Origin of the sequence: Halopseudomonas xinjiangensis (assembly GCF_900104945.1) — a bacterium.
Lineage (GTDB): Bacteria > Pseudomonadota > Gammaproteobacteria > Pseudomonadales > Pseudomonadaceae > Halopseudomonas > Halopseudomonas xinjiangensis.
On record NZ_LT629736.1, the window covers coordinates 1,548,711 to 1,664,053 of the forward strand.

At 60.0% G+C, this 115,343-nt stretch carries 95 protein-coding genes, 3 tRNA genes and 1 pseudogene (1 of these 99 only partly in view); 44 read left to right on the top strand and 55 right to left on the bottom strand.

Annotated elements, in window-relative coordinates; all coding sequences use genetic code 11:
* A protein-coding gene (locus BLT85_RS07095; protein WP_093392582.1) for a hypothetical protein crosses the window boundary here: on the bottom strand, window positions 1–227 show its 5' portion. It extends 208 nt beyond the left edge of the window; only the first 227 of its 435 coding nucleotides appear in the window; its start codon is at window positions 225–227; its stop codon lies off the left edge, out of view.
* Window positions 228–329: 102 nt separating this feature from the next.
* On the opposite strand from BLT85_RS07095, the gene BLT85_RS07100 reads away from it, so the two are divergent.
* Window positions 330–770: a universal stress protein gene (locus BLT85_RS07100; RefSeq protein ID WP_093392585.1), complete on the top strand. Its 441-nt coding sequence runs from the start codon at window positions 330–332 to the stop codon at window positions 768–770.
* 8 nt (window positions 771–778) lie between these two features.
* Here BLT85_RS07100 and BLT85_RS07105 read toward each other — a convergent pair whose 3' ends face one another.
* Entirely contained in the window at window positions 779–2,701 is a 1,923-nt protein-coding gene (locus tag BLT85_RS07105) for an ATP-binding cassette domain-containing protein (RefSeq protein WP_093392587.1), read from the bottom strand.
* Between the two features lie 160 nt (window positions 2,702–2,861).
* On the opposite strand from BLT85_RS07105, the gene BLT85_RS07110 reads away from it, so the two are divergent.
* Entirely contained in the window at window positions 2,862–4,808 is a 1,947-nt protein-coding gene (locus BLT85_RS07110) for a transglycosylase SLT domain-containing protein (RefSeq protein WP_093392589.1), read from the top strand.
* 58 nt (window positions 4,809–4,866) lie between these two features.
* Here BLT85_RS07110 and BLT85_RS07115 read toward each other — a convergent pair whose 3' ends face one another.
* The 3 genes from BLT85_RS07115 to BLT85_RS07125 all read right to left on the bottom strand — a co-directional run bounded on the left by BLT85_RS07115 (window position 4,867) and on the right by BLT85_RS07125 (window position 7,170).
* Complete coding sequence (locus tag BLT85_RS07115; RefSeq protein WP_093392591.1) at window positions 4,867–5,802, bottom strand: chemotaxis protein CheV; 936 nt, start codon at window positions 5,800–5,802, stop codon at window positions 4,867–4,869.
* A gap of 100 nt (window positions 5,803–5,902) precedes the next feature.
* Entirely contained in the window at window positions 5,903–6,487 is a 585-nt protein-coding gene (nfuA, locus tag BLT85_RS07120; RefSeq protein ID WP_093392593.1) for a Fe-S biogenesis protein NfuA, read from the bottom strand.
* A 143-nt stretch (window positions 6,488–6,630) separates the two neighbouring features.
* Window positions 6,631–7,170 (bottom strand): type 1 glutamine amidotransferase domain-containing protein, encoded by a 540-nt coding sequence (locus BLT85_RS07125; RefSeq protein WP_093392595.1) that lies wholly within the window; start codon window positions 7,168–7,170, stop codon window positions 6,631–6,633.
* Between the two features lie 171 nt (window positions 7,171–7,341).
* Here BLT85_RS07125 and metH point away from each other — a divergent pair, with 171 nt between their 5' ends.
* The 6 genes from metH (at window position 7,342) to BLT85_RS07155 (ending at window position 15,734) form a co-directional block, all read left to right on the top strand.
* Window positions 7,342–11,040: a methionine synthase gene (metH, locus tag BLT85_RS07130; protein WP_093392597.1), complete on the top strand. Its 3,699-nt coding sequence runs from the start codon at window positions 7,342–7,344 to the stop codon at window positions 11,038–11,040.
* The gene (locus tag BLT85_RS07135) at window positions 11,037–12,371 is read left to right on the top strand and encodes an MATE family efflux transporter (protein ID WP_231701555.1); all 1,335 of its coding nucleotides are present in this window, start codon (window positions 11,037–11,039) and stop codon (window positions 12,369–12,371) included. The genes metH and BLT85_RS07135 overlap by 4 nt, the downstream gene beginning before the upstream one ends.
* A 38-nt stretch (window positions 12,372–12,409) precedes the next feature.
* A complete protein-coding gene (locus BLT85_RS07140; protein WP_093392599.1) occupies window positions 12,410–12,637 on the top strand; it encodes a DUF2970 domain-containing protein in 228 nt (75 codons plus the stop codon).
* 381 nt (window positions 12,638–13,018) lie between these two features.
* Window positions 13,019–14,677 (top strand): nitrite/sulfite reductase, encoded by a 1,659-nt coding sequence (locus BLT85_RS07145; RefSeq protein WP_093392601.1) that lies wholly within the window; start codon window positions 13,019–13,021, stop codon window positions 14,675–14,677.
* Complete coding sequence (locus BLT85_RS07150; RefSeq protein WP_093392603.1) at window positions 14,661–15,158, top strand: DUF934 domain-containing protein; 498 nt, start codon at window positions 14,661–14,663, stop codon at window positions 15,156–15,158. The genes BLT85_RS07145 and BLT85_RS07150 overlap by 17 nt, the downstream gene beginning before the upstream one ends.
* 117 nt (window positions 15,159–15,275) lie before the next feature.
* On the top strand, window positions 15,276–15,734 hold the full coding sequence (locus tag BLT85_RS07155; protein ID WP_093392605.1) for a hypothetical protein: 459 nt from the start codon (window positions 15,276–15,278) through the stop codon (window positions 15,732–15,734).
* Between the two features lie 39 nt (window positions 15,735–15,773).
* On the opposite strand, the gene BLT85_RS07160 is transcribed toward BLT85_RS07155, so the two are convergent.
* Window positions 15,774–16,760 carry a YhdH/YhfP family quinone oxidoreductase gene (locus BLT85_RS07160; RefSeq protein ID WP_093392607.1) on the bottom strand — a complete coding sequence of 329 codons (987 nt, stop codon included), beginning with the start codon at window positions 16,758–16,760 and terminating at the stop codon, window positions 15,774–15,776.
* A gap of 8 nt (window positions 16,761–16,768) precedes the next feature.
* On the bottom strand, window positions 16,769–17,788 hold the full coding sequence (sohB, locus tag BLT85_RS07165; RefSeq protein ID WP_093392609.1) for a protease SohB: 1,020 nt from the start codon (window positions 17,786–17,788) through the stop codon (window positions 16,769–16,771).
* A 165-nt stretch (window positions 17,789–17,953) separates the two neighbouring features.
* Here sohB and BLT85_RS07170 point away from each other — a divergent pair, with 165 nt between their 5' ends.
* The 4 genes from BLT85_RS07170 to BLT85_RS07185 all read left to right on the top strand — a co-directional run bounded on the left by BLT85_RS07170 (window position 17,954) and on the right by BLT85_RS07185 (window position 21,074).
* On the top strand, window positions 17,954–18,658 hold the full coding sequence (locus BLT85_RS07170) for a histidine phosphatase family protein (RefSeq protein ID WP_093392611.1): 705 nt from the start codon (window positions 17,954–17,956) through the stop codon (window positions 18,656–18,658).
* Between the two features lie 54 nt (window positions 18,659–18,712).
* On the top strand, window positions 18,713–19,024 hold the full coding sequence (locus tag BLT85_RS07175) for an SCP2 sterol-binding domain-containing protein (RefSeq protein WP_093392613.1): 312 nt from the start codon (window positions 18,713–18,715) through the stop codon (window positions 19,022–19,024).
* Window positions 19,025–19,216: 192 nt separating this feature from the next.
* Window positions 19,217–20,284: a phosphotransferase family protein gene (locus BLT85_RS07180; protein ID WP_093392615.1), complete on the top strand. Its 1,068-nt coding sequence runs from the start codon at window positions 19,217–19,219 to the stop codon at window positions 20,282–20,284.
* A 22-nt stretch (window positions 20,285–20,306) separates the two neighbouring features.
* The gene (locus tag BLT85_RS07185) at window positions 20,307–21,074 is read left to right on the top strand and encodes an SDR family oxidoreductase (RefSeq protein WP_093392617.1); all 768 of its coding nucleotides are present in this window, start codon (window positions 20,307–20,309) and stop codon (window positions 21,072–21,074) included.
* Between the two features lie 44 nt (window positions 21,075–21,118).
* On the opposite strand, the gene BLT85_RS07190 is transcribed toward BLT85_RS07185, so the two are convergent.
* The 3 genes from BLT85_RS07190 to BLT85_RS07200 are packed head-to-tail and all read right to left on the bottom strand — an operon-like array spanning window position 21,119 to window position 24,103.
* Entirely contained in the window at window positions 21,119–21,766 is a 648-nt protein-coding gene (locus tag BLT85_RS07190; RefSeq protein ID WP_093392619.1) for a hypothetical protein, read from the bottom strand.
* A gap of 17 nt (window positions 21,767–21,783) precedes the next feature.
* Window positions 21,784–22,623 (bottom strand): NAD(+) diphosphatase, encoded by an 840-nt coding sequence (gene nudC, locus BLT85_RS07195; RefSeq protein WP_093392621.1) that lies wholly within the window; start codon window positions 22,621–22,623, stop codon window positions 21,784–21,786.
* A gap of 1 nt (window position 22,624) precedes the next feature.
* Window positions 22,625–24,103 carry a hypothetical protein gene (locus BLT85_RS07200; RefSeq protein WP_093392623.1) on the bottom strand — a complete coding sequence of 493 codons (1,479 nt, stop codon included), beginning with the start codon at window positions 24,101–24,103 and terminating at the stop codon, window positions 22,625–22,627.
* Window positions 24,104–24,112: 9 nt separating this feature from the next.
* On the opposite strand from BLT85_RS07200, the gene BLT85_RS16730 reads away from it, so the two are divergent.
* Window positions 24,113–24,271, top strand: a complete 159-nt coding sequence (locus BLT85_RS16730; RefSeq protein ID WP_172829819.1) for a hypothetical protein — start codon at window positions 24,113–24,115, stop codon at window positions 24,269–24,271.
* A 62-nt stretch (window positions 24,272–24,333) separates the two neighbouring features.
* Here the strand turns inward: BLT85_RS16730 and BLT85_RS07205 are convergent, their stop codons facing one another.
* Window positions 24,334–25,146 carry a crotonase/enoyl-CoA hydratase family protein gene (locus BLT85_RS07205; protein WP_093392625.1) on the bottom strand — a complete coding sequence of 271 codons (813 nt, stop codon included), beginning with the start codon at window positions 25,144–25,146 and terminating at the stop codon, window positions 24,334–24,336.
* Window positions 25,147–25,456: 310 nt separating this feature from the next.
* On the opposite strand from BLT85_RS07205, the gene BLT85_RS07210 reads away from it, so the two are divergent.
* A complete protein-coding gene (locus BLT85_RS07210; RefSeq protein WP_093392628.1) occupies window positions 25,457–25,705 on the top strand; it encodes a hypothetical protein in 249 nt (82 codons plus the stop codon).
* Window positions 25,706–25,754: 49 nt separating this feature from the next.
* A pseudogene (nhaB, locus tag BLT85_RS07215) lies at window positions 25,755–25,952 on the top strand (sodium/proton antiporter); the annotation flags it as partial.
* 4 nt (window positions 25,953–25,956) lie between these two features.
* Here the strand turns inward: nhaB and dnaQ are convergent.
* Genes dnaQ through BLT85_RS07230 form a run of 3 tightly spaced genes read right to left on the bottom strand, consistent with a single transcriptional unit; the run spans window position 25,957 to window position 27,900 of the window.
* A complete protein-coding gene (dnaQ, locus tag BLT85_RS07220) occupies window positions 25,957–26,676 on the bottom strand; it encodes a DNA polymerase III subunit epsilon (RefSeq protein ID WP_093392630.1) in 720 nt (239 codons plus the stop codon).
* Window positions 26,669–27,130 carry a ribonuclease HI gene (gene rnhA, locus BLT85_RS07225; RefSeq protein WP_093392632.1) on the bottom strand — a complete coding sequence of 154 codons (462 nt, stop codon included), beginning with the start codon at window positions 27,128–27,130 and terminating at the stop codon, window positions 26,669–26,671. The genes dnaQ and rnhA overlap by 8 nt, the downstream gene beginning before the upstream one ends.
* Window positions 27,127–27,900: a class I SAM-dependent methyltransferase gene (locus BLT85_RS07230; protein ID WP_093392634.1), complete on the bottom strand. Its 774-nt coding sequence runs from the start codon at window positions 27,898–27,900 to the stop codon at window positions 27,127–27,129. The genes rnhA and BLT85_RS07230 overlap by 4 nt, the downstream gene beginning before the upstream one ends.
* 73 nt (window positions 27,901–27,973) lie before the next feature.
* Between BLT85_RS07230 and gloB the strand changes: the two genes are divergently transcribed.
* The 8 genes from gloB to fabI all read left to right on the top strand — a co-directional run bounded on the left by gloB (window position 27,974) and on the right by fabI (window position 38,790).
* Window positions 27,974–28,753, top strand: coding sequence for a hydroxyacylglutathione hydrolase (gene gloB, locus BLT85_RS07235; protein ID WP_093397501.1), 780 nt, complete (start codon window positions 27,974–27,976; stop codon window positions 28,751–28,753).
* Between the two features lie 142 nt (window positions 28,754–28,895).
* On the top strand, window positions 28,896–30,440 hold the full coding sequence (locus tag BLT85_RS07240; protein WP_093392636.1) for a lytic transglycosylase: 1,545 nt from the start codon (window positions 28,896–28,898) through the stop codon (window positions 30,438–30,440).
* A gap of 68 nt (window positions 30,441–30,508) precedes the next feature.
* A complete protein-coding gene (locus BLT85_RS07245) occupies window positions 30,509–32,341 on the top strand; it encodes an extracellular solute-binding protein (protein ID WP_093392638.1) in 1,833 nt (610 codons plus the stop codon).
* 20 nt (window positions 32,342–32,361) lie between these two features.
* A complete protein-coding gene (locus BLT85_RS07250) occupies window positions 32,362–34,236 on the top strand; it encodes an extracellular solute-binding protein (RefSeq protein ID WP_093392640.1) in 1,875 nt (624 codons plus the stop codon).
* Window positions 34,237–35,310 (top strand): microcin C ABC transporter permease YejB, encoded by a 1,074-nt coding sequence (locus tag BLT85_RS07255; protein WP_093392642.1) that lies wholly within the window; start codon window positions 34,237–34,239, stop codon window positions 35,308–35,310. It abuts the gene before it with no gap.
* A gap of 2 nt (window positions 35,311–35,312) precedes the next feature.
* Window positions 35,313–36,341 carry an ABC transporter permease gene (locus BLT85_RS07260; RefSeq protein WP_093392644.1) on the top strand — a complete coding sequence of 343 codons (1,029 nt, stop codon included), beginning with the start codon at window positions 35,313–35,315 and terminating at the stop codon, window positions 36,339–36,341.
* Window position 36,342: 1 nt separating this feature from the next.
* The gene (locus tag BLT85_RS07265; RefSeq protein ID WP_093392646.1) at window positions 36,343–37,962 is read left to right on the top strand and encodes an ABC transporter ATP-binding protein; all 1,620 of its coding nucleotides are present in this window, start codon (window positions 36,343–36,345) and stop codon (window positions 37,960–37,962) included.
* Window positions 37,963–37,995: 33 nt separating this feature from the next.
* The gene (gene fabI / locus BLT85_RS07270; protein WP_093392648.1) at window positions 37,996–38,790 is read left to right on the top strand and encodes an enoyl-ACP reductase FabI; all 795 of its coding nucleotides are present in this window, start codon (window positions 37,996–37,998) and stop codon (window positions 38,788–38,790) included.
* Between the two features lie 78 nt (window positions 38,791–38,868).
* Here fabI and BLT85_RS07275 read toward each other — a convergent pair whose 3' ends face one another.
* The 11 genes from BLT85_RS07275 to BLT85_RS07325 form a co-directional block, all read right to left on the bottom strand.
* Window positions 38,869–40,761, bottom strand: coding sequence for a SurA N-terminal domain-containing protein (locus BLT85_RS07275; RefSeq protein WP_093392650.1), 1,893 nt, complete (start codon window positions 40,759–40,761; stop codon window positions 38,869–38,871).
* A gap of 233 nt (window positions 40,762–40,994) precedes the next feature.
* Window positions 40,995–41,267, bottom strand: coding sequence for an HU family DNA-binding protein (locus tag BLT85_RS07280; protein WP_093392652.1), 273 nt, complete (start codon window positions 41,265–41,267; stop codon window positions 40,995–40,997).
* Window positions 41,268–41,470: 203 nt separating this feature from the next.
* Window positions 41,471–43,876, bottom strand: a complete 2,406-nt coding sequence (gene lon / locus BLT85_RS07285) for an endopeptidase La (protein ID WP_093392654.1) — start codon at window positions 43,874–43,876, stop codon at window positions 41,471–41,473.
* A gap of 204 nt (window positions 43,877–44,080) precedes the next feature.
* Window positions 44,081–45,364: an ATP-dependent Clp protease ATP-binding subunit ClpX gene (gene clpX / locus BLT85_RS07290; protein WP_093392655.1), complete on the bottom strand. Its 1,284-nt coding sequence runs from the start codon at window positions 45,362–45,364 to the stop codon at window positions 44,081–44,083.
* Window positions 45,365–45,528: 164 nt separating this feature from the next.
* On the bottom strand, window positions 45,529–46,170 hold the full coding sequence (gene clpP, locus BLT85_RS07295) for an ATP-dependent Clp endopeptidase proteolytic subunit ClpP (RefSeq protein WP_093392657.1): 642 nt from the start codon (window positions 46,168–46,170) through the stop codon (window positions 45,529–45,531).
* Between the two features lie 88 nt (window positions 46,171–46,258).
* On the bottom strand, window positions 46,259–47,602 hold the full coding sequence (gene tig / locus BLT85_RS07300) for a trigger factor (RefSeq protein WP_093392659.1): 1,344 nt from the start codon (window positions 47,600–47,602) through the stop codon (window positions 46,259–46,261).
* Between the two features lie 163 nt (window positions 47,603–47,765).
* The gene (locus BLT85_RS07305; RefSeq protein ID WP_093392661.1) at window positions 47,766–50,558 is read right to left on the bottom strand and encodes a putative bifunctional diguanylate cyclase/phosphodiesterase; all 2,793 of its coding nucleotides are present in this window, start codon (window positions 50,556–50,558) and stop codon (window positions 47,766–47,768) included.
* A gap of 3 nt (window positions 50,559–50,561) precedes the next feature.
* Window positions 50,562–51,038 (bottom strand): type IV pilin protein, encoded by a 477-nt coding sequence (locus tag BLT85_RS07310; protein ID WP_093392663.1) that lies wholly within the window; start codon window positions 51,036–51,038, stop codon window positions 50,562–50,564.
* 194 nt (window positions 51,039–51,232) lie between these two features.
* Window positions 51,233–51,317, bottom strand: a tRNA-Leu gene (locus BLT85_RS07315).
* Window positions 51,318–51,382: 65 nt separating this feature from the next.
* Window positions 51,383–51,458, bottom strand: a tRNA-His gene (locus BLT85_RS07320).
* A 38-nt stretch (window positions 51,459–51,496) separates the two neighbouring features.
* Window positions 51,497–51,573, bottom strand: a tRNA-Arg gene (locus BLT85_RS07325).
* Between the two features lie 276 nt (window positions 51,574–51,849).
* Here BLT85_RS07325 and folD point away from each other — a divergent pair.
* Window positions 51,850–52,704 (top strand): bifunctional methylenetetrahydrofolate dehydrogenase/methenyltetrahydrofolate cyclohydrolase FolD, encoded by an 855-nt coding sequence (gene folD / locus BLT85_RS07330; RefSeq protein ID WP_093392665.1) that lies wholly within the window; start codon window positions 51,850–51,852, stop codon window positions 52,702–52,704.
* Window positions 52,705–52,753: 49 nt separating this feature from the next.
* Here folD and BLT85_RS07335 read toward each other — a convergent pair whose 3' ends face one another.
* The 6 genes from BLT85_RS07335 to BLT85_RS07360 form a co-directional block, all read right to left on the bottom strand.
* Window positions 52,754–53,542, bottom strand: coding sequence for an SDR family oxidoreductase (locus tag BLT85_RS07335; RefSeq protein WP_093392667.1), 789 nt, complete (start codon window positions 53,540–53,542; stop codon window positions 52,754–52,756).
* A 32-nt stretch (window positions 53,543–53,574) separates the two neighbouring features.
* The gene (prpF, locus tag BLT85_RS07340; protein WP_093392669.1) at window positions 53,575–54,762 is read right to left on the bottom strand and encodes a 2-methylaconitate cis-trans isomerase PrpF; all 1,188 of its coding nucleotides are present in this window, start codon (window positions 54,760–54,762) and stop codon (window positions 53,575–53,577) included.
* 118 nt (window positions 54,763–54,880) lie between these two features.
* Window positions 54,881–57,475, bottom strand: coding sequence for a Fe/S-dependent 2-methylisocitrate dehydratase AcnD (gene acnD / locus BLT85_RS07345; protein ID WP_093392671.1), 2,595 nt, complete (start codon window positions 57,473–57,475; stop codon window positions 54,881–54,883).
* 232 nt (window positions 57,476–57,707) lie between these two features.
* Entirely contained in the window at window positions 57,708–58,835 is a 1,128-nt protein-coding gene (gene prpC, locus BLT85_RS07350; RefSeq protein WP_093392673.1) for a bifunctional 2-methylcitrate synthase/citrate synthase, read from the bottom strand.
* A gap of 36 nt (window positions 58,836–58,871) precedes the next feature.
* Window positions 58,872–59,756 carry a methylisocitrate lyase gene (gene prpB, locus BLT85_RS07355; RefSeq protein ID WP_093392675.1) on the bottom strand — a complete coding sequence of 295 codons (885 nt, stop codon included), beginning with the start codon at window positions 59,754–59,756 and terminating at the stop codon, window positions 58,872–58,874.
* Window positions 59,756–60,463 carry a GntR family transcriptional regulator gene (locus BLT85_RS07360; RefSeq protein WP_231701557.1) on the bottom strand — a complete coding sequence of 236 codons (708 nt, stop codon included), beginning with the start codon at window positions 60,461–60,463 and terminating at the stop codon, window positions 59,756–59,758. The genes prpB and BLT85_RS07360 overlap by 1 nt, the downstream gene beginning before the upstream one ends.
* Window positions 60,464–60,701: 238 nt before the next feature.
* Here BLT85_RS07360 and rloB point away from each other — a divergent pair, with 238 nt between their 5' ends.
* Genes rloB through pabB form a run of 3 tightly spaced genes read left to right on the top strand, consistent with a single transcriptional unit; the run spans window position 60,702 to window position 64,615 of the window.
* Entirely contained in the window at window positions 60,702–62,231 is a 1,530-nt protein-coding gene (gene rloB, locus BLT85_RS07365; protein WP_093392679.1) for an osmotic stress tolerance membrane protein RloB, read from the top strand.
* A 9-nt stretch (window positions 62,232–62,240) separates the two neighbouring features.
* Complete coding sequence (locus BLT85_RS07370; RefSeq protein ID WP_093392681.1) at window positions 62,241–63,257, top strand: alpha-L-glutamate ligase-like protein; 1,017 nt, start codon at window positions 62,241–62,243, stop codon at window positions 63,255–63,257.
* Window positions 63,258–63,274: 17 nt separating this feature from the next.
* On the top strand, window positions 63,275–64,615 hold the full coding sequence (gene pabB, locus BLT85_RS07375; RefSeq protein WP_093392683.1) for an aminodeoxychorismate synthase component I: 1,341 nt from the start codon (window positions 63,275–63,277) through the stop codon (window positions 64,613–64,615).
* Window positions 64,616–64,710: 95 nt separating this feature from the next.
* On the opposite strand, the gene thrH is transcribed toward pabB, so the two are convergent.
* On the bottom strand, window positions 64,711–65,328 hold the full coding sequence (gene thrH / locus BLT85_RS07380; protein WP_093392685.1) for a bifunctional phosphoserine phosphatase/homoserine phosphotransferase ThrH: 618 nt from the start codon (window positions 65,326–65,328) through the stop codon (window positions 64,711–64,713).
* A 211-nt stretch (window positions 65,329–65,539) separates the two neighbouring features.
* Between thrH and BLT85_RS07385 the strand changes: the two genes are divergently transcribed.
* Window positions 65,540–66,274 (top strand): phosphoadenylyl-sulfate reductase, encoded by a 735-nt coding sequence (locus BLT85_RS07385; RefSeq protein ID WP_093392687.1) that lies wholly within the window; start codon window positions 65,540–65,542, stop codon window positions 66,272–66,274.
* 139 nt (window positions 66,275–66,413) lie between these two features.
* On the opposite strand, the gene cysB is transcribed toward BLT85_RS07385, so the two are convergent.
* From cysB to BLT85_RS07400, 3 genes are all read right to left on the bottom strand, one after another.
* Window positions 66,414–67,388, bottom strand: a complete 975-nt coding sequence (gene cysB, locus BLT85_RS07390) for an HTH-type transcriptional regulator CysB (protein ID WP_093392689.1) — start codon at window positions 67,386–67,388, stop codon at window positions 66,414–66,416.
* A 138-nt stretch (window positions 67,389–67,526) separates the two neighbouring features.
* On the bottom strand, window positions 67,527–68,438 hold the full coding sequence (locus BLT85_RS07395) for a 5'-nucleotidase (RefSeq protein WP_093392691.1): 912 nt from the start codon (window positions 68,436–68,438) through the stop codon (window positions 67,527–67,529).
* A 9-nt stretch (window positions 68,439–68,447) separates the two neighbouring features.
* A complete protein-coding gene (locus BLT85_RS07400; protein ID WP_172829820.1) occupies window positions 68,448–69,404 on the bottom strand; it encodes a putative 2-dehydropantoate 2-reductase in 957 nt (318 codons plus the stop codon).
* Between the two features lie 236 nt (window positions 69,405–69,640).
* Between BLT85_RS07400 and BLT85_RS07405 the strand changes: the two genes are divergently transcribed.
* Window positions 69,641–70,720, top strand: coding sequence for a 3-deoxy-7-phosphoheptulonate synthase (locus BLT85_RS07405; RefSeq protein ID WP_093392693.1), 1,080 nt, complete (start codon window positions 69,641–69,643; stop codon window positions 70,718–70,720).
* Between the two features lie 61 nt (window positions 70,721–70,781).
* On the opposite strand, the gene BLT85_RS07410 is transcribed toward BLT85_RS07405, so the two are convergent.
* Window positions 70,782–71,063 (bottom strand): GNAT family N-acetyltransferase, encoded by a 282-nt coding sequence (locus BLT85_RS07410; protein WP_093392695.1) that lies wholly within the window; start codon window positions 71,061–71,063, stop codon window positions 70,782–70,784.
* Window positions 71,064–71,163: 100 nt separating this feature from the next.
* Window positions 71,164–72,549: a GntP family permease gene (locus BLT85_RS07415; RefSeq protein WP_093392697.1), complete on the bottom strand. Its 1,386-nt coding sequence runs from the start codon at window positions 72,547–72,549 to the stop codon at window positions 71,164–71,166.
* 205 nt (window positions 72,550–72,754) lie between these two features.
* Here BLT85_RS07415 and BLT85_RS07420 point away from each other — a divergent pair, with 205 nt between their 5' ends.
* Window positions 72,755–73,012 (top strand): Lpp/OprI family alanine-zipper lipoprotein, encoded by a 258-nt coding sequence (locus BLT85_RS07420; RefSeq protein WP_093392699.1) that lies wholly within the window; start codon window positions 72,755–72,757, stop codon window positions 73,010–73,012.
* Between the two features lie 29 nt (window positions 73,013–73,041).
* Here the strand turns inward: BLT85_RS07420 and BLT85_RS07425 are convergent, their stop codons facing one another.
* Genes BLT85_RS07425 through BLT85_RS07435 form a run of 3 tightly spaced genes read right to left on the bottom strand, consistent with a single transcriptional unit; the run spans window position 73,042 to window position 74,975 of the window.
* A complete protein-coding gene (locus BLT85_RS07425) occupies window positions 73,042–73,995 on the bottom strand; it encodes a L,D-transpeptidase family protein (protein WP_093392701.1) in 954 nt (317 codons plus the stop codon).
* Window positions 73,992–74,333 carry a hypothetical protein gene (locus BLT85_RS07430; RefSeq protein WP_157718146.1) on the bottom strand — a complete coding sequence of 114 codons (342 nt, stop codon included), beginning with the start codon at window positions 74,331–74,333 and terminating at the stop codon, window positions 73,992–73,994. The genes BLT85_RS07425 and BLT85_RS07430 overlap by 4 nt, the downstream gene beginning before the upstream one ends.
* A 24-nt stretch (window positions 74,334–74,357) precedes the next feature.
* A complete protein-coding gene (locus BLT85_RS07435; RefSeq protein ID WP_093392706.1) occupies window positions 74,358–74,975 on the bottom strand; it encodes an arylesterase in 618 nt (205 codons plus the stop codon).
* A 12-nt stretch (window positions 74,976–74,987) separates the two neighbouring features.
* Here BLT85_RS07435 and BLT85_RS07440 point away from each other — a divergent pair, with 12 nt between their 5' ends.
* Genes BLT85_RS07440 through greB form a run of 3 tightly spaced genes read left to right on the top strand, consistent with a single transcriptional unit; the run spans window position 74,988 to window position 78,666 of the window.
* Entirely contained in the window at window positions 74,988–75,665 is a 678-nt protein-coding gene (locus BLT85_RS07440) for an ABC transporter ATP-binding protein (RefSeq protein ID WP_093392708.1), read from the top strand.
* Window positions 75,662–78,175: an ABC transporter permease gene (locus BLT85_RS07445; RefSeq protein WP_093392709.1), complete on the top strand. Its 2,514-nt coding sequence runs from the start codon at window positions 75,662–75,664 to the stop codon at window positions 78,173–78,175. Before BLT85_RS07440 ends, BLT85_RS07445 begins: the two co-directional genes overlap by 4 nt.
* On the top strand, window positions 78,172–78,666 hold the full coding sequence (greB, locus tag BLT85_RS07450) for a transcription elongation factor GreB (protein WP_093392711.1): 495 nt from the start codon (window positions 78,172–78,174) through the stop codon (window positions 78,664–78,666). Before BLT85_RS07445 ends, greB begins: the two co-directional genes overlap by 4 nt.
* A gap of 27 nt (window positions 78,667–78,693) precedes the next feature.
* Here the strand turns inward: greB and BLT85_RS07455 are convergent, their stop codons facing one another.
* Window positions 78,694–79,653: a glutathione S-transferase family protein gene (locus tag BLT85_RS07455; protein ID WP_093392713.1), complete on the bottom strand. Its 960-nt coding sequence runs from the start codon at window positions 79,651–79,653 to the stop codon at window positions 78,694–78,696.
* Window positions 79,654–79,789: 136 nt separating this feature from the next.
* Between BLT85_RS07455 and BLT85_RS07460 the strand changes: the two genes are divergently transcribed.
* The 3 genes from BLT85_RS07460 to dacB all read left to right on the top strand — a co-directional run bounded on the left by BLT85_RS07460 (window position 79,790) and on the right by dacB (window position 83,918).
* Entirely contained in the window at window positions 79,790–81,493 is a 1,704-nt protein-coding gene (locus tag BLT85_RS07460) for a DEAD/DEAH box helicase (RefSeq protein ID WP_093392715.1), read from the top strand.
* 3 nt (window positions 81,494–81,496) lie between these two features.
* Window positions 81,497–82,294, top strand: coding sequence for a TatD family hydrolase (locus BLT85_RS07465; protein ID WP_093392717.1), 798 nt, complete (start codon window positions 81,497–81,499; stop codon window positions 82,292–82,294).
* Window positions 82,295–82,445: 151 nt separating this feature from the next.
* Window positions 82,446–83,918: a D-alanyl-D-alanine carboxypeptidase/D-alanyl-D-alanine endopeptidase gene (gene dacB / locus BLT85_RS07470; RefSeq protein ID WP_093392719.1), complete on the top strand. Its 1,473-nt coding sequence runs from the start codon at window positions 82,446–82,448 to the stop codon at window positions 83,916–83,918.
* Between the two features lie 188 nt (window positions 83,919–84,106).
* On the opposite strand, the gene rlmKL is transcribed toward dacB, so the two are convergent.
* On the bottom strand, window positions 84,107–86,296 hold the full coding sequence (gene rlmKL / locus BLT85_RS07475; protein WP_093392721.1) for a bifunctional 23S rRNA (guanine(2069)-N(7))-methyltransferase RlmK/23S rRNA (guanine(2445)-N(2))-methyltransferase RlmL: 2,190 nt from the start codon (window positions 86,294–86,296) through the stop codon (window positions 84,107–84,109).
* Window positions 86,297–86,542: 246 nt separating this feature from the next.
* On the opposite strand from rlmKL, the gene rmf reads away from it, so the two are divergent.
* A complete protein-coding gene (gene rmf / locus BLT85_RS07480) occupies window positions 86,543–86,758 on the top strand; it encodes a ribosome modulation factor (RefSeq protein ID WP_093392723.1) in 216 nt (71 codons plus the stop codon).
* Window positions 86,759–86,849: 91 nt separating this feature from the next.
* Here the strand turns inward: rmf and BLT85_RS07485 are convergent, their stop codons facing one another.
* From BLT85_RS07485 to BLT85_RS07495, 3 genes are read right to left on the bottom strand one after another with little or no spacing between them, the layout of a single operon-like run.
* Window positions 86,850–87,872, bottom strand: a complete 1,023-nt coding sequence (locus tag BLT85_RS07485; protein ID WP_093392725.1) for a quinone-dependent dihydroorotate dehydrogenase — start codon at window positions 87,870–87,872, stop codon at window positions 86,850–86,852.
* Window positions 87,873–87,913: 41 nt separating this feature from the next.
* Entirely contained in the window at window positions 87,914–88,138 is a 225-nt protein-coding gene (locus BLT85_RS07490; RefSeq protein WP_093392727.1) for a DUF2835 domain-containing protein, read from the bottom strand.
* A complete protein-coding gene (locus tag BLT85_RS07495; RefSeq protein WP_093392730.1) occupies window positions 88,126–92,994 on the bottom strand; it encodes an NAD-glutamate dehydrogenase in 4,869 nt (1,622 codons plus the stop codon). The genes BLT85_RS07490 and BLT85_RS07495 overlap by 13 nt, the downstream gene beginning before the upstream one ends.
* A gap of 161 nt (window positions 92,995–93,155) precedes the next feature.
* On the opposite strand from BLT85_RS07495, the gene BLT85_RS07500 reads away from it, so the two are divergent.
* The 7 genes from BLT85_RS07500 to BLT85_RS07530 all read left to right on the top strand — a co-directional run bounded on the left by BLT85_RS07500 (window position 93,156) and on the right by BLT85_RS07530 (window position 101,281).
* Entirely contained in the window at window positions 93,156–94,115 is a 960-nt protein-coding gene (locus tag BLT85_RS07500) for an AAA family ATPase (RefSeq protein ID WP_093392733.1), read from the top strand.
* 1 nt (window position 94,116) lies between these two features.
* Window positions 94,117–95,067 (top strand): DUF58 domain-containing protein, encoded by a 951-nt coding sequence (locus BLT85_RS07505; protein ID WP_093392736.1) that lies wholly within the window; start codon window positions 94,117–94,119, stop codon window positions 95,065–95,067.
* Entirely contained in the window at window positions 95,064–95,525 is a 462-nt protein-coding gene (locus tag BLT85_RS07510; RefSeq protein ID WP_093392738.1) for a DUF4381 domain-containing protein, read from the top strand. Before BLT85_RS07505 ends, BLT85_RS07510 begins: the two co-directional genes overlap by 4 nt.
* Window positions 95,518–96,510, top strand: coding sequence for a VWA domain-containing protein (locus BLT85_RS07515; protein ID WP_231701558.1), 993 nt, complete (start codon window positions 95,518–95,520; stop codon window positions 96,508–96,510). Before BLT85_RS07510 ends, BLT85_RS07515 begins: the two co-directional genes overlap by 8 nt.
* Complete coding sequence (locus tag BLT85_RS07520; protein WP_231701559.1) at window positions 96,500–98,278, top strand: VWA domain-containing protein; 1,779 nt, start codon at window positions 96,500–96,502, stop codon at window positions 98,276–98,278. The genes BLT85_RS07515 and BLT85_RS07520 overlap by 11 nt, the downstream gene beginning before the upstream one ends.
* Entirely contained in the window at window positions 98,275–99,945 is a 1,671-nt protein-coding gene (locus BLT85_RS07525) for a BatD family protein (protein WP_093392743.1), read from the top strand. Before BLT85_RS07520 ends, BLT85_RS07525 begins: the two co-directional genes overlap by 4 nt.
* A 115-nt stretch (window positions 99,946–100,060) precedes the next feature.
* A complete protein-coding gene (locus BLT85_RS07530; RefSeq protein WP_093392746.1) occupies window positions 100,061–101,281 on the top strand; it encodes an SDR family oxidoreductase in 1,221 nt (406 codons plus the stop codon).
* A 100-nt stretch (window positions 101,282–101,381) separates the two neighbouring features.
* On the opposite strand, the gene BLT85_RS07535 is transcribed toward BLT85_RS07530, so the two are convergent.
* The 10 genes from BLT85_RS07535 to BLT85_RS07580 all read right to left on the bottom strand — a co-directional run bounded on the left by BLT85_RS07535 (window position 101,382) and on the right by BLT85_RS07580 (window position 115,297).
* Entirely contained in the window at window positions 101,382–103,730 is a 2,349-nt protein-coding gene (locus BLT85_RS07535) for an efflux RND transporter permease subunit (protein WP_093392749.1), read from the bottom strand.
* Between the two features lie 18 nt (window positions 103,731–103,748).
* A complete protein-coding gene (locus tag BLT85_RS07540; RefSeq protein ID WP_231701560.1) occupies window positions 103,749–104,879 on the bottom strand; it encodes a WD40/YVTN/BNR-like repeat-containing protein in 1,131 nt (376 codons plus the stop codon).
* A 200-nt stretch (window positions 104,880–105,079) separates the two neighbouring features.
* Entirely contained in the window at window positions 105,080–107,458 is a 2,379-nt protein-coding gene (locus BLT85_RS07545) for an efflux RND transporter permease subunit (protein ID WP_093392752.1), read from the bottom strand.
* 17 nt (window positions 107,459–107,475) lie between these two features.
* The gene (locus BLT85_RS07550) at window positions 107,476–108,612 is read right to left on the bottom strand and encodes a YCF48-related protein (RefSeq protein ID WP_093392755.1); all 1,137 of its coding nucleotides are present in this window, start codon (window positions 108,610–108,612) and stop codon (window positions 107,476–107,478) included.
* A gap of 176 nt (window positions 108,613–108,788) precedes the next feature.
* On the bottom strand, window positions 108,789–111,440 hold the full coding sequence (gene pepN / locus BLT85_RS07555) for an aminopeptidase N (RefSeq protein WP_093392758.1): 2,652 nt from the start codon (window positions 111,438–111,440) through the stop codon (window positions 108,789–108,791).
* A gap of 25 nt (window positions 111,441–111,465) precedes the next feature.
* The gene (locus BLT85_RS07560) at window positions 111,466–112,305 is read right to left on the bottom strand and encodes a DUF2797 domain-containing protein (RefSeq protein WP_093392761.1); all 840 of its coding nucleotides are present in this window, start codon (window positions 112,303–112,305) and stop codon (window positions 111,466–111,468) included.
* Entirely contained in the window at window positions 112,305–112,571 is a 267-nt protein-coding gene (locus BLT85_RS07565; RefSeq protein ID WP_093392764.1) for a YeaC family protein, read from the bottom strand. Before BLT85_RS07565 ends, BLT85_RS07560 begins: the two co-directional genes overlap by 1 nt.
* 40 nt (window positions 112,572–112,611) lie before the next feature.
* Window positions 112,612–113,439 (bottom strand): rhomboid family intramembrane serine protease, encoded by an 828-nt coding sequence (locus BLT85_RS07570; protein ID WP_231701562.1) that lies wholly within the window; start codon window positions 113,437–113,439, stop codon window positions 112,612–112,614.
* Window positions 113,440–113,446: 7 nt separating this feature from the next.
* Window positions 113,447–114,412, bottom strand: coding sequence for a metallophosphoesterase (locus BLT85_RS07575; RefSeq protein WP_093392767.1), 966 nt, complete (start codon window positions 114,410–114,412; stop codon window positions 113,447–113,449).
* 3 nt (window positions 114,413–114,415) lie between these two features.
* Window positions 114,416–115,297: an NAD(+) kinase gene (locus BLT85_RS07580; RefSeq protein WP_093392769.1), complete on the bottom strand. Its 882-nt coding sequence runs from the start codon at window positions 115,295–115,297 to the stop codon at window positions 114,416–114,418.
* Window positions 115,298–115,343: the final 46 nt, after the last annotated feature.

The window sequence follows — 115,343 nt, forward strand, 5'->3', positions numbered from 1 at the left end:
CTTGCGCTGAACTCCTGGTCGAGCGGACAGCGCGGAAGCGCCAGACGATAGCCGATGCATCCTTCGAGCCGGTCGTCGTGTTGCGACGCCTGCCTATCGACCGTAAATCCAAGTTCTCGGGCCCGGTCTCGCAGCCGGTGCAACTGTAGCTGGCGCCCGCGCGGCATCATTTTGTGCAGGGTGGATAAAAGGATAGCGGCGACCAGACCCACGATCAGCCAGGTCATGCCGTTGCACCCTTGCGGCTGGCCTCAGAAGAAAGGCTGTAGAGAGTATGGACTGGCAGGTAAACGCTGTTAGTATCGGCTGAAAAGCCAGGAGGAACCTGCATGCTTTATTCTCATCTGCTAGTGGCGGTAGATCTGATCGACGAATGCCGCGACGTTGCCGATCACGCTGTGTCGCTGGCCAAGGCATTGGACGCGAAGCTGACCCTGCTGCATGTGGTGGAGCCTCTGGCGATGGCCTACGGCGGTGATGTGCCAATGGATCTGTCGATGCTCCAGCAGCAGCAGTTCGATCAGGCCCGCGAGCGCATGCAAGCCTTCGCCGGCGACTATGGATTACCTGAAGATCAGCTGCAGATCGCTTTTGGCCATCCGCGCCAGGAAATCCATCGAGTCAGTACAGAGCAGGCCTGCGACCTGATTGTCGTCGGCAGCCATGGCCGGCACGGCCTCGCGTTATTGCTCGGCTCGACAGCCAATGACGTACTACACGGCGCGCCCTGCGACGTTATTGCGGTCAGGCTCGGCAAGAAAAAAGCCTGACCTGAGCCTCATCCCTGCAAGTCTTCGAGTTCGGCCCAGCGTTCCAGCGCCTGGTCGAGCTCGGCCTGCTTGCTTTCCATTGCAGCAATGACTGGCGCCGTCTGCTCATGGCTCCGCTGGTAGAAATCGGGCGCATTGACCTGCTGCTGAAGAACCTCTAATTCCTTTTCCAACCGCTCAAGCACGACCGGCATAGCTTCCAGCTCTCGCTGCAGCTTGTAGCTGAGCTTGGCCTTTGGCACAGCCGGCTGCGCACTCGGGACGGCTGCCGGGGGCGGTGTCGGCTGGGTGGCTTCTTCCGGCGCGGCGGCGTCCTGCCCCCAGTCGGCCAGGGATTCGACCCGACCGCCCTGGCGAAGCCAGTCCGCATAGCCGCCGACGTACTCGCGCACGTTTCCGTGGCCCTCGAATACCAGGCTGCTGGTGACTACATTGTCCAGAAATGCCCGGTCGTGGCTGACCAGCAGCACCGTACCGTCAAACCCTGCAAGAACTTCTTCGAGCAGCTCAAGCGTTTCGACATCGAGGTCGTTGGTCGGCTCGTCGAGGACCAGCACGTTGGCCGGTTTGCTGAATAATCGCGCCAGTAGCAGACGCGCTCGCTCACCACCAGATAGAGCCTTTACCGGCGTCCGCGATCGCTCCGGTGAGAAAAGAAAGTCTCCCAGATAGCTGATGATGTGCCGGCGTTCGCCGTTGATCTCGATGAAATCACGGCCTTCGGAAATGTTATCGATCACCGACTTCTCAGGCTCGAGCTGACCACGCAGCTGGTCGAAATAGGCAACTTCCAGCTTGGTGCCGTGCTTGATCTTGCCGGACGTCGGTTCCAGCTGACCGAGCAGCAGCTTGAGCAACGTGCTCTTGCCGGAACCGTTGTTACCGATGAGGCCGATTCGATCGCCTCGCAGGATGAAGGTCGTCAGATCGCGTACCAGCGGGGCACGACCCGGCCAGGCGAAAGATACGTCCTCGACTTCTATCACGCGCTTGCCTGAAGCATCGGCCGTCTCCAGCTGAAAGCTCGCCTTTCCCTGTCGATCGACGCGCTGGGAGCGCTCGTCACGCATTGCCTTGAGCGCACGCACGCGCCCTTCGTTACGGGTACGACGGGCCTTGATACCCTGGCGGATCCAGACTTCTTCCTGAGCCAGACGCTTGTCGAACAGCGCATTGGCAGTCGCTTCCGCGGCCAGCGCTTGCTCCTTGTGCACCAGAAAACTGGCGTAGTCGCCCGGCCAATCGATGAGCGCGCCCCGGTCGAGTTCGAGGATGCGTGTCGCCAGTGCCTGCAGAAACTGACGATCGTGGGTGATGAAGAGCACAGCACCACGAAAATCAAGCAGAACCTCTTCCAGCCAGGCGATGGTATGGATATCGAGATGGTTGGTCGGTTCGTCGAGCAGCAGCACATCGGGCTCAGACACCAGCGCCTGCGCCAGCAGAACTCGGCGGCGCCAGCCGCCGGAAAGCTCTGCCATCGTTTTCTCCGCAGGAAGGCCGAGCCGGGTGAGTGTGGTCTCGACAAGCTGATTCAATCGCCAACCGTCCTTGGCCTCCAACCGCTCCTGAACCTTCTCCAGGCGCGCCAGCTCGGCCTCGCCCATCTCGCCGTGCACCAGATGGTGGTACTCCGCGAGCAGCTCGCCGACCCCGGCCAGGCCGGCCGCAACGATGTCATATACCTGCGAGTCGTCTGCCTGGGGCAACTCCTGCGGTAACTGGCCGATCTTCAGGCCGGGCGCGAACCATATCTCGCCGTCATCCGGTGCCTGCTGTCCGTCGATGAGCTTGAGCAAACTGGACTTGCCAGCGCCGTTGCGACCGATCAGACACACGCGTTCGCCTCGATCGAGCTGGAACGAGACCTTGTCCAACAGCGGATTGAGCCCGTAGGCCAGCGAGACGTCGGTAAACGAGAGAAGCGCCATAACACACCTTTGAAAAATACAGGCCGGCATTCTAGCCTTACCTGTCGTCAGCTGCATGATTAATGCGACGCCGAACCACTATTCGGCCACCAGGCAAACGGCTAAGCTGTACTCAACGCTACACACCCACGCTGCTCCACCGCCCGTCCGGGCAGGATTCATGATGCGCCGCTACACCTCTCTGTTTTTCAAACTGATCGCCGCGCCAGTTGCCGGCCTGTTGTTGTGTCAACCAGCCTTCGCCGACCGTCTGCAGGACCAGCGTCGTGCTTACGACCAGGCGATGTCGGCGCTGAATTCCAACCAGTTGGCTCGCTATCATCAGCTCAAGCCCGGTCTGGCTGATTACCCCCTGTACCCATACCTGCTTCTGGGCGAACTCAATCGTCAGGCGCAACCCGAGCATCGCAAGGTCGAAGCCTTTCTGCTCGAGCATGGCGACGTGCCGGCCGCTCAGTTGCTAAAAAACAAATGGCTGCGCCGACTCGCACGGGACGGCGAATGGTCGCTGTTCCACAAGCACTATGACGAAAGCAGCCGAGACGCCGGGCTGGATTGTCAGGTGACACTGCAAAGCTGGCGCGAGGGTAACGATAAGGAAGCCATGCGCCGTGCCACCGAACTCTGGACAGTCGGACGCTCCCAACCGAAAGATTGCGATCCGCTATTTGAGCGCTGGCGTCAGGCTGGCGGCTTGACCGAAACGGTAGCCTGGCAGCGCATTCGCCTCGCCCTGCTATACCGTCAGGACGCCCTGGCGCGCTATCTGACTCGTTATGTACCCAGCCAAAAAGCACTGGCTGAGCGATTCGTTGAAACGGCGACCCGGCCTACGCTGTTGAAGAATCACGAGCGATACCGCCCGAGCGCTAACCAGCCTGCGGAGAAAGTCACCGATGTAGTGACCGTTGCCTTGCGCCGACTGGGCCGCGACGATCCCGCCGCCGCCTTCGCCCTGTGGCCGCTGTACCGCGACCTGCCTTTCGCTGAGAGCGATCGGTTGGCGATCACTCGCGACATCGGCGTGCGCATGGCAAAGCGGCACGACCCGGCGGCGCTCGCGTTCATGGAAAGCAACGATCCGACGATGCAGGATGATCAGATCAGCGAATGGCGTATCCGTCTGGCGCTGCGTACCGGCCAGTTCGCTATGGCGCGGGACCTGTCTCAGACGTTGCCCGACACGCTGAATCAGCAGAGTCGCTGGCGGTACTGGAAATTGCGAAGCGCTCAGTTGTCCTCTCCATTGTCCGGAGATATCAAGGAGGGCTACGCTCAGCTGGCCAATGAACGGGACTTCTACGGATTTCTTGCCGCCGAACAGAGTGGCCGGCCGTATGCGCTCAACCACCAGCCGGCGAAGGTGGCGCCCGAAGTGAAAGCCAAGGTCAGCCAGACCGGAAATATCCGGCGGGCCCGTGAGTTCTTTGCCCGGGGTCAGGTGGTCGATGCACGGCGCGAGTGGTATCACGCCAGCCGTTTCTTCGACCGTGATGAACTGGTCGCGCAGGCAACCATGGCCCGGGAGATGGAGTGGTACTTCCCGGCTATACGAAGCGTTAGCCAGGCACAGCACTGGGATGATCTGGACATCCGGTTCCCGCTTGCCTATCAGGAGCCCATCATGCAGCAGGCTGCCGCGCGGCAATTGAAGTCGCCGTGGGTCTACGCTATCACCCGCCAGGAAAGTGCTTTCATGGCCGATGCGCGGTCTCACGCCGGCGCCATGGGACTGATGCAGCTGATGCCTGGGACTGCGAGGGAGACCGCCAAGCGCTACGGTATTCCGCTATCCAATCCCAATGACGTCCTGTTACCCGAGCGCAACATCGCGCTGGGTGCTGCCTATCTGTCGCAGCTGAACAACCAGTTCCAGGGCAACCGTGTATTGGCCTCGGCGGCGTACAACGCCGGTCCCGGACGCGTAAGGCAGTGGACACGCGGTGTGGACGATTTGCCGTCGGACGTATGGGTCGAGGCGATACCCTTCGACGAAACACGACAATACGTGCAAAGCGTGTTGAGCTACGCAGTGATCTATGGGGAAAAACTGGGGATCAAGCAGCCCGTGATGGAGAATCACGAGCGCTACCTCCGCGTGCAGTGATCGCGCGCGGAGGCAGAGCAAGCATCCGGAATCCAGGCGTTGCGGCCTAGGCGTGCGGTCAGTTGTCCAGACGCTTGAGCCGCTCGCGGACAACCTCGACCAGTTGATCAGGCTGGAATTTGGACAGGAACCCGTCGCAGCCGACTTTTTCCACCATCGCCTTGTTGAAGTTGCCTGAAAGCGAGGTATGCAAAACGACATACAGATCCTGCAACCGCGGGTCCTTGCGGATCTCCGCGGTTAGCCTGTAGCCGTCCATTTCGGGCATTTCTGCATCGGTGATGACCATGAGGAGACGCTCCGAGAAATGTTCGTCCGCATCAGCCCAGGCTTTCAGCTGGTTCAACGCTCGCAGGCCGTCAGTGGCTACATGCATCGTCAGGTTCAGCTGCGACAGCGTCTCGCGCAACTGGTTGATACCGGTTGGCGAATCATCGACCAGAAGTACTTCCCTACCCCGCGCCTTGTCCAGCAAGGCATCGTCGAGCAGATCCGCGCTGACGCGGGTATTGAACGGAACGATCTCCGCCAACACTTTCTCCACGTCGATGATCTCGACCAGGCGCTGGTCTTCCAGGCGAGTAATGGCGGTCAGGTAATGCGAGCGGCCTGCGCCACGCGGCGGTGGCTGCACGGTGTCCCAGTTCAGGTTCATGATCCGTTCGACACTACCGACGAGGAATGCCTGCACCGACCGGTTGTACTCGGTCACGATGACGGTACTTTGCGGAGTGACCGGCAGCGGCCGCAACCCGATAGCGGCTGACAAATCGATGACCGGAATGGTCTGTCCACGTAAATGCGTGACGCCGACTACATGGGGATGCCGTTGCGGCATCTGCGTCAATGCCGGCATTTGCAAGACCTCACGGATCTTGAACACGTTCAGCGCAAACAGCTGTTGATGCGCCGACAGCTTGAACAGCAATATCTCCAGGCGGTTTTCACCGACCAGCCGGGTACGCTGATTGACAGAATCCAGAACTCCAGCCATGACAACGCCTCTCACTAGCTAAATCATTAATGGCCTAACGCTACCACAGAAATTAGCGTCTTGGCGTCGGCCTGACCGCCGGGCGTCCATGGCTGATCAATCAGTAGTAGGCGTTTTCCTTGACCGTGTGGTCGGTCACGTCACGTACCGCAGTCAGTTCCGGAATTCGCGCAACCAGCGTCTTCTCGATGCCTTCCTTGAGCGTCACATCGACCATGCCGCAACCCTGGCAACCGCCTCCGAACTGAAGAATGGCGACCCCGCCTTCGACAACGTCGACCAGTTTCACTTCACCGCCGTGACTGGCCAGACCGGGATTGATTTCGGTCTGCAGCAGATAATTGATGCGCTCGTTGAGAGGGCTATCGTCATTCACCATCGGAACTTTAGCGTTGGGTGCCTTAATGGTGAGCTGACCACCCATTCGGTCGGTGGCGTAATCGACTAGCGCGTCTTCGAGAAACGGCTCGCTGACCGCATCGATCCAGACGTTGAAGGAGTCCAGCGGCATCAGCCGATCTTCCGGCTTTTCCTCGCCGGGCTTGCAGTACGCGATGCACGTCTCGGCATAGGGGGTGCCGGGTTGAGTGATGAACACACGAATGCCGATGCCGGTCGAATCCTGTTTGGAAAGCAGATCGGCCAGATATTTTTCGGCACCTTCGGTGAAATGAATGCCTGCCATGTAACGCCTCTTGAGCAGTGACTATGGCGGCCAGTGTAAGGGATTCGCGGGCGCGAATAAAGCCTTACTGATTTAGTAGGGTATTGCGCAAGCACCGATTAAAGACGTCGGCCGCCACCCTGCGGCGGCGACCGACAGACCGATCAGGCCGCGAGCTTATCAATGAGCGCCCGGTTGAACGCATCGAGATCGTCCGGCTTACGACTGCTGATCAGATTACCGTCGACCACCACTTCCTGATCGACCCATTCTGCGCCTGCGTTTCGCAGATCGTCGGCGAGCGAAGGCCAGCTGGTCATCTTCTTGCCCTTGACCAGGTCGGCTGACGCCAGGATCCAGGCCCCATGACAGATGACCGCGATCGGCTTGTTGGCCTTGGCTACGTTCTTCAGCAGCGACTTGGCCAGATCGTGCAAACGGATATTGTCACCGTTTACCACGCCACCGGGGAGCACCACGGCGTCGTAGTCGTCCGCATGTGTGGCATCGAAGGTCCGGTCCACGGTAAAGGTGTCGGCGGGATCCGTGTGATTCCACCCCTGCACCTCGCCAGATTTGGCTGAAATGATATCGGCGATCGCGCCTGCCTCACGAAGCGCGTCACGCGGAGAAGTCATCTCGACCTGTTCAAAGCCGTCGGTAACCAACAACGCGACTCGCTTGCCTTTAAGGGAATTACTCATATCGACCTCCTGCTGAAATGGATGGCTGCTCAAATTACGACCAGAGGCGAATCGAAAGTTCCTGCACCCTCTCAGGGAGGCAATCACAGGACGTGATAGGGCAATCGTTCAGCATTCGCCCCGCTTCTGCTAAGCTAGCCGGCTTTTCGATGTGCATTACCGGAGCTCCACATGCCTGATTTGACCACCCGCCTGACCGCCCTGCGCGACGCCCTGCGCCAGCGTATCCTGATTCTGGACGGTGGCATGGGGACCATGATCCAGAGCTACCGGCTCGAAGAAGCGGACTACCGCGGCGAGCGTTTCGCTGACTGGCCGAGCGACCTGAAGGGCAACAACGACCTGTTGATCCTGAGCCAGCCGAACAAGATCGCGGCGATCGAGCGCGCCTATCTCGACGCGGGCGCCGACATCATCGAAACCAACACCTTCAACGCCACCCGAGTCTCTCAGGCCGATTACGGCATGCAGGACCTGGCCTACGAACTGAACGTGGAAGGCGCCCGCCTCGCCCGTCAGGTGTGCGATGAGAAGACCACAGAGACACCCGACAAACCGCGTTTCGTTGCCGGCGTACTCGGCCCGACCAGCCGCACCTGTTCGATCTCTCCGGACGTGAACAATCCGGGTTATCGCAACATCAGTTTCGATCAACTGGTCGAGGACTACGTGAGCTCGACCCGGGGACTGATCGAAGGCGGCGCTGACCTAATCCTGATCGAGACCATCTTCGACACGCTGAATGCCAAGGCGGCGATCTTCGCCGTGCAGCAGGCCTTCGAGGACCTCGGCGTGGAGTTGCCGATCATGATCTCGGGCACCATCACCGACGCCTCTGGCCGCACGCTGTCGGGCCAGACTACCGAGGCATTCTGGAACTCGGTGCGCCATGCGAAGCCGATTTCGGTTGGACTCAACTGCGCGCTCGGCGCGAAAGAGCTACGTCCGTATCTGGAAGAGCTGTCCGGCAAGGCGGATACCTACGTCTCGGCCCACCCCAACGCGGGATTGCCGAATGCCTTCGGCGAGTACGACGAAACTCCTGAGCAGATGGCCGCGGTCGTCGAGGAATTTGCCGCCGCGGGCTTCCTGAACATCGTAGGCGGTTGTTGCGGTACAGCGCCCGAGCACATCGAAGCGATTGCCCGGGCGGTGGCCAAGTATCCGCCCCGCACCATCCCGACCATTGCGCCGGCCTGCCGGTTGTCCGGCCTCGAGCCGTTCACCATCGATCGCAGCTCGCTCTTCGTCAACGTAGGCGAGCGCACCAACATCACCGGGAGCGCCAAGTTCGCCCGGCTGATACGGGAAGACAACTACAGCGAAGCGCTGGAAGTAGCGTTGCAGCAGGTCGAAGCCGGCGCGCAGATCATCGACATCAACATGGACGAGGGGATGCTCGATTCTAAGGCGGCCATGGTCACCTTCCTCAACCTGATTGCCGGCGAACCCGATATCGCTCGCGTGCCGATCATGATCGATTCCTCCAAGTGGGAAGTCATCGAGGCCGGTCTCAAATGCATTCAGGGCAAGGGTATCGTCAACTCGATTTCCATGAAGGAAGGCGAGGACCAATTCCGCCAGCAGGCCCGCTTGTGCAAGCGCTACGGCGCCGCTGTGGTTGTCATGGCCTTCGACGAAAAGGGCCAGGCTGATACCGAGGCGCGCAAGAAGGAAATCTGCAAGCGCTCCTACGACATTCTCGTCAACGAAGTCGGCTTTGCGCCGGAAGATATCATCTTCGACCCAAACATCTTCGCGATCGCTACAGGCATCGAGGAGCACAACAACTACGCAGTCGACTTCATCAACGCCTGTGCCTACATCCGCGATGAACTGCCTCACGCTCTGACCTCCGGCGGGGTTTCCAACGTTTCGTTCTCCTTCCGTGGCAACAATCCGGTTCGTGAAGCGATCCACTCGGTGTTCCTCTACCACGCGATCCGCAACGGCCTCAACATGGGTATCGTCAACGCGGGTCAGCTGGAGATTTACGACCAGATCCCGACGGAGCTGCGCGAAATCGTCGAGGACGTGGTGCTCAACCGCTCGAAAGGCGGCACGGAGGCACTACTGGCGATCGCCGACAAGTACAAGGGCGACGGCAGCGTCAAGGAAGCGGAAAGCGAGGAATGGCGCAGCTGGGACGTCAGCAAGCGCCTCGAGCATTCATTGGTGAAGGGCATCACTACCTGGATCATCGAAGACACCGAAGAGGCGCGTCAGGCCTATGCCCGCCCGATCGAGGTTATCGAAGGGCCGTTGATGTCCGGCATGAACGTAGTCGGCGATCTGTTCGGCGCCGGCAAGATGTTCCTGCCCCAGGTGGTGAAGTCAGCCCGTGTGATGAAGCAAGCCGTCGGCCACCTGATTCCCTTCATCGAAGCGGAAAAAGGTGATAACCCCGAGCCCAAGGGCAAGATCCTGATGGCCACGGTTAAGGGTGACGTCCACGATATCGGCAAGAACATCGTCGGCGTAGTGCTCGGCTGTAACGGTTACGACGTGGTCGATCTGGGCGTAATGGTGCCGGCAGAGAAAATCCTGCAAACAGCCATTGCCGAGAAGTGCGACATCATCGGTCTGTCCGGGCTGATCACACCGTCGCTGGATGAAATGGTGCACGTCGCCAAGGAAATGCAGCGCCAAGGCTTCAAGCTGCCCCTTCTTATCGGCGGTGCGACGACGTCGAAGGCCCACACCGCGGTAAAAATCGAGCCGCAGTACAGCAACGACGCGGTGATTTACGTAACCGATGCCTCACGTGCGGTGGGGGTAGCCACCAGCCTGCTGTCGAAGGAAATCAAGCCGGATTACATCACCAAGATCCGCGAGGACTACGCCGTGGTGCGCGAGCGCACCGCTAGCCGTAGTGCCCGCACCGAACGCCTGTCCTATGCCGATGCGCTGCAGCGCAAGCCGGTGATCGACTGGGCAGCATACGAGCCACCGGCACCCTCGTTCACTGGCGTTAAAATACTCGACAATATCGATCTTCATACGCTGGTTGAGTACATCGACTGGACACCTTTTTTCATCTCCTGGGAACTGGCCGGCAAATATCCGCGCATCTTCGATGACGAGATTATCGGCGAGGCCGCTCGTTCGCTATTCGACGATGCGCAGGCCATTCTCCACAAGCTGATCGACGAAAAGCTGATCAAGGCTCGTGCCGTGTTCGGCTTCTGGCCAGCGAACCAGGTGGATAACGACGATATCCAACTGTTCGACGACGCCGGTCAGCCTTCGCAGCGGCTGCACCACCTTCGTCAGCAGACGATCAAACCTGACGGCAAACCGAACTTCTCGCTCGCCGACTTCGTCGCCCCCCAAGACTCCGGCCTGACCGACTATGTCGGCGGCTTCATCACCACCGCAGGCATTGGCGCCGAGGAAGTAGCGGTCGAGTACCAGGCCAAAGGTGACGACTACAACGCGATCATGGTCAAGGCACTCGCCGATCGCCTCGCTGAAGCCTGTGCCGAGTGGCTGCACGAGCGCGTTCGGCGCGAGCATTGGGGCTACGCCACGGACGAGACACTGGACAAGGATGCGCTGATCCGCGAGAAGTATCGCGGCATCCGCCCCGCGCCGGGTTATCCCGCCTGCCCCGACCACACCGAGAAAGAGGCACTTTTTGCGCTCCTTGATCCTCGCGGCGAGTCCGGCGTAGAGCTCACGGAACATTTCGCGATGTTCCCCGCTGCTTCGGTCAGCGGCTGGTACTTTGCCCATCCACAGAGCCAGTACTTTGCAGTGGGCAAGATCGATCGGGATCAGGTGGAATCCTATAGCCAGCGCAAAGGACAAACGCTGCAGGTCACCGAACGCTGGTTGTCACCGAACCTCGGTTACGACCCCGCCCCATGACCCTTCTGCCTGCCCGTGATCGGCTCAGAAGCATCGCGCTTCTGGGATTGCCGATCATGGGCGGCATGCTTAGCCAAAGCCTGCTCAATCTGGTCGACGCGGCTATGGTCGGCAGTCTCGGCAGCGCAGCGCTGGCGGGCGTAGGTCTGGGTAGCTACGCCAATTTCATGGCCATCGCCCTGGTGATGGGCCTGGGCGCTGGGGTCCAGGCCATGGTCGCGCGGCGTCATGGCGAGGGCAATGTCGGCCAGATCGCCACGCCCTTGAATGACGGGTTGCTCATCGTCGCGCTGTTTGCCGTTCCCTTGACCTTTGTATGCTGGTTCAACGCCGAGCGGATCATCGGTCTTCTTGCCGAAGACCCGGAAGTAGCCGGCATTGGCGCGGACTATTTCCGTTGGCGCACCTTGGCAATCATCGCTGTCGGCGCGAACTTCGCCTTTCGCGGCTACTGGAATGGTATTCGCCAGTCCGGGACCTATCTGCTGATCCTGCTGGGCATGCATGTGCTCAACATTACGGTCAGCTACGGTTTGATTTTCGGTCGCTACGGCCTGCCTGAAATGGGCGCAGCGGGCTCCGGGCTAGGTACCTGCATAGCCATGCTCGTCGGCTGCGCAACCCATTTTCTGATCACGCACCGCTCGGCACGCAGGCATGGGTTCCTGCGTAGACGCCCGAGAATGAAACGGTTGCGTAACCTCCTCGCATTGACGATACCCAATTCGCTGCAGCAGTTTCTCTTCGCGACCGGCATCACCACGCTGTTCTGGATTATTGGTCAGATTGGCACGCAGGAACTGGCCATCGCTCATGTACTGATCAATCTGGCGCTGTTTCTGATTCTGCCTGGCGTGGGTATGGGCATGGCTGCGGCCACCCTGGTCAGTCATAGCCTTGGCGAGCGAGAGCCCGACGAAGCCTACCGCTGGGGCTGGGATGTGGTGCGGGTCGCTGGGTGCGCGCTTTTCCTGCTCGGGCTGCCTTTCTGGCTTGCACCGCAGGCGGTGCTCGGCCTGTTCACTCACGACGCACAGCTCCTCGCCCTGGGCGACTGGCCGCTGCGCATCACGGGACTGGGCATGACGCTGGACGCGACGGCGCTGGTGCTGACTCAGGCGCTGCTGGGGGCGGGAGCGAGCCGCACCGTCATGGGGGTAAACCTCGGCAGCCAATGGTTGCTGTTCCTGCCGTGCGCCTATCTCGCCGGTCCGGTACTCGGGGGCGGGCTACTCTCCATCTGGCTGCTGCAAAGCGGATACCGTGCCGTTACATCGCTGATCTTCGCGATCATGTGGCGCCGCCGACACTGGGCGGACATCTGCATCTGATCCAGCTATGCTGAGAGCAGACCGAAGGAGGTTTGGAGATGGCAGACCAAGAACAACAGAACCAGCAACAGGGAATGCGCTTTCGCGACACGGTAGTCAGCGTACTGTTCGCTGCCCTTGGCGTGCAAAGCAACAAGGCGCGGGAACGCGATTTCACCCACGGCAAGCCGAGTCATTTCATCGTCCTAGGGATCGCCTTTACTGCGCTGTTCGTGCTGGGCATTCTCGGAGTGGTCAAACTGATTCTGCATCTGGCCGGAGTCTGACCGGCCAGGCTATGGCAGGCTGATGAGCTATTGCTGGCTGATCCAGAAAACCGCGGCGACCACCGCGATGAGAATCAGCGCTACCGCCGCAAAGGCGTCCAGATAACTGTCGGAGTCGTGCTGCTGATGCGTTTCATGGTCGTTCATAGGTGTTCCTCTTATTGTTGTTGCACCTTGTGAGCGCGTTACCTACCCTAGCTAGTAAAGCCCAATCCCCCTGCCAGCACAAGCGCCCGGAAAGCTGCGTTTTCCATCTAAACATATAGATAAACATTCCTTTTGTGCATATCGGAAAACTGCTATCGTCTGCGCGCTTCCGAAGCCCGGTAGGGCCGAGCCATTGTTAGACAAGGGGCAGCGCCCCCAGAACAGGTTGTCAGCATGTATATCTACGACGAGTATGATCAACGGATCGTGGAGGACCGCGTCAAGCAGTTCCGCGATCAGACCCGCCGCTATCTTGCCGGCGAACTGAGCGACCCGGAATTCCTGCCGCTGCGCCTGCAGAATGGCCTGTATATTCAGCGGTATGCACCCATGTTGCGCATCGCCATTCCCTATGGCCTGATCTCCTCCCGGCAGATGCGCAAGCTCGCGTTCATCGCGCGTGAATACGACAAGGGCTACGCGCACTTCAGCACCCGACAGAACGTCCAGTTCAACTGGCCGAGCCTGGAAGAGGTTCCGGACATTCTTGCGCATCTGGCCGAGGTGCAGATGCACGCGATCCAGACCAGCGGCAACTGCATCCGCAACACCACTACTGACCAGTTCGCCGGCGTCGCAGCAGACGAAATTGTCGACCCGCGCCCGTGGTGCGAAGTCATTCGCCAGTGGTCGACCTTTCATCCGGAATTCGCTTTCCTGCCGCGCAAGTTCAAGATTGCCGTCAACGGTGCCGAAGCAGATCGCGCAGCGATCGGCGTCCACGATATCGGCCTGAATGTCGTCAAGAACGATGCTGGCGAAGTCGGCTTCCGCGTGCTCGTCGGCGGCGGGCTTGGTCGTACGCCGATGGTCGGTTCGGAAATCCGTGCGTTCCTGCCCTGGCAGCATCTGCTTACCTACCTCGACGCCATTCTGCGTGTGTACAACCGCTATGGTCGCCGTGACAACAAGTACAAGGCGCGGATCAAGATACTGGTGAAAGCGCTCACTCCCGCTGCCTTCGCTGAAAAAGTCGAAGCCGAGTGGGTCCATACCAAGGATGGCCCTGCCACCCTGACTCAGGACGAGTTCGAGCGGGTGAGCGCCCACTTCACCGCCCCTGCCTACGCGCAGCTGGACGGTGATGACGCGACGTACCTGGCCATGCGCGAGAGCGACAAGGGTTTCAACAACTGGGCCATGCGCAACGTGCATGCTCACAAGGTGCCCGGTTACGCCGCTGTGACGCTGTCACTCAAGCCAACCGCTGTAGCGCCCGGCGACGCCACCGACAAGCAGCTGGAAGCAGCTGCGGACCTCGCCGACCAGTTCAGCTTCGGCGAGCTGCGGGTAACGCACCAGCAGAACCTGGTCCTGGCCGACGTGCGTCAGTCCGAACTTTACTCGCTGTGGCAGGTATGCCGCGATCAGGGCTTCGCCACACCCAACATCGGCCTGCTCACTGACATCATCTGCTGCCCGGGCGGGGACTTCTGCTCACTGGCAAACGCCAAGTCGATTCCGATCGCCGAGGCTATCCAGCGCACCTTCGATGATCTGGATTACCTGCACGACATTGGCGACGTCGACCTGAACATCTCCGGGTGCATGAACGCCTGCGGTCATCACCACGTCGGCCATATCGGCGTGCTTGGTGTGGACAAGAAAGGTGCAGAGTTCTATCAGGTATCGCTCGGCGGTAACAGCGGGCGCAATGCGGCGATCGGCCAGATTCTCGGCCCATCCTTCGCTGCCGACCAGATGCCAGGAGTGATCCAGAAGGTTGTCGACGTCTACGTCGAACAGCGCACAGCGGAAGAGCAATTCATCGACACCTTCCAGCGTATCGGCATGGATCCGTTCAAGGAGCGCGTTTATGCAGCGAATAATTAAGAACGACCAGGTCGTCGATGAAACCTGGCATCTGCTACCCAAGGACGCCACGCTCGAAGGCCTGTCCAACAGCGATGACCTGCTGGTGCCGATGGGACTGTGGCTCGAGCACAGCCATGCGTTGAAGGTCCGCGATGGCGGCCTGGGCGTGTGGCTGGATAGCGACGAAGAGATCGAGTGCATCGCCGACGAGCTGGAGTACTTCCAGGTCGTGGCGCTGAACTTCCCCGTGTTCAGCGACGGGCGCCATTTCTCGACGGCACGTCTGCTGCGCGATCGCTATGGGTACAAAGGCGAAGTACGCGCCATCGGCGATGTTCTGCGTGACCAGCTGTTCTACATGAAGCGCTGCGGCTTCGATGCCTTTGCAGTCCGTGCCGATCGCGATCCGTACGAGGCACTTGAGAGCCTCAAGGACTTCTCGGAAACCTACCAAGCCGCTACCGACCAGCCTCTGCCGCTGTTTCGTCGCCGCGGCTGAGTCGTTACACATAGCTGGCGAGGTTCGCCGCGCCAGCTATGTTCTTCTTTTCCCTACCGAACGACCCTCTGTCTTCCGCTGTCCAACTCGCATGCGTCTTGTCATCAGGAGAAACCCATGCGTGCCCAGCCTTCATCCCCCGTAGCCCAGTCTTCAGAAGAGACCGGCCCGCTCAACCGCGAGCGGCTCGAGGCCAACCTGCTGTATTACGTGGCCAACCCGCGCCTAATCAATCAGCGCCTGCACGAATTGGACAAGGAATGGAGCATCGAACGCCTGCTCGAAGCCAACGCAGCAGCGCTGGCCGGTGCGGGAACCTTGATGAGCTTGTTCCGCAGCAAGTACTGGCTGCTACTGCCTGCAGGCGCCACAGGGTTTCTGATGCAGCACGCCGTTCAAGGCCGGTGCGCGCCGATGAAGCTGTTTCACCAGATGGGCTTCCGGTCTGCTGAAGAGATCGACGAGGAACGCTATGCGCTGAGAATCCTTCGCGGTGACCTCGAACCGGTCAAAGAGGCGGACGTGGACGACATGGTCGCCCAGGTAGAACGGGCAATGGCAGCAGCAGAAGGATAAGCGTGTGCCAGCGGCCCTGGCTGCCAAGGCCGCCTCCGGTCAACCCAGGTTGACGATTACCCGACCGACCATTTGTCCACCCAGGATCGTTTCGATCTGTTGGGGAAGCTCATCAAGCCCGACCTCATGCTCGATAGAGCTCAGATCGGTCTTCCACTGGACCGACAGTCTATCCCACATCGAAGCTTTCACCACCAGCGGCTGCTCTACTGAGTCGATGCCCATCAGGTTCACGTTGCGCAGGATGAACGGCAGGACACTGCCCTGGAAACCGGTACCGGCTGTCAGGCCGCAGCAGGCTACGGTCGCTCCGTAACGCAGTGATTTCACTACGTTGAACAGAATGTCGCCACCGACAGTGTCCACTCCACCGGCCCAGCGCTCCTTGAGTAGCGGTTTCTCCTTGCCCGCCTCAAGCTCGGAGCGCTCGACGATAGTCGTCGCACCCAGCTTCTTCAGAAAGTCGGCTTGCGACGCCTTGCCGGTTGCGGCGGCAACTTCATAACCCAGGCCGGCGAGCATCGCCACGGCAATACTACCGACACCCCCGGTTGCGCCAGTAACCAATATCGGGCCCTGGCCGGTGATCATGCCGCCCTGCTCGAGCTTGTCGATACACAGGGCGGCGGTGAGGCCAGCAGTGCCCAGCAGCATGCTTTCGCGCAACGTCAGGCCATCCGGGCGTTTGAGAACCCAGCCGGCAGGGACCCGGATGTACTGGCCGTAGCCGCCTGCAGTATTCATCCCCAGATCATATCCGGTGACGATCACTTCATCGCCGGCTTTCAGTTCAGACACAGAGCTGGATTCGACCACGCCGGCCGCATCGATCCCCGGGGTATGCGGATATTGGCGGGTGACGCCCTTGTTACCGCTTGCAGACAATGCGTCCTTGAAATTCAGCGACGAGTATTTCACCCGTATCAGAACTTCTCCTTCAGGCAGATCCTCTACGCGGCGCGTGACCACGTTCGAAACATAGCGGCCTTGTTCTTCGCTGACTACCAGGGCCTTGAATTCTGACATGTGGGCTCCTACCAAAATTTCTGGTTGTGAAAGCGTGAAGCCCAGACGACCAGCAGGCGGTCGATGATGCCGGTGAAACCACCAGCCAGCTTGTCCTGCATGCGTTTGCGCGTCACGTAGTTGACCTCGAACACATCCGCTTCACGGACACGTCGAGTGATGTATTCGTCGCTGGTCTGCACCTCGTCTGCCAGCTTGATCTCCTGTGCCTCGATGCCGAACCATACTTCGCCGGTTGCGACCTCATCGACATTCAGCTGCGGTCGGTAGCGGCTGACAAAATTTTTGAACAACCGATGAATGTTTTCCAGATCCTCGCGAAACTTCTCCCGACCTTTTTCGGTGTTTTCACCGAACACGGTCAGGGTGCGCTTGTACTCGCCGGCTGTAAGCATTTCGTAGTCAACGTCATGCTTCTTCAGGATCTTGTGAAAGTTCGGCAGCTGCGCCACCACGCCGATCGATCCGAGCATGGCAAAGGGTGCCGCCAGGAGCCGGTCACCGATGCAGGCCATCATGTAACCCCCGCTCGCCGCGACCTTGTCGACACAGACAGTAAGCGGGATTCCGGCTTCGCGGATACGGACCAACTGGGAAGCGGCAAGACCGTAAGCATGGACCATCCCGCCGCCACTCTCCAGTTTGACGACGACTTCATCCTCGGCACGTGCCATTTCGAGCACTGCAGTAATCTCATGGCGTAGATGATCGACCGCGCTTGCCTTGATGTCGCCATCGAAGCACAACACGAACACCCTGCTCCGCTCTTCAGCGCTCTTGCTTCGGCTTTTGGCGTCGAGCTTGCGACCCTTCTGTCTCAGCTTGAACCCTTTTTTGTCCAGCACCGACTGGGCAAGCCGCTCGGTCATGCGAGCGATTTGCTCGTTGACCTTATTGACCGACAGCGCACCATCCGGTCGACGGTGTCGATCCTTCAGAGAGACGATCATCACCAGCAACACGACCAACGCCAGCAGCACTGTCGCTGCCTTGGCCAGGAACATTCCGTAATCGGCTAACCATTCCACGCATGAATCTCCCGCAAAAGTGACTGAACCAAGCATACAGGATGGACGAACGGCTGGGACCGACCGGTGCCGTCTCGATTCAAACGGTTGTATGATTTTCGGTTGACAGGATATGGGCCCGCCCATACCCTCAGTGAGACATTTTCCGGACAGGCATAACAATACGTGGGCAGCATCTATCTCATCCGTCACGGTCAAGCTTCCCTCGGCGCCGAGGACTACGACGTACTCTCTCCGGTTGGCATCAAGCAGTCCAAATTGCTTGGCGAGTATCTCAACAAGCTGAACGTACGCTTCGATCGCTGCTATGCCGGTAACATGAAACGGCAGATCGATACATGCCACCACGCCCTGGCGCAGATGGCCGATGCCCCCACGCGGGAGATCTCGATCGATACCGGGTTCAACGAATATCGGTCTGACGAGGTCATGCATACCTATCTGCCGCGGATCCTCGAGACTCAGCCGGACGCGAAGCATTTCGTGGAAAACGCCGGCCAGCATCGCAAGGAGTTTCAGAAGGTATTCAGTCAGGTCATCACGTCCTGGATCACCGATGAAAATTGCCCTGCCGACTGTCAGAGTTGGCCGCAGTTCGTTGCGGGGGTTCGCGACGGACTCAAGCGCGTCATGGAAGAAGCGGAGCGCGGCCAGACTATCGCCATCTTCACATCGGGCGGCATGATCACCGCCGCCGTGCAACTGATCACGGGAATGCCGGCCACAAGCGCCTTCGAGCTGAACTGGCAAATCGTGAATACCTCTGTGAGCCGTCTACAATACCGTAGGGACAAGCTCAGTCTGGCTTCCTTCAATAGCCAGGCTCACCTTGATGTCCACCAGCGGTCCGAGTGGGTGACCTACAGATAATCATCAGGTGACGAAGCCGTCGCCGTCCACCAAGCAAATATAGGAACAGGGCCAATGACTACTGATCAGATCATCAACAACATGGAATCCAAGTTCAACCCGGCCGCCGCGCAGGGTCTGAATCTGGTGTTCCAGTTCAACATCGAAGACGACGACAATTTCTTCGTGAAGGTCAAGGACGGCACCTGTGATGCACAGAAAGGCGACGCCGAAAACCCCAACGTCACCTTGATCATGGACAGCGACACGCTGAACGGCGTTATCTCCGGCGAGACCGACGGCATGCAGGCTTTCATGGCCGGCAAGCTGCGCGCCGAGGGCGACATGATGTTGGCCCTGAAGCTGGGCGAGCTGTTCCCGGCTTAAAAAGCCTGCAAAGAAAAGCCGGAGCCCTGCTCCGGTTTTTTTTGCCCGCGGGATCGCTGGGCATTGACCCAGCCAATCTAGTTCCAACACGCAATCTGATAAGGGGAATCAAACAGCTGTTCGAGCTTGTTCGCGATCCGCACCCTGCATTAGATTAACTGATTGTTCGAAACGACCATCATAAGGAAAACCATGACTCTGACCGATCAGGCCAGCACCATCCGCGAGGGTGAAGAGCTGGACGTCGATGCCGTCGACCGTTATCTCAAGAGCCAGATCGATGGCCTGCATGGCATACCCACGATACGCCAGTTCCCGGGTGGCGCATCCAACCTGACTTACCTGGTTGCCTATCCGGAGCAGGAATTCGTTCTGCGGCGCCCACCGTTTGGAAAGAAAGCCAAGTCGGCGCATGACATGGGCCGGGAATACCGGATCCTGAACCAGCTTAAAGAAGGCTTCCCTTACTGCCCGAAGGCGTACGCCCACTGCACTGACGAGTCGGTCATCGGGGCGGAGTTCTATGTAATGGAGCGCGTCCAGGGCGTGATCTTGCGCTCGGAGCTGCCGCCCGAACTGGGGCTGGACGAAGCGCAAACGCGCGAACTGTGCAAAAGCTTCATCGACAAGTTCGTCGATCTGCACAACGTCGATTACGCTGCCTGCGGTTTGTCGGACCTGGGCAAGCCGGAAGGCTACGTGCAACGTCAGATCGAGGGCTGGATCGATCGTTATCAGAAAGCTGCGACGCCTGACGCGCCAAGCTGGGGCCCCGTCATGTCTTGGCTGCGTGACAAGATGCCTGCCGACCATCACAAGCCGGGCATTGTCCATAACGACTACCGCTTCGACAATGTCATTCTCGACCCGCAAAACCCGATGCAGATCATCGGCGTGCTGGATTGGGAGATGACCACGATCGGCGATCCGCTGATGGACCTTGGCAACACCCTCGCGTACTGGATCGAAGCCGGGGATCCGCAGCCGATGCAACTGATCCGTCGCCAGCCAAGCCACGCTCCAGGCATGCTGACCCGTCAGGAATTCGCTGACTATTATGCCGAGCGTGCCGGCATCACCATCGACAACCTCGACTATTACTACACCTACGGCCTGTTCCGACTGGCCGGGATCGTCCAGCAGATCTACTACCGGTTCTACCACGGCCAGACGCAGGACAAACGCTTCGCCTCTTTCATTCACATGAACAAGCTGCTCGAACAGGTCAGCTTGTCCGTCATCGGCAAATCGGCTCTTTGAGCCGCTGAATAAAGGACCCCCCATGGAAAAGACTCAACTGTTCGATCTCGACGGCAAAGTAGCACTGGTTACCGGCGCCAGCCGCGGCATCGGCGAGTCGATCGCCAAGCTTCTGGCCCAACAGGGTGCGCATGTCATCGTGACCAGCCGCAAGATCGAGGGCTGCCAGGAAGTGGCCAACGCAATCACCGCCGCAGGCGGGAAAGCCACCGCAATGGCGTGTCATATCGGCGAAATGAGCCAGATCACTGACACCGTCGCCAAGATCCGCAGCGAATTCGGCAAGCTGGATATTCTGGTCAACAACGCGGCCACCAATCCCTATTTCGGCAACGTCCTCGACACCGATCTCACCGCATTCCAGAAAACCGTAGATGTGAACATCCGCGGCTATTTCTTCATGTCGGTCGAGGCAGGTAAATTGATGCGCGAAAACGGTGGCGGCGCTATCCTCAACGTTGCATCGGTCAACGGCATGGTTCCGGGCGACATGCAGGGCATCTACTCCATCACCAAGGCGGCCGTGATCAACATGACCAAAGTATTCGCCAAGGAATGCGCTCAATTCGGCATTCGTTGCAATGCCTTGCTCCCAGGCTTGACCGACACCAAGTTCGCCTCGGCCCTAACCACCAACGACTCGATTCTCAAGCATGCACTGCAGCGCATTCCGCTACGCCGTGCGGCAGATCCGTCGGAAATGGCTGGGACCGTGCTGTATCTGGTCAGCGATGCGTCGAGCTACACCACTGGCGCAGCGATCAACGTAGATGGCGGCATGCTCGCCTGATACTGAACGCCGGCCTTCGGGCCGGCGGACTCAGTCCGGTTGATTCAGTTCGATTGGAAGTGTCGTTCAGCTTTTTCGTTGACTGGAACCGGTGTCAGGCCGGTCGGGCCAATCTCCAAAGCATATCGCGCACCATCGACAAGCGGCATGAAGCGCACGACGAAGGCATCAGCCTGAACCAGGCGCGGCTCGTGCAATTGATCCAGCCAGCGCCAGACATCTCTCCAGGCAGGCGTCTCATTCAGATCGGACGGTTGTGCCGCCGCAGCGGCTTCCTGCTGTTCCAATGCAACGAATCTCCCGGAAAGCCTGTTCAAGCGATAGCCATCCGCGAGCCCGAGCAGCTCCGCCACGCCTTCCCAGCGCAACACCTGAACGTCCAACTCCCACATGTCGCCATGCAAGATCAGCACGTGCGCACCATCTTGCGTCTGCACATGCGCTTCGAAGCGCTGCGGGGCGAGCTCACGCAGCCCCAGCGTCGCGGCTTGCCCAGCTTCGCTCAATGCCCGAAAACGGGCGATATCAACAGCCGCGAGGCAGACCGCCACTGCCAAACCAAGCAGCAACAGAACCAGGTTGCCGCGCAACCAGGGGATGAACCAGCCCAACCGACCGCCCAGGCGCAACGCAAGGACGAGCACCGCAAGTGCAATCAGCGTCAGCAAGCCGGCCAGACCATAATATTGCATCGGATCCTCGGGGAAGTTCAGGCAGGAATCGGTGGGAGTGGCAGACCGCGCAGACGCGACAGGTGACAATCGATCAGCCAACGCGAGATGGTACCGCGGGGCGGAATGCCCGGCAGTTCATCCACGTGGTACCAGTTCGCCTCTTCTATCTCGCCGGGCTGCGGAACGATATCGCCGCTCACATAGCGGGCATGGAAGCCCAGCATCAGAGAATTGGGGAACGGCCAGTTCTGGCTTCCCAGATATTCGAGATTGTCGACAGTGACACCGACCTCTTCTTGCACTTCACGATGCAGGCACTCTTCGGCCGACTCGCCAGGCTCTATGAAGCCCGCGAGGGTGCTGAAGAAGCCGGGTCGGAAATGCGGGGACCGGGCAAGCAACACTTCTTCTCCGCGGGTGATCAACACGATGATGCAGGGTGCCAGCTTTGGATACTGGCGCAGGCCGCAATGCATGCATTCCATGGCACGCTCGTCGCCGCGCGGCTGCATGCCCTGCCCGCACCGCCCACAGAACCGGTGCGAGTCATGCCAGGCGTCAAGTTGCTGTGCCAGACCGAGCAGGCGGAAAGTCGCGTCGTCCACCTGGCCGATCAATCCACGCAACCCGTGCCAGCTTACCCCGGGCAGCTCAGCCGGCACGCTCAACCGCACCAGCTGACACGGCTTGCCGTCAAGATATCCCAGCAGCAGTCTTGTTTCGACATCGCCCATGAAGCGCGCCATATCCGGCTCATGCAGCAGCTGGCCGTCATACATGGCAAAGCTCTGTTGGTGGTATACGACCACCCAGCCGGTGGACGCATCGAAGTCCGATCCGTTCGCCGGAACGAAACGATTACGAATGCCGGACATATCAGCCCGCCTCATTGATGCTGTAGCCGAGCTCGGCGAGGCTATCTTCCGCCAATGTCAGCACGTCGGCGGTGGCGACCGAAGAACGCTCGGCGGATTCCAGATAAAACTCGATTCCGGTCAGTGCATCGGCCAGCACTTCAAGCTGCTGCGGTTGAGGTTCTTCCTTGCGTTCAAGCATGCTTTCCTGGATGAACCGTGCTGCGAGATGAATGATACTTGCCGCCCGTGTCATCCCGAGGAAGATAAGCCCGCCACGAACGGTTTCGAGCGATGACGGTACGTTCATCAGATGCATGGTATCGCTGCCGGACTCCATGTAGGCCGTGACAGAGCGCTTGGCCAATGCCAGTCCCGCCTGAGATTCCTCGATAAGGACGATGCGCGCCTCCTTGAGCTCGACCGGCTCGCCGGCGTTTCCTGACTCGCCTGCTCTGCCCCGCGTGTCGCCCTGACCGTCAAGACGATTCACCGCCATCTCGGCCTGCAATACCGCGTCAGCTACCTCCTCCAGTACGGTCTGATCGCCTGGCTGCCAGCGTTCGAGCCGGCCGACGCAGCGACGAACGACATCGGATACGTCTTGCAGCTCGAGCATGCCCAAGGTTTTCCATAGTTTCTGCAGCGCGCCGTCCAGCGTTTCCAGGGCCGGCTCCGGGTCGCTGGCATTACGCGCCAGGAGATCGAGCAAGTCCTTGATCGCACTGACTTCCTCGCGCAGCGCTTCGGCTACCGAGCGCATCACGTCGACACCCGGTCCGCGCAGTCGATCGAAAGCCTGGAGAAGTTCCTGCTCGGAATAGCCGGGGAGGGGCAAGTCGAAGGCTGCCTTGACCTCGCTACAGCGCTGGCACTGAGGGCCTGCCAGCGCCACGAGATACAGCAGCTCGCGCAACAGCGACCGTGCCGGCTCGACATCGTCTACAGGCTGGCTGGCGTATTGTTTTACTTCGCGATCCACCTGAGCGAACAGCCGCTTGCGCTGCATCGTCAGATGCAGCGGCGTTTCCTCGATCGCCTCGATTGCGGCGGAGGCCACCCAGCACAGGGTTGCTGGCTGTGAAGGCAGATTGGCTTCCCAGCGCTGCAACGCGCGCTGCATCAAAGGCGTGGAAGCGCCTATGCCATCATCACGGAGCAGGCCGAGCAGACCGAGCTGATACATCTGCCGGAGCCGGTTGAAGACATGCTTTTCCAGACCATCGCCGCAAACGGCACGTACTGCGGCGGGCAGGCTCGATGCTTCCAGGCGATAGAAATGACTCTGTGCCAGAGGCTCGGCGTCGGAGCGATGCTTACGCAGATCATTGATCGTCGGAATGAATAGTTCTGGCTGCTCGTAACCCGCTTGCCTGCTTTGCTCGATGTATCGTTCCAGCAAAAATAGGCTGTCGCACAGGGCCGACAAGGGCGCGTTGCGCTCGGTGCCGTCGTGCTCGGGCACATCGGTGGCGAGCGCGACCATTTCGTTCAGCAGCAAGGCGGCTCCGTGCATTTCGATCAGAGCGAACGTGCCGCGCAGTTGTTGGAGTCCTTCGATAGCCCGCTGCATCAGGCTGCCGTTATGACGATCGTCGAGGAACTGCTGAAGCAGATCCTCTACTTCGCCGATACTGGCGAAGAGTTCGTCCCTGACAAGATCAAGTGATGTGGCACCCGTTAACATCGCATTCCGTCTCCCACCGTCCCTGTTATCAGGTTCCAGGCCGTTCAATCGGCGAACGACGCCGTTGTCTTCGTCATATGCGCCGCCATGGCCACCTTCAAATCCTCGGATTGCAGCATAGCCGCATTCCAGCTAGCGATATAGTTCAGGCCATCCTCGACGCTATGGTCGCGCGCGTAACGAATCATCTCCTTGGTCCCGCGGATGGCCAGAGGCGACTTGGAAGCGATGTCGCTGGCGATCACCATGACCCGCTCCATCAATTGCTGATGGTTGTCATGCACCCGATTGACCAGCCCGATACGCTCGGCTTCACAACCGTCGAAGACGCGCCCGGTATAGGCCAGTTCCCGCATGATGCCATCGCCTATGAGGTGCGGCAATCGCTGCAGCGTGCCGACGTCGGCAGCCATTCCCATGTCGATTTCCTTGATACCGAACCGCGCGTCGGCCGTGGAGTAGCGCATGTCGCAGGCGGAGATCAGATCGATCGCACCGCCCAGGCAATAGCCATGGATGGCGGCGATGACCGGCTTGCGACAACGATCCACAGCGTTGAACGAGTCCTGAAGCCGCAGGATATTGCCGCGAATCACCTCGGCGTTGCGGCCGATGTCGTTACCCATCCGACCTGCAGCCTGCGCCAGCAAAGACAGATCGATGCCCGCCGAGAAGTGGTCGCCCGCACCGGAAATGACCACGACCCGAATCGTATCGGTCGTATCGACCCATTGAAACGCGGTGATTATATCGGTCCAGAAAGCCGAATCCATTGCATTGACCTTACCGGGACGGTTTATCTGGATATGGGCGATCCGGTCCTGCTGCGTAACGCGCAGCGACTTGTAATCGGTCATTCGGACTACTCCTGAAGGGGCATTGCCGAGCCCGCCAGCCACAACGATAATCGCTGCCGGTCGCGCACTGCCGGACACTGCTCTTTTTTGTTGCCGAGGACTATAACAAGCCGCGGCCATCCTTGGCATGCCCACCGTCACATTTCGCCAGCTACACTCGCGACACCCTCCCAGAGCGCATTGACGTATCATGCGCGGCGCGCCGGAAGGCGGGAGGGAACCACTGAATGACCACCGCCGGCGGACCGGGTCCGTAGCGATCGAGGAGCCATTCAGAGCTTTCCTCAACCTAGGGACAGGACTTCAATTCATGGCCAGCGCCATCCTACCGGCCCTCGCGGGCAATTTTCTCGGCCAGGCGCCCGTCTGGTACAAACAGACCATCGCCGCCTTTCTCGTGCGGACACCGCTGTTCATGTGGCTGCTGGGGCCTTACCTCACCGGCTGGATCCTCGTCGTCGAATCCATATTCACGCTGGCGATGGCCTCGGCGGAGTCTGCATCCTTGGTAGGCGAGCCGCAGAATCTGCCGATCGCCCGGATAGCGGATAGCGGATAGCGGATAGCGGGTAGGGAGTTTGTCGAGTTCTTCCTGCTGATGGCTCCGCCTGGCGATTGCGATCAATACCGGAACCAACCTGCCGAGCGTGGCGACACCCAACGGGCAGGCCGCTTTCCTGTTTCTGCTGGCCTCGGCCGTTGCGCCGCTGGTGCGCCTGTTGTACGGGCGAATGGTCGTCATGACCCTGCCGTACATTCTGGTACTCGGCGGAGTGGGCCCGTTTGCGGTAACCAACTGGATCTGAAGGCTTACTCGGCCGGCTTGCCATTCCATAGGGCAAAGCCGGCCGACTTTTCGATTGCCGCCAGCCGTTCGACATGCAACGCCAGCTCGTCTTCGCTGGGGGCCAGGACCTTCAGTCGCGGGCGATCGGCCGGGAGCCGGCGGACAACACTGATAACACCCGATTCATTCTCATCCGACCCCTGCCCCGCCAGCGACAGCGCTGTCTGGCCGCCGGTCATGGTCAGATAGACGTCAGCGAGAATCTCGGCATCGAGCAAGGCGCCGTGCAGGTCACGCTGCGAGTTGTCTACGCCATAGCGTTTGCATAGCGCGTCCAGGCTGTTGCGCTGACCAGGATGCTTTTCTCTGGCCATCAACAACGTATCGGTCACGCTACAGTGATCGGCGACGCGTCCGTGTCCGCGGTTCAACAGGGCCAGTTCGGCGTCGATAAAGCCGACGTCGAACGCTGCGTTGTGGATGACCAGCCGAGCGCCGATGATGAATTCCATGAAATCATCGACGACGTCGCTGAACAGGGGTTTGTCTGCCAGAAACTCGTCACTGATACCATGTACGGCGAAGGCGCCCTCTTCCACTTCACGCTGCGGATTGACGTAGACGTGGAAGTGCCGGCCGGTCAGGCGTCGATCAATGACTTCGACGCAACCAATTTCGATGATGCGGTGCCCCTCGCGCACCTCGATACCGGTGGTTTCGGTATCCAGTACTACTTCACGCATTCTGCTTATCCTTCTCTGCCAGCACCTTGGCTACACCCAGATTGGCCAATTCATCGGCAAGTTCATTCTCGACATGTCCGCTGTGTCCCCGAACCCAGCGCCATTCCACTTCGTGCTGGTTTGCCAGCACATCAAGCTTCTGCCAGAGGTCAGCATTTTTTACCGGCTGCTTGGCGGCGGTCTTCCAGCCTCGCTTTTTCCAGTTGGGCATCCATTCACGAATACCCTTCATGACATATTCGGAGTCAGTGGTCAGCACGACCTTCGCCGGTCGCTTCAGCGCAGCCAGACCTTCGATGGCCGCCATCAGCTCCATGCGATTGTTGGTAGTCAGCAACTCGCCGCCGTAGAGCGTCTTCTGATGTTCGCCGAGTCTGAGCAACACACCCCAGCCGCCCGGGCCGGGATTCCCCTTGCAGGCGCCGTCGGTGAAGATCTCGATGGTATGGGTCATTTCCTGTTCCGCTTGTGCGTCCTGCGACTTCCGACCACCAGCGGCGGTAACGTCAAAGCAGGGAAAACCATGCCGCGCTCGCGACGGGGCGTAGTACCCAGCATCTGGCGGCGCGCGACGAGAAAGTAGAATCCGCCTCCAGGAAGCTGGTGCCGACCGGCAAAGTTTTCCAGGCGATGTAATCGTCCGAGCCAGGCTTCCGAGGCGAGCGGCGGACGATAGCACCCATCGACGCGTTTCTCCACCGCGAAGCCGAGCAATTCGAGCCAGTCAGTCAGGCGTGCCGGACTGACGAAACCAGCCTCACTGAACCAGCCGCGGCCGGTGAAATGACTCGCCCCCCAGAGGCTCCAGGGATTGAAGCCGAAGATCAGCATATGGCCTCCGGCCCTGACCGCCTGGCTCGCTTCGCGCAGAAGACTGCGAGGCGTCAGGCAGAAGTCCAGACCGTGATGGAGGACGACGACATCGAGCGATTGCGGGGCGAACGGCCACTGAGATTCTTCAGCAGGTATCGCGCCCGACGCGGTCGACAGGTCGAGGTGCCAGTGATTGCGCAGCACACTACGTTCCTGATCGAGCAGTGCCGGTGCCAGACCGTACTGCACCAGGTGTTGTCCAAAGCAGCGCGACAGATGGTTGCGCATCACCTCGCGCTCGGCCTCGAGTAACATCAGACCGGGCGGCGATTCCAGCCAGGCACGCGCTACGTCGAGCAACCTGAGCAGGTCGTCCTGGCTTATCGATCTCGAAACGTCGGGGATTTCCATGGCACCTCCGGTTGGCCTGATCCGCCAAGGCTCCTATAAGATTACTCACTATATTCCAGAAGAGGCGACCCGCATGCCACAGTTCATCGCATTACCGGCATTCAACGATAACTATATCTGGCTGATGCTGAACGAAACCTCTCTGCAAGCCGCTGTGGTTGACCCAGGCGATCCGGTTCCGGTCATCAAATGGTTGGGCCGACATCCCGAGTACAGTCTCACGACCATGGTCATCACGCACCATCATCCCGACCACACCGCCGGACTCAAGGCGATCAAGGCAGCGACCGGATGCAAGGTGTTCGGGCCGGCTGGCGAAGATATCGCCGGTGTTGATCGACCGCTGAGCGATGGCGACGAAATTCGCCTGCTTGGCCAGACCGCACGCGTGTTCGATGTACCGGGACACACTCGCGGGCACATTGCCTTCTTCGGTGGCGAGGATGAAGATCCGTGGCTGCTGTGCGGCGACACGCTGTTTGCCGGCGGCTGCGGCAGACTGTTCGAGGGTACCGCGGCGCAGATGCACGCTTCGCTGACTCGTCTGGCCGAACTGCCAGATCCTACTCGAGTGTTCTGCGCTCACGAATACACGCAAGCCAACCTGCGTTTTGCGCGTGCCGTCGAACCGGATAATGACGACATCCGGGTGCGTCTGGAGGTGGTCGAAGGTCTCCGCGCCGCAGGTCGGATTACCCTGCCCTCGAGCATCGGCCTGGAAAAGCTGACCAACCCGTTTCTCCGCTGCGAACAGCCGGCGGTTGTCGCTGCTGCATCCAACCAGGCAGGCGAAACGGTCAGTCCGGGGGAAGCGACATTCGCCGCTATCCGCGCCTGGAAGGATCGATTCTGACTGCTTCGTTGAGCCCGATCGCGAATGTACGAGGGCAAATCCAGCGCTCTGCAAAATTGCCCTTTATCCAAAAGCGAGAACCCTTTCCTTGACCCTCGGGGGGTGACTTCCTAGAATCGCCGAAAATCGAACGGGCTCGCTTATGTCTAATCTCGCAGTTGGCAAGGCTCGCAACGCTTGCAGAAAAGGACTTCTGACGCTGGGGCTGCTGGTTGCGGCGGGTTGTCAGACCACATCCGAATACGCCTCCGACGGACAACCGGCGTATGTGGACGGCGGCGTGTTCGACTCCGTAAACAGCCCGGCGAAGCCCTACGGCCGCAGCGCGGGCAGCCCTGATGCCAATCAGCCGCATACCTTGTGGTCACGTTTGCGCGCGGGCTTTCTGCTCGACCCTGCAGCCATCGACGACCCCCGTATCGACCAGCAGCGCCTGGCGTTTGCCAGCCAGCCGCGTTATTTCGAGCTGAGCACGCAGCGGGCTCGCCGTTATCTCCACTACGTCACCGAGCAGGTCGAGGCGCGCGAAATGCCATCCGAGCTAGCCCTGCTGCCGTTTGTGGAAAGCTCCTACAATCCGATGGCTTATTCCAGTGCCAAGGCGGCCGGACTCTGGCAGTTCATCCCCTCGACCGGACAGCTCTACTCGCTACGTCAGGATTGGTGGTATGACGGCCGCCGGGACATTACCGCCTCGACCCGCGCGGCACTGGACTACCTGACCCGGCTGAACCAGCAATTTGATGGCGACTGGCTGCTGGCCCTGGCGGCCTACAATTGCGGAGAAGGTTGCGTCGGCCGCGCAGTTAAGCGCAATCGCAAACTGGGACTGCCGACCGATTACTGGAGCCTGCAGCTACCCCGCGAGACGATGAATTACGTTCCAAAACTGCTCGCGCTGGCGCAGATAATCGAAAGCCCGGCTGTTTACGGCACCGTACTGCCGGCTCTGCATGATGAACCGTATTTTGCGGAAATCACCGTGGACCAGCAGATCGATCTGCATAAGGCGGCGGAACTGGCTTCCATTTCGACCGAAGAGCTGCTGAGTCTCAACCCGGCCTTCAATCATCGTGTGACCGCACCCAAGGGCTCGTATCAATTGCTGGTACCCGTCGCCAATGCCGAGCAGTTCGCAGCCGCCTTGGTTGATCTGCCCGAGTCCGAGCGGCTGGGATTCCAGCCTTACCAGGTCCGTCGTGGCGACACCCTTTCGCAGATCGCCCGCAGGCATCAGGTCAACGTCAGTGCCATACGCGACGTGAACAACCTCGACGGCAACGTCATTCACGCCGGCCAGACACTCATGCTTCCCCAATTCGGCGACAGCATCGCCCCTCCGACAGCACTGGCCAGCGCCAGTGCACCCAAGCCAGCCTCCTACAAGGTCAAGCCCGGCGACAATCTGTGGCTCATCGCACGGAAACATGGGATCAGCGTGAGCAACATTCAGCAACACAACAAGCTCAAAGGCTCGGCGTTAACCGTGGGCCAGACGCTGTCTCTACCGGGGGCAACCCTGGCCGTGGCGTCCGGCCCACGCAAACACACCTATGTGGTGCGGGCGGGCGATTCACTATATAGCATTGCCCGTCAGTTCAAGGTTGGAATCGACAGCATCCGCAAGTGGAACGCGCTCGGTCCTGTGTTGCGACCAGGGCAACAGCTCACGCTGCATCTGCCATAAGAACGACACACTTTCGTCAGGAGCGTCGGGATGGTAGCGTGAGCGCTGATCAGACCAGATGGCTACTAATGACGTTTAAGCGCAACTCCCTGTTTATCTTGATATTGCTTATGCTGCCCTGGGCCTGGGTTCAGGCGGCTGTTTACAAGCAACACGGCTACGCTCTGTACGGGCAACCGCGTTATACGGCCGACTTCGAACACCTGGACTACGTCAATCCGGACGCACCCGAGGGGGGCACCTTGCGGGTCATGGGCTCGGGGACCTTCGATACCGTCAATCCTTACACATTGAAGGGCACCAGCCCGGCCAATACCGGAAATTTTCTTCATTACGGCATCAGCGAGCTCAATGAACCACTGATGGTAGGGAGCGGTGCGTATGATCCCTCCGGGGACGAGCCGTACTCAGCCTATGGCCTCATCGCCGAATCGCTCGAGTTTTCCGATGATCGTAGCTGGGTTGTGTTCAATCTGCGGCCCGAGGCCCGGTTTCACGACGGCCAGCCGATCACGGCGGCGGATGTCGAATTCACCTACCGGCTACTCAAACGCGAAGCCCACCCGAACTACCGGTCGATGCTGCAGGACGTGAAGCGCGTTGACATACTGGGCAAGCACCGCATTCGTTTTGTCTTCAGCCGCAGCGACAACCCGCTATTGATCCTGCGTCTCGGCGAGCTGCCGGTGATGCCGGAACATCATTGGCGCGACCGGGAGTTCTCCAGTACGACATACGAGCCAGGGCTCAACAGCGGGCCCTATCGCATTACGCATATCGAGCCGGGACGGCGACTGGTCTTCGAACGAGTGAAGAACTACTGGGGTGAAGATCTGCCCATCAATCGTGGCAAGTACAACGTCGACCGGATGGAAGTCGAGTTCTATCGCGACAACAGCGTCGCGTTCGAAGCCTTCAAAGCCGGCGAATTCGATATCTACTTCGATCACAAGTCGAGCAACTGGGCGACCGGCTACGATTTCCCCGCAGTGCGTACCGGCGAGGTGGTCAAGCGAGCCGTGCCTCACAGCATTCCCAGCGCTACGCAGGCACTGTTCTTCAATACCCGCCGTGCGCCATTCGACCAGCGCGCGGCGCGGGAAGCGCTCGGCATGCTCTTCGACTTCGAGTGGTCCAACCGCGTGCTGTTCTACGATGCCTATGAGCGCTCGCTGAGCTACTTTCCGAATAGTCCCTTCGCGGCCACCGATCTGCCGGCGGGCCAGGAATTCCTCTATCTGCAGCCCTACCGGGAGCAGTTGCCGGACGGTTTGTTCCGCCAACCCTTCAGCCTGCCGCAGACCGACGGCCGCGGCATTCCACGCAAAACGCAGCGCGCCGCTGTGGAACGCTTCGCCGAGGCTGGCTACACGTTGAAAAACGGTGAAATGCGGGACGAGCGTGGGCGGCAGCTAAGTTTCGAGGTGTTACTGGTCAACCCTAGTCTTGAACGCATTGTGCAACCTTACCGCGCCAACCTCGCCAGGTTGGGGATAGACATGCAAATCCGCACGGTCGATCGCGCCCAGTATCGCGCTCGCCTCGACCAGTTCGACTACGACATGATCTTCGCCACCCTCCCCCAGGGATTGTCCCCCGGTATGGAGCAGCACGCCTACTTTCACTCCAGCCAACGGGACGTACGCGGCAGCCGAAACTACGCCGGTATCGATGATCCGGTAGTGGATCGCATGATCGAACACCTGCTCGCCGCGTCGACGCGCGAGCAGCAGATCGCCGCAACCCGGGCGTTAGACAGGGTGCTCCTTTGGGGGCACTATACGATCCCGAACTGGTATATCGACTACCACCGCATCGCGCATCGCCACTGGCTGGAATCTGCCGCGACGCCCCCCTATTCGCTGTCCATACGCAGCTGGTGGATAGACAGAACAAGATGATCGGACATACGAGCCCTCACATGCATGCCATCAAGCTATTCGGCGGATGTCTCGCCCTGCTCGCCTCGCTGGCCCAGGCCGCCCCAGGCAACCACGCTCTGACCCTTTACGGTGAGCCGCCGAAATATTCAGCTGATTTCGAGCATTTCGAATATGCCAACCCGGAGGCACCCAAAGGCGGAACGCTGCGCCTCTCAGGTTTTGGCGGCTTCGACTCGTTCAACGGTTTCATCAGCAAAGGCACCGCTGCAGAGCAGCTCGATCTAATCTACGACACCCTGACGTTTCATTCTCTCGACGAACCATTCACCGAATATGGGCTGATCGCCGAGCGGATCGAACGTGCCGAGGACGGCACCTGGGTACGCTTTCATCTGCGCCCCGAAGCGCGCTTTCATGATGGTGAGCCGGTCACCGCCGCCGACGTCGTGTTTACCTTCAATACGCTGGTGGAGAAAGGCACGCCCTTCTATCGGGCCTATTATGCCGACGTCGAAAGCGTCACCGCAGACGATGACCACACCGTGACCTTTCGCTTCAAGGATGGGCAGAATCGAGAGCTGCCGCTGGTGCTCGGACAGCTACCTGTCCTCCCGGAACACTTCTGGGCAGAGAATGACTTCGATCGCGGCGGCCTGCAGGCACCGCTGGGCAGCGGCCCCTATCGCATTACCGATGTTCGTCCTGGCCGCTCAGTCACCTTCGAACGGGTAAGGGACTGGTGGGCGAAGGACTTACCGGTTCAAAAAGGCTTTCACAACTTTGATCGCATCGTCGTCGACTATTACCGGGATACCGGCGTCGCACTGGAAGCATTCAAGGCCGGACAGTTCGACTTCAATCAAGAAGTGAGCGCCCGGAACTGGGCCACCGGATATGACAGCCCCGCGCTGCGCGACGGCCGTATCATCAAGGAAGAAATCCCCAACCAGAACACTCAGGGCATGCAGGGTTTCGTCTTTAACCTGCGCAAGCCGCAGTTCGATGATCCGCGCGTGCGCCAGGCCATCAGCCTGCTGTTCGACTTCGAATGGGCCAATGCTCGTCTGTTCCACGGGGCCTATACACGCAGCGAGAGCTTCTTTGGCAACTCCGAACTAGCGGCCGAAGGCTCGCCGAGCGAGGCCGAACTGGCGCTACTGGAACCGCTTAGGGACACGTTGCCCGAATCGGTATTCGGCCCTGCTCATCGCCCGCCGGAAACCGACGGCAGCGGCGTCATTCGCGAGCAGATGCGTCAGGCCTATGCTCTTTTGCAGGAGGCCGGATGGAGTATCAAGGACGATCAACTGGTGAATGAAGCCGGGGAACCGCTGAAGTTCGAATTTCTGTTGGTTCAGGCAGATTTCGAGCGCGTTCTGTTGCCGTTCAAGCGCAATCTCGCATCCCTCGGCATCGAAATGAATATCCGCCGGGTCGACGTTTCGCAGTACATCAATCGTCTGCGCAGCCGCGACTTCGACATGGTGGTCAGCGGCTTCGGCCAGTCCAACTCGCCGGGGAACGAGCAGCGTGAATACTGGCATTCGTCCAGCGCCGACAACCCCGGCAGTCGCAACCTCATGGGGCTACGTGATCCGGCGGTAGACGCCCTGGTAGAAGGATTGATACAAGCCGACTCACGCGAAGAATTGATCAACCACACCCGTGCTCTGGATCGAGTGTTGCGCGCCAAGCATATCCTGGTTCCGAATTTCTACACTCCGGTCTATCGCGTGGCCTACTGGGACAAGTTTGCCCACCCGGCGATTGCGCCGAAGTATGATCTCGGTCTGCGCACCTGGTGGGTCGATCAGAGCAAGCCTGACGCACCGGCACCCGAGACGCTGATTGGCGAGCCGGCGCCTGCCAGCACACAGAGCGAGCCGCAAGAAGCCAGCGGGGCCGAAGACTAAATGCTGGCTTATATCGTTCGTCGTCTTCTGCTGATCATCCCGACGCTGTTCGGCATTTTGCTCATCAACTTTCTGATCATTCAGGCCGCGCCCGGTGGCCCGGTAGAGCAGATGATCGCCAATCTGGAAGGTATGGAAGGGGCAACCAGCCGAATCTCCGGCAGTGCCCAGGGCGAAGTTGCGGCCAGTGGCAGCTATCGCGGCGCACAGGGGCTGGACCCGTCCATCATCGCCGAGATCGAGCGGATGTACGGCTTCGACAAGCCACCGCATGAGCGCTTCTGGCTGATGATCAAGGGTTATCTGACTTTCGACTTCGGCGACAGCTTCTTCCGTGACGCCAGCGTGACCGACCTGATTCTGGAGAAGATGCCCGTCTCGATCTCCCTGGGGCTCTGGACGACGCTGCTGACCTACCTGATATCCATACCCTTGGGGATTCGCAAGGCGATCAAGCATGGTTCAGCGTTCGATGTGTGGAGCAGCTCGCTGATCATTGTCGGCTACGCCATTCCCGGGTTTCTGCTGGCCATCCTGCTCATCGTACTGTTCGCCGGTGGCAGCTATTGGGACTGGTTCCCGCTTCGCGGCCTAACCTCCAATAACTGGGATCAACTCGATACCTGGGGCAAGATCAAGGACTACCTGTGGCACCTGATCCTGCCGATCACAGCCATGGTCATCGGCAGCTTCGCCACGCTGACCATGCTCACCAAAAACTGTTTCCTTGATGAGATCGGCAAGCAGTACGTGACCACCGCCCGGGCAAAGGGGCTGACCGAACGCCGCGTACTGTACGGCCACGTCTTCCGCAATGCCATGCTGCTGATCATCGCCGGCTTTCCCTCGGCCTTGATCAGCGTGTTCTTTACGGGGGCGTTGCTGATCGAAGTGATCTTCTCTCTGGATGGCCTCGGGCTGCTTGGTTTCGAAGCCGCGATCAACCGCGACTACCCGGTGATGTTCGGCACGCTGTTCATCTTCACCCTGCTCGGCCTGATCGTTAAGTTGATTGGCGACATCGCCTATACGCTGGTCGACCCACGCATCGACTTTGAAAGTCGGGAGGGTTGAGCATGGGTTTCCAACTGTCACCGATGAATCAGCGGCGCATGGATCGCTTCAAGGCCAACCGGCGCGGATGGTGGTCACTGCATATATTCACGGTGCTATTCGTACTGAGCCTTGGCGCTGAACTGATAGCCAACGACAAACCCTTGGTGCTGAGCTATCAGGATGAGCTGTATTTTCCGGTCTTCGCCCGGTATGCAGAGACGGAGTTCGGTGGTGAATTTCCTATCGAAGCGGACTACCGCAGCCCCTACGTGAGACAGCTCATCGAGGAGGAAGGCGAAGGCTGGATGCTCTGGCCACCGATCCCCTACAGCTATTCGACGATCAATTATGAACTCGACGTTCCGGCTCCCGCGCCGCCCTCTCCCGACAACTGGCTGGGAACCGACGACCAGGCGCGCGACGTGCTCTCGCGCGTCATATATGGTTTTCGCATATCGGTACTCTTCGCTCTGACCCTGACTATCGTCAGCTCCGTCATCGGTGTGGTGGCGGGCGCTGTCCAGGGGTTCTATGGCGGGCGAGTCGACCTGATCGGGCAGCGCTTCATCGAGGTATGGTCCGGCCTCCCGGTGCTGTATCTGTTGATCATCCTCGCCAGTTTCGTTCAGCCCAACTTCTGGTGGCTGCTGGGAATCATGTTGCTGTTTTCCTGGATGTCGCTGGTCGACGTCGTGCGCGCCGAATTCCTCCGCGGCCGCAATCTGGAGTATGTGCGGGCCGCGCGCGCTCTCGGGGCCAGTAATCAGGTGATCATGTTCCGCCACATCCTGCCCAACGCGATGGTTGCGACCCTGACCTTTTTTCCGTTCATCCTCACTGGTGGTGTCATTACGCTCACTTCGCTGGATTTCCTCGGCTTCGGCTTGCCGGCCGGATCTCCTTCGCTGGGTGAGCTCATCTCGCAGGGCAAGTCCAACCTTCAAGCACCGTGGCTGGGCCTCACCGCGTTCGTCGTGCTCTCCTTGATGCTCACCCTGCTGGTGTTCATTGGCGAGGCGCTGCGCGACGCCTTCGACCCGAGGAAGTGACATGACCGACCAGCCTTTGATACGGATCGAAAATCTCAGCGTCGCGTTTGCGTCCGAACGGGAAGAAACGCTCGCGGTAAAAGGTGTCAGCTTCGAGCTCAACCCCGGACAGACGCTAGCACTGGTAGGAGAAAGCGGCTCGGGCAAATCCGTCACAGCGCATTCCATCTTGCGCCTGCTGCCCGCCTCTTCTTCCCGCCATCCCACCGGGGAAATTTTCTACCGCGGCGAGAACCTGCTGACGGCGAACGAGAAACGGTTGCGTCAGGTGCGGGGCAACCGCATTTCGATGATTTTCCAGGAACCAATGTCGTCGTTGAATCCGTTGCACACAATCGAACGGCAGATCAACGAGGTGCTGTTCCTGCACAAGGGTCTGGACAAGGTCGCGGCCCGAGAACGGACGCTCGAGTTACTCGACCTGGTCGGGATCCCTGACCCGGCCAGCCGACTCAAGGCCTATCCACATGAGCTTTCAGGCGGGCAACGCCAACGGGTCATGATAGCCATGGCCCTGGCCAACGAACCTGAATTGCTTATCGCAGACGAGCCGACCACGGCGCTGGATGTTACCGTACAGCTCAAAATCCTTGAGTTGCTCAAATCGCTTCAGCAGAAGCTCGGCATGGCCCTGCTGCTGATCAGCCATGATCTGAATCTGGTTCGAAGAATCGCGCACCGCGTATGTGTCATGTATCAAGGTCGCGTCGTCGAAGAGAATGATTGTGCAACGCTCTTCGCCAGCCCTCAGCATGAGTACACGCGCGAGCTACTGGCTGCCGACCCATCGGGTGATCCGGTTGAAGCGGATCCACAAGCACCGACGATCCTGCGAGCCGAAAACCTGCGCGTATGGTTTCCGATACGCCAGGGCGTGTTCAAGCGGGTCGTAGATCACGTCAAAGCCGTGACCGATGCGAGCTTCTCGCTGCAACGTGGCCAGACGCTGGGCATTGTCGGTGAAAGTGGTTCGGGCAAGACCACGCTCGGGATGGCGCTGCTTCGCCTGATCGAGAGCGAAGGATTGATTGAATGCAACGGGCAGCGTCTGGACGGCCTTGGCCAGAATGCAGTGCGGCCCATGCGCAGGCAATTCCAGGTGGTGTTTCAGGATCCATTCGGCAGCCTGAGCCCACGCATGTCGATTGCTCAGATCATCAGCGAGGGGCTGCAGATTCACCGCATCGGCACTGCGCCCGAACGGGAGCAGATGGTCATTCAGGCTCTGGAGGAAGTCGGCCTGGATCCTGATAGCCGGCACCGCTATCCGCACGAGTTTTCCGGCGGTCAGCGTCAGCGGGTGGCCATCGCCCGCGCGCTGGTACTGAAACCGTCGTTGATCCTGCTGGACGAGCCGACCTCTGCGCTCGACCGCACCGTGCAGGGTCAGGTGGTCGAATTGCTCCGCGATCTGCAGCGCAGGCACAATCTGAGTTATTTGTTTATCAGCCACGACCTTGCAGTCGTCAGGGCGCTCAGCCACCAGTTGATGGTGATTCGTCATGGCGAGATCGTAGAACAGGGGCCGGCAAGGGAGATATTCGCTTCGCCACAACATGGCTATACTCGCCAGTTACTCGAAGCGGCTTTCGCTCACCCGGTCGAACACAACACGGCCTGAAGAACGGGCCCAGCAGAAAAACAGGAACCAAGCATGGGATTTCTTACCGGTAAACGCGTCCTCATCGTAGGTGTAGCCAGCAAACTGTCGATCGCCTCCGGCATCGCCGCTGCCATGCATCGCGAGGGCGCCGAACTCGCCTTTACCTACCAGAACGAGAAACTCAAGGCACGCGTCGAAGGGTTCGCCGCCGAATGGGGTTCGGGGCCGGAATTGTGCTTTCCTTGCGACGTGGCTGATGATGCCGAGATCGAGAAAGTCTTCGCCGAGCTCGGCAAGAAGTGGGACGGCCTCGACTGCATCGTGCACTCTGTCGGCTTCGCCCCCGGCGACCAGCTGGACGGCGACTTTACGGACGTCACCACCCGTGAAGGGTTCCGCATCGCCCATGACATCAGTGCCTACAGCTTCGTTGCGCTGGCCAAGGCCGGACGCGAGATGATGAAAGGACGCAACGGCAGCCTGCTGACTCTTTCGTACCTTGGCGCTGAGCGCACCATGCCGAATTACAACGTGATGGGTATGGCCAAGGCTAGCCTGGAAGCCGGCGTTCGCTACCTCGCTACCAGCCTGGGGCCGGAAGGCACTCGCGTGAATGCCATCTCCGCCGGCCCTATTCGCACTCTCGCTGCCTCGGGCATCAAGAGCTTCCGCAAGATGCTGTCCCACAATGAGCGTCAGACGCCTATGCGCCGCAACGTCACCATTGACGAAGTCGGCAATGTAGGCGCGTTTCTGTGCTCCGACCTTGCTTCTGGGATATCTGGCGAGATCACATACGTCGATGGCGGCTTCAATATCACCGCCATGGGTAACCTGGAAGAGTAAAGCCAGACATAAAAAAAGCCGCGAAAGCGGCTTTTTTTATGTCTAAAAAGCGCGCTGGCCATTCCCGGCGCGCTCTGTTCAGTAACGCTCGATCTCGGCCTGCTCTCGGAAGCGCTCCTGCACCGCGGAGAAGTCCTGATCCCCACCCTGACCGCTGATGAATTGCTGGTACGCCTCGGCCTCGGCTTGTTCAGCTACATCCACCGGCGTGGCCACGCCAGTCAACCGGACCACCCACCGTGACCCATCAGTCTGGCGGAACTGACCGTATACGGCCTCGCTCTGCTCGGGACGCGGCATAGCGAAGACACTACGCACCAGGCTGGCTGGCAAAGAATTGGAAGACCGCCCTACCGCTTCATGGTTCGTCCAGGAAGTACTCAGCTGTGCGGCCACCTCCTGTGCGTCCCGCTCGCCCTGACGTAGCTGTTCAACCAGGTTCTCAGCCAGTTCCTCGGTCTGCTCGGTAGCCTTGCGATACCGAAGCAAGTCTTCGACTTCGGCACGCACTTCCTCGAGCGGCCGCTGCCTGGGCTGCAAATGCTCTTTCACCCGTAGCACCACCACGGTGTCGGCGTCCAGCTCAAGAGGTTGGCTATTACGGCCCTCTACCAACACCTCATCGTCGAAGGCCGCCATCATCACCTTGGGATTGGCGGTGATGCCTTCACCACCCGAGCGCTGCACTGGGCCGAACGTCTCGATTTCAAGACCGAGTTCCTGCGCCGGCTGTTCCAGATCCTGAGACTCGTAGGCGAGATTGGCCAACTCCTGAGTAGCTTCGACGAACCGCCGTTCCACCTGCTCGGTCTTCAACTCCTCGACGAGCCGCGGACGCATCTCCTCAAGAGAAGGTACCTCTGGCGCCTTGGTTTCAGTGAGCTTGATCAGATGGTAGCCGTAGGGCGTCAACACGGGTTCGGATACCTGACCGACCTCCAGAGCGAACAGCGCTTCGTCGAAAGCTTCGTCGAAATCCCCGCGCGCGGTAAAGCCCAGATCGCCGCCCTGGTTGGCACTGCCTGGATCGTCCGATTCCTGCTCGGCAACAGCAGCAAACTCTGCGCCCTGCTCGAGTCGCTGGCGTACCTGGCGAGCATGCTCCAGCGCCTCTTCCTGGGTGGTTTCGTCGTTCACTTCAAAAAGGATATGGGCTGCGCGCCGCTGCTCGCTGAGGTTACCTACCTCGCGCTGGTAGAGTTGCTCTACCGCCTGCTCGTCCACGGACACTTCATCGAAAAAATCCCTTCTCGACAATGTCAGCGTTTCCAGCACAACCTGTTCGGTTGTCATGAAACGTTGAGCATTACCGTCGTAATACGCCTGGACCTCGGCGTCGCTGATATCGACGTCGTGACGCTGAAGCGGCACTTCGATCACAGCGAAGTCCCGCGTCTGGTTCTCCAATCGAGCGAGCCTCTCCCGCTCTGCAGGCGTGGCGAAAGACGTTGCCTGATAAGCGTTACGCAACTGAGCGAGCAGCAACTCCTGCCGGACAAGATCGCGGAAAGCCATTCTCGAACTCAGGCCCATGTTACGAATCGCAGCATCGAACCGGTTCGAGTCGAACGCCCCGTTAGCCTGAAAATCCGGGGTCGACAGAATCAACTGGTCGATCATGGCATCGGTAACACGCAGGTCAGATTCCTGGGCTGCGTCGAGCAGTACCGCCCGATCGATCAGGCTGTCCAGCACCGAGGCACGTAGAAGATCATCATCAATCATGCTTGGGTCGATCTCATTACCCATCTGACGCATTTGTTGCACCAGCTGGCGGCGCTGAAGCGCGACCGATTGCTCGAGCTCAGCCCGGGTGATGGTGATGTCATTAACCTCGGCTGCCTTGTCTTCATTGCTGGTGAAGCGGCTGATCGACTCCCAGCCAGTCAAGGCGAAAATCAGCACAATGACGCCGACGATCACCTTGGCGACCCAGCTCTGCGCATTGTCCCGCATTGTTTGCAGCATCATGCCCCCAAATTGTCCGCCCTGCCCTGTGGCGGCGGTCCTGCTGTCTTGTAATAAACCGGAACAACTGTCCGGAAACAAAAAAGGCGCATCGTCATTGATGCGCCTTCTTGGAACTGACGGAGCCGTGAACTCTCGGAGTTCGGTCAGGACCGCGGTGCGGCCCGTGCCGGCATTGGTTCCGTTTGCGTGTGACGCATTACCGCGTCACATGCCCTGTCAGTCACAGGACGCGATCAGTTAACAGCGTCCTTCAGTGCCTTGCCTGCCTTGAAGCCGGGGATCTTGGCAGCGCTGATTTCGATCGGGTTGCCAGTCTGCGGGTTGCGGCCAGTGCGAGCGGCGCGTTCCTTGACGGCGAAAGTACCGAAGCCAACCAGAACGACCGAATCGCCATCCTTCAGAGCACCAGTAATAGAGTCGATGACGGCGTCAAGAGCACGACCGGCAGCAGCTTTCGGAATATCCGCGGATGCAGCGATGGCATCGATCAATTCAGACTTGTTCACTCTAAGTCCCCTTTATCCAATAAATGAGTTTGTTAGTCGTTATGTAAGCTTGTGGTCTGTAGCGAAGCTGTAGCCAGTCAGCATACCTGCTTGGGTCGAAGCACGCTTTATAGCAAGTGCTCAAAAACCGTGTCAAGGAATGCTTAAGGTCTTGCGGTCAAATCAGCGGGCCCTCTCACCCCCGGATTTGACCGCTTTCACACTTAGTGTGTACTGATGCGCTCCTTGGCGTCAGCATCGCGATTGTCATCCTTTGCGCTCATCTCTTCAACCCTTTCCTGCAAAGGCTCCGGAGCGTATTGCAGCGCAATCTGCAGCACTTCGTCAATCCATTTGACCGGCTTGATGTCCAGGTCCTTCTTGATGTTCTCCGGGATCTCCTTGAGATCGCGTACATTGTCGTGCGGAATGACCACCGTTTTGATCCCACCTCGGTGTGCAGCGAGCAGCTTCTCCTTCAACCCGCCGATCGGCAGGACCTGGCCGCGAAGCGTGATTTCACCGGTCATGGCCACTTCGGCACGCACCGGGATGTTGGTCAAGGCGGACACCAGCGCGGTGCACATCCCCACCCCTGCACTGGGCCCATCCTTGGGAGTCGCGCCTTCAGGCACGTGGATGTGCAAGTCGTGCTTCTCGTGGAAATCAGCAGCGATGCCGAGACTGGCCGCACGGCTGCGCACCACGGTAAGGGCTGCGCTGATGGATTCCTGCATCACATCGCCCAGCGACCCTGTCTTGATCTGACGACCCTTGCCCGGCACGGCTACTGCCTCCAGGTGCAGCAGCTCACCGCCTACCTGTGTCCAGGCCAGACCAGTTACCTGGCCGACCTGATCGGATTCTTCGGCGAGGCCATACTTGAACCTGCGTACGCCCAGATATTCTTCGATCAGGCTTTCGCTGAGCACCACTGGCTGACTCTTGCCCCTGGCCTTGCCTACCTGCTCTCTGACCACCTTGCGACAGAGTTTGGCAATCTGTCGTTCCAGTCCGCGGACGCCCGCCTCGCGAGTGTAATAACGGATGATCGAACGAATCGAGTCGGCATCGAAAACCAGCTCGTCTTTCTTCAGGCCGTTGTTTTTCACCTGCTTTGGCACGAGGTAACGCTGGGCAATGTTCACCTTCTCATCCTCGGTGTAGCCCGGGATGCGAATCACCTCCATGCGATCCAGCAGCGGCGCCGGGATGTTCATCGAGTTGGAGGTACAGATGAACATGACGTCCGACAGGTCGTAATCGACCTCCAGGTAGTGATCGTTGAAAGCATGGTTCTGCTCTGGATCGAGCACCTCAAGGAGTGCCGACGATGGATCGCCGCGCATGTCCTGACCCATCTTGTCGATCTCGTCCAGCAGGAAAAGCGGATTACGCACTCCTGCCTTGGTCATTTTCTGGATCAGCTTGCCTGGCAGCGAACCGATGTAGGTCCGTCGATGGCCGCGGATTTCCGCCTCGTCGCGGACGCCACCAAGCGCCATACGCACGAACTTGCGATTCGTGGCACGAGCCAGCGATTCGCCAAGCGATGTCTTGCCCACGCCCGGAGGGCCCACGAGGCATAGCACAGGCCCCTTGAGCTTGCGCACGCGTTTCTGTACCGCCAGATACTCCAGAATGCGTTCCTTGACCTCTTCCAGGCCGTAATGGTCGGCTTCCAGCACTTCCTCGGCGTGCTGAAGGTCGTTGCGCACCTTGCTCGCCTTCTTCCAGGGCACATTGCTCAACCAGTCTATGTACGAACGAACCACAGTGGCTTCGGCGGACATCGGCGACATCATCTTGAGCTTGTTCAGCTCCGTCATGGCTTTGCCATGCGCCTCTTCAGGCATGCCCGCGTCGTCGATCTTCTTTTTCAGATCCTCAAGCTCGCCGCCGCTTTCGTCGAGGCCGCCCATCTCCTTCTGGATCGCCTTCATTTGCTCATTCAGGTAGTACTCGCGCTGACTTCGCTCCATCTGCTTCTTCACACGGCCACGAATGCGCTTTTCAACCTGAAGCAGATCGATCTCGCCATCGAGCACCCCCAAAACGTGCTCGACACGCTCTCGCAAGGGCAGAATCTCGAGAATCTCCTGCTTCTGTTCGAGTTTCAGCGTCAGGTGCGCGGCCATGGTATCAACCAACCGGCTGGGCTCTTCGATGCTGGAGAGCGACGAGACGACCTCCGCCGGCACCTTCTTGCCCAACTGCACGAACTGTTCGAACTGGCTCATCAGGCTACGAACCAATACCTCGCCTTCCCGTTCGTCCAAGGCTGCTTCGCTCAGCAGCTCCACGGAGGCCATCTGGTAGCCGTCCTGTTCGCGCATGTCGGCGATGCGGGCACGCTGCTCGCCTTCTACCAGCACCTTGACGGTGCCGTCTGGGAGCTTGAGCAGCTGAAGGATGGTTGCGACTGTCCCGAGCTGGTACAGCTCATTGTGGCCCGGGTCGTCATCTGCCGGATTGCGTTGAGCAACCAGCAGGACCTGCTTGTCGCCGGACATCGCAGCTTCGAGCGCCTCGATCGAACGCTCGCGGCCCACGAATAACGGAATGACCATGTGGGGATAGACCACCACATCGCGCAAAGGTAATAGCGGAAAATCGCTGTGAGTCGTCATGGCAGAAGCTCGCTCGCAGAGGGGTCGCATGCGCGCATGAACCCGTAATAGAAATATCCTTGAAACAAAGATGGGGGCACGGAGGGAAAAAAACAAGCCGCCTCACATGCTGCAACACTACCGGGGGAGAAAAGGATGAAAAGGGTTGGCGAAAGAAAACAGTGCCGCCGGGAGCGGCACTATCGAACGGAAGAAAGACGTAGCTCAGTCTTCCGGCAAGGCCTTCGGTGGCTGCTCCATCGACTCATAGATCATCAACGGCTGGGAATCGCCGTTGATGACATTCTCGTCGATGACCACCTTGCTGACATGTTCAGCCGATGGAATCTCGTACATGGTATCGAGCAGAACATTTTCCAGGATGGACCGCAGCCCACGGGCACCGGTCTTACGCTCCAAAGCTTTATGCGCAACGGCCTTGAGCGCGTCGGCCCGGAATTCCAGCTCAACATCTTCCATCTCGAACAACTTGGCGTACTGCTTGGTGAGCGAATTCTTCGGCTCGGTGAGAATCTGCATCAGAGCAGCCTCGTCGAGCTCGTCGAGCGTAGCGATAACCGGCAAGCGACCGACGAATTCCGGAATCAGGCCGAATCGAACCAGATCTTCGGGCTCGACGTCCTTCAATGCCTCGCCAACCTTCTTGCCTTCGTCCTTGCTTCGAACCGCCGCGTTGAAACCGATTCCGCTCTTTTCCGAGCGATCGCGGATTACCTTTTCCAGGCCGGCGAACGCGCCCCCGCAAATAAACAGGATGTTGCGGGTATCAACTTGGAGAAACTCCTGCTGCGGATGCTTGCGTCCACCCTGTGGCGGTACCGAGGCGACGGTGCCCTCGATCAGCTTCAGGAGGGCCTGTTGCACGCCTTCGCCGGAAACGTCACGAGTGATTGACGGGTTGTCCGACTTACGCGAGATCTTGTCGATCTCATCGATGTAGACGATGCCCATCTGAGCTTTTTCGACGTCGTAATCACACTTCTGCAGCAGCTTCTGAATGATGTTTTCCACGTCTTCGCCGACATACCCTGCCTCGGTCAAGGTCGTGGCGTCAGCGATCGTGAACGGCACGTTGAGCAGACGGGCAAGCGTCTCGGCCAGCAGAGTCTTGCCCGAACCGGTCGGACCGATGACCAGGATATTGCTCTTGCCCAACTCGACGTCGTCCTTGCCTTCGCGCTGGTTCAGGCGCTTGTAGTGGTTGTACACCGCTACCGACAGAATCTTCTTGGCACGCAGCTGCCCGATGACGTACTGATCCAGAATCCCGCTGATTTCCTTCGGCGAAGGCAGCTTGTGACCGCTGGTTTCCGCCTGGCTATCCTGTACTTCTTCCCGAATGATGTCGTTGCACAGGTCAACGCACTCATCACAGATAAACACGGAGGGGCCGGCAATCAGCTTGCGCACTTCATGCTGGCTCTTGCCGCAGAAGGAGCAATACAACAGCTTGCCGCTATCGTCACCCTTCCCAGTCATATCGGTCATTGAAAACCCCTACTTACAGTCGCTCTTGAAAACAAAGATGAAGGCATATGCGCCAGTTTGCAAGCTCGACCCGGTCAATGCGGCCCGCCTCCCGACGCTGAAAAGCGGGAAAAACGGGGGCTCGCGCGGTGCGAGCCCCCTAGTCAAGCGATGGACGGTATATCTCAGCCGAGCACGGCGCGACTGTCGAGAACACGGTCGATCAGACCATATTCGACACCCTCGTTTGCGCTCAGGAAGCGGTCACGGTCGGTATCGCGAGCAATCACGTCGAGCGGCTGGCCGGTGTGGTGGGCCATGATCTGATTCAAGCGCTCGCGAATGAACAGAATCTCGCGTGCGTGAATCTCGATGTCTGAAGCCTGTCCTTGGAAGCCGCCCAGCGGTTGGTGAATCATCAGGCGGGAGTGCGGCAAGCTGAAACGTTTGCCCGCGGTACCGCCAGTCAGCAGGAACGCACCCATGCTGCAAGCCTGGCCGATGCACAGCGTGCTGACGTCGGGCTTGATGAACTGCATGGTGTCGTAAATCGCCATACCTGCAGTGACCGAACCACCAGGCGAATTGATGTACAGATGGATGTCCTTGTCGGGATTTTCCGACTCGAGGAACAGCAACTGAGCCACCACCAGGTTGGCCATGTAGTCTTCTACCTGACCCACAAGAAAGATCACCCGCTCCTTGAGCAGGCGCGAATAGATGTCATAGGAGCGCTCGCCCCGCGCAGACTGCTCTACAACCATAGGTACCAGACCACCTGCGGCCTGAATATCCGGCGGAAACTGGGTAAAGCTGTTATGGGTCATGGATCGATGTCACTCCGATTAGCCTGTCGCAGAAACACGAGAGCCAGCCCGAAGGCTGGCTCATGCGCTGCGTAATTGAGCGACGAGATTACTCGTCAGCGCTGCTTTCCGCCTCGCCGCCTTGCGCCCCTGCGGGCTGCGCCGGCTTGACGGCATCTTCGTAGGCAACCTGCTTGTCGGTTACCTTAGCCTTCTGCAACACAGTATCCACCACTTGCTCTTCCAGCACAACCGACTGGATTTCAGCCAATTGCTGCTCGTTCTGGTAGTACCAGTTGATAACCTGCTGCGGCTCCTGATAGGCAGACGCCAGATCTTCAACCATCGCGCGAACGCGATCATTGTCCGGCTTGATGTCGTTCTGCTTGACCACTTCAGCCACGATCAGACCAAGGCTGACGCGACGCTTGGCCTGCTCTTCGAACAACTCGGCAGGCAGCTGTTCCGGCTTGATGTTAGCGCCGCCGAACTGCTGGACGGCCTGCTGACGCAGACGATCGATTTCGCTGCTGATCAGAGCGCGTGGCACTTCCACTTCGTTGGTAGCAAGCAGTCCGTCCATGACCTGGGTCTTGGTCTTGGATTTGATCGCCTGGCGAAGCTCGCGCTCCATGTTCTTGCGAACCTCGGCGCGGAAGCCTTCCATACCGCCTTCCTCAACGCCGAAACGGGCAAAGAACTCATCATTGAGTTCAGGCAAGGTCGGCTCGGCGACCGCATGGACCATTACGTCGAACTCGGCAGATTTGCCGGCGAGTTCCAGATTTTGATAGTCCTCGGGGAACGTTACGTTCAGCGTGCGCGATTCGCCGGCCTTGGCGCCGACCAGCCCCTCTTCGAAGCCAGGAATCATCCGGCCTGAGCCGAGCACGATCTGGGTATTGCTGGCAGTACCACCCTGGAACGCTTCACCGTCGATGCGGCCGGTGAAATCCACCGTCAGCTGGTCGTCGTTCTGTGCCGCACGCTCAACGTTCTGATACGAGGTATTTTGCTTGCGCAGGATGTCGAGCATCTTCTCGACGTCCGCATCAGTCACGTCGGCATCGATGCGCTCGACGCTGATGCCGGAGAAATCGGCCAGCTGGACTTCCGGGTATACCTCAAAGGTTGCGATGTATTCAAAGTCCTTGCCTTCGTCGAGCTGCTTGGGCTCAACGCTGGGCGCGCCGGCAGGATTCAGCTTTTCCTGCACGACGGCCTCGTAGAAAGAGGACTGGATCACTTCGCCGATCACTTCTTGGCGAGCCGAGCCACCAAAGCGCTTGCGGATAACGCTCATGGGCACCTTGCCGGGGCGGAAACCATCGACACGAGCACGGCTGGCGGTTTGCTGCAGACGCTTGTTGACTTCGTTTTCGATGCGCTCGGCAGGGATGCCAACGGTCATGCGGCGCTCAAGGCCGGAAGTGGTTTCAACCGAAACTTGCATGGATAGTCCTCGTTGAACAAAACAGAGTGATTGGACGAATTCTAAAGGGACGACATTCTAGTCGCTCGCAGCTGATAAGTCATCACTGCTGCGGGCAGGGCATCAGCGTAGCGGCAGAGATTGCCGTCTTGCTCGCACGCCGACAGTTCAAGCTAGCCGAGCATTACGCACGAAGTGCTCTGAATCCCTCCTCGGTCGCCCGCCTCAGGAGTAGGTCGAAGGCGTGCAGAGGCATAGGACGGTAGAACAAATAACCTTGGTACGCCTGACATCCTCGCGCTTTCAGCCATGAAGATTCGATAGTGGTTTCCACCCCCTCGGCGATGCAGCTCAACCCCAGCTGATGAGAAAGCTGCAGGATGACCTCGACAATCGCCGCGTCTCGACCGGAACGAGTGATATCTCGAATGAAAGATTGGTCAATCTTCAGCTTGTCGATTGGCATCGCTTTTAAATAAGACAGCGAACAATACCCGGTACCGAAGTCGTCTATTGCCAGCCGTATCCCTTTACCCCGAAGTGTACGCAGCGATTCCAGCGCAAAGGCGACGTCACGTATCAGTGCCCCTTCAGTGATCTCCAGCTCGATGCATTCCGGAGCAAGCTCGTAGTGCTCGAGCGTATCCAACACAAACGCAACAAAACCTCGCTGCTGAAAGTGTGCCGCGGATATGTTGATAGACAACTGAACCGGCTCGACACCCCGATCAAGCCAAGCGCGTATTTGCGAACAGGCGGCAGCAAGAACCCAGCGGTCGATCTCCGCAATGAGCATTGATTCTTCTGCGATGGGAATGAACACGCCAGGTGATACCATTCCCCGCGATGGGTGTTGCCAACGAAGCAGGACCTCAGCTCCGAGAATGGTTACCCCGTCTGCGCCGACCTGCGGCTGATAGTGCAGTTCGAACTCGCCTGCCTCCAGGGCATGACGCATTTCGCTCTCCATTTCCATGCGCTGCTGCGTCGCGCGATGCATGTCGCTGGCGAAGTGGTGATATCCGTCTCCGCCGAGTTTCTTGGCCTGGTACATAGCTGTGTCGGCCTGTTTCATCAGGTCATCCAGGCTGGTGCCATCCTCGGGGAAGCTCGCTACCCCAATACTCACCGTACTACGCAGCTGATGCGGACCAATCGCCACCGGGCGAGGCACCACGTCCAACAATGAGCGGATAATGCCGGTCACTATGGCGGACAAGTCCTCGCCGGCGCGTGTCTGTCTAATCGCTATGGTGAACTCGTCGCCCCCGAGCCGCGCAACGAGCTCCGACGAGGGAACACATTCCCGTATACGGCTGGCTATTTCCTTGAGATACAGATCGCCCTCAGCGTGACCCAACGAATCATTGATGAGCTTGAATCTGTCCAGATCGATGAACAATAACGAGAGACGGAGCTTTTCGTGTGCCGCGCGCTGAAGTGCGCGCTGCAACTGGCTCTTGAACGCAGCGCGGTTCGGCAAGCCGGTCAGGTCGTCGAAATGAGCCTGGCGGAACAGCCTTTCCTGCCAGCGAGCACGGCTCAGCGCAACCAGGATCCGCCCCGAGAACTGGATTGTCCTTGGTAGCTCCTGTTTCGCCCACGCCTCGGGCTGCTTCCAACCGGCGAGGACCCAATCGGTAGCTCCTTCTCCACGAAGCGGCACCAAGCCCCAACTCTGAATGTTCAAGCCAACTTCCTTCGGAAGCCAGACCGGCCGATGGGATGTCACCGAGGCTACAGGCTCGTCTTCAGGCTCCGAACCCTCAAGCAGAGGAAGACCAGGCATAGCAAAGCTCCGCTCCTGCCCGCTCCGGAGAGTAATCAACAGGCGGCTATCCCCCTCACGCAGAACAAGCAGTCCGAACAATTCGGTGTCGAGTATTCCGCCAATGTGCTTCATAACCGTACCGACCACAGCATGCGGGTCTTCAGGTGATAGCAGCACTTGATCAATTTCCGCAAGGGTCTCCAGCTGTCGGAACTGGCTAGCCAGCTGCCCCGTCATCTGATTGAACGAGTCCGCCAGCTCTTCGAATTCGTCCCCGCTGCGCAGGATGACCTGGCGATCCAGTCTCCCTGCACCGACCTGTCGAGTCGCTTCATGCAGCGCCTGCAGAGGTTTAAGTACGCGGCGGATGTGACCAATACTCAGTAGAAGGGCGCCCAGCATCGACGCGAGAACGACGATGATCAAGGTGGTGCGGAACTGCTCAAGAGGAGCTAGAAGCTCCTGTTCCGGCTCGCTAAGCACGACGGTCCATGCCGTGTTCATGCCTATCGTCTTGAGGAAGATTTCCCAGTAGGAGGCGGTCATAACCCGGTCCGCAGCGACCCAACCGAAAAAGCCCGAACCCTTCCAATCTGAATATTTCCTGCCGGGCCCAAGGATTTCGCGACCGATGGCTGCGTTGCAGAACAGCAGCTCCGAGTCTGGGGTTACAACACAGATGATCTGATCAGCGGGGAGGTGCGCTGCCTCCCAGAGAAACTCCGGATCGACGGGAGCCGCAAATACGTCGCCTCCAACTGTGAGTATGCCGACAAATACTGCTTCGCTGTCGATCTGCACCCGTTCGAGCGCGAACGTGGCCGGAGGCACAGGTATCAGACCCTCGATCGCCGCGTCCAGCCTGACCAGATTCTCGGGAGCCTCGCCTAACCATCGCCACGCTGCCGCAGCGCTCGGATTCGCAGGTTGTAGCCAGTGGGCGTGCTCAAGGCGTCCGGCGTCCGAACTTGTCACCGCAGCGATCTCAAGCTCCGAGGAGATTCGCTCGATTCGCTCGAAAACGCTCATGCCGAGCTGTTTAGTTTCGCGATGTAGCTGCTGGCGATGCTGCGCCGCGAAATGGTCGAAGACCTGAACGACGGTGACGACTGAAAGCACCGTGACCGGCAGCGTGATGGCGATGAAAAGGAATATGAAGAGGCGCCGAGCGAACCGACTGTTGAAGGTCTGAAAGTCTATTCGCATCAATCAGTACTCTGAAGCGAGACCGACATAGCCACCATTATTTGCCCTTACGATGTCGTCCCGCCCTTGCTTGGACGTGAACGTCTGATTGGTGCGCCCGTCCTCGCCCATGCTATAGAGGTCGTAGTCGGTATTGACCGGCACCATATTCTTGTCTTTGCGCATCCCGCCCTTCCCATTTCCCTTGAGCGAGTCGAAATTCAAAAACTGGTATGGGTTGTCCCATGGGTCACGCAAATGATCCATCCGGATCTCGGCAAGGCTTCCAGGGTACTTGCGATTGACCGAATGAAACCGTTCGATCATCGCTTCGATGCTGACAATGTCCGCGGTTGCTGCCGCGATCTTGGCCCTGAGAACGTAGCGCTCGTAGCTAGGCAGCGCAACCGCCGCGAGCAAACCGACAATGATCAAAGCCAGCAGCAATTCTATCAGCGTCAGGCCGTCCAGCTTCCTGCGAGAACCGTTTATTCGCTCCATCACATAGCCTGCTTGAGTTTTCTACCTAGTGTAGTGGCACACAGCCATCTATCAAGAACCGGTTATCGGCTAACAGTTCCAAAACTTGAAAGTAAACTATCGCGGCGAGGCGCCGACGCGGGAGATGGCGGAAGGAAGAGGAAAAAAGCGTCCGACAGACGAAGCAGAACGTGAGGCACAATCAACTGATTAAATGGTGCGGACGGAGAGACTCGAACTCTCACACCTTGCGGCGCCAGAACCTAAATCTGGTGTGTCTACCAATTCCACCACGTCCGCAAACCAGGGCACTGCAGAACACTACAAACAACAACGCCAGACCGAGGGTCTGGCGTGTCGAGAAATGGGGTGGACGATGGGTTTCGAACCCACGACACCAGGAGCCACAATCCTGTGCTCTACCAACTGAGCTACGCCCACCATTACTCTTGCTTCATTACTTCCAGACGATTGTGCGATGGCACGCCCGGCAGGACTCGAACCTGCGACCATCCGCTTAGAAGGCGGATGCTCTATCCAGCTGAGCTACGGGCGCCTTGAGCACATTCACGAATCCCGTAAGGGTATCTGAAAATGTCCGTCATACAAGCCGAAACTCGGATAAACGGTGAAGCCTGGTCGCCTTCCAAACCGGTATCGCTGTGTTTGTGAAGCGGGGCGAATCATACTCAGCCACCTCCGAGGCGTCAACGGCCGATTAGCATTTTTTTGTGAAATTTGAGGAAGTTATGTACCGGGCCTGTTGCACCCTTTTGCCCGCCCCCTCCCCATGCGACAATCGCCGCATTCTTTTGTCTGCGTCAGGAACCCAATGAACGCCAAACTCATCGATGGAAAGCAGATCGCCGCCAGCCTGCGCCGGGAAATCGCTGCCCAGGTCAGAGCCCGCCAGGATAAAGGTCTTCGAATCCCCGGTCTCGCTGTGATCCTGGTAGGCCAGGATCCCGCTTCGCAGGTCTATGTCTCACACAAACGCAAGGATTGCGAAGAGGTCGGCTTCATTTCGCGCTCTCATGACCTGCCTGCGGATACCACCCAGGACACGCTGCTGGGCCTGATCGACAGCCTGAACGATGACCCTGAAATCGATGGCATCCTGGTGCAGTTGCCACTACCGGCGCATCTGGACTCATCGCTGTTGCTTGAGCGCATTCGGCCCGACAAGGATGTCGACGGCTTCCACCCCTACAACATTGGTCGACTGGCTCAACGGATGCCATTGCTTCGTCCGTGCACCCCCCTCGGCATCATGCGCTTGTTGAAGAGCACCGGAGTCGACCTGTACGGCCTGGACGCTACGGTAGTCGGCGCCTCGAATATCGTCGGTCGCCCGATGGCGCTCGAGCTATTGCTCGGCGGGTGTACGACCACGGTGACTCACCGCTTCACGCGCGATCTGGCCGATCATGTCAGCCGTTCGGACCTGGTGGTCGTCGCTGCGGGCAAGCCGGGGCTGGTAAAGGGCGAGTGGATCAAGCCCGGCGCCATCGTTATCGACGTGGGCATCAACCGCATGGAAGACGGCCGGCTATGTGGCGATGTCGAGTTTGAAGTGGCTGCCGAACGCGCCGCCTGGATCACCCCGGTTCCGGGTGGGGTCGGGCCGATGACCCGAGCGTGTCTGCTGGAAAACACGTTGCACGCCTGCGAGCACCTGCACGACTGACATAAACGATCATGCCGGCAGGCGCCGGCATGATCAGTCCGCACGTTGTTTACATGCACCCTGTGCTTCCGCCGTCTACCGCAATGCTGGTGCCGTTGATAAAGGCCGCCGCCGGCGAAGCCAGAAAGCCCACCGTATTGGCGAACTCCTCCGGCTCGGCAAAGCGCCCGGCGGGAATATTCCCCAGCATGCCCTTCGTCACCTGTTCGACGCTGCGCCCAGAGCTCTGCGCGATTTGCTGAATCAGACTGTCGAGCCGCGCCGTCCGAGTCATGCCTGGCAGCACATTGTTCACAGTGATACCGTCAGCCGCTAGTTCGCCCGCCAGCGTTTTTGCCCAATTCGCAACCGCCGCGCGCATGGTGTTGGACACGCCCAGATTGGCAATCGGCTGCTTGACCGAGGTAGACAGCACGTTGAGGATCCGTCCATAGCCGGCCTCGCGCATACCTGGCAAGAGCACCTGGAGTAGCGACTGCGCGCTGATCAAATGCTGACTGAACGCTTTAGCGTACGCAGCTGGCTCGGCAAGGTGCGCCGGTCCAGGGGCCGGCCCGCCGGTGTTGTTCACCCAGACCTGGAAAGCGCCGCCCTGCTCTTTCTCGGTTGTCACCGCTTCCACCAGGGCCACAGCATCGTTTGCATCGACCGCAAGGAAGCCGTGACGTTGGCCTTGGTCTGTCGACAAATTCCCGCACACATCCTTGAGTTTGTCAGCGGTGCGCGCCAGGACGACAACCGAAGCGCCCTGGCTGGCCAGTTGCCTGGCGCAGGCCGCGCCAAGCCCCTGGCTCGCACCGCAAACCAGAGCGCGCTTGCCGCGCAGATCAAGATTCATGTCCCGTCCCCTTCGTGATAGTTGAGTACCGATTAGAACGAATCCGCAGGAACTCTCACCCAGCCTTCCATGAGGACACGCGCGCTGCGACTCATGATCGCCTTGGTGACGGACCACTCGCCGCCTTTACGCGTCGCCTCGGCGCCTACACGCAAGGTGCCCGACGGATGCCCGAAACGCACCGACGTGCGCTCACTACCTCCTGAGGCGAGGTTGACCAGCGTGCCCGGGATCGCTGCTGCTGTACCAATGGCGACCGCTGCCGTGCCCATCATGGCATGATGCAGCTTGCCCATGGACATCGCGCGAACCAGCAAATCGACTTCCGAGGCCAGCACCTGCTTGCCGCTGGAGGACACATAGTCGACCGGAGGCGCCACAAAGGCGACCTTCGGCGTGTGCTGACGCTTGAGCGCTTCATCGACGTGCTTGAACAGCCCCATGCGCACCGCGCCGTGAGCGCGAATGGTCTCGAAGCGCTTTAGCGCGGCAGGATCACCGTTGATCGCTTCCTGCATTTCGGCGCCGCTGTAGCCAATATCTTCTGCGTTGACGAAGATCGTCGGGATTCCAGCGTTAATCATGGTCGCTTTCAGCGTGCCGACACCGGGCACTTCGAGATTGTCGATCAGATTGCCCGTGGGGAACATCGAACCGCCGCCCTCGCCTTCGTCGGCCGGATCGAGAAATTCGATCTCGACCTCGGCAGCCGGAAAGGTCACGCCGTCGAGTTCGAAATCACCGGTCTCCTGCACTTCGCCATGGGTGATCGGTACATGCGCGATGATCGTCTTGCGAATGTTTGCCTGCCAGATACGCACGGTGACGATGCCGTTCTCCGGAATACGCTCGGCATCGATCATGCCTGCCGCTACGGCAAACGAGCCGACCGCTGACGACAGATTTCCGCAGTTGCCACTCCAGTCGACGAACTCACTGTCGATGGAGACCTGACCGAACAGGTAATCAACGTCATGGTCCGCCTGGCTGCTGCGACTTACGATGACCGTTTTGCTCGTGCTCGAGGTCGCGCCCCCCATGCCGTCGATCTGTTTGGCATAAGGGTCCGGACTGCCGATAACGCGCATGAGCAATCTGTCACGCGCTTCGCCCGGCACCCGGGCTCGCTCGGGCAGGTCTTCCAGGCGGAAGAACACCCCTTTGCTGGTGCCGCCGCGCATATAGGTAGCGGGAATCCGAATTTGCGGTACATGTGGCATTGTTGCGAGTCCTCAGATGAAAATCGTTCTGCCAGCGCGAAAGGTTCTGACCTTTGCTATCGCGCCCAGGTGCGCTCCTACACGGAAAACAGGAGCGCACCTACCCGGGAAGCGGGTTTCAAGCTTGCGCCTCGGCTTCGAGGAAATCGTTGGCAAAGCGCTGCAACACCCCGCCGGCGTTGTAAATGGACACCTCTTCCGCGGTATCCAGCCGACAGGTCACCGGCACCTCCACCCGTTCGCCGCTCTTGCGGTTGATCACCAGAGTGAGTTCCGCGCGCGGAGTACGGTCGCCCAGCACATCGAACACTTCGGTACCGTCGATACCCAAGGTCTCGCGCGTCGTACCCGGCTTGAACTCCAGCGGCAACACACCCATGCCGATCAGGTTGGTACGGTGAATGCGCTCGAAACCCTCTGCGGCGATGGCCTCGACACCCGCGAGCCGCACGCCTTTCGCGGCCCAGTCACGCGATGATCCCTGGCCATAATCAGCACCGGCGATGATGATCAGCGGCTGCTTGCGCTCCATGTAGGTCTCGATCGCCTCCCACATCCGCGTCACCTTGCCTTCCGGCTCGATGCGCGCCAGCGAGCCCTGTTTCACCTTGCCGCTTTCATCAACGACCATTTCATTGAGCAACTTCGGGTTGGCGAAGGTCGCTCGCTGGGCAGTGAGGTGGTCCCCGCGGTGGGTTGCGTAGGAGTTGAAGTCTTCTTCCGGCAGACCCATCTTGTGCAGGTATTCACCTGCGGCGCTGTCCATCAGGATCGCGTTCGACGGTGACAGGTGATCGGTGGTGATATTGTCGCCCAGCACCGCCAGCGGCCTCATGCCCTTGAGCGAGCGCTCACCAGCCAGCGCTCCTTCCCAGTAAGGCGGGCGGCGGATATAGGTACTCATCGGACGCCATTCGTAGAGCGGATCAACGATATTGCTGGTGTCGCGAGTGATGTCGAACATCGGGATGTAGACCTGGCGGAAATGCTCGGGCTTGACCGACGTCTTGACCACCGCATCGATCTCTTCGTCGGTCGGCCAGATATCCTTCAGGCGGATTTCGCGGCCGTCGACCACGCCCAACACATCCTTCTCGATGTCGAAGCGAATGGTGCCGGCAATCGAGTAGGCGATGACCAGTGGCGGCGAAGCGAGGAACGCCTGCTTGGCATACGGATGGATCCGGCCGTCGAAGTTGCGGTTACCAGACAGCACGGCAGTGGCATACAGATCGCGGTCGAGAATTTCCTTCTGAATGTCAGGATCCAGCGCGCCGGACATACCGTTACAGGTGGTGCAGGCGAAGGCGACGATGCCGAACCCGAGCTTTTCCAGTTCATCGGTCAGACCCGCCTCGTCCAGATACAGCTGCACGGCTTTCGAACCGGGCGCCAAGGAAGACTTGACCCAGGGCTTACGGGTCAGACCAAGCTCGTTGGCCTTGCGTGCCAGGAGACCTGCGGCGATCACGTTGCGCGGATTGCTGGTGTTGGTGCAACTGGTCACCGCGGCAATGATCACCGCGCCGTCCGGCATCTCGCCTTCTGTCTCTACCCACTTGCCGGCGATGCCGCGAGCAGCCAGATCGCTGGTGGCGACGCGAGCGTGCGGGTTGGACGGGCCAGCCATATTGCGAACGACGCTGGACAAATCAAAGCGCAACATCCGCTCGTAACGAGCTCCTTTCAAGCTGTCGGCCCAGAGGCCTGTGTGCTTGGCATAGGTCTCGACCAGCTTGATCTGATCTTCTTCGCGACCGGTCAGGCGCAGGTAGTCGATAGTCTGCTGATCGATGAAGAACATCGCCGCCGTGGCGCCGTATTCCGGCGCCATGTTGGAGATAGTGGCCCGGTCGCCCAGGGTCAGCGACGCAGCGCCTTCACCACAGAACTCGAGATAGTCACCGACGACCTTTTCCTTGCGCAGATACTCGGTCAGCGCCAGCACGATATCGGTGGCGGTAATCCCCGGCTGCGGCCGACCGGTCAGCTCGACGCCGGTGATGTCTGGCAGTCGCATCCAGGACGCGCGGCCGAGCATGACGCTTTCCGCTTCCAGTCCGCCTACCCCAATGGCGATCACTCCGAGCGAGTCGACATGGGGCGTGTGGCTGTCGGTACCGACGCAGGTATCCGGAAAGGCTACGCCATCGCGCGCCTGAACGACTGGTGACATTTTTTCCAGGTTGATCTGGTGCATGATGCCATTGCCCGGCGGGATCACATCCACGTTCTCGAACGCGTACTTGGTCCAATCAATGAAGTGGAAACGGTCTTCATTGCGCCGATCTTCGATTGCTCGGTTCTTCTCGAACGCCTGCGGGTCGAAGCCGCCGCATTCCACTGCCAGGGAATGGTCGACGATCAACTGCACCGGCACCACCGGGTTCACCTTGGCAGGATCGCCACCCCGCTCGGCGATGGCGTCACGCAGACCAGCCAGATCGACCAGCGCGGTCTGGCCCAGGATGTCATGGCACACCACACGCGCCGGGTACCAGGGGAAATCCAGGTCGCGGCGGCGCTCGATGAACTGCTTCAGCGACGCGGTCAGCGTTGCCGGATCGCAGCGGCGCACGAGGTTTTCCGCGAGTACGCGGGAGGTGTATGGCAGGCCGTCGTAGGCGCCGGGCTCGATTGCTTCGATCGCCTCACGGGTATCGAAGTAGTCCAGGTCGGTGCCCGGGAGCTTCTTGCGGTATTGAGTGTTCATCTTTTATCAGGCTCATCAGGTCGTTGAGAGGCAGCTGCCTAAGAGCGCTGCTCTAAAATTAGGGTTTAGAAACTCGAATTCGCACGCTGCGCCGCGGGGGCGTTGTCGACCGCCTGTTTCAGCCCGTCGATGCCCAGGGATGGGCATCGCCGAGCGTACAGGGACGTCTTCACAGCGTGTCTGGAACAGGCGGTCGATAACGACCCCTGCTCCAGTTTCATCGACGCCAGCCTCAGCGCTTTTCGATCGACTCGACCGCACGCATCTCCGGACCGGTGTACTCCGCGCTTGGACGAATGATGCGATTATCAGCGCGCTGCTCCATCACATGGGCCGCCCACCCAGTCAGCCGGCTCATGACGAAGATCGGCGTGAACAACTTGGTTGGGATGCCCATGAAGTGATAAGCCGAGGCATGGAAGAAGTCGGCGTTGCAGAACAGCTTCTTCTCGCGCCACATGACCTCTTCACAACGAACCGAGACCGGGTACAGAACGGTGTCGCCAACGTCCTGGGCGAGCTTTTCCGACCACTGCTTGATAATCTCGTTGCGCGGATCGCATTCGCTGTAGATCGCATGGCCGAAGCCCATGATCTTGTCCTTGCGCACGAGCATGCCCATCATCTCTTCTTCTGCATGTTCCGGGCTCTTGAAGCGGTCGATCATGTCCATTGCCGCCTCGTTGGCACCACCATGCAGCGGGCCGCGTAGCGAACCGATGGCGCCGGTGACGCAGCTGTGCATGTCGGACAAGGTCGAAGCGCACACGCGGGCGGTAAAGGTCGACGCATTGAATTCGTGCTCGGCATACAGGATCAGCGATACGTGCATCACCTTTTCATGCAGCGCGTTGGGCTTCTCGCCACGCAGCATGTGCAGGAAATGCCCACCGATCGAATCATCATCAGTGTTCTCGTCGATGCGTACACCATCATGGCTGAAGCGGTACCAGTAGCAGATGATCGACGGGAACACGGCGAGCATGCGATCGGTCGCGTCCTGCTGCTGGCTGAAGTCGGCTTCGGTTTCCAGATTGCCGAGGATCGAGGCACCGGTACGCATGACATCCATCGGATGGGCGTCCTGCGGAATGCGCTCGAGCACCTCCTTCAAAGGCTCGGGCAGCTTGCGCAATGATTTGAGCTTGGCCTTGTAGGTATCGAGTTCTGACTGGTTGGGCAGGTGCCCCTTGAGGATCAAGTGGGCGACTTCCTCGAACTGGCATCTATCCGCCAGATCCTTCACATCATAGCCACGATAGGTCAGGCCCGAGCCGGATTTTCCGACCGTCGACAATGCTGTTTTGCCTGCAACCTGGCCACGCAGGCCGGCCCCGCTGAGTTTCTTCGCTTCTGCCATTTTTGTTCTCCTTGCAAATAGGTGAGCCGTGACCGGTCAGGATTTTTTCTGCGCGAAGAGCGCGTCGAGTTTCTGCTCGTATTCGTGATAGTCGATGCGATCGTAAAGCTCCATGCGCGTCTGCATGGTATCGACCACATTCTTCTGCGTGCCGTCGCGCCGAATGGCGTTGTAGACGTTTTCCGCCGCCTTGTTCATGGCGCGAAACGCCGACAGCGGATACAGCACCAGCGAGACATCGGCCGAGGCCAGTTCATCGGTCGTATATAAAGGAGTGGAGCCGAACTCGGTGATGTTCGCCAGGATCGGCGCCTTCACCCGGTCAGCGAACGTCTTGTACATGTCCAGCTCGGTGATCGCTTCCGGAAACACCATGTCGGCACCGGCTTCAACGCAGGCCGCGGCGCGGTCCAGGGCCGCGTTCAGACCTTCGACGGCCAGCGCATCGGTGCGCGCCATGATCACGAAGCTGTCGTCCGTGCGCGCATCGACCGCCGCCTTGATCCGGTCGACCATTTCCTGCTGCGATACGATTTCCTTGTTTGGACGATGGCCGCAGCGCTTCGCGCCGACCTGATCTTCGATGTGCATCGCTGCCGCGCCAAACTTGATCATCGACTTGACCGTGCGCGCTACGTTGAAGGCGCTGGAGCCGAAGCCGGTATCGACGTCGACCAGCAGGGGCAGATCGCATACGTCGGTGATGCGGCGAACATCGGTCAGCACATCGTCCAGGCCCGAGATACCCAGGTCGGGCAAGCCCAGCGATCCCGCAGCGACCCCGCCGCCGGACAGATAAATCGCCTTGAAACCGGCGCGCTTGGCCAGCAGAGCGTGGTTTGCGTTGATGGCCCCCACGACTTGCAATGGATGTTCTTCGGCAACCGCATCGCGGAAACGTTGACCAGGTGTATTCGACATCAGCAATGTTCTCCAGAGGAAAGCGATGCACCGTCCTGCTCCAGCAGGCGACGCTCGATGTTGCGGCGCGATGCGCTGATGTGCCGGCGCATGAGCATTTCCGCGAGTTCGCCATCGCGGTCGGCGATGGCTTCGATGATTCGGTGGTGTTCGGCAAAGGCCTGTTGCGGCCGTTTGGGCGTGGACGAGAACTTGTACCGATACATGCGCACCAGGTGATAAAGATCCCCGCAGAGCATGTCGCTCAGGGTCCGGTTCTTGCTGCCGTGAATGATCAGATAGTGCAGATCAAGGTCGCCTTCCTGGCGATAGTAGGACTGGTTCGCTTGCAGGCCGCTATGCTGTTCATGTTCGGCCAGCACTTTGCGCAGACCGGCGATCTCTGCGTCAGTCATGTTCTGCGCAGCAAGCCGACAGGCCATACCTTCCAAGGCTTCACGGACGTGATACAGCTCAATGAGTTCTTCGTATGACAACGACACGACTCGCACCCCGGCATGCGGGATACGAACGACCAGACGGCGCCCTTCCAACCGCCGGATCGCCTCGCGCAGAGGGCCGCGTCCGATTCCGAAGGTGCTGCTCAGGAACTGCTCGCTGATGCGCGTGCCTGGCGGGATGTCGCCCTGCACGATCGCCGTCTGGATGCGCTCGAAAGCACCGTCAGACAGTGTCTGCGAAGGGACAAGCTGGGCTGAATCTACCAATTGTCGACAACCTCTTGGTTTTTCAGGCTGCCCTAGTGGGCAAACCGAACAAAGCATGCGCAACACCGTGCCTGATTGTCAACAATCGGAGCTGCCAACTTTGGTCGACGGCCTTGTCCGGCTCAGGCGTCTCTCACTACGAGCGGTGGACGCAACATGTTAATATGCCGCCCTGTTGCGCTTGCCGCTGCCTGGATGTCACGCGGACGCACTGCCTAAAACCGTTGCCGAGAACAATATGCAATCGATCAACCTGCATCTGAAGATTCTGATCGCCCTGATGGTAAGCCTGGGCCTGCTCATAACTGGCTACCAGATATACGTATTGGAGATCCCCCTGACCGAGGACGAGACCGACGACATCTGGAGTCTCGACGCCCGGCTGGAATTTCAGGCAACGCCCGGCGTGCCGGTCAAGGCCCAACTGTTCATTCCCCCGTTGGACCAGGATTACACCGCGCTCAACGAGAGCTTCATTTCCAACAACTACGGCGTCAGCATCAACCAGGTCGATGGCAACCGTCGTGTGACTTGGTCGGCGCGGCGCTCCAGCGGCACCCAGGCGCTCTACTACCGTCTGGTGCTGACCAAGCGCTACAGCACCGAGAAGCCGGAAGTCCCGCCGCCAGCGCCGCGGGTTCCAATCGAACTGGAAGGTCCTGAGCAAATCGCCGCTGATGCACTGATCAGCCCGATCCGCCAGCACTCTGCCGATATCGAGACCTTCATTACCGAAGCCATCCGTCGCGTCAACGACACCACCGACGACAACGTGCGCCTCCTGCTCGGCGGCGACACCTCGCCGATGAGCAAGGCCCGGGTGATCGATGTCCTGCTGTCGAATGCGCGCATCCCACTGGAACTTGTCCACACTATTCGCCTGGAGCCGCTTGCAAATCAGGAGCCGGAGCTCTGGTTGCGCAGCCACAATGGCGAGCGCTGGCTGTATTTCCATCCGGAAACCGGGCAACAGGGCATTCCGGAAAATCGCATGGTCTGGTGGGTAGGCCCGCAACCGATGTTCAGCATCGATGGCGGCCGCCGCGGCCAGCTGAACATCACCATCAACAACAGTGAAATGAATGCATTGCGCCTGGCGCAGATGACTACCGAGAACAGCTCCAACGCGCTGCTCGAATATTCACTGTACGGCCTGCCGCTGCATGCGCAGCAGGTCTATCGGGTGATGATCATGATCCCGATCGGCGTCCTGGTGATCCTGGTACTGCGTAACCTGATCGGCATTCAGACGCTCGGCACCTTCACGCCGGTGCTGATTTCGCTGGCGTTCCGCGAGACTCAGGTTGGCTGGGGCATCGCCCTGTTCACCTTGATTACCGCCCTGGGCCTGTCGCTGCGCTCGTATTTGGAGCACCTGAAGCTGCAAATGCTCCCGCGGCTGTCGATCGTGCTGACCTTCGTCGTGATCATCATCGCGGTGATCAGCCTGTTCAGCCACAAGCTGGGCATTGAGCGAGCTCTGTCGGTGTCGCTGTTCCCGATGGTGATCCTGACCATGACCATCGAGCGCTTGTCGATCAACTGGGAAGAGCGCGGAGGCGCGGCCTCGTTCAAGGTGGCAGTGGGCACCATCGTCGCCGCGACACTGGCGCACCTGCTGATGACCATCCCGGAACTGGCGTACTTCGTGTTCACCTTCCCGGCGATCCTGCTGGTACTGGTCGGCTTCATGCTCGCCATGGGCCGCTACCGCGGTTACCGCCTGACCGAACTGATGCGCTTTAAAGCGCTGACCAAACAGGGCTGAGGAGACACCATGTTTCTGTGGAAGACCTGGAAGGCGCTCAGCACTGCTGGCGTGATGGGTATCAACCGGCGTAACGCCGACTACGTACTCAAGTACAACAAGCGGCATCTGTACCCGGTCGTGGACGACAAGATCCTGACCAAGGAGCGAGCCATCGCAGCCGGCATTCACGTGCCGGACCTGTACGGGATCATCGAGACCGAGAAGCAGATCGATCAGTTGGACAAGATCGTTGCGCCCTACCGCGACTTCGTCATCAAGCCAGCGCAGGGCGCCGGCGGTGACGGGATCCTGGTGATTGGCGACCGCTTCGAAGGTCGTTACAAAACGGTATCCGGCAAGATCATCAGCCACGAGGAAATCGAGCATCATCTCTCGAGCATCCTCTCAGGCCTGTTCTCGCTTGGCGGACATCGTGACCGCGCACTGATCGAATATCGGGTCACACCGGACCCGATTTTCAAAAGCATCAGTTACGAAGGCGTGCCGGATATCCGTATCATCGTACTGATGGGTTATCCGGTCATGGCCATGCTCCGGCTGCCGACACGGCAATCCGGAGGCAAAGCCAACCTGCACCAGGGCGCTATCGGTGTCGGGGTCGACCTGGCCACCGGTCTGACCTTGAAAGGAACCTGGCTGAACAACAAGATCACCAAGCATCCAGACACCACCAACGCGGTGGACGGCGTTCAACTGCCTGACTGGGACGGCTTCATGCTGCTGGCAACACGCTGCTTCGAGCTGTCGGGCCTCGGCTATATCGGCGTCGATCTGGTGCTCGATCAGGACAAGGGGCCGCTGATCCTGGAGCTCAACGCTCGTCCCGGTCTGAACATTCAGATTGCCAACGATGCCGGCCTGACCAAGCGATGCCATATGGTGGAGCACCATATCGCCAAGTTGAAAAAAGCCGGCCGTATCGAGACGCCTGAAGAACGTTTGGCCTTTTCCCAGAAGCACTTCGCGGCTGTTCGCGAGCCAGTAGCCGAAGCCGATTCCGTCGACCAGCCAGCCGCGGAGTAAGCGGCTTAGCCGGACCAATGCAGTACACCCTTACCGAACTACCCTACGCTATCGACCCGCTGCCGCGGCTCGATAGCGTGCGAGCGCTCGGCCGGCCGATCCTCCTGGATTCCGCATCAGCTAGCGGCGCCCTTGGTCGGTACAGCATCCTTTGCGCAGGCCCCGCCGAGCACATCGAGCCGCTGCCCGATGAGTCTGCCTTAAGCACGCTCGGCAGGGTTCGCCGCGCTCTGGCAGCCCTTGGGCCGGCGACCTGGCCGACGGAACAGAGCCCGCCCTTCGGTGCCGGCGCGGTCGGCTACCTCACCTACGATTTCGCACGCGAGCTGGAAAGCCTGCCTGAACAGGCCAAAGCCGACATCGCGCTACCTGTTTTAGGGCTGGGGATTTACCTGTGGAGCCTGGTCAGCGACCACGTCCTGGAGCAGTGCTGGCTAGTCGCGCATCCTGCTCTACCCGACCAGACGCGAGCAGATATTCTTGATCGATTGCGGCAGCCAGATATCCGCCCGGCCCCGTTTGCCCTCGTCTCGCCGTTTGCTGCCGACCAGGCACAAAGCGCCTACGATGCGTTGTTTACGCGCATCCAGCACTACATCCAGGCCGGTGATTGTTATCAGATCAATCTGGCGCAGCGCTTCCGAGCGCGTTGCCAGGGCGATTCGCTGGCGGCCTATGCTCGGCTGCGACGCGCGTGCCCTACTCCCTTCGCTGCGTATCTCGAACATGACAACGCAAGCGTTCTCTGCCTCTCCCCTGAGCGCTTCCTGCAGGTACGCGACGGCCGTGTCGAGACCAGGCCGATCAAGGGCACTCGTCCGCGGGGCGTGTCGGATGAGGAGGACCAGCGTCTGGCGAGGCAGCTGCGGACCAGTGCCAAGGACCTTGCGGAAAACGTCATGATCGTCGATCTCTTGCGCAACGACCTCGGCCGGACCTGCCGGCCAGGCAGCGTGAGCGTCCCCGAGCTGTTCGCCATCGAAAGCTACCCGAACGTGCATCACCTGGTCAGCAGCATTACCGGCGAGCTGGCTTCAGGAGAAGATGCGTTGAGCCTCCTTGCAGGCGCCTTTCCTGGGGGCTCCATTACAGGCGCGCCGAAGATTCGCGCCATGCAGATCATCGAAGAACTCGAACCGGTCCGCCGCAGCATGTATTGCGGCAGCATCGGCTATATAGGTTGTGAAGGTCAGATGGATATGAATATCGCCATTCGTACTATTATTCGCGAGCGCGACGATTTGTTTCTATGGGGCGGCGGCGGCGTGGTCGCCGACTCAGAGGTGGAAGCCGAGTATCAGGAAACCTTGACCAAGGTGCGTGTGCTGATGGACGCGCTAGCCGCCCCGGATGGCTAGCCCGCGAATGCTGAAATTGGCAGTACCCAAGAACAATCGACGCAAAAAAAAGCAGCCATCAGGCTGCTTTTTTTATTCTGTGCAGGACTCGCTGCTTAGAGACTCAGGTGCCGATTCGAGGCCTTGAGGAATTCCTTCCTGAGGTCCTCGAAGGTATGCACCGCCGGGAACTGCGGGAACTCGGCAATGACGTTGTCAGGCGCGTGAAACAGAATGCCGGCATGCGCCTCGGACAGCATGGTGGTGTCATTGTATGAGTCGCCGGCCGCGATGATACGGTAGTAGAGGCTCTTGAGTGCAATGACCGACTGACGCTTGGGATCCTTCTGACGCAGCTGATAGTCAACGACACGATCGGTCTCGTCGGTGATCAAGCGATGGCAAAGCAACGTCGGGAAACCCAGCTGGCGCATCAACGGCTGGGAGAATTCATAGAACGTATCAGACAGGATGACGACCTGGAAACGCTCGCGCAGCCAGTTGACGAACTCCACCGCACCGTCGAGTGGCTTCAGCGTGCCGATCACTTCCTGGATGTCCGACAGCTTCAGACCGTGCTCGTCGAGAATGCGCAGGCGCTGCTTCATCAGCACGTCATAGTCGGGGATGTCGCGCGTGGTTGCCCGCAATTCAGCGATACCGGTTTTTTCGGCGAAGGCGATCCAGATTTCCGGGACCAGTACGCCCTCGAGATCAAGGCAAGCGATTTCCACAGCGACACTCCTGAAACGTCGGTTCGAATTGCGCGACAATCTACCGGCATCCCCTCCGCTGCGCAATGCTCGGCTGCCATTGTGCAGAGCGGAGTGCATCCGAAAAGGCATAACAATATGAATAAATAAAAGCAGATGTGCTAAGGCAGCTTTGCTAGACTTCCGCGCAAACGGCAGCCCATGCAGCTCGCCATAGAACGGAGATAGCCTGATGCCCATCGATACGCTCGACATTCCTCGCCTGGCAGAAGAGTACGCTAGCAAGTCCCCGCAACAGATCCTGCAACTGGCAATGGAGCACTACGAAGACCTGTGGGTCTCGTTCAGCGGCGCAGACGATGTCGTGGTGCTGGACATGGCCTGGAAGATCAATCCAGACGTCAAGGTATTCACACTCGACACCGGACGGCTGCACGCCGAGACCTACCGGTTTCTGGAAACCGTTCGCAAGCACTACAACATCGAGCTTCAGGTACTGTCGCCCGATCGTGACGTGCTGGACGAATACGTCCGGAAGAAGGGCCTGTTCGACTTCTACGAGAGCGGGCACGGCGAGTGCTGCGGCATTCGCAAGATCGAGCCGCTGCGTCGCAAACTGGCGACCGTGGACGCCTGGGTCACCGGACAGCGCCGCGATCAGAGCCCGGGGACCCGCAGCCACGTGCCGGTGATGGAGCTGGACACCGGCTTCAGCGGGCCGGGAAAGAACCTGGTGAAGTTCAACCCCTTGGCGAACTACACCAGCGAAGATGTGTGGAATTACATCCGCATGCTCGAGGTTCCCTACAACCCGCTGCACGAACGCGGCTTCATCAGCATCGGCTGCGAACCCTGCACGCGCCCTGTCCTACCCAACCAGCACGAACGTGAAGGCCGCTGGTGGTGGGAAGAAGCAACGCAGAAGGAATGTGGGCTGCATGCGGGGAATCTCATCGCCAAGGGATGAGGCGCGCGCCGCTGGGTGCGCCAGCTTCAAGCGCCAAGCCCAAGTAAATTCGTGCGCACGTCGAGTGATTGCGTCAACCTGCCGTGTCCGAACCGCTTATAGCTTGTAGTTTCCAGCCCGTCAGATGACGGCAGCGCCGTCATCTGACGGGCAGCTTGACACCCTCGAACAGCTCGTCCAGCTCCATCCGATTGTGACACTGCAGCGCCTGATCGACCCGATCCCGGGTTAGGTGCGGCGCGAAGGCCTCGAGGAAGTCGTACATGAAGCCGCGCAGGAAGGTACCGCGCCGAAAGCCGATCTTGGTTACGCTCGCCTCGAACAACTCACTGGCGTCGATGGTGACCAGGTCCGAATCCAGCTCCGGATCGACAGCCATATGCGCCACGATCCCGACCCCCAGGCCGAGCCTGACGTAGGTCTTGATGACGTCGGCATCCGCCGCGGTGAAGATGACCTTCGGCGTTAGTCCGCGGTTAATGAACGCCTCGTCCAGCTTCGAGCGCCCGGTGAACCCGAACACGTAGGTCACCAATGAATACTCGGCCAACGCTTCGAGGGTGAGCTTGTCGACACCGGCCAGCGGATGACCGCGGGGCACGATTACGCAGCGGTTCCAGCGATAACACGGCATCATGACCATGTCCGCGAACAGCTCAAGGGCTTCGGTGGCGATGGCGAAGTCCGCCGTACCGTCGACGGTCATCTCGCAGATCTGCATCGGTGTGCCCTGATGCATGTGTAGTGACACGTCGGGGTAGCGCTTGATGAAACGGCTGATGACCGGCGGCAGTGCATAGCGCGCCTGCGTATGCGTCGTTGCCAGGGTCAGCGTGCCCTTGCGCTCATTGCTGAACTCCTGGGCAATCTGCTTGATGCTTTCGACCTTCCGAAGTATTTCTCCGGCTGTAGCAATGATCCGTTCGCCGGCTGGAGTGACACGGGTCAGGTGCTTGCCGCTGCGCGAAAACACCTCGACACCGAGCTCGTCTTCGAGAAGGCGGATCTGCTTGCTGATGCCGGGTTGGGACGTATACAGGCTCTGGGCGGTAGCCGAGACGTTGAGATCGTGATGCGCGACCTCCCAGATGTAGCGCAGTTGCTGCAGCTTCATGATGCCTTCCCCTTGTCATTCTGCCTGAGCAGCCGAGACTCATATAACCATATGCTCGGTTTTCAGCTGAGGTTAGACCAGAATCACCAGGGTTGGCTATTCTTTCGACGAAACGTGCCGGACAATCGTAACGAGAGGCTACCCGCGCGACTTCAGATTACTGATGCCATGAGGAACGTGGCCGGTCGGAACGAAGCCCACCGCACGTTGACAGTGCCCTTCCTGATCGTCGAAGAACAGATCCGCCCCGAATGCCCGGAGAAACTCCGACTTGTCGAGCCCACCGAGAAACAGCGACTCGTCCAGGCGGATATTCCATTCACGCAATGTACGAATCACTCGCTCATGGGCAGGCGCGCTGCGGGCAGTGAAAAGCGCCGTGCGTATCGGACAATCGCCGTTGGGAAACTCGCTCTGGATGCGGTTCAGCGCGGCGAGGAAAGGCTTGAACGGCCCGCCTCGCAAAGGCTCGCGAGCGGATGCGAGCTCACTCGCCTGAAACGCAGCCAGCCCCTCGCGCTGAAAGACCTGTTCAGATTCGTCAGAGAAGAGCACAGCGTCCCCATCGAAGGCGATGCGCAGCTCGTCGCGCTGCTCTCTGGGACGCTTGGCCGGCAGGATGGTCGCTGCAGCGAAGCCAGCCTCCAGCGTGCTTCGAACATCCTCTGCATGGGTGGAAAGAAACAGATGACAGCCGAAGGCAGGGATATAGGTAAACGGACTGCGGCCACCAGCGAAGGCTGCCCGGGTAATATTGAGGTTGTAGTGCTGGATCGAGTTGAAAACACGCAAGCCGGTGTCGGCGCTGTTGCGAGAAAGTAAGACGACCTCTACACGGGTCTCGCCGTCGAGCAGCTGGTTGATGCGCAGCAGCTTCTCGACGAGCGTGAACGCCTCACCACGATCGAGCGGAGTGTCCTCTCGCTCGATCTGGTACAGACGATAAGCCTCCAGCCCCTCCTGCTCGTAGACGCGATGACTTTCGTCTAGATCGAACAGGGCCCGGGACGATATGGCGATGACCAGCTTGTCACCGAGCAGCACTGGCATGACTTTTCCTTATTTCGCTTTGAGGTAGCTATCCTCGATGTACTGAAGCATGTGCAACATTGCCTCGGTTTTCGGCATGCTGCAACCGGCCTCGGCAGCCTGTCGGAGAGCCTCGCCGTAGAGTCTGTCCAGCTCCATCGGGCGCTTGTGCAGCCAGTCATGGTACATGCTGGCGTAGTAGTCCGGCATCTGTTCGGTGGCCTTCAGTAGCTTGGCCGGATAATCCGGCGGCATGCTGTGTCCACAAGCCTCGGCTGCGGCGACCACTTCGGCCATCAGGCTCTCGACCAGTGCCCGGCTGGAGGGATTGCCCAGCAGATCCTTGGTGCCTGCATTGAGGATGACGTGCACCCCGTTGAACGCAGCATTCCACACCAGCTTCTGCCAGCGAGCCGCATCGACATTGGCCATCGGCCGCGCCTGAACATTCGAGCCGATAAACATCTGCGCGGCTTCGGAGATGATCGCCTGGGCCTGCTCGGTACTGGCCGGGCCGGAATGGTAGCCGAGGTCAATCAGGCCGTTAGCCTGATGCTTGACCACCCCTGGCCCTTCACGGAACAGGCAGACGTAGCAAAGCCCGCCGATCAGATGGATGTGCTCGGGGAGTAGCGGCCGCAAGTCTTCTTCGTTGTTGAGACCGTTCTGCAATAGGATGACCTTGGCATTCTGTGCCGCGGCCGCTGCGATGATGGGAGCCAGGTCGGCATTGCTGGTCGCTTTTGCCCCTACCAGCAACCAATCGCAGGGAGGCATATCAGCCACATCCTGATAGGCATTCACCGACTCGGCCTTGAGTTCACCCAGCACCATGCTGTCGATGGTGATGCCGTTGTCGCGCACTGCCTGATACTCGCTGCGCAGGAGGAAATGCACGTCGTGCCCGCCCTGGGCGAGCATCACGCCGTAAAATCCACCGATGGCTCCGGTGCCGATGACGCCGATCCGCGCTCTGTTGTCTTGCATGGAATCCTCTTCTCTTTCTGTGTGCATGGGCTCGGTATGCATGGATGGTAAACCAGCCACGCCGACCAGACAGTCACCAACGCGACAAAGCCCACCCGGAACGGGCCGCGATTGAGTGAGTATATGGGAGTAATGCGGTGTTCGGGCTAGCCTCGCTGGGCAACCTTGATTAAGCTGTGCCCACTATTGATAAGGGCTGACCTATTGGCAGTCTGTATAACCTGTCGAGAATCAAGATGGCCGATTTACCCCTTAATGACCTGAACGTCGCCTCTAACGAGGTCCTCATCACCCCTGCGCAGCTCAAGGCCAAGATCCCCATGAGCGAAGCGTCGGAACGCACCGTGGTGGAAAGCCGCCAGGTCATCCGCGACATTCTCGACGGCAAGGACCATCGCCTGTTCATCGTGATCGGCCCTTGCTCGATCCACGACATCGAGGCTGCAAAGGATTATGCGCGTCGACTCAAGGAGCTTGCCGATGAGGTCAGCGACACTCTTTATTTGGTCATGCGCGTGTACTTCGAAAAGCCTCGCACGACCGTGGGCTGGAAGGGTTTGATCAATGATCCCTACCTCGACGACTCATTCAAGGTCGCGGATGGCCTGCATATCGGTCGCCAGCTGCTGAGTGATCTGACAGCCATGGGACTACCCACCGCCACCGAAGCGCTGGATCCGATCTCGCCGCAGTATCTGCAGGACCTGATCTCCTGGTCTGCCATCGGCGCGCGGACCACCGAATCGCAGACTCACCGCGAGATGTCTTCGGGCCTTTCCTCGGCTGTTGGTTTCAAGAACGGCACCGATGGCAGCCTGACCGTAGCAATCAATGCGTTACAGTCTGTGTCCAGCCCGCACCGCTTCCTCGGCATCAACCAGGATGGGCAGGTGTCGATCGTCACCACCAAAGGCAACCAGTACGGACACGTCGTGCTGCGCGGTGGGAATGGCAAGCCGAACTACGATTCGGTGAGCGTGGCGCTGTGCGAGAAAGATCTGGAAAAGGCCGGCATTGCGTCAAACATCATGGTTGACTGCAGTCACGCCAATTCCAACAAGGACCCCGGCCTGCAGCCGCTGGTCATGGACAACGTCGCCAATCAGATCCTCGAAGGCAATTGCTCCATCATCGGTTTGATGGTCGAGAGTCACATCGGCTGGGGCAATCAGTCGATTCCCAAGGATCTGACTCAGTTGCAGTACGGTGTGTCGGTAACCGACGCCTGCATTGATTGGGATACCACGGTCGAGAGCGTGCGCAGCATGCATGCCAAGCTCAAGGATGTGTTGCCGGGCCGCTCGCGCGGCGCCTGACCTCACTCTTGTTCTTGCTATAAAAAAACCCGCCAAGGCGGGTTTTTTTATTGGCTCAGATTCATGCTCGTCCGCGCTGCTCGGAATCGCGCTGCATATACCGCTCGACGTACGAGCAAGACGGGATAACGGTATAGCCGCGTGCGTCGGCATAGCGTAGTGCGTGCTCCGCAAGCTGCGCCGCAAGACCTCTGCCGCGCAACTCATCGGGAACGAAGGTCCGGTAGATGTCCAACGTTTGTTTGCCGAGATCCATATACGCCAGGTAAGCGCGCGAGCCGTTCACGGTCATGTAGAACTGTTTGGCCGCAGGGTCGTGAATGATGGGTACATCGAGGCTCATGTGACCTCCTAGCGGGTCCTATTATTGTTTAACCACCAACTTGAATTGACAGCCCTTCGGAGCTCAAATTCCTGAAAGGGCTGGCAATCCTGACTAAAGGTCAGCCCATTCCCAGCGCCATCAACAGAGCGATCGAGGCGAGACAGGCAATGACCGGAATCGCTACCGTGACCGCAAACATGTCCTTGTATGCCTCGCGGTGGGTCAGACCCATGATCACGAAGGTTGCGATAACAGCACCGCAGTGCGGCAAGGAGTCCAGACCGCCTGAGGCGATAGCTGCAATACGGTGGAGAATCTCCGGCTCGATGCCCATCTCCAGATAATGCGGAGCCAGCGACTGCATGAAGATCTGCAGGCCGCCCGACGACGAGCCGACAATCGCCGAGACCACACTGGCCGATGCGAATACGGAAAGAAGCGGTGGCAGATCGGCGTTCAGCATCCACTGAGCGAACTGAGAGAACCCCGCAGTCTGCGTAACCACGCCGCCGAAGCCGATCACAGCCGCGGTGTTGATCAAGGGCATGATCGAGTCCTCGGCACCCTGACCGAATACCTGGCCTGTCTTGCGGCGCATGCCGCGGAACAGCACCAGGCAGACCAGAGAACCGATGATCAGAGCCAGGCTCGGCCAGATGATTGGCTGAACCTGTGAAAAGCGCAGGGTTTCGGCCAGCAGGCTGTCACTGGTCGACCAGTCTCCGAGGGCGATCAGCAGCCGCGGCAACATGATCACGCCCAACACGACCGCCAGAGGAATGACTGCCAGATACCAAGGCGGGGCCTCGCTCGGGTCACCGGCGAGCTGTTCCATCCGCCGGTCCTGCGCGTTTTCAACGAAGCCCTCGCCTGTCGCGCGGGCCTTGCGCCAGCCATGCTCGACATACCACATGCCGAGGCCACCCATGATCAGCGCAGCGAAAATACCGATCCATCCACCAGCGAACAGGTCGGTGCCCAACGAGCTGGCAGAGATCACGTTATGGATGGATGGTGTGCCCGGCAGCGCGGTCATGGTGAAGGTGCCGGCACCAACCGAGGTGGCGGCGGCCCAGAGCCGCTTGGGCAGGTTGGCTTCGCGCATCAGCGTGATGCCCAATGGATACATGGTGAACACCACGACGAATACCACAACCCCACCATAGGTGAGCAGCGCGCAGACGCTCATGCCCACCAGCAGCGTGTGCTTGACGCCCAGGCTCCGGGTAATCGCCAGTGCGATGCTCTTCGCCGCCTGGCTGGTCGCCATGGCCTTCCCGAAGATTGCTCCGCAGAGAAACAGCAGGAAGAATTTTCCGGCGAACGAGAACGCACCCAGTGGGCCTGAAGGATAATATTCGAGGAGCGTGCGCGGGATCATCAGACCATTGGTGACAGCCACCACCAGAGCACAAACCAGCGAAGCGATAAAGATATTGACGCCGCGCAGGGCCATGTAGATCAGCAAAGCCAGGCCGGCCAGCAGGCCGAGATTTCCCAACATGAGTGCTTCCTTGTGATTGTAGTTATGTCTGGCACACACCTTACCGCAGCGGTTATCGAAGACAAACCGCACAAGCGCAGGGTCACGCTCTTGAATATCACGAGAGATCGTCTATTTATGACTTACGTCATTCGCTAACGACACGCGTTTGCTAGACTCAGCGTGCCAAGCGAATTCTTGGTTCACTCACCATACGAGGTATGACATGAAAAACGTGCTTCAACTGTCCGCCATCTCCCTTGCCGCCGTTCTGGCTGTTGGTTGCGCCAACACCAAGCAGAGCGAAGAAACCACGTCCCGGCTGACCGCCAGCGAGAGCGCAACCGCACGCGCGCAGGCTCGCGCCGACGAAGCGTATCGCAAGGCAGAGGAAGCGCTGTCTGCTGCGCAGCGTGCTCAGCAGAGCGCTGATGAAGCCAACCAGCGTGCGATGCGCATGCTTGAGCGCGCCAGCCGCAAGTAAGCATGGTGCAAGATCACAGGCGGCGTTCGCTATCTGGCGAGCGCTGCCTGTGACTGATTCGATCGAAAAGCAGTACCTATGCGCTGCGGGATTCCCTGTTCCGCGTAAACCGTGTCACGGATCAGTGTCCAGTCCAGTCTGAAACGTTCCGTCAGCTCCGGTTTGCTGGCAAAAAGCCCCTGAATCGCCGCCAGGCGATCAACACTCGAAGGCCGTCCGTCTTCATCGAGCGGAGTATGAACCTCGAGGTATAGATCTCCCTCATGGATACCCAGCTTGTAGGGCTGGTTGACGATCGTTACCGTGGTGCCGAGCGGTACCTGTGGGAACAGTGCACTGATGTCGTCGTTGCGTAACCGGAAACAGCCGTGGCTGACGCGCATGCCGATGCCGAAATTCTTGTTCGTACCATGAATCACATATCCGCTGAGGGCGAGATTCATCTTGTACGGACCCATGGGGTTATCCGGTCCCGGCGGCACCACCTGCGGCAAAAAGTCCCCTTCTGCAGCATGCTCCTTGCGAACCGACTCGGGCGGATACCATGAGGGATTGGCCTCCTTGCGCGCTACTCGCGTTTCGCCGATCGGCGAAGACCAACCTTCCCGCCCGATCCCGACCGGATAGGTAACCACCGATTGCTGATCTTCGGAAAAGTAGTACAGCCTGTACTCCGGAAGATTCACGACGATGCCGCGACGCGGTGCCTCGGGCAGCACATGCTGACCGGGGAGGACGATGTCGCGGCCTTCGCCCGGCAACCAGGCGTCAACGCCAGGGTTCGCGGCGATCATTTCCAGATGGCCGAAGCCATGGCGTTCGCCAAGCGTCTCGAAGGTGTCCTCGTACTGGGCCTGGACCTTGCGTAGCGAACCGACGACGTGTTCACCCGGTGCAGGCAGTGCATATTCGGTGGCAGCAACGCTACCGCTGAACAAGCCAGTCACAAGCGCTACGCAACTCGCCAATCCTTTAAACTTCATCGTCCGCCCGTCCTGTGTTCGACATAGAGATCGATCTGCGCGCTGCCGGGCTCCGCTTCAGTAGTGCGTAGACTGCGTGGCGAGCCCCCGCCGCTCCTTCGCAAGCTTTGCGCCAGGGCCAGGCATTGCGGGCATAGCGTTTTCAGCAATGGTCTGACCAGCTCGCTGTAGACCGGTTTGGATGGAAGGAAGTCGCCGCACAAGGTGCGTTCACGGGGCACATCCAGCCGCAGGTTGATGTCCGCCAAGTGCACATGCCAGGGATCGCTCACGAACAGGTCCTGCTGCTCATCCTGTTCGACAACGCACCAGCGCCGTGCCATCCACGCTACTGTCACCTTCGTTCACCCTTGAATTCAGCGTTACCGGTCTTCCAGCCACGTTTCGATGGCAGGCCAGGCATTATCCAGTATTTTCGGCTGGGCAGCAGCGGTCGGATGGATTCGATCGGACTGCATCAGCTGGGGACGGTCACCAATGCCTTCGAGCAGGAACGGCACCAATGGCACGTCATGTTCCTCGCTGACGTTGGTGAAGACTTCAGAGAACGCGCGGGTGTAGCGCAGGCCGTAATTCGGCGGGATCATCATGCCCAGCACGATGACGTCCGCGCCCGCCTCGCGGGAATGCTCGATCATTGAAGAAAGATTCTGTTGCATATTGGCCGGAGGCAGTGCCCGCAGGCCGTCGTTGCCACCCAGTTCGAGAATCACCAGGTCCGGGTCGTGCTCCTCGAGTAGCCGCGGCAAACGGGCCAGACCGCCAGCAGTGGTGTCGCCACTGACCGAAGCATTGACCACGGGATCGTCGTAACCGCGCTCCTCGAGACGCTCGCGCAACAGGTGCACCCAGCCCTGTTCGATTTCCAGACCGAAAGCGGCACTGATACTATCCCCGACGACCAGAATGCCCTGAGCTGAAGCGTTTGCCGAAGTGACATACAGCAAAGCGAACAGCAAACCGTTCAACAGCGACTTCATAAGGCAGCACCCATGTCGGAAAGCGTGATCATTGCCAGCCACCTTAGCAAAGTCGTCCAGACCTCGGAAGCGGAGCTGACTATCCTCGATTATGTCAGTCTCGACATCGAGCGCGGCAGTAGCGTAGCCATCGTCGGCGCCTCTGGCTCAGGCAAGTCTACCCTGCTCAGCCTGCTTGCCGGTTTGGACCTGCCGAGTAGCGGTGACGTGCAGCTCGCCGGCAAATCGCTCGGCGCTCTCGATGAGGATCAGCGCGCTGCACTGCGCGCCGAACACGTGGGGTTCGTGTTCCAGTCCTTTCAGTTGCTCGGCAGCCTGACCGCGCTGGAAAACGTGATGCTACCCTTGGAGCTGCACGGGCGACGTGACGCCTCCGAGCGGGCCAGGTTGCTTCTGTCGAGGGTCGGTCTGGCCGAACGTACCAGCCACTATCCCCGGCAGCTGTCGGGCGGCGAACAGCAGCGGGTAGCCATAGCGCGCGCCTTTGCCAGCGATCCGGCGATACTGTTTGCTGACGAGCCCACTGGCAATCTCGACGCCGCCACGGGTGAGCGCATAACCGAACTGTTGTTCGAGCTGAATCGCGAGCAAGGCACCACGCTGGTAATGGTTACCCATGACGCGCGGCTGGCCGAGCGTTGCCAGCGCGCAGTACACATCCAGGCCGGTCGTCTGGTTCAGCCGGCATGACGCGCGGCACATCGACCTGGACCCTGGCGACGCGGTTGCTCGCGCGCGACTGGCGCGCTGGCGAACTGAAAGTTCTGCTGGTTGCGCTGATTATCGCCGTGCTGGTCAGCACCGCTATCAGTTTTTTCACCAACCGGCTCGAACGGGGCATGACCAGCCGGGCCGCAGAGTTTCTCGGCGCCGACCTGGTCGTTTCTTCGCGCGCCGAGCTTCCTCCTGAGTTTCTTGAAGAGGCGCTTCGGCTAGGGCTGTCGCACACCGAGGTGGTCGAGTTTTCCAGCGTTGTCGCCAGCGCAGCCGATATGCAACTGTCCAGCGTCAAGGCAATCGGCGAGCGCTATCCGCTGCGCGGTGAGGTCAGAATCGCCGACAGCGCCTTTGGCGAGCAGCGGGTCGTCCGAACGACGCCTCCTGCCGGAACCGTCTGGGCCGAGGCAAGGCTACTGAGCGTGCTGCAGGTAGACAACGGAGAGCAGGTTGAAATCGGTTTGAGCGATATGCAAGTGGACGCGGTGCTCACCCACGAGCCGGACCGCGCAGGCGATTTCTACAGCCTGACGCCGCGAGTGCTGATGAATCTCGCCGATTTGCCAGCAACCCGCATCATCCAACCGGGCAGCCGGGTGCGCTATCGATTACTGCTCGCCGGGGATGAGCAGCAGCGCCAGGCGTATACCGACTGGATCGAACCACGTCTGGAAAACAATCAACGCCTGACCAGTGTCGCGGACGACAACCGCCAGATCGGCAGTGCACTCGGACGCGCCGGTCAATTTCTCGGCCTGGCCAGTATCGCCGCTGTGGTTCTGGCGGGGGTGGCGGTGGCATTGTCGGCTAATCGTTTTGCCAGCCGACATTTCGATACCAGCGCATTGTTGCGTTGCCTCGGGGCCAGCCGGCGCCGTGTCATGACGCTGTTTCTGATCCAGCTCGGCTGCCTGGGACTGGTCGCCACCTTCATCGGCCTGCTGCTCGGCTGGGCCATGCAGGCCGGGCTGGTCTGGCTGCTCAGCGACCTTCTGCCACCCGACATGCCGCCGCCGGGAGTCAAACCGTTACTGGTCGGCGCCGGCACCGGACTGATCGCCCTGGCCGGTTTCGCCTTGCCACCCTTGCTTCGCCTGGGTCGCGTCGCACCGCTGCGAGTACTGCGCCGAGACCTGTCACCGTTGCCCAGTAGCGGCTGGCTCATCTATGGGTTGGCGCTTGGCGCATTGTCTCTGTTGATGTGGCAATTCACTGGCAATCTCAAGCTCACGCTGGCTGTCGTCCTTGGTGGCGCGGCGGCAGCGCTGCTACTGGGAACCCTCGCCTGGGGGCTGTTGCGCCTGGCTGGTGAACGCTTGCGCCATGCGAGTCTCGCCTGGCGCCTGGGCAGCGGTCAGTTGCTCAAGCAACCCATGACAGCCGCGGGTCAGATCCTCTCGTTCGGCCTGATCATCATGTCGATGGTAGTGATCATTCTGCTGCGTACCGAGCTGCTGGATAGCTGGCAGACGCAGCTGCCGGAAGATACACCGAATCACTTCGCCCTGAATATTCTCCCGTCGGAGGAAGCAGCATTCCGGGCCAAGCTCGAGGAAATCGGCGCCGTGGCAGCGCCCTTGTATCCGGTCACCCCAGGACGTCTGGTCGAGATCAACGGCCAGCCTGTGCGTGAACTGGTCACCAAGGAAAGCCAGGCCGATCGGGCGATTAACCGGGATCTGAGCCTCACCTGGGCCAGTGAACTGGCTGCGGATAACCAACTGCGTGAAGGACGCTGGTGGAACGTTCTGGGCGAGCTCAGCACACCCATGGTCTCGGTGGAGGCTGAACTGGCGGACAGCCTGGATGTCAGTCTCGAAGATACCCTGACCTTCGTTATCGCTGGTGAGCGACTCGACGCTCGGGTAGCGAGCATTCGTGAAGTGCAGTGGGACACCTTCACTCCGAACTTCTACATGATCTTTTCGCCGGGCAGTCTCGCTGACGCGCCTGCGACCCTGCTCACGGCCTTCAGCTTGCCGAGCGAAAACCGCGAAGCACTGCGCAGCCTGTCTCGCGCCTTCCCCGCCATGACGCTGCTGGAAGTCGAAGCCATTCTCGCGCAAATCCGCGACATTCTTGCGCAGGTGACGCTGGCCGTGGAGTACGTCCTGCTGTTCGTGCTGCTCGCAGGCTTTACCGTAATGTTCGCTGCTCTGCAGGCCACGCTGGACGAGCGCCTGTACGAGGGCGCCCTGCTACGCACGCTGGGTGCCGGACGAGGGCTGCTACGCCGTGCGAACCGCATGGAGTTCGCGCTTTTGGGTGGCCTGGCTGGCACCCTGGCGATCGTCGCAGCAGAACTGATCACCTGGGGCATATACCGCCACGTGATGGATCTGCAATGGCAACCGCACTGGGTGGCCTGGGTTCTGGTTCCGCTTGGCAGCGCCGTGTTGATCGGCATCGCTGGCTCGGTCGGCACACGCGCCGTGGTCAACCAAAGCCCGATGCGGCTGATCAGTCAGGGATCTGGCTCATGAGTCGGTATCGTCCGCCTCGCTCCGCGGGCACGCCCCTGATCACCGCCGAAGGTGCACAGCGCCTGCGCGACGAATTGCACGAGCTGTGGAACGTCAGGCGCCCGGTCGTCACCCAGTCAGTGAGCGAGGCAGCCGCACAGGGCGATCGGTCGGAAAACGCCGAGTACACCTATGGCAAGAAGATGCTCCGCGAGATCGACAGCCGCGTTCGTTTTCTGCGCAAGCGACTGGAAAACCTCAAGGTGGTCGACCAGCCCCCAGCCAACCCGGACAAGGTGTATTTCAGCGCTCGCGTCACGCTCGCGGACGAGGATGGCGAGCAGCTGAGCATTCGGATCGTCGGCCCGGACGAGATCGACCCGAAGAAACAGCACATCAGTATCGACAGTCCCATGGCGCGAGCGCTGGTAGGCAAGCAGGTCGACGACGAGGTGACCGTGCGGGCACCGGCGGGCGAGAAGCTGTACTGGATCGTCTCGATCGAATACTGAGCACGCCGGCACCGCGCACGTCCGGGACTACATGCCCAGCCATTCGGACGGTGGCGCACCTCGACCATGCGGCTCATTCAGATCCATGCCCTCGCCCAGCGGCACGATCCGGGTCGGGTTGATCTGCCCGTGACTGTAGTAATAGTGCTGCTTGATATGTTCGAAGTTGACCGTGTCTGCCACGCCCGGCCATTGGTACAGCTCGCGGAGATAGCCGGACATGTTGAAGCAGTCCTGGATCCGCCGGATATTGCATTTGAAGTGGCCGTGATACACGGGATCAAACCGCACCAGCGTGGTGAACAGTCGCCAATCGGCCTCACTGATCCGGTCACCCGCCAGGTACCGCTGTTTGCTGAGGATGTCCTCGACCCAGTCCAGTGCCTCGAACAGTTTCAGACACTCCTTCTCGTACACATCCTGCGCGGTGGCGAAGCCCGTCTTGTACACGCCATTGTTTATGTCGTGATAGACGCGTTGGTTGACCGAATCGATCGTTTCGCGCAGGTCCGCAGGGTAATAATCGTCCGAGTTGCCGGTGAGCTCATCGAAGGCACTGTTGAAAATGCGAATGATCTCTGCCGATTCATTGTTGACGATGGTTTCAGTCTCCCTGTCCCACAATACCGGGACCGTTACCCGCCCGGTGTAGTCGGGCTTGGCGTGGGTATACAGCTCGTAATGTCGGGTGTGGCCGTACAGCGGCTCCGGTGGATTGTAGGTCCAGCCTTCTTCGAGCATATGTGGCTGCACCACGGTCACCCCGATGTGCGATTCGAGCCCCTTCAGCTTGCGCATGATCAGGGTGCGATGTGCCCATGGGCAGGCCAGCGAGACGTACAAGTGGTATCGGCCGGATTCCGGCGCGAAGCGACCGCCGGTCTCTACCTGATTGCGGAAGCCGGCGTCTTCACGTACAAAGGCGCCTCCGGTGCGTTTGGTGTCATACCATTCATCGTGCCATGTACCTTCGACAAGGCGTCCCATACGGTCCTCCTCTTGTGTGTCCGTCTGTCAGCCTGACAGGCCTTTGCGGGGAAGGCCAGCCGTGGAAAAAGCTTGCGGCAAATCCCCTGTGTTGCGCGTATACTATTCGACTCTTTCCCCAAGGTTTATCTCCCGTATGTCCGATACCGCTCCGGCGACAGTGCAATTTGCCGATCTCGGTTTGCCTGCACCGCTCCTCCAGGCTTTGAGCAGCCTGGGCTATGAAACACCTTCTCCGATCCAGGCTGAGGCTATTCCCACTCTGCTTGCTGGCGAAGACTTGCTGGGTCTGGCTCAGACCGGCACAGGCAAGACTGCCGCCTTCGCTCTGCCGGTTCTGGCCGGCATCGACGTCAGCCTGCGCGCTACGCAGGCATTGATTCTGACCCCTACCCGCGAGCTCGCTCTGCAGGTGGCCGAGGCACTGCAACGGTACGCGCAGAACATGCGCGGCTTTTCCGTGCTCGCGCTGTACGGCGGCTCCGCCTTCGCTCCGCAGTTCAAGGCGCTTGAGCGTGGTGTGCACGTCGTCGTTGCCACCCCTGGTCGTTTAACCGACCACATGCGCCGCGGCAGCATCAAGTTCGACGACATGCGCTTTCTCGTCCTCGACGAAGCTGACGAGATGCTCAAGATGGGCTTCGCCGACGATCTCGACGCCGTGTTCGAAAAAGTCCCGGAGAAAACCCAGAAAGCGCTGTTCTCCGCCACCATGCCGGCCGGTGTGCGCACCGTCGCCCGCAAGCACATGCGTGAGCCGAAGGAAATCCGGCTGCACAGCGGTGTGACCAGCAGCCTGGATACGATCACCCAGAAGGTCTGGGAAGTGTCGAACCATCACAAGCTCGATGCCATGACCCGCCTGCTGGAAGTCGAGCCGGTCGAAGCAATGATCGTCTTCGTACGCACCAAGACCGCAAGTCTTGAGCTGGCCGAGCGTCTCGAGGCACGCGGCTTCGCCGCCGCAGCGCTGAACGGCGATCTCAGCCAGCAACTGCGCGAGCAGGTGGTTGACCGTCTCAAGCGCGGCTTGCTGGACATTGTCGTGGCCACCGACGTCGCAGCGCGTGGTCTGGACGTGGAACGCATCTCCCATGTTCTGAACTATGACCTCCCGCACGACAGCGAGTCCTACGTGCACCGTATCGGCCGTACCGGCCGCGCCGGTCGCTCGGGCACCGCGATCCTGTTCGCCACCCCGCGTGAGCGTCGTCTGCTGCATGTTCTGGAAAAAGCCACCGGGCAAAAGATTCAGCCCCAGGCTCTGCCTAGCGCGGATGCCGTGCGCAGCGGCCGGCTGAGCAAGCTGGCGGCTCGCCTGAACAGCGCGCGCGAAAACACCGGCGCCCTGCATCAGCAACTGGTCAGCGATCTGCTGGAACTGACCAGCATGGATCCGGAAGAACTCGCTGCGGCCCTGCTCAGCATTCTGCCGGGTGCCAAGACGCTGGTTGAGCCGGTTACTGATCTGCCTGCGGCTCCGCCGCGTCGTGAAGGCGGTGATGAGCGTGATGCCGGTCTGGTCCGTTACAAGGTCCAGGGTGGCCGCGCGAACAATCTGATGCCCAAGCCGCTGGTCGACGCACTGGTCAAGCATGGCCGTTTGCAGCGTCAGCAGATCGGCCACATCAAGATGTTCACCGAGCATACCGGCGTGTACCTGCCTGCACTGGACGACGCCACCCTGGCTCGCCTTGCAGACGTGGAAATCAACGGCGTAGCATTGCAGATTCGCTCCTGGCCGGCACCGCCCGGTGAAAGCGATCGTCCGCCACGCCGCGCTCCGCGCAAGGATTTTGCCGGCAAACCCAAGCCACCGGCAAAGCCCCGTCGCGACTAACTGATGGAATGGATCGATATCGGCGTCAATCTCACTGACGCTGCCTTCGACACCGACCGCCAGGCCGTTCTCGAACGCGCCTGGCAGGCCGGTATCAGCCAGATGGTTCTGACTTCGACGTCCAGACACACCGCGCAAGCAGTGCAGAGTCTGTGCGAGACAGACCCGGACCGCCTATTTTGCACTGCTGGTATACACCCTCACGAAGCACGACACTGGTCCCGCGAAGTCGCTGGCGAAATCAGGCAGATGGCTTCCGCCAAGTCGGTCCGCGCCATTGGCGAATGTGGCCTCGATTTTAATCGGGACTTCTCCCCTCGCCCTAGTCAAATCAAAGCCTTGGAAGAACAACTGGAGATTGCAGTTGAGCTTCGCCTGCCGCTTTTCCTGCACGAACGCGACGCCAGCGAACTACTCATCGACGTTCTGCAAAGCTATCGCGACCGCCTGCCTGCCGCTGTGGTGCACTGTTTCACCGCTGACCGCGCTGCGTTATTCGCCTATCTCGATCTTGATCTGCACATCGGCATCACCGGATGGATCTGTGACGAGCGACGCGGAACCCACCTGCTCGAGCTGGTCCCGAACGTGCCTGCTGGCCGTCTCATGCTCGAAACCGATGCGCCCTGGCTACTCCCCCGAACGCTCGCGCCGAAACCAAAGAACCGGCGAAACGAACCGGCATTTCTTCCGGTAGTCGGCGAAACGGTGGCAGCATGCCGGAATGAGTCGCTGGATAGCCTCGCCGCCCATACAAGCCGAACCGCACGGGCTTTTTTCAACCTTCCCAGCCCCACCTGAACACGAAAGCGACATCAAGATGACGCCAGACTACCGTCAATCGGCTGACCCTTTGCGCGGCGGGTCTTTTGCGTGATGATGGCCGCATATTAGACCCGCCCCTCTCTCTCCTTGAGGGGTCTGCTGTCCGCCCTGGAGTATTCAGCCCATCATGATCGGCTCATGGAAAGTATCGCTGCGCCACCTCGTTCCCGCTCTCGCCCTGTTCGCTACGGCCGACCTCTCTGTTGCGGCAGATGCGGGGAAATTGCCGGCGCAGGTCAGTTCTGCCCTGGCCGCTGCGAAGATTCCAGCGTCGGCTTTCTCTCTGGCGGTGATTCCGCTGGAAGGCCAGGGTATGGCTCAGTTCGTCAATGCCGATCAGGCGGTCAACCCCGCCTCCACCATGAAGCTGGTGACGACCTACGCCGCGCTGGAGTTGCTCGGCCCTACCTATCAGTGGCGCAGCGAGTTCTACGGCACAGGTCCGATTCGCGACGGAAAGTTGCAAGGTGACCTGGTCTTCCGCGGCGATGCTGATCCCAAGCTGACCATGGAGCGCGTCTGGCTGATGCTACGCGATCTCAGGGCTGCCGGCGTTCACGAAGTCACCGGCGATCTGGTGTTGCAGCCTGGCGACCTGCGCTTGCCGGTCGATCTCCCGGCATTCCGCGATGACGGCAACGATCCGAGCCGCCCCTTCCTGGTGGCTCCTGACCCGTTGCTGACCAACCTCAAGTTGTTCAACCTGAAGACCTATGGCGAGGCAGGCGGCGTTCGGGTTCACCTTGACCCTGCCCTGCCTGAGCTGAATATCGACAATCAGGTCAAGCTGCTACCGCCAGTGAAGTCCTGTCCGTGGCCGAACGTTACCTACGGCTTGACCGACAACGGTACGCACGCGCAGATGCGATTGACTGGTGCCATTCACCAGGGCTGCTCTGCCGAACGCTACCTCTCCGCCTTGAATGCTGAGACCTACACCGCCAGCCTGATCCGCACGCTGTGGCATGAGATGGGTGGCCGCATCGCCGGCGCCAACCGCATCGACAAGGCACCCGCGGGTGCCAAACTGCTCGCCCGCAGTACCTCGCCGGATCTGGTCACCGTGGTGCGCGAGATCAACAAGTTCAGCAATAACACCATGGCTCGCCAATTATTCCTGACTATTGGCCGCGAGCAGCGCAGCCCGGTCGACGCTGACGACCACAAGGCCGCGACTCGAATCATCAATCAATGGCTGGCTGACAAGGGGATCGCTCCGGAGGCGCTGGTCATGGAGAATGGCTCGGGCCTGTCACGTAGCGAGCGATTGACCGCACGTGAAATGGCCCAACTGCTCGAGGCTGCGTGGAATAGCCCCTATTCATCCGAGTTCATCGCCTCGATGCCGTTGGCAGCGATGGATGGAACCATGCGCAAGCGTCTGCGCAACACCCCAGTAGCTGGTCGGGCACATATCAAGACCGGCTCGCTGAGCGCCGTGCGTGCAATCGCCGGCATTACCCAGGACGCCAACGGGCAAAGCTGGGCGGTGACAGCCATCGTCAACCACCCTGCAGCAGGCGGAAGCCGACACGCCTTGGATCTGGTGTTGCAAGACGTCTACCGACGCGCGCCGACCGATATCGCCACCAAACAGTAAGGTGCTACGAAGGCGGACATGACCGGGAGAAAGCTTTTTCTCTCCCGATTACGCCCTCTGCAAAGCCCTTTCGTGTAGAAGCGCACCTAGGCGCGAACACGGGCTGGCGAACCTCACCAAACCCGACCCTTTCGCCATGCTCACGCCGACAAGGGATGTCGCAGCAGAACGGTGATTGCGCGCGAACATCACGCGCGATGCGTTAGGCGCCAAGTCTTGTGAATGCGCGTGTTGCGCTGGAAATCCCGATCGAGCGTCTGGGCGCTTATATCTTCGATCTGATACGCGCGCTGCAAGCCTTCGTCCAGTTTGAAGCGGCGGAAGTTATTGGAGAAATATGCCACTCCACCCTTCGCCAGCCGCGCCATGGCCAGATTGATCAGGTGCGCGTGGTCACGCTGCACATCGAACACGTCTTCCATGCGCTTGGAGTTCGAGAAGGTCGGCGGATCGATGAAGATCAGGTCGTAGTCGCCCCTTTCCACTTCCAGCCACTCCATCACATCCGCCTGAACCAGCTGATGAAGATCCGAGAGCCCGTTCAGTGACAGGTTCCGCCGCGCCCAGTCCAGATAGGTGCGCGAGAGATCGACGCTGGTCGTCCGGCGCGCACCTGCGACCGCTGCGTGCACGCTGGCACTGGCGGTATAGCAGAACAGGTTGAGGAATCGCTTGCCTGTAGCTTCGGCAGCAATGCGCAGGCGTAGAGGACGGTGATCCAGGAACACGCCGGTGTCGAGATAGTCGGTCAGGTTGACCAACAGATGCACCCGTCCTTCACTGACTTCCATGAATTGTCCACGACGGTCCATACGCTGGTATTGCTGCTTGCCGGCCTGACGCAGACGCTGCTTGAGCACGATATGCGCGGCGGGAATATCCAGCACCTCCGGCAGCGCGGCAAGCACATCCTGAAGCCGAGCCTGCGCTTTCTCTTCGCTGATCGAGGCGGGGGCCGCGTATTCCTGAACATGCGCCCAATCGTTGTAGATGTCGATCGCCACGGCAAACTCGGGCATGTCCGCGTCGTAAAGCCGATAACAGCTGATCTGGTTCTGCCGGGCCCATTTACCCAGCGTTTTGAGATTCTTGCGCAAGCGGTTGGCGAACATCTGCGCCGATTCGCTAAGCCGCGCCGTCGCGGTCGGCTCGGTCGCCGGTGTGCCCGTTTCCGCTTCACGGGTTGGAGTCGACTTGCCGGTGACGAAGCGCTCCGGCGTCACGTCCATCATCAACAGCTTGCAAGGCAGGGCGCCGTTGAACAGCGCGTATTGCTTGTGGCTGCGGATCCCCATGCGCTTGCCCAGATCCGGATTGCCGGTAAAGATCGCTGCCTGCCAGCCCTGACAGCGCTCCCGCAGAATTTCGCCGAGCTTCTGGTACAGATACAGGAGGCTGGCGGTGTCGCCCAGCCGCTCGCCATATGGCGGGTTGGTCACGATCAGACCTGCCTGACCGCGGTCAGGACTGGGCGCGAAGTTTGCCAGCTCGCCCTGGTACACCTTGACCCATTCGGCGAGTCCGGCCCGCTGAATGTTGTTGCGTACCGGCTGGAGCAATCGCGGGTCGGCTTCGTAGCCACGAATCCACAGCGGCGGAAGGGCCAGGCCGGCCTCGGCACGCTCGCGAGCGCCAGCCAGCAGACGCTCCCAGACGGCCGGAACATGCTGCAACCATTTGGAAAAGCCCCAGCTGATCCGATGCAGGTTGGGCGCGACGTCCGCAGCCATCAACGCCGCTTCGACCAGAAAGGTCCCCGAGCCGCACATCGGGTCGGCCAGCGCCCCGCCCTGCTGGGCGAGCTGTGGCCAGCCTGCCCGGATCAGAATCGCGGCGGCAAGGTTTTCCTTCAACGGCGCGGCACCCTGCTGCAAACGATAGCCGCGCTGATGCAGGCTGTTGCCGGACAGGTCAATGGCCACCTGAGCCTGACCGCTACGACAATGCACGTTGACCCGCAGATGCGGCGCGATCTTGTCGATCGACGGCCGAGTGCCATCCGGCGCGCGCAGCGTATCGACGATCCCGTCCTTCACTTTGAGGGCGCCGAAGTGAGTGTTGTCGACACCGGTGAGCTGGCCGCTGAAATCGACCGCCAGCGTGCCGGAAGGCGTCGAGTGTTCCGTCCAGTCTATGCCGCGGATCCCTTCGTAAAGACTTTCTGCGCTGTCCGCCGGAAACCTGTCGAGAATCAACAGCACCCGGTTAGCCAGGCGCGACCACAGGCAGCAGCGGTAACCGAACTCCAGATCCGCCGTAACGCTCGCCCCGGCAATGGTTTCCTTGACCGTGACCGCGCCCAGGGCACGCAATTCGTCCAGCAGCAGACCTTCGATGCCTTTCGGACAGGTCACAAAAAATTCAAGGTTGTTACGCATGTGATTGATTTCCGGAGTTCTACCAAGTGGTTATGGTCTAGATCGCTTAATGAAACCGCTGTCTATACCAAATCGATCTTGGCTGAGTATTGATGGCTTAGGGTACAACAGCCCAATGACTTGTGGTCAGACCAGTTCTGGGGCGACCTGCAACAGGCAGCCCCGGCAGAGGCGGGATCGGCCCGCCGCTGCGCCTGATTGCCGCCAGGCAGTCAGGGTTTCAACACCACACGAGGGCTCTACCTTATGAGAAGACTCAAGCGTGATCCGATGGAACGAGCATTTCTGCGCGGCTACCAAAATGGTGTTCATGGTAAATCACAAGATTCCTGCCCCTTCGCCAACCCCAATACCAGACAGAACTGGATCAACGGGTGGCGCGAAGGCCGGGCCGATCATTGGGCCGGGTTTACGGGCATTTCCGGTGTGCATCGCCTCAACGAGATGCATGCTGTAGGGTAAGACCCCTCAAAACTGCCGATTTCCCAGGGCGCTCTTCCCAAGCGCCGGGCCTCGAGGCCCACCGGCCCCCGCCATGCGGGGGCCACTCGTTTCAGCGATCCATTGCCGCTATCGCTTCGACGCATTCCCGGACCAGCTCCGGCCCGCGATAAATGAAGCCACTGTAGATCTGTACCAGGCTTGCGCCCGCCTGGATTTTCGCCACCGCATCCGAGCCGCTGAAGATGCCGCCGACTCCGATGATCGGCATGCGCCCGGCGAGCGTCTCGGCAAGCGTGCGGATGACCTCGGTCGATACATCCGTCAGCGGTGCGCCAGACAATCCTCCCGCCTCACCGGCGTGTTCGAGCCCCTGCACCGCTGTGCGGTCCAGCGTGGTGTTGGTGGCGATCACCGCATCCATGCCCTGCTCCAGCAAGGTCCCGGCTACCAGCGCCAGTTCCTCGGTCGTCATATCCGGCGCGATCTTGATGGCGATCGGCACGTAGCGTCCGCGCTCGGCTGCCAACTGCGTCTGGCAGACCTTGATCTGCTCAAGCAGTTGCTTGAGCGCATCACCGTACTGCAGCGTACGCAGGCCAGGCGTATTGGGCGACGACAGGTTCACCGTGACATAGCTGGCCCGGTCATAGACCTTGCGCAGGCAGTAGAGGTAATCATCCACTGCGTTTTCCACCGGCGTGACGGCGTTCTTGCCGATATTGATACCCAGCGCGCCGCGGTAGCGCACCGCAGCAAGACGCTCGAGCAATGCGTCCACGCCCTGATTGTTGAACCCCATCCGGTTGATGATCGCCTGCGCTTCTGGCAGGCGGAACAGACGTGGCTTGGGATTGCCTGGCTGGGGCCGGGGCGTGACCGTGCCAACCTCGACGAAGCCAAAACCGAGGGCTGCCATGCCGTCGACCGCCACGCCGTTCTTGTCCAGCCCCGCAGCCAACCCGACCGGGTTGTCGAACCTCTGGCCCAGCAACGAGACAGGTGCAGACCGAACCGGGCGAACCAGCCGGTCAGCCAGGCCCAGTCGCCCTGCTGCCCCAATCATGTCCAGAGCCAGGTCATGAGACGTCTCGGCCGGCAGGTGGAACATCAATGAACGCAGCGTGGAATACATGGATCGAGCCCCGATGGAAATTTCGGCGCGAGTATACCGGTTTAGCCGTCAAGGCGCTCCAACGAGAGCAGCTTGCCATCGTCGGTGAAACGCATGACGAAGCTACCGTAGACGCCATCATGACTCAGGAAAGGTCGTAGGTGATGGGCCGGCAGGCTCACCCGCCGGCCATCACGGCTGTGCATCAACACGCGCTGCGCGCTGCCCCGGTACCAGGCGAGGTACCGTTCGGCAGGCAGCGCGACGTCGATGATCAGTTCTTGCATAGCGCTCCTTGGCTGGTCTGGCGGGCATTCTGCGCCAGATCCAGCAGTTCGCGCATGGCCACCGCCACCATCGGATAGTCCGGACCGGTGGTCGTTTTCAGTTCCGCGAGCATGACACGCCAACGCTGGATCAGGAACTGGTTGCGCTCCATCCAGACTTCGACGACTTCCTGTGGAGTTAGCTCCTCGCCAGCCAGCTGCAGAGCCGATACGGTCATGCTGCGCACTTGCCAGTCGAGGTCATCGCGGTAGCTTTCCCGCGCGAGCGCCTGCCAATGTGAATCGACCTGCAAACTGGTGACCACCTGGGTGAACCAGGGCATCTGCAGCTCGCTACCGAGCGAGAAGAACACCTGCGCCACGCGCTCGGTAGGCTGCCCGGTTTCGTCCGCCGCCTCGATGATGCCGAGCATGGTGAAGAAATGCCCGGTACCGGCCACGAAGCGCGCGATGGGCTCGGGCACGCCGGCCTCCCGGTAGCGATCGAAACGCGACTCCCAGACATCACGCACCGGACCTTCGAACAGCACATCCGCCTGCTTGGTCAGCTCGGCAATACGCGGCGCGAAGTGCGCCACCTCCTGACCAGGCTGAAGGTTCAGCCGACGATTGCGGATGAACCAACGCGCCGAGCGACGACCCAGGCGCATCAGGTCGTCCATCAGATCCATCTGCATCTCGGCCGGAATCTGGTAGTCCAGTGCTTCGATCCGCGCGAATTGCTCCTGCAGGCCGAACACGTCCCGGCCGACGACATAGGCTCGCGCGATGTCGCTCGGCGGTGCACCAGTAGACTGCTCCAGCCGGCGCAGGAATGTGATGCCCATATGATTGACCAAGTTGTTGGCCAGCTGGGTAGCGATGATCTCGCGGCGCAGTCGATGTCCTTCCAGCGCATCGCCGTGCCGCTCGACGAGCATCGGCGGGAACGCCGTTTTCAGCTCCCGGCTCATGTAGGGATCATCGGGCACATCCGAAGCCGCGAGCGTTTCCTTGAGATCGGCCTTGGAGTAGGAGATCAGCACCGATAGCTCCGGACGCGTGAGGCCGCCTCCCTGCGCCGAACGCTCGGCCAAGGTGTCATCCGCGGCGATGAACTCCAGCGAGCGGTTAAGCTTGCCCGCTGTTTCCATCGAGTTGATGAAGCGGCGATATTCGCCCATCGCCTTGGTCGCCTGGCGCTGTGCGAGACTGATGGCTTGAGTCTGCTTGTAGTTGTTATCGAGTACCAGGCCTGCCACCGACTCGGTCATGCTCGCCAGCAGCTCGTTTCGCTGCTTGAGCGTGATGTCCTGTGCCGCCACCACCTCGTTGAGGAGAATCTTGATATTGACTTCGTGATCGGAACAATCGACCCCGCCGGCATTGTCGATGAAGTCAGTATTCACGCCCCCACCGTTCAGCGCATATTCGATACGCCCGAGCTGGGTCATGCCCAGGTTGCCACCTTCGCCGACCACACGGCAACGCAGCGCACTGCCGTCGACGCGCAACACGTCATTGGCCTTGTCACCAACCTCGGCGTGAGTTTCGGTGCTTGCCTTGACGTAGGTGCCGATGCCGCCATTCCACAGCAGATCGACAGGCGCCTTGAGCAGACGGTGAATCAGCTCCGCAGGCGTCAGCGCATCCGCGTCGATGTCGAACAGCTCCTTCATCTGCGGAGTCAGGCGAATCTGCTTGAGGCTGCGCTCGAATATGCCACCGCCCTCGGATATCAGCGTCGGGTCGTAGTCGGCCCAGCTGGAGCGCGGCATATCGAACAAGCGCTGCCGCTCCTCGAAGCTGCGCTCCGGGTCCGGGTCGGGGTCGATGAAGATATGCAGGTGGTTGAACGCGGCAACCAACTTGAGCTGGCGCGACAGCAACATACCGTTGCCGAACACATCTCCGCCCATGTCGCCGATGCCGACGACGGTGATCGGCTGCTCCTGGATATTGACGCCGCGCTCGCGGAAATGCCGTTGCACCGAAACCCAGGCGCCGCGCGCCGTGATACCCATCTTCTTGTGGTCATAGCCGGCGGAGCCGCCCGAAGCGAAGGCATCACCGAGCCAGAAGTTGTACTGCGCGGCAATGCCATTGGCGATATCGGAGAAGGTTGCGGTGCCCTTGTCGGCAGCAACCACCAGATACGAGTCGTTGTCGTCATAGCGCACCACCTGAGGTGGCGGGACGACCTTGCCCTCGACCAGGTTATCGGTCAGATCGAGCAGCCCGCGGATGAATAGGCTGTAGCAGGCAATCGCTTCCTGCTGGATCTCGTCGCGCGTTCCGCCGACCGGCAGGCGCCGGGGAACGAACCCGCCCTTCGCCCCGACCGGCACGATAACCGCGTTCTTGACTTGCTGGGCCTTGACCAGGCCTAGCACTTCGGTGCGGTAATCCTCCTCCCGGTCCGACCAGCGCAGGCCGCCCCGCGCGACCTTGCCGCCACGCAGATGCACGCCTTCGAAACGCGGCGAGTAGACGTAAATCTCGTACATCGGGCGCGGTAACGGCAATTCCGGAATCCGGTGCGGATCGAATTTCAGGCTGATGTAATCTTTCGGCTGGCCGTGTTCGTCAGCCTGATAGAAATTGGTCCGCAGCGTCGCCTTTATCAGGTCGAGATAGCGCCGCAGGATGCGGTCCTCGTTGAGCACCGCAACGCCATCGAGCGCGGCAATGATGGCTGCTTCCAGCTTGTCTTCCAGCTCGGCGGCTGTCGACTTGCGAGCCAGATAGAAGCGCGTCTTGAACAGTCGCACCAGTTCGCGAGCAATACTCGAATGCGAGACCAGCGTGTTGGCCAGGTACGGCAGCTCGAAGCCCATGCGGATCTGCTTGATATAGCGCGCATAAGCCCTGAGCAAGGCCACGTCACGCCAGGACATGTTCGCCAGCAGCACCAGACGATTGAAGGCGTCGTTTTCAGCCTGCCCGCGCCAGATAGTTATGAAGGCGTCACGGAACAGCTGATTGACCTCCTGCAGATCACGCGTGCTTTCCAGAGCGTAGGTGAACTCGAAGTCATGAATCCAGTAGGTCCGGCCGTCCTGTCCGACGATTCGGAACGGAAACTCACCCATCACGCGCAAACCCAGGTTTTCCAGGATCGGCATGACGTCCGATAGCGGCAAGGGTTCACCCAGGTGATACAGCTTGCAGTGCAACACGCCCTGTTTTTGCGTCAATGGCTGGTAGAAGCTCATCGCCAGAGGGTCGGCATCGCTCAAGGACAGCAGATGCCGCAGATCGACCACAGCCGAAGCGGTGGTAAAGCGTTCACTGTAGCCGGCGGGAAAACTGTCGCCGAAGTTGGCCCAGGCTGCGCTGGCTTTCGCCTCGCCTAGGCTGTCTTCCAGCCGATCTCGGAAGTCGTCGTGCCAGTCCCGACAGGCCATGATCACGTCCCGCTCGATTTGCTGATGGTCGACGCCCTGCTGGTGCCTGGAAGGCTCCACACGCAGGATGAATTGCGTGCGGGTCAGAATCGATTCCGAGAAATACGTCCAGAACTCGCATTCGGTCGCCTCCAGCCTGTCCATCAGCACCGCCTGGATCTTCATTCGGATATCGGTGGAGTACAGATCACGGGGAACGAACACCAGACAGTAATAGAAGCGGCTGTAGTTGCCGCGGCGCAGGAATACGCGGATACGCGCCCGCTCCTGCATTTGCACGATGCCGACCGCTGTATCGCGCAGCACGTCCGGCGACATTTGAAACAGATCATCGCGCGGCAGCACCTGGAGGGTCTGGTCGAGCTCTTTCCCGAGATGACTCTCCGGGTTCAGCCCAATCTCGTCGCGCACCGCGGCCACCTTGCGGCGCAGATAAGGAATCCGGTCGACACTGTCGCGATAGACCTTCGACGTGTATAGCCCCATGAACCGATGTTCGAGCAGGACCTGTCCACTGGTGTCGACCTCACGTATCGAGACGTAGTCCGGATACGCCGGCCGGTGCACCCGGCTGAAGCGCGACGCCTTGGCAAAGGACAGCAGCAGGGGTTGCTGCAGGTAACTGACGACCGCCTCGGGCAGGTCTTCGATGGAGTCGTCCCACTGATCCAGCGCGGACACCCCGAGGCTGTGCTCTGGCTGCATACCCAGGCGTTGTTCGCTGATACCTTCGGCGATGGCGAATCGTTCGTAGCCGAGGAAAGTGAAGTGGTCGGCGAGCAGCCATTGCAGGAAGTCCATCGCCTCGGCGCGCTCGTCCTCGTCGAAATAACCTGACTTGCCGTCGGCCAGCGCGGTGATGACGTCGCGCAGCCGCTGCTGCATGGCCGGGAAATCGCCCACCGCGGCTCTCACATGGCCGAGCGCATCCACCAAACCCTGCTGGACGCTATTCAGGGCCTTTGCCGTCGCGCAGCGTTCAACCTCGATGTAGATGACCGACTCGGCACGCACCCGCTCGTCAACGGGCGTCGCCGGGTCATGAACCGCAACCAGGTTGCCCTGCTCGTCGCGCTCGACTTTCATCACGCTGTTCTGCAGCGTATGAATGGTCAGCCCCTGGCGCTTGAGCTCGATCCGGATCGAATCGACCAGAAAAGGCGAATCCGGATGCAGCATTTCGATGACCGAATGGGTCGTCTGCCATCCATGCTGCTGCGTGTCAGGGTTGAATACCCGCAACTTTTCGCTGCTGCCGGTCCGGTTCTGCATGAATCGCCAGAACGATAGCGTACAGCCGAGCAGATCGGAGTCGTGCCGCGCAAGGAGCTCTTCCAACGGCACGATGCCGAAGAAATGCCGGGTGAACCGCGCGATGTCCTGCTCATCGCCGGATTCCACCAGCGTTTGCAGGCGGTCAGTGAGAATATCGAGAAGTTCCTGTTTGCTGCTGGCCAGGATCAGCGCCATGGTGCCTCCGGCAGGTTTGGGTATGCCATTCAGAAAAAGCGTCACGGTGTATTCCCGTGTGCGCTCGAGTTAACAATTTGTCGTCGGAGATTAGTCTAGACCAAGGGTATTTAGGTAAAGTGTCCGTTCCAGGGAATTCCCAGTTGTAGATGGACGCACCCATGACCCACCGCGATTCGCTTCTCGAGCTCAAGTCGTTTCTGAACCAGCAGATCTTCGGCCAGGAAGTGCTCATCGATCGCATGCTCATCTGCCTGCTCGCCGGCGGGCATGTGCTGGTCGAAGGCGCGCCCGGCCTGGCCAAGACCAAGGCGATCAAAGTGCTGTCCGAAGGCATCGAGGCAGATTTCCATCGCGTGCAGTTCACGCCGGACCTGCTTCCTGCGGACATCACCGGTACCGAGATCTACCGTCCCGAAACGGCAAGTTTCAGCTTTCAGCAGGGGCCCATCTTCCATCATCTGGTATTGGCCGACGAGATCAACCGAGCGCCGGCCAAGGTGCAGTCGGCGTTGCTCGAAGCCATGGCCGAGCGCCAGGTGAGTATCGGGCGGCAGACCTATCCGTTGCCCGAGCTGTTCATGGTCATGGCTACGCAGAACCCGATCGAGCAGGAAGGAACCTATCCGCTGCCTGAAGCGCAGCTCGATCGGTTCCTCATGCATGTGCGCATCGGTTTCCCGGACGCCGCGCTAGAGCGACGCATCCTTCATCTGGCCCGCGGAGAGGCGCAAGGTATCGAGCCGCGCATGGCCAACAAGGTCAGCCAGTCCACCATTCTTGCTGCGCGTCAGGAAGTCCTCGAAATGTTCATGGCTGACGCCGTGGAGGAATACCTGATCCAGCTGGTCATGGCGACTCGCCGACCAGAGATGTACAACTCGCAGCTGGCCGAATGGCTGCAACTGGGTGCCAGCCCCCGAGGCACCATCGCGCTGGATCGTTGTGCCCGTGCCCATGCCTGGCTGGCTGGCCGTGATTTCGTCAGCCCTGAAGACGTGCAGGCGGTGGTGCACGACGTGCTGCGACATCGGCTGATGCTGAGTTTCGAGGCCGAAGCCGCCGGCATCGACGCCGACCGGGCTATCGCTCTTCTCGTCGAATCGGTCGCCGTAGTCTGACATGCCCCTCGAATCGTCCGGCGTAATCACTGACGTGACACTGGAATCACTGCTCGGCGCTCGCCAGCACTGTCAGCAGTTGCCATTGTTCAGCCGTCCGATGCGGACCAGTCGACAGGCCGGGCGACAGTACTCGCGGCTGCGTGGGCGGGGAGTGGATTTCGATCAGGTGCGTGCGTACCAGCCCGGCGACGACATCCGCAACATCGACTGGCGAGTGACAGCGCGAAGCCAGAAGGTACACACCAAGGTCTTCAATGAAGAACGCGAGCGTCCGGTGTTCATCATCTGCGAGCAGAGCAGCCGGCTCTGTTTTGGCAGCCAACGCTATTTCAAGACCGCACTGGCTGCCGAAGCCTGTGCGCTGATTGCCTGGACCGCGCTCTGCCACAACGATCGCGTTGGTGGCATGGTCTTCGCGCCGGACAGCTGCCATGAGGTGCGTCCGCGTCGCAGTCGCGGTGCCATTCTTCAGCTGTTTCGACTGCTGCTGGAGGCGAACGCCCTCGCCAGCCCCGGACTGGCCGAGACGGGCGAGGAGCCTAACGAGCCGCTCAACCTGGCACTACGACATAGCCGGGAAATCATCCGGCCGGGGAGCATCCTCTATCTGCTTTGCGACCATTCCGCCGTGGATCTGATGCAGCAAAGCCTGCTGGCGCCGCTCGCCGCACACAACGATCTGATCCTGCTACCGGTACACGACCCGCTGGACGCGGAGCTGCCGCAGCATGGCCCGCTGGCTTTTGTTCAGGATGGCCGAGAAATGACCATCGACACCGATGACCACGCCGTGCGTGCCGCCTACCATGCGCAATTTCTCGATCGCCAGACGGCCTGGCAGCACCTGGCCAACCGAATGCGCTGTACGCTGAATCCGCTGGATACGACCCAGGCTCCTGTGGAGCAGCTTCGCAGCATGCTCGCCGGCACTGCTGCGAGGCGGCGATGAACGAAACACTGGCGCAGCAGTTGCTGCATCCTGCTGCCCCGCCCCCGATATCCTGGTGGCCACTGGCGCCGGGCTGGTGGCTGTTGATCGCATTCGGGCTATTGCTATGTATGAGCGCTCCGCTGTTGGTCCGGGCTGTTCGCAGGCGCCGCGAGCAGCGCACCCAGGCCCAGCAGGCCCTGGCACGTATCGATCCGCAGTTGGGCGATCGTGAATGGCTGGCCGCCCACAACACGCTGATCAAACGTGTTCTCAAGGCGCGCGGCCGGGAAGAAGCTACCCGGCTATACGGTGAGCCATGGCTGGATTTTCTGTGTGAAAGTTGCCCACGCGTGCAGCGTGGAGCGTTGCAGCCGCTGGCTGGTGAGTTGTATCGCCCCAGCGCGCATCTGACCCAGTCCCAGCGCAAGGCACTGGTTCTGGAACTACAGCGTTGGATGCGTCAGCAACATGTTTGACTTCCACTGGCCGGCTGTCTTTCTCCTGCTGCCGTTGCCATGGCTGTTTCGGCGCTGGCTGCCTGCGGATGCGCGGCGCAGCGCCGCGTTGCGGGTAGGCTTTCTCGGACGCCTGCAGCAGATCCCCCCCTCCCCGACTGCCGCCGGCCGCGGCTCGCGCTTTCCGCGTTTCGCGCTGTATCTATGGGTGCTGTTGGTCCTGGCGGCGGCACGGCCCGAATGGCTCGGCGAGCCGGTGTCTGTCCCTACCAGCGGGCGGGATCTGATGCTCGCAGTCGACCTGTCCGGCAGCATGGAGTACCGGGACATGCAGTTGGACGGCGAAGAGACTGACCGTCTCACCGTACTCAAACATTTCCTCGGCGATTTCATTGAGCGCCGTCACGGCGATCGGATCGGCCTGATTCTGTTCGGTTCGAATGCGTACGTACAGGCGCCGCTTACGCTCGACCGCGATGCGGTAGGTGAATGGCTGGACGAGTCGTTCATCGGTTTGGCCGGCCGCGAAACAGCAATCGGTGATGCGCTGGGACTGGCCATCAAACGTCTTACCGATCAACCAGCGACCAACCGCGTAGTCATCCTGATTACGGACGGGGCCAACACCGCAGGTAGACTGGCTCCGACCCAGGCGGCGCGGCTGGCCGCTGAAGAGCAGATTCGCATATTCACCATCGGCGTCGGAGCCGAACGCATGACTGGGCAGACGGCGAACGGACTGCTGGACTTCGAGATTGACCCATCGGTGGAGCTCGATGAAGGCACGCTCAAGGAAATCGCGCTCGTCACCGGTGCCGAATATTTCCGCGCCCGGAATACACAGGATCTTGAAGACATACACGCCGCCATGGACGGTCTCGAACCGGCACTCCATGACGGCGCACCGATCCGCGCAGCCACGCCGCTGTATCCCTGGCCGCTGGGGCTTGCATTGCTGTTGAGTCTGGGGCTTGCCGGGTGGCATGGGGGTCGCGATGGGTTCTGAGTCATTCGCCCTCGCGTTTGCCCGGCCGGCCTGGCTGCTGGCGGTGCTCCCTGCTCTGGCCCTGTGCTGGTTGCTCTACCAGCGCGCGCAACGCCGTTCCGGCTGGGAAGCACTGTTGCCCGCCGCCATGCAGCCACTTTTGTTGGAACGCCATTCGGCTAGCCGGCCCCGGGCTCGCTATCTCCTGCTTGCTGGCGCCTGGCTCCTGGCGATCATTGCGTTGGCCGGCCCGTCCTGGTCCGTGCCGCTCGACACGAACTCACCCAATCAGGCCGCGGTGGTGGTTGTCATGGATGTCACGCCGAGTGTGCTCGCTACCGACGTCGCTCCTAACCGTCTGCAGCGCGCCCGACACAAGGTCCACGATGTGATGCGCCTGGCCGCCGATCACCAGCTGGGCTTGGTAGCCTACGCCGGCAGCGCGCACCGCGTCACGCCGCTGAGTCATGACAGGGCTACGCTGATCAATCTCCTCGGAGCCCTCGAACCCGATATCATGCCTGTCGAAGGCAACAGTCTCGGCGCCGCGCTTGAGCTCGCCAGGGACATGATCGATGAGCTGCCACCGGCGAGTTCGCAAATACTGCTGGTGATCAGCAGCAGCGAACCCGAGCAACTCGAAGCTCTCGAGCGGCATGCAGCAGAACTGGGCCCCCAGTTGGCGATCCTCGGCATCGGGACTCAGGCGGGCGCTCCGGTGCCCAGCGCCGACGGCGGTTTCCTGCGCGATTCCGCAGGACGGATTCTCGTCCCCCGACTGGATAGCAAGGCACTGGCTGCCATCGCTCGGCGACACGGCTCGGCGTTCCATGCGGTCACCACCTCCGACGCCGATCTTGATCAGTTGCTGCGTTTCGGGCAGTCATCCGTTCGGGGTGGTCAAGAGCCGCAAATGACATTGCAAGACCAGGGTCACTGGCTGCTGTTGCTCTTGCTCCCGCTGGCTGCGCTGGGAGCGCGGCGCGGCTGGCTGGGCGTGCTGCTGCTGGCTAGCCTTGTGCCCTTCCCTGCCGAAGCCGCATGGGTCGACTGGTGGAAGCGTCCCGATCAGCGGGGCGCAGCGCTGCTCGAGCAACAGCGACCGGTTGAGGCGGCGAAACAGTTCGAGGATCCGGCGTGGCGAGGGTGGGCGCTCTATCAGGCGCGACGTTATCCCGCAGCGGCGGCGGCCTATGCAGAAGTCATCGCACGCGATCCGGACGACCCAAACGGTCATTTTCACTACGGCACGGCTCTGGCGATGGCCGGACGCTACGAAGATGCGTTGGAAGCCTTCGAACAAGCTCTGACCCGTGATCCGGACCACGAAGCCGCGCGGCATAACCGTAGCCGTGTCGAGGCCTGGCTGGAACAATTGCGCGAACAATCCGCGGAGAACGGCACAGACGCGCAGCGATCCGAGGGTCAGGATTCGACTGAAGACGAGGAGCAGGAGCAGCAGTCAGGCGAGGATGAGGGAAACCAGACCCAGCGAGCTTCCGAGGATCCCGCCGCGAGCAGCGAAGGACCACCGGCTGATCCTGCACCGAGCGCTGCGTCCGACCTGTCCGCGGCAGCGTCCAGCAATGCCGGCAGCGGCCCGGCGACCGCTGCCGGAGCGGGAGAGACTGCGACGCCGGGCAGCGACCCGGTCGCTGCCGCACGCCAGGCCGAACAGGCCCAGGCGCTGCGCCAATGGCTTGAAGACATTCCCGATAACCCCGCCGAGCTGCTTCGGCGAAAGTTTCTCTATCAGCACCTGCAGCAACAGCAAGGATCACAACCATGACACGATGGATCATTTCCTGGCTGCTGGCGATACTGCCTCTCGTCTCCCATGCCGCCTTCGAGGCGAGCGTCGACCGGACGCGCCTGACCGAAGGCGAAACTCTGGAACTGACCCTCGAGAGCGCCACGGCCAATCGTTTCAGCCAGCCTGATTTCAGCGTGCTGAAAGAGCTTTTCGAGATACGCAACAGTCGACAGCTGAGCATGATGGTCGAGGCCGAAGGCAAGACTCAGCCGGTTACCCGCTGGATCCTCACGTTGATGCCGAAACGCACCGGCTTCGTCGTCGTGCCCCCGGTAGCTCTGGGCACCACCTTGAGCGAGCCGATCAGCCTGCGGGTGCTGTCAGCCTCCGAGGCGGCACGCGATCCGGTTGCCGACATCGCGCCGGTGTTCATCGACAGCGAAGTGGACGTCGAAAACCCCTATGTCCAGGCGCAGGTACTGCTGACATTGCGGGTATACCATTCGGTATCGCTGTACGACGACTCGACACTCAGCGGGTTGAGCATCCCCCAGGCACGCGTCGAAAGCCTGGGCCCGCCGCGCCATTACGAGCGACAGATCAACGGCGTTCGCCACGGCGTCATTGAAGTACGCTACGCGATCTTCGCCCAGCAGAGCGGTTCGCTGGAAATACCTTCGCAGCTGTTCAGCGCCACCATTCTGCAGCCGCGCAATCCCGACGAGCGATTCTCGGCCCGCACCGGCAAGGTGGTCCAGGTACGCTCGCCGAGCATCATGCTTACTGTCCGTCCGGTTCCGGACGCCTATCCCCGTGGTGCGCCCTGGCTCCCGGCCAGGGATCTTGCGCTGACTCAGCAATGGCAACCCGATCCCGGGGTAGATCTGCTCGCAGGCGAGCCGCTTACCCGCACACTCACCGTGGAAGCCGAGGGGCTGACAGCCAGCCAGTTACCTACGCTGCAAAGCGTGCTCAGCGGCGCGGACCGGAACCTGCGGCAATACGCCGACCAGCCTCGGCTGGACAACCAGGTCCGCGACATCGGCATCCGCGGCAAACGACAGGACAGCTCGGCGCTGGTAGCCCAGCAGGACGGCACTTTTGCGCTCCCCGCCCTCGAGTTGCACTGGTGGGACACGACACAGGATCGCTTGCGGACCTCCCGCCTGGAACCGGTCGTTCTGAACGTTCGAAGTGACGACAGCTATGCGACCGAAGGCGCAACCGAACCTGCAGTGGCGGTACAGGAGAACGCATCCCCGCCGCTTATCTGGCCATGGCAGCTAGCTTGCCTGCTGCTCAGTCTGGGGCTGGTGGGCGCGCTGACTCTGCTCTACCGCGCTCAGCGCCGTCTGTATCAGCTGCACCTACCGGAAGAGGAAGAAAGTCTGGACGAAAACGTGCCGGACAATCCTCTGGGCGATCTTCAGGCCGCCTGCCGAGCAAACCATCCGGCCGAGGCACGCAAGGCGCTTGAGGTATGGGCTCGCCAACAGCATGGCGAGGGGCTGATCGGATTGACCCACCAGTATCCCGAGCTGGCCGATGCGCTGGATGATCTGAACGCCTGCCTGTTCGGCCAGCTGGAGACGCCGTGGCGTGGCAAGCCACTATGGCGAGCCGTGCGAATGGTCGTTCAGAGCCGCAAACGGGCCAGCGAATTCCAACCGGAGCAGCTTGGCGGCCTGTACCCGGACGTCTGAGGTCGCTGACTCCCCTGCTACCGCTCATCCTACAGATGGAACCCCTTGCTGCTTGGTGACTTCTATTGAGGAAGCCCACCAATCGTCGGCCACGCCGGCGCAGCAAGGAGGTCCAATGAACGTGAAACTCAAACCTCTTCATGAACAGGTCATCGTCATCACCGGGGCGTCCAGCGGTATCGGGCTCGCCACCGCTCGCATGGCGGCCAAAGCCGGCGCCCGGCTGGTGCTCGTTGCACGCAACGAAGAAGCCTTGAAAGAGATCGAACGTGAGCTGGACGCAGGTGACACGGTCAAGCACCTGGTTGGCGATGTTGGCAAGCGCGAAGATCTTGAACGCGTCGCCAGCCAGACCATCACCCAGTTCGGCGGTTTCGACACCTGGATCAACAACGCCGGCAGTTCGGTATGGGGTCGCCTGGACGAGGTCAGCGACGAGGATCACGAGAAGGTCATGCAGACCAACTTCTTCGGGACCATGTACGGCTCGAACATCGCGGCTCGCCACCTGCGCGACAAGGGTGGCGCCATCATCAATATCGGCAGCGTCGAATCGGCAGCTGCGATGCCCTTTCATTCGAGCTACAGCGCAAGCAAGCATGCGGTGAAAGCCATGACCGATGTGCTACGCGTCGAGCTTGAACAATCCGGCTCGCCGGTCTCGGTGACGCTGGTACGGCCGCCAGCGATCAATACGATGTTCAACGACCACGCCAAGAGCTACCTGCCTTCGGCGCCGTCGTTCCCGCCGCCGGTCTACAGCCCCGATGTTGTAGCTCAGGCAATCTTACATGCTGCGGTGCACCCGCAGCGTGACGTGTACATCGGCAACTCGAAGATGTTCACGCGCATGGCCCAGGTGACCCCTCGCCTGGCCGACCTTATGAGCCGCACCTTCATTTACGACATCGTCCAAAGCGGACGACCAGACAAGCATCGAGGAGGCACCTTGCATAATTCTGACGTAGGAACCGTTCAAGACGGGCAGGCATCCGGCCAGTATCCCGGACACGTGAAACAGACAAGCTTGTACACCCGCGCTACGCAGCACCCGGTAGCGACGGCTCTGATCGCGGTAGGCGCCATTGCGCTCATCGCCTCACTCATCGGCAGCAAGCGCATGAAGTCAAGCAAAGGCATGCCTGCGCTGGGCGCCATGGCCGGACTCAAGGGTTCGAAAAACATGAAGCATGTACACATGCCGCGTATGCGCAAAACGCATCGCCGTGGCGGTCTGTTCGGCACCGGCTTGAAACTGGCAGCGCTTGGCCAGGGAGCGCGTCTTTCGCACCAGGCTGGAAAAGTCTCCGGCGCAGTACGCAGCCGCCTTCCATAAGGCACCCAGCCTTCTGATCTCCGGATTGGAAGGCTGATCGAACGGAAGCAGAAACAAAAAAGCCGCTCCATCTGGAGCGGCTTTTTCGTGTGCGCCGAGCTTACTCGCGCAGCTTCTCGGGCCGGATGAGGAAGCGTGCCAGTGCCGGCAGCAACCACAGGGCTCCGAACATGTTCCAGAGGAACATGAAGGTCAGCAAGATACCCATATCGGCCTGGAACTTGATCGCCGAGAAAATCCAGGTCGCGACACCGATCGCCAGAGTGAAGCCAGTGAAGGTCACCGCCTTACCGGTGGTTTTCAGCGTTTCGTAATAGGCTTCCTGCAACGGCAGACCCTGACGCAGATAGCTCTCCAGACGACTGTAAATATAAATCCCGTAGTCGACCCCGATACCTACCCCAAGGGCGATTACCGGCAGCGTTGCCACCTTCACCCCAATACCGAGGAAGGCCATCAGAGCATTCGCCAGCACCGATGTGAGTGCCAGCGGAACGATGATGCAGAGCACCGCGCGGATCGAGCGGAAGGTCAGCAGGCACATGAAGATGACCACGGCATAGACCGTAAGCAGCATCTTGGTCTGCGACTTCTCGATCACCGCATTGGTAGCCGCTTCGATACCGGCATTACCTGCAGCAAGCTTGAACTCCAGGTTTTCGGTGTTGTGCTCTTCGGCAAACGCTTCGACCGCCGAGGTGACGCGCTCCAGCGTTTCGGCCTTGTGGTCATTGAGGTACAGCATTACCGGAGCCAGCGAGCAGGACGCATTGAACAGACCTTGCGGGGCTCGACTGATCGCGTTGTTCAGGTTGTCCTGGTTACGCGATAGCGTCTGCCACTTCAGGCTGCCTTCGTTGTTACCCATGATGACCTGCTTGGCAACGGTGACCATCGATACCGCTGACTGCACCCCAGGCAGGTTCACCATGCGCCACTCGAGCTGGTCGATCGCTTCCATGGTCTCGTAGGCCGAGCACTGTTCCGGCGGCGTGGACACCATGACCACCAACACATCCGAACTGGTGGAATAGTTGGAAATGATGAAGTCATTGTCCAGGTTGTACCGTGAATCCGGACGGAGCTCCGGCGCGCCGGGATCCAGGTCACCGATCGCCACGTTCCTGCCATGGTAGATACCGAAGGCGAAGGCCAGAATCGCCAGCACCACGGAAATCGGCGCCACGGTCGGGTGCGCAAACTTCGCGATGCCCAGCCACAGACGCTGTGGGCGGCTGGCAAGGACGCGATTGCGTTCCACGGCCCGCTTGCTCATGCCGATGTAGGACATCAGGATCGGCAGTAGCATCAGGTTGGTGAGAATGATGACACCGACACCGATGGATGCGGCGATACCGAGCTCGCGGATGACCTCGATCTCGATCAGCAACAGCGTGACGAAGCCGACCGCGTCGGAGATCAGCGCAACGATACCCGGGATGTACAACGCCCGGAAGGCACGGCGCGCCGCGGTGTTGGCGTCTTCGGCAGTCGCGTATTCGATGGCCATGCCATTGATGATCTGAACGCCGTGCGAAATACCGATGGCGAAAACCAGGAACGGCACCAGGATGGAGTACGGGTCCAGACCGAAACCCAGCGTGCGCAGCAAGCCGAGCTGCCAGACCACAGCAATCACCGAGCAGACCAAGGTGGTGATTGAGCTTTTCAGGCAACGGGTGAAGATCAGTAGCAGGACGAAGGTAATCAGCAGGGCCGCACCGAAGAACATCAATACCTTGATGATGCCCTCGATCAGATCACCGACCTTCTTGGCAAAGCCGACGATATGAATGCTGATGTTCGGGTTTTCTGCCTGAAACTCGCTACGGATCTGCTCTTCGAGCTGACGGGAAAACTCACCGTAGTCCAGCTGAATCTGCTCGCTCTGGTTGTCCGGGTTTGGATAGGACTCCTGCAACGGCACTTCAATGATCGTCGACTTGAAGTTGTTCGCAACCAGACGACCAATCTCGCCGGACTTGAGTACGTTGTCGCGCAGCTGCTCCAGATCGTCCTCGGTGACGTATGCCGGTCGATTGGCAACCGGGCCGCCATCGAAGCCGTACTCGGTCACCTCGGTCCAGCGGACGTTGGGCGTCCACAGCGACCGAAGGTTGGAGCGGTCTACGCCGGGAAGGAAGAACACCTCGTCATTGATGCGCTTGAGGGTTTCCATGTACTCGGTGGAGAAGATATCTCCATCTTCAATCGCCACTGCGATGCGGATGGAGTTGCCCAGATTCGCCAGATCGTTCTGGTGCTCGAGCATATTGACGATGTAGGGATGCTTCAGAGGGATCATCTTCTCGAAGCTGGTATCGGGTCTGACCTGCGCTGCCTGGTACCCGAAGAAGACCGTAAGCAGCGCGAAGATCAGCAAGACGACGATACGATTCTTGAAGATCAGCCGCTCGATAAACGGAGCGGCTTCGTGTTGTTTGGACATCCAGAATCTCCAGAATTCTTATAGTTGTGCTGGCAAGCCGTTGGGGCCGGCCTTGATCGCGCCACGCTGACCCACGAGCAGAACCTGGCCACTCTCCAATACCTTGCCATTCGCCAGCGTCGAACGATCCGGACGGAAAGCGACCTGGAACGTACGGCCCCGGTCCTCGCTGGTCACCACTGCCCCACCGGCGCCGACCACGACAATCTTGCCGTCATCGGTCGCGTTGCCCCCGAACAGCGTGGCCTCGAGCGGTCCGTTATGCGGAGTGTCCAGTTCGATCTCTTCCCAGCTGTCACCGAAGTCCTCGGTGCGAAGCATGTTCCCTCGCAGCCCCCATACCAGCACCACGTTCTCTTCGCCAATCCCGGTAGCCCCGAACAGCGAACCGTCGTAGGGCATTTCCTCGATGGTTTCCCAGGTGTCGCCGAGATCACGCGAGCGGTACATGGTGCCCATTTCCCCCACCAGGAACAGGCCCTGGTCGCCCACAGGCGTTACGGCGTTGTAGTGGAAGCCGTTCTCATTGTCGATATCGTAGGTAATGTCGTTCCAGGTCTGGCCGCCGTCGTCGGTGCGCAGGGCAAGGCCGTAAGCGCCAAAGGCGAAGCCGGTATTGACGTCACGGAACCAGACATCCATCAACGGCTTTTCGAGCAGGCCCGGACCCTCGGGGTCGATTTCCTCTTCCAGTTCCGGATCCCGGTACTGGATTTCCCAGGTTTCGCCGGCATCGCTGGTGTGCAGGATTAGGGAATCATGCCCGACAGCCCAGCCATGCTGATCATCGACAAAATGCACTGCCGTGAGCATTGCACGGGTGGGCACCGGTGCCTGAATCCAGGTATCGCCCTTGTCGTCGGAATAGACGATGTGACCGCGGGCGCCGACTGCAACCAGTCGCTCGCCAGCTCGGCCAACGTCAAGCAGCAGGGTCTGAGCAGCCTTCAACGACATCACCGCGGGGCGGGTGTCGTCATGCGGGCCCTGGGCGTGAGCGACACCCATCGGGAGACAGATCATGGCGCCAGCCAGGCCTAGCGCTACGGCGATCTGGCGAGTGAGTGACAGTGTGCGACCTTTTTCCGAACGGCTCTCGCCGTCAACCGGGCCAAAGGACAAGGCGCGCCGCTGGTTGGGCATACGCATAGGACATCCCCCTTATTCTTATAAGACAGCCGCAATACGGCATGACCATCAATACTAGCGGCGATTAACAGGGGGGCCAACCGGAGGGGGGTTATCTTTTGTTAATCAGCACAGTGATAAACCTGTCGCAAAAACAGTGCTGAAACGCTGTTGTAATAAACAAAAAACCCCGCCGAGGCGGGGTTTTTTGATGGTGCCGATCAGTGAGTAAGCTTGGAAGCTTCCTTCGCCCGAACCTTGGCAGGATCGATCAGGAAACGCGCCAGAGCCGGGAGCAGCAACAGCGCGCCGATCATGTTGACCAGGAACATGAAGGTCAGCATGAGACCCATGTCAGCCTGGAACTTGATCGCCGAGAACACCCATGTCACCACGCCGATTGCCAGACACAGACCTGTGAACAGAACCGCACGGCCAGTCGAGCGCAGGGTCTCGTAGTAGGCTGGCTGCAACGGCATGCCCTGACGCAGGAACGTCTCCAGTCGACTGTAGATATAGATGCCGTAGTCCACACCCACACCCACACCCAGCGCGATGACCGGCAGGGTCGCTACCTTCATGCCGATTCCCAGGAAAGCCATCAGCGCGTTACCCAACACCGATGTCAGTACCAGCGGCAGAACGATACAGATGGTTGCCGGGAGCGAACGGAATGTCGCGTAACACATCACCGCTACCCAGATGTACACCAGGGCAAGGATCAGCAATTCCGAGCTGGAGATCACGTCGTTGGTCGCCGCTTCGATACCGGCATTACCCGCAGCCAGCTTGAAGGTGAGGTTCTCGGTGTTGTACTCCTCGGCAAAATCCTCCACTGCGGCAGTGGCGCGCTTGAGCGTCTCGGCCTTGTGGTCGTTGAGGTAGATCATCACCGGAGCCAGCGAACAGGAAGCGTTGAACATGCCATCCGGAGCACGGCTGATCGCGTTGTTCAGGTTGTCCTGGTTACGCGACAGGGTCTGCCACTTCAGGTTGCCTTCGTTGTTGCCCATGATGACTTGCTTGGCAACGGTCACCAGCGATACCGCTGACTGAACGCCCGGCAGGTTGTTCATGCGCCACTCGAGCTGGTCAATAGCTTCCATGGTTTCGTAGGACGAACACATCTCCGGCGGCGTTTCTACCATGACGACCAGGATGTCCGAGCTGGTCGAGTAGTTGCGGATGATGAAGTCGTTGTCCAGGTTATAACGCGAGTCCGGGCGCAATTCAGGCGCACCAGGATCAAGGTCGCCAACCTGAATGTTCGCCTTCTGGTAGAAGAAGCAACCCACGCCCGCTACCAGCGCAACGATAACCACGATCGGTGCCACCTTGGGGTGAGCCACGTAAGCCATCTTGCGCCAGAAGGGGTGGTCGCGCACCGCGTCTTCCTTGCTGCGTGCGACGGCCTTCTTGCTGATGCCCAGGTAGGAAATGGTAACCGGCAACATGATCAGGTTGGTGAACACGATCACGCCCACACCGATCGAGGCTCCGATCGCGAGTTCGTGAATCACGCCAATGTCGATGACCAGCAAGGTGATGAAGCCCACCGCGTCGGCAAGGATCGCGATCATGCCCGGCAGGAACAGCTGACGGAAGGTGCGACGAGCAGCGAGCAGCGCGGTATCCGCGTCACTCGATTGCAGGGCGATACCGTTGATCTTCTGAACGCCGTGGGAAATACCGATGGCGAAGATCAGGAAAGGCACCAGCATCGAGTACGGGTCCAGACCGAAACCGACCAGACGCATCAGACCCAGTTGCCAGATCACCGCGATGACCGTAGTCATCAACACCGCAACGGTACTGCGAATGCAGCGGGTGAACCAGAACAGCAGAACAAAGGTGATGACAAACGCGATACCGAAGAACGCCACAACCGCGGTAAGGCCTTCGATCAGATCACCGACCTTCTTGGCGAAGCCGACGATATGAACTTCGATGTTGGGGTTTTCATTCTGGAACTGGTCGCGAATCTTTTCCTCCAGCTGCTGGGAGAAGTCGCCGTAGTCCAGGCGCAACAGCTCGCTCTGATCTTCGGGATTCGGATAGAACTCCTGAAGCGGAACCTCGATGATCGTTGATTTGAAGTTGTTGGCGACCAGACGACCGATCTCGCCCGACTTGAGGACGTTGACGCGCAGCTCTTCGAGATCTTCGTCGTTCAGATAGGCAGGCCGGTTGGCTACCGGGCCACCATCGAAACCGTACTCGGTCACCTCTGTCCAGCGAACGTTCGGCGTCCATAGCGAGCGGAGACCGGAACGGTTCACGCCAGGCAGGAAGAACACCTCGTCATTGATCCGCTTGAGCGTCTCCATGTACTCGGTGGTGAAAATGTCGCCTTCCTTGATTTCCACCGCGATACGGATCGAGTTACCCAGACTGGCCAGATCGTCTTGATGCTCAAGCATGTTGACGATGTAGGGATGCTCGAGGGGAATCATCTTGGTAAAGCTGGTATCGGGGCGAATCTGCGCCGCGAAGTAACCCAGAACGAGCGTAATGACGGTAAACGCCACCACCACGAACAGGCGATTATTGAATACCAGACGCTCCATGAAAGTAGCGTCTTCGTTCTCAAACTGTGACATCCAGAGTCTCCTGGCGCTTAGTTATTGTTGGTTGAAGAGCCATTGGCAGGCGTTTTGATCGCGCCGCGCTGGCCCAGCAAGAGGAGATGACCATCACCGGTCATTGTGGCGGAAGCCAGCGAGACACGATCGGGACGAATGTTCACGTCGAACGTCCGACCAGCGTCGTCGCTGGTGGCAGTGACACCGCCGGTACCGACGATGACGATGTTGCCGTTGGCGGTCAGCCCACCACCAGCAAGCGTGGATTCGAGCGGACCGCTGTTCGGCGTCGCCAGCTCGACTTGCTGCCAGCTGTTACCGAAATCGTCCGAGCGGAACAGGTTGCCCCGTAGCCCCCAGGCAAGTACGCCATTGGCCTCGCCGGTACCCGAGACGCCGAACCAGGAGCCGTCATACGGCAGGTCCTGAATAGTTTCCCAGGTGTCGCCCATATCGGCAGAGCGATACATGGTGCCCATCTCGCCGACCAGGAACAGACCTGCATCCTTGATTTCGGCGATGGCGTTGTAGTGCATGCCGTCCGGGTTATCGATATCGAAGCTGATATCTTCCCAGGTCGCACCGCCGTCACGCGTGCGCAGGGCCAGCCCATAGGCACCGACAGCGAAGCCTTCATCGGCGTTGCGGAACCAGACGTCCATCAATGGCTTTTCAAGCAGGCCGCCAGCTTCGGGATCCGGCGCCTCGGCGAGATCCGGGTCGCGATGCTGGATAGTCCAGGTTTCGCCGGCATCGGAACTATGCAGGATGAGCGAGTCATGCCCCACCGCCCAGCCGTTGCGATCGTCGACGAAGTGAACTGCAGCAAGTAGCTGGCGAACCGGGACTTTAGCCTGGATCCAGGTCTCGCCCTGATCATCCGAGTACACGATATGACCGCGCACTCCGACGGCAACCAGGCGATCGCCGGCCCGCGCAGAATCAAGGAGAAGTGAAGTGCTGGACTCGAGTGACATGACTGCCGGGCGAGTCTGGGAGTCGGCGGCTTCCTGCGCAAATGCCAGGGACATCGATCCACAGATTATCGCAGTGGATATCCCTAAAACTCGAAAAAGTGGAAGTGAAACAGAAAGCTTGCGACCTTTGTGAGGCTGGCTGGCAGAGCTGGCCTGAGCAAAGGATTGAGCGCGCCGCATGTTGGGCTCACGCATATACCAACCCCCGATTGTTATTATCATGGCGCCCTGCTCTGAGTCAGGGCAAGCCATAGTAATTTGAATCGGGCGGCTCCACCAATAGGCTTGAGTAATCTTTTGTTAAGAACCCCGTAATGTGTCTCGAAGTCGCACCCGCCTGCCCGGTGACACCGGGCAGGCGGGTATCCGGATCAGGCGAGCGATTTACTGACTACCTCGAATACATCTGGCGACAACTCCGGTTTGCCCATGATCCGCGACAGTTCCCGCTTCATCAGATTCTGTCGTGCGGGATCATACTTGCGCCAGCGCGACAGCGGTGTCATCAGCCTGGAGGCGATCTGCGGGTTGGTGCCGTCGAGCAGTAAGATCTGGTCAGCCAGGAACCGGTACCCTTCCCCGTCTGAACGGTGAAAGTTTATGAGATTCTGGCTGGCAAACGCACCGATCAGCGAACGCACCTTGTTCGGGTTGCGCAGGGTGAATGCCGGATGCTCCATAAGCTCCTGGACCCGCTCCAGCCCGCCAGGCTGTGCGGCACTGGCCTGGATGCTGAACCACTGGTCCATGACCAGCGGGTAATCTTTCCAGCGTTCGGCGAACTCGGTCAGCGCAGCGCGTTTCTGATCATCGAAAGGCGAGTTGACCAACGCGACCAACGCCGCCTGGCGGTCGGTCATGTTGTTCGCCTCGACGAACTGACGTACGCAGGCCGAAAGCGCATCCTGCGACTCGGTCAGCATCAGATAGCCGAGCACGGTGTTCTTCAGGCTGCGCCGCGCAAACTGGACGGCCTCGGCACTGTAAGGGATTCGCTCATCGAGGCGACGGTAGATGGACCAAAGCTGCTCTTCCAGGGTAACTGCGAGCGTGTGACGCACCCAGTCGCGAACGATATGGATCGCGTCGATATCAGCCTGCTCCGCGAGCTCGACCAGGTAGGCCTCGGACGGCAGGCGGATGATCTCCGCGACCATTGCAGGATCCAGGCTGTCGTCGCCGAGTACCGTGCGATATACATCGATCAGGCGCTGGTCCATCATCAGCGGACGGCCGGCGACATGAATCTCGACCAGCCCCTGCAGTACGTCCACCGCCAGGCTCTGAGCCGCTTCCCAGCGGTTGAATCCGTCCGGATCGTTCTTGGCGAGGAATACCCGGTCGTCGCGGTGATAGGGATAGATGAGTTTGACCGGCGCTGAGAACCCGCGAAGCAACGAAGGCAACGGCTCCTCACTCAGATCAGTGAAAGTGAAAAGCTGCTCGGCCTCGGTGATCGACAGAACCGTTTCAGAGCCCCGCTCGCCGTCTTCTCCCGCCAGCCTGAGCGGCATCTCGTTGCCTTCACCATCGAGCAGTGCCATGCGTACCGGAATGACGAACGGCAGCTTCTCCGATTGTCCCGGAGTCGGCGGGCACGACTGGCGAAACAGCAGACTGAAGGTACCCGTGGCAGCGTCCCAGCGCCCTTCGGCGTTCAGGCGCGGCGTACCAGCCTGACTGTACCAGCGTTTGAACTGGGTGAAATCCGCGCCGTTGGCATCTTCCAGTGCCTTGATGAAGTCATCGCAGGTCACCGCCTGGCCGTCGTGACGGTCGAAATACAGATCGGTGCCCTTGCGGAAGCCTTCCGGGCCCAGCAGCGTATGCAGCATGCGCACCACTTCGGCACCCTTCTCGTACACGGTCAAGGTGTAGAAGTTGGATATTTCGATGAACGAGTCCGGACGCACCGGATGGGCCATCGGACCGGCGTCCTCGGCAAACTGGTTGGCGCGCAGAAAGCTCACGTCCTCAATGCGTTTGACCGTTGCGGAATTCATGTCGGCCGAAAATTCCGCATCGCGGAAGACGGTAAAGCCTTCCTTGAGGGACAGCTGGAACCAGTCGCGGCAGGTGACCCGATTTCCAGACCAGTTGTGGAAATATTCGTGGGCGACCACGGCTTCAACGCGCTGAAATGCTGCGTCAGTCGCCGTTTCCGGGTGGGCCAGAACGCAGCTCGAATTGAAGACGTTGAGGCCTTTGTTTTCCATGGCGCCCATGTTGAAGTCGTTCACGGCGACGATCATGAAAATATCCAGATCGTACTCTCGACCATAGACTTCTTCGTCCCAGCGCATCGAACGCTTGAGGCTGTCCATGGCGTGTCCGCACTGTTCGCGGTTGTCCGGCTCCACATAAATGCGCAGATCGATGGTACGACCGCTCATGGTGGTAAAGCTGTCCTGAATCAGACACAGATCGCCGGCCACTAGCGCGAACAGATAGGCGGGCTTGGGGAACGGATCTTCCCAGGTGACCCAGTGCCGTCCGCCGTCGTGATCGCCACGCGCGATGGGGTTACCGTTGGAGAGCAACACCGGATAGTCGCCCTTGTCGGCAATCACCGTAGTGGTGAACCGACTCATGACATCCGGGCGATCCAGGTAATAGGTGATCTTGCGGAAGCCCTCGGCCTCGCATTGGGTGCAGAACATCGACCCGGACTGATAAAGCCCTTCGAGCGCGGTGTTTTCACGGGGCTTGATACGCGTAGTGATGGCGAGCTCGAAAGTGTCTCGCTCAGGCTTCAGTGACAAGGTATTTTCGTCGAACTGGAAATCGCCGCTGGCAAGCCGCTTGTCATCAAGTTCGACGGACATCAGCTCAAGGTTCTGACCGTCAAGCACCAGATCCGGACGGCCGTCGCCGGCTTCGCCCGGGTTGACCCGTATCGACATCCGGCTGTGCACGAGTGCGTGATCGTCGAACAGCTCGAAGGTCAGGTGCGTCTCGTCGATCCAATAATCAGGCTCTCGATAATCCTTCAGGTGGATAGTCTTCGGTTGCTCGGTGCGCATGGATGAATCCTGTACGGGTGGGCCTTCAGAACACATTGAAGCTCAAAGTGTAGGCGGTATATTTGCGGATATTGATCACCGCGGTATCGAGTAACAGATATTGACCCTTGATGCCGAGAAGCGTGCCCTCCAGTACCGGCTCCTTGTCGAGATTCGCCGACTTCGGCTTTGCACTGTACTCGCGGACCGGATAGCGGATATCCAGCGTAGCGACCCCGGTCAGCGGCTGGAATGCCTGGATCCCGAATCGCTGATGCAGCGCCTGCAGCCCTTCCTGGGCGCGATCAAGAATTGCGTCGCGCTGCTCGGCCAGATCAACCGGTTCCGGCTCGCCCTGCAACATGGCGCGCCAGTTGGTTTTATCGGCCACCTGCTGGCGCAGCAGATGCTCGACCAGCCCTGAATGTTGGCGTGCCGGGACCCGCATGATCGGCAAACCCTGGCTCGCGCCCTGATCGATCCAGCGAGTCGGCAACTGAGTGGCTCGGGTGATGCCGACTTTCAGCCCGGATGAGTTGGCCAGATAGACGATGTGATCGGTCATGCAGAACTGCTCACCCCACACCGGGTCCCGGCACGTGCCGTGCTCGTAGTGGCAGCGCTCCGGACTGACGATACACAGATCGCACTGCGCCAACCGAGTGAAGCACGGATAGCAGTAGCCCTGGCTGTAGCTCTTGCGCGTGCGTCTGTTGCAATGCGTGCAGTGAATATCACCAGAGGCGTGCAGGCGAACGGTACGGCCGATCCATTCGTTGAGCGGAATCGCCTGCTCGCCAAGCGGCAGGCTGTAACGTACGGGCTCCTCGCTCCCTGCGCCCAGTTCGCCCTTGAGCTTGCGCAGGGTACCGCTTGCCGAGAGCATCAGTGCAGCGTGTCCGAACCGGTCGAGAAGAGAATATTGGGGATGGTCTTTTCTTCCGACTTGCAGTGCTGCGGCGGCATGTAGCCAGTGCGCTCCTCCTCGGGCAGGTTCTCCTGTTCCCAGGCAATCATCGCCTGCAGACAGGTTTCCTTCTGCTCCTGGGTCAGCTTGCGGCCGTCCGGCCACTTGCCCAGTTCCACCGCGGTCTTGAAGGTGGCGTACGTCTCGGGGGTGATGCTGCGCAGCATGTCGAGGAATGTGGTCATGAGACCTCCGGAGCTTGATGACCGCGCTATTGTAGCGCGTTCAGCGAGCGCGCTGCAGTGCTCCGGCGATGCCGCCGGCAATGCAGCCCGAGATGAGTCCGCCGATATGCGCGGCGTTGGCAATGGCTCCGAGGCCGGCCAGCGTAATCAGGCCCGAGACGCCGAGGGCCAGCCACACCAGCATGAGTATCACCACGCCCTTGGGCAAAGCGAAGAATACGTTAGGCGCCAGCATCTGGTAGATCCAGCAGTAGCCCAGCAGGCCGTAGAGCACACCCGAGAGACCGCCGAAAACCACATCAGGGCTGACCAGCCATTGCGCCAGATTCGACGTCAGCCCGAACAATATGGTCAGCCCCAACAACCAGAGGCTGCCGGAGTATAGCTCGATGCGCCTGCCCAACTCCCAGAACCAGAGCCCGTTGAACGCCAGATGGAGCATGCCGAAGTGCAGGAAGATAGGACTGATCAACCGCCACCATTGGCCGAAATCGATGTTCGCCGCCAGATATCCGGTAGGCGCCAGGGGCGTAAACGTAAGATGGATGATGGCGTCGGCTCGGGTGCCCAGCCCTGTCCAGAGCGCGACCAGCCCCGTGATCACCAGAACCGCCAGGGTCAGAGGAACGCGGCGCAGCATCGCGGGGCTGGTAGGCGTCAAGGTTCGGGCAGGCTTGGCCGGCTCGACGGCCTCGGGCACACCCTGTTCATAGATGGCCTTGACTACCTGCGCATCGGCCTCATCCACCGTCCAGACGACCTGACGACCACCTTCCTCGGTAATACGGTGAACCAGTCCCCGTTGGCGCAGAAAACGGGTCAGCTTGCGTAAATCTTCATCCAGCGGGCATTGCATCGCTCGGTACATCGTTTCCTCATCCCCCGCGGGGTACGTCGATCCAGACAAAGTGTTCGCGATCAAGCCGCGATTCGCCGTCCCAGCGATAGGCCACCATCTTGCCGAATTTCACCGCGCTGTAGTCCAGGCACGCCACGTTGGGGCGAATCGGGTGGGGCCGTCCTTCCTGCCAGTAATGGCCGACGAACAGGATAGGTTCATCGGGTCCGTAAAGCATCAGCTCGGCCTTCTGCGAATCGCTAAGCGGCCGTGCGGCAATCTCTTCCGGCAGCGGATCCGGCTGAAACTGGACGTCGCCGTAGGTCTGCGGATCCTCTTCCCAAAACTTGGTGCGAAAGAACGAGCGGGTGAAGCCGTCCCGACCTGTCATCTTCATGCCATGCGGCAGCGGCATGCCGGTCCCGCGCAGCAATCGATCCTGAACCTGGTAAGCGAAGCTACCGGGATACACGGACTGCTGAATAAAGTCGACATCAATGCAGCCGTCCGGGTACATCCGTTTGAATGCGTCGATCAACCCATGATCCCAACAGGCGTGTACCAGGCGAAACTCACCCATGTCGAGGAACAATGGCAGGCTGTGGAACCACTCGACGAAGTAGGCCCATTCGTCCGGCCAGTTGGCGAACTGGCCCAGCGTGTCGCTTATCTGGCGTAGCTGACGGTCGGTGTGCTCACGTACGTATTGTCGACCACTGCCGGCCGGACCCGGTGTATGCCAGCCCAGCGCATTGAATTCGTGGTTACCCATGATGCACCGGGCAAAGCCGGCTTCGACCATATCGTGGACAAGGTGCAGGGATTCGCGGATGCGTGGGCCACGGTCGATGATGTCGCCGAGAAACAGGGCCTGGCGCTGCGGATGACGCCAGACACCCTCCTCCCGCCGATAGCCCATCTGCTCGAGGAGCCGCGCCAGCGTGTTGGCGCAGCCATGAATGTCGCCAATGATGTCGTAGCCCTGGTGTTCCCGCTGAGGCATCGGTTACTCCGTGAGGCGGCTGGACCATCCCAGCTTGCTTCGGCAGATTGCGTAGAAGTTGTGATCCAGGGGATGCAGCAGTCGCAGTTTCTGCGGCTTCTTGCGAATCGTGATGCTGTCGCCCGGTGCACAGGCGATATGTACCTGGCCATCGCAGCTGACCTGCGGATAGATACCACTCTGTTTGGAAATGATGATCTTCAGCTCGCTATTACCGTCGACGACGATCGGCCGGCTCGACAAGGTATGTGGAAACATCGGAACCAGCACCACGGCGTCCAGCTTGGGGTGCATGATCGGACCGCCGGCGGACAATGCATAAGCGGTCGATCCTGTCGGCGTGGCGACGATCAATCCATCCGACTTCTGGCTATAAACGATCTGACCGTCGACATAGAGTTCGAATTCAATCATTCGTGCCGATTTGCCGGGGTGCAGCACGACGTCGTTGAGCGCCTCGCTGGTACCCAGTTGCTCGTCCCCGCGACGTACGAAAGCGTCCAGCAGGAAGCGATTTTCCACCAGATACTGTCCCGCCAGGACTTCCCCGACGCGACTTTCCAGCTCGTCCGGCGAGATATCGGTAAGAAAGCCCAGGCCGCCCCGGTTCACGCCGAGAACCGGCACGTTGTAACGGCATAGTGCACGGGCGGCGCCCAACAGGCTGCCGTCCCCACCGACCACGATCACCAGATCGCAGATTTCGCCCATCATCTTGCGTGAACAGACTTGCAGCTGATGGCCGGGAAGCAGGTCCGCTACCGAATCTTCGAGGATCACGCTGTGGCCGCTGTCCACCAGGAACCGCCTCAGACGCTTGAGCGTGTCGACCACGCGGCCGCTACCGAGGCGTCCGATCAGTCCGATGTTGCGGAATTGCTCCATTACCTGTCTCTCTTCTCGTCTTGTCGGAAGTCCGGACATGCAGGAC

Coding starts and splice junctions, on each gene's coding strand:
- BLT85_RS07100 (WP_093392585.1), top strand. CDS start 330: ATGCTTTATTCTCATCTGCTAGTGGCGGTAGATCTGATCGACGAATGC.
- BLT85_RS07105 (WP_093392587.1), bottom strand. CDS start 2,701: ATGGCGCTTCTCTCGTTTACCGACGTCTCGCTGGCCTACGGGCTCAAT.
- BLT85_RS07110 (WP_093392589.1), top strand. CDS start 2,862: ATGATGCGCCGCTACACCTCTCTGTTTTTCAAACTGATCGCCGCGCCA.
- BLT85_RS07115 (WP_093392591.1), bottom strand. CDS start 5,802: ATGGCTGGAGTTCTGGATTCTGTCAATCAGCGTACCCGGCTGGTCGGT.
- nfuA (WP_093392593.1), bottom strand. CDS start 6,487: ATGGCAGGCATTCATTTCACCGAAGGTGCCGAAAAATATCTGGCCGAT.
- BLT85_RS07125 (WP_093392595.1), bottom strand. CDS start 7,170: ATGAGTAATTCCCTTAAAGGCAAGCGAGTCGCGTTGTTGGTTACCGAC.
- metH (WP_093392597.1), top strand. CDS start 7,342: ATGCCTGATTTGACCACCCGCCTGACCGCCCTGCGCGACGCCCTGCGC.
- BLT85_RS07135 (WP_231701555.1), top strand. CDS start 11,037: ATGACCCTTCTGCCTGCCCGTGATCGGCTCAGAAGCATCGCGCTTCTG.
- BLT85_RS07140 (WP_093392599.1), top strand. CDS start 12,410: ATGGCAGACCAAGAACAACAGAACCAGCAACAGGGAATGCGCTTTCGC.
- BLT85_RS07145 (WP_093392601.1), top strand. CDS start 13,019: ATGTATATCTACGACGAGTATGATCAACGGATCGTGGAGGACCGCGTC.
- BLT85_RS07150 (WP_093392603.1), top strand. CDS start 14,661: ATGCAGCGAATAATTAAGAACGACCAGGTCGTCGATGAAACCTGGCAT.
- BLT85_RS07155 (WP_093392605.1), top strand. CDS start 15,276: ATGCGTGCCCAGCCTTCATCCCCCGTAGCCCAGTCTTCAGAAGAGACC.
- BLT85_RS07160 (WP_093392607.1), bottom strand. CDS start 16,760: ATGTCAGAATTCAAGGCCCTGGTAGTCAGCGAAGAACAAGGCCGCTAT.
- BLT85_RS07175 (WP_093392613.1), top strand. CDS start 18,713: ATGACTACTGATCAGATCATCAACAACATGGAATCCAAGTTCAACCCG.
- BLT85_RS07180 (WP_093392615.1), top strand. CDS start 19,217: ATGACTCTGACCGATCAGGCCAGCACCATCCGCGAGGGTGAAGAGCTG.
- BLT85_RS07185 (WP_093392617.1), top strand. CDS start 20,307: ATGGAAAAGACTCAACTGTTCGATCTCGACGGCAAAGTAGCACTGGTT.
- BLT85_RS07190 (WP_093392619.1), bottom strand. CDS start 21,766: ATGCAATATTATGGTCTGGCCGGCTTGCTGACGCTGATTGCACTTGCG.
- nudC (WP_093392621.1), bottom strand. CDS start 22,623: ATGTCCGGCATTCGTAATCGTTTCGTTCCGGCGAACGGATCGGACTTC.
- BLT85_RS07205 (WP_093392625.1), bottom strand. CDS start 25,146: ATGACCGATTACAAGTCGCTGCGCGTTACGCAGCAGGACCGGATCGCC.
- BLT85_RS07210 (WP_093392628.1), top strand. CDS start 25,457: ATGGCCAGCGCCATCCTACCGGCCCTCGCGGGCAATTTTCTCGGCCAG.
- dnaQ (WP_093392630.1), bottom strand. CDS start 26,676: ATGCGTGAAGTAGTACTGGATACCGAAACCACCGGTATCGAGGTGCGC.
- rnhA (WP_093392632.1), bottom strand. CDS start 27,130: ATGACCCATACCATCGAGATCTTCACCGACGGCGCCTGCAAGGGGAAT.
- BLT85_RS07230 (WP_093392634.1), bottom strand. CDS start 27,900: ATGGAAATCCCCGACGTTTCGAGATCGATAAGCCAGGACGACCTGCTC.
- gloB (WP_093397501.1), top strand. CDS start 27,974: ATGCCACAGTTCATCGCATTACCGGCATTCAACGATAACTATATCTGG.
- BLT85_RS07240 (WP_093392636.1), top strand. CDS start 28,896: ATGTCTAATCTCGCAGTTGGCAAGGCTCGCAACGCTTGCAGAAAAGGA.
- BLT85_RS07245 (WP_093392638.1), top strand. CDS start 30,509: ATGACGTTTAAGCGCAACTCCCTGTTTATCTTGATATTGCTTATGCTG.
- BLT85_RS07250 (WP_093392640.1), top strand. CDS start 32,362: ATGCATGCCATCAAGCTATTCGGCGGATGTCTCGCCCTGCTCGCCTCG.
- BLT85_RS07255 (WP_093392642.1), top strand. CDS start 34,237: ATGCTGGCTTATATCGTTCGTCGTCTTCTGCTGATCATCCCGACGCTG.
- BLT85_RS07260 (WP_093392644.1), top strand. CDS start 35,313: ATGGGTTTCCAACTGTCACCGATGAATCAGCGGCGCATGGATCGCTTC.
- BLT85_RS07265 (WP_093392646.1), top strand. CDS start 36,343: ATGACCGACCAGCCTTTGATACGGATCGAAAATCTCAGCGTCGCGTTT.
- fabI (WP_093392648.1), top strand. CDS start 37,996: ATGGGATTTCTTACCGGTAAACGCGTCCTCATCGTAGGTGTAGCCAGC.
- BLT85_RS07275 (WP_093392650.1), bottom strand. CDS start 40,761: ATGATGCTGCAAACAATGCGGGACAATGCGCAGAGCTGGGTCGCCAAG.
- lon (WP_093392654.1), bottom strand. CDS start 43,876: ATGACGACTCACAGCGATTTTCCGCTATTACCTTTGCGCGATGTGGTG.
- clpX (WP_093392655.1), bottom strand. CDS start 45,364: ATGACCGATATGACTGGGAAGGGTGACGATAGCGGCAAGCTGTTGTAT.
- clpP (WP_093392657.1), bottom strand. CDS start 46,170: ATGACCCATAACAGCTTTACCCAGTTTCCGCCGGATATTCAGGCCGCA.
- tig (WP_093392659.1), bottom strand. CDS start 47,602: ATGCAAGTTTCGGTTGAAACCACTTCCGGCCTTGAGCGCCGCATGACC.
- BLT85_RS07305 (WP_093392661.1), bottom strand. CDS start 50,558: ATGCGAATAGACTTTCAGACCTTCAACAGTCGGTTCGCTCGGCGCCTC.
- BLT85_RS07310 (WP_093392663.1), bottom strand. CDS start 51,038: ATGGAGCGAATAAACGGTTCTCGCAGGAAGCTGGACGGCCTGACGCTG.
- folD (WP_093392665.1), top strand. CDS start 51,850: ATGAACGCCAAACTCATCGATGGAAAGCAGATCGCCGCCAGCCTGCGC.
- BLT85_RS07335 (WP_093392667.1), bottom strand. CDS start 53,542: ATGAATCTTGATCTGCGCGGCAAGCGCGCTCTGGTTTGCGGTGCGAGC.
- prpF (WP_093392669.1), bottom strand. CDS start 54,762: ATGCCACATGTACCGCAAATTCGGATTCCCGCTACCTATATGCGCGGC.
- acnD (WP_093392671.1), bottom strand. CDS start 57,475: ATGAACACTCAATACCGCAAGAAGCTCCCGGGCACCGACCTGGACTAC.
- prpC (WP_093392673.1), bottom strand. CDS start 58,835: ATGGCAGAAGCGAAGAAACTCAGCGGGGCCGGCCTGCGTGGCCAGGTT.
- prpB (WP_093392675.1), bottom strand. CDS start 59,756: ATGTCGAATACACCTGGTCAACGTTTCCGCGATGCGGTTGCCGAAGAA.
- rloB (WP_093392679.1), top strand. CDS start 60,702: ATGCAATCGATCAACCTGCATCTGAAGATTCTGATCGCCCTGATGGTA.
- BLT85_RS07370 (WP_093392681.1), top strand. CDS start 62,241: ATGTTTCTGTGGAAGACCTGGAAGGCGCTCAGCACTGCTGGCGTGATG.
- pabB (WP_093392683.1), top strand. CDS start 63,275: ATGCAGTACACCCTTACCGAACTACCCTACGCTATCGACCCGCTGCCG.
- BLT85_RS07385 (WP_093392687.1), top strand. CDS start 65,540: ATGCCCATCGATACGCTCGACATTCCTCGCCTGGCAGAAGAGTACGCT.
- cysB (WP_093392689.1), bottom strand. CDS start 67,388: ATGAAGCTGCAGCAACTGCGCTACATCTGGGAGGTCGCGCATCACGAT.
- BLT85_RS07395 (WP_093392691.1), bottom strand. CDS start 68,438: ATGCCAGTGCTGCTCGGTGACAAGCTGGTCATCGCCATATCGTCCCGG.
- BLT85_RS07400 (WP_172829820.1), bottom strand. CDS start 69,404: ATGCAAGACAACAGAGCGCGGATCGGCGTCATCGGCACCGGAGCCATC.
- BLT85_RS07405 (WP_093392693.1), top strand. CDS start 69,641: ATGGCCGATTTACCCCTTAATGACCTGAACGTCGCCTCTAACGAGGTC.
- BLT85_RS07410 (WP_093392695.1), bottom strand. CDS start 71,063: ATGAGCCTCGATGTACCCATCATTCACGACCCTGCGGCCAAACAGTTC.
- BLT85_RS07415 (WP_093392697.1), bottom strand. CDS start 72,549: ATGTTGGGAAATCTCGGCCTGCTGGCCGGCCTGGCTTTGCTGATCTAC.
- BLT85_RS07420 (WP_093392699.1), top strand. CDS start 72,755: ATGAAAAACGTGCTTCAACTGTCCGCCATCTCCCTTGCCGCCGTTCTG.
- BLT85_RS07425 (WP_093392701.1), bottom strand. CDS start 73,995: ATGAAGTTTAAAGGATTGGCGAGTTGCGTAGCGCTTGTGACTGGCTTG.
- BLT85_RS07435 (WP_093392706.1), bottom strand. CDS start 74,975: ATGAAGTCGCTGTTGAACGGTTTGCTGTTCGCTTTGCTGTATGTCACT.
- BLT85_RS07440 (WP_093392708.1), top strand. CDS start 74,988: ATGTCGGAAAGCGTGATCATTGCCAGCCACCTTAGCAAAGTCGTCCAG.
- BLT85_RS07445 (WP_093392709.1), top strand. CDS start 75,662: ATGACGCGCGGCACATCGACCTGGACCCTGGCGACGCGGTTGCTCGCG.
- greB (WP_093392711.1), top strand. CDS start 78,172: ATGAGTCGGTATCGTCCGCCTCGCTCCGCGGGCACGCCCCTGATCACC.
- BLT85_RS07455 (WP_093392713.1), bottom strand. CDS start 79,653: ATGGGACGCCTTGTCGAAGGTACATGGCACGATGAATGGTATGACACC.
- BLT85_RS07460 (WP_093392715.1), top strand. CDS start 79,790: ATGTCCGATACCGCTCCGGCGACAGTGCAATTTGCCGATCTCGGTTTG.
- BLT85_RS07465 (WP_093392717.1), top strand. CDS start 81,497: ATGGAATGGATCGATATCGGCGTCAATCTCACTGACGCTGCCTTCGAC.
- dacB (WP_093392719.1), top strand. CDS start 82,446: ATGATCGGCTCATGGAAAGTATCGCTGCGCCACCTCGTTCCCGCTCTC.
- rlmKL (WP_093392721.1), bottom strand. CDS start 86,296: ATGCGTAACAACCTTGAATTTTTTGTGACCTGTCCGAAAGGCATCGAA.
- rmf (WP_093392723.1), top strand. CDS start 86,543: ATGAGAAGACTCAAGCGTGATCCGATGGAACGAGCATTTCTGCGCGGC.
- BLT85_RS07485 (WP_093392725.1), bottom strand. CDS start 87,872: ATGTATTCCACGCTGCGTTCATTGATGTTCCACCTGCCGGCCGAGACG.
- BLT85_RS07490 (WP_093392727.1), bottom strand. CDS start 88,138: ATGCAAGAACTGATCATCGACGTCGCGCTGCCTGCCGAACGGTACCTC.
- BLT85_RS07495 (WP_093392730.1), bottom strand. CDS start 92,994: ATGGCGCTGATCCTGGCCAGCAGCAAACAGGAACTTCTCGATATTCTC.
- BLT85_RS07500 (WP_093392733.1), top strand. CDS start 93,156: ATGACCCACCGCGATTCGCTTCTCGAGCTCAAGTCGTTTCTGAACCAG.
- BLT85_RS07505 (WP_093392736.1), top strand. CDS start 94,117: ATGCCCCTCGAATCGTCCGGCGTAATCACTGACGTGACACTGGAATCA.
- BLT85_RS07510 (WP_093392738.1), top strand. CDS start 95,064: ATGAACGAAACACTGGCGCAGCAGTTGCTGCATCCTGCTGCCCCGCCC.
- BLT85_RS07515 (WP_231701558.1), top strand. CDS start 95,518: ATGTTTGACTTCCACTGGCCGGCTGTCTTTCTCCTGCTGCCGTTGCCA.
- BLT85_RS07520 (WP_231701559.1), top strand. CDS start 96,500: ATGGGTTCTGAGTCATTCGCCCTCGCGTTTGCCCGGCCGGCCTGGCTG.
- BLT85_RS07525 (WP_093392743.1), top strand. CDS start 98,275: ATGACACGATGGATCATTTCCTGGCTGCTGGCGATACTGCCTCTCGTC.
- BLT85_RS07530 (WP_093392746.1), top strand. CDS start 100,061: ATGAACGTGAAACTCAAACCTCTTCATGAACAGGTCATCGTCATCACC.
- BLT85_RS07535 (WP_093392749.1), bottom strand. CDS start 103,730: ATGTCCAAACAACACGAAGCCGCTCCGTTTATCGAGCGGCTGATCTTC.
- BLT85_RS07540 (WP_231701560.1), bottom strand. CDS start 104,879: ATGCGTATGCCCAACCAGCGGCGCGCCTTGTCCTTTGGCCCGGTTGAC.
- BLT85_RS07545 (WP_093392752.1), bottom strand. CDS start 107,458: ATGTCACAGTTTGAGAACGAAGACGCTACTTTCATGGAGCGTCTGGTA.
- BLT85_RS07550 (WP_093392755.1), bottom strand. CDS start 108,612: ATGCGTGAGCCCAACATGCGGCGCGCTCAATCCTTTGCTCAGGCCAGC.
- pepN (WP_093392758.1), bottom strand. CDS start 111,440: ATGCGCACCGAGCAACCGAAGACTATCCACCTGAAGGATTATCGAGAG.
- BLT85_RS07560 (WP_093392761.1), bottom strand. CDS start 112,305: ATGCTCTCGGCAAGCGGTACCCTGCGCAAGCTCAAGGGCGAACTGGGC.
- BLT85_RS07565 (WP_093392764.1), bottom strand. CDS start 112,571: ATGACCACATTCCTCGACATGCTGCGCAGCATCACCCCCGAGACGTAC.
- BLT85_RS07570 (WP_231701562.1), bottom strand. CDS start 113,439: ATGTACCGAGCGATGCAATGCCCGCTGGATGAAGATTTACGCAAGCTG.
- BLT85_RS07575 (WP_093392767.1), bottom strand. CDS start 114,412: ATGCCTCAGCGGGAACACCAGGGCTACGACATCATTGGCGACATTCAT.
- BLT85_RS07580 (WP_093392769.1), bottom strand. CDS start 115,297: ATGGAGCAATTCCGCAACATCGGACTGATCGGACGCCTCGGTAGCGGC.